This is a genomic window from Variovorax sp. GrIS 2.14, from assembly GCF_046115955.1.
GTDB lineage: Bacteria > Pseudomonadota > Gammaproteobacteria > Burkholderiales > Burkholderiaceae_C > Variovorax.
Genome location: NZ_JBJXIA010000004.1, coordinates 1 through 112,239, shown reverse-complemented (window position 1 = coordinate 112,239; position 112,239 = coordinate 1). Strand labels below are relative to the sequence as shown.

Here is a 112,239-nt window from a genome sequence, read left to right as displayed (position 1 = left end):
GTGGACGCTGTTGGTGAGCAGGCTGGCCGTCATGTACATGGTCACCTGTTCATCCGCGTGATGAAAGGTCCAGCGGTCGCGCGTGGGGTAGCCCGAATAGAGCCCGAGCGTGTGCTTGTGCAGTTCTCGCGGGCTCTCCGGCGTGCCGCGCGAACGCAGGTAGTCGGGCGTCGCGCAGAACACGCGACGCACAGGAAAGAGCGGACGCGACACGAGATCGGTCGACGCCGCCGGAAAAATTTGCAGCGCGCAATCGACACCCGCCTTGACCGGATCCACAACGGCGTCGCTGACGATCAGCTCCAGATGAATGTCTGGATAACTCACCTGGAATTCGCGAAGCAAAGACGCGAAGTGACCCAGTACGAAGCCGGTGAGCGCATGCACGCGCAAGGTGCCCACCGGCCCGCTCTTGGCGTCACGCATCTGGTCGATGACGTCGTTCGCCCGTCCAACAAGTTCGGTGCAGTCGCGCAAGAAAGCCTGGCCCACATCGCTGAGCCGGACGACTCGTGTGCTCCGATGAAAGAGCGGTGCGCCGACATGGTCTTCGAGTTGCCTCACGCGGGCGGTGACGACCGAACGCGCGACGCGCATTTGTCGGGCGGCCTCGGCGAAGCTCTGTGTTTCGGCGACGCGGACGAATGTCTCTATGTTTTCTAGGCGGTCCATGCGCGGGAGGGTAACGCGTGTCGTGCGTTCGGTTTTGCGGCCACAGCTTTGCCCGCTTCAATCGAGACGCCGGTTTGGTCAGCTTGTGGAAGGGTTCGGCCGTGCAGCATGGCGCACACATGAAAAATGCCCCGCGCCTTGGCCTGTCTCGCGCCGCAATGAAGCGGCTCGTAGGCCTCACCCTGATCCTCGCCGGCATGGGCCTGCTGATCGAAGGCGTGCGCGCCGTGCTCCTTCAGTAACGGCTTGCGTCGAGGTCTGCATGTACGGCTGGCGTCGCCGCTGCACCCACCGGTCTGGCTGCTAGGTCGTCTTCTCGATCCGCCCACCCAGATACGCCGCCCGCACTTCGTCGTTCGACCACAGCTCCGCCGGCTTGCCTGACACCGCCAGTCGTCCGGTCTCCAGCACGTAACCGCGATCGGCCACCGACAGCGCCATGCGCGCGTTCTGCTCGACCAACAGCACTGTGGTACCACGCCGGCGGATCTCGCCGATGATCGAAAACACCTTTTGCACGATGACGGGCGCGAGTCCCAACGAAGGCTCGTCGAGCAGCAGCAAGCGCGGCTTGGCCATGAGGCCACGCGCCACGGCGACCATCTGCTGCTGTCCACCCGACAGCATCCAGCCGAGCGAATCGGCAAACGGTCGGATGTCGGGAAAAAGGTCGAACATCTCGTCGGATTCGCGGATCAGTTCAGCCTTGGCGATACGCCCGCGGTTCGACGCGCCCAGCATGATGTTCTCGCGCGCGGTGAGTCCCGGGAACAAGCGTCGCCCCTCGGGCACATGGGCGATGCCGAGCTTGACGATGGTTTCCGGTCCGAGCCCGGCAATCGACTTGCCATCGAACAGCACCTCGCCGCTGGAGGGTTTGTTGAGCCCGGAGATCGCGCGCAGCGTGGTCGACTTGCCGGCCCCGTTGGCACCCAGCAGCGTGACGACTTCGCCGCTCTCGATCGACAGCGAGAGGCCGCGCAGCGCCTCGATCTCGCCGTAGCGGACGTTCAGCCCTTCAAGTGAAAGCAGGGGCATCGGGTTCCGTTCCGAGGTAGGCCGCGATGACGTCGGGCTGACGCAGCACGTCGGCCGCCACGCCATCGGCGATGCGGCGACCGAAGTTGAGCACGGTAATGCTTTCTGCGACCTCGGTCACCAGAGTCATGTCGTGATCGATGATCAAAATGGTCAGGCCCTTCGCGGCGATGCGTTTCAACAGATCGCGCAGACCTAGCTTTTCCGTCGAGTTGAGCCCGGCCGCAGGCTCGTCGAGCAGCAGCAACGTCGGGTTGCCGGCCAACGCCCGGGCAATCTCGATAAGACGTTGGTGCCCGTATGAAAAGCCGGTCACCAGTTCGTGTGCGCGCGCTTCGAGCCCGACGAATGCGAGCGCCGCGCGAGCGCGCTCGACCAGCGCCGCGTGACCCGAAGCAATCTGATTGCCGGGCTGCTCGGCCCCGATGATCACGTTCTCCAGGGCCGTCATCGAGCGAAAGAGCCGAATGTTCTGGAAGGTGCGACCCAGCCCCGCGACCGTGCGCGCGTGAGGCGGAAGCGCCGTCACGTCGCGACCGCCGAGCAACACGCGACCCGAGGTCGCGGTGTAGATGCCCGACAGCACGTTGAGCGTGGTGGTCTTGCCCGAGCCGTTGGGTCCGATCAATGCATGAACCTGCCCACGCCGCACCGAAAACGAAATGCCATCGACCGCCTTCACGCCGCCAAAGTGCTTGCAGAGGTCTCGTACTTCGAGCGCCATCGGCGCGGCGTCGGCGCTGGCCGCATAGGCCGGCGCCAGCATCAGCTCGGCCGGCGCTCCGGCGAACGGCGGCGGTGCCAGCCAGCGGCGCACACGGTTCTGCACGAAGCCCCAGATGCCGTCGGGCATGTAGCGAATGATGAGGATGATCGAGAGACCGTAGATCGCCAGGTACAGCCCCGGCACGCTCTTCAAAAAGCGCAGGCTCTCAGGCAGCACGATCAATAGGCCCGTGCCGATGAGCGCGCCGACCGGTGCCGCGACGCCACCGAGCAGCGTCATCGTGATGAAGACGATCGACTCGGCAAAGCTGAACTGGTCGGGACTCACGTAAGCGAAGCCGCCGGCAAACAGGCCACCGCCGATGCCGCCGAGCACGGCCGACAGCGCGAAGGCGGCGACCTTCACCTTGTAGACGTTGATGCCCGCGACGCCGGCGGCCAGTTCGTTGTCGCGCACCGCGCGCATCGAGCGGCCGAGCGGTGTTTGCGGCAGCCGCCACACCAGGTAGCCGATGACCGCGACCGCGAATACACAAACGCCGAGAAACGCCTGCGACGACTGGAACAGCAGCGGCCGCTGAATGCGCCCGACGCCATCGGGCCCGTGCGTCACCGGAATCCAGTTGACCATGATGAGCGTCACGATCTGCTGGAAGCTGATGGTCACCATCGCGAGGTAGTGACCGCCCAGCTTGAGCGTGGTCATGCCGAGCAAGGCACCCATTACCAGCGCGATGCCCGCGCCCATTGCCAGCGCAAGCCAGAAGTTCATGTGCAGGTCCGCGGTGCCGAGCCCGACCGCGTACGCGCCGAACCCGAAGAACGCCGCCTGCGCCAGATTGATTTGCCCACAGAGCCCGAGCACCACCGTCAGCCCGAACACCGCGATGGCGAAGGTCGATGTCTGCACCAGGATGTGGACCGTGTAGTCCTGCATCGGCACCAGCGTGACGACTGCCACCGCTGCCGCCGCCAGGGCCGCGAAGCCCAGGGTACCCAACGTCTGCCGTGTGCTCGCCACGGCTATGCTTTCTCGGCCACGCGCTCGCCGAAGATGCCCTGCGGTCGAAAGATGAGGAACGCGACGAGCACCAGAAACGCGAAGCCGTCCTTGTACGGAACCGAGATGTAGGCGGCACCGAAAGTCTCGATCACGCCGAGCGCGAGCCCGCCGATGATCGCGCCCTTGACGTCACCGAAGCCGCCGATGATGGTGGCCGCAAAGGCCTTCAGCGCGATGGTGGAGCCCATCTGGATCGACACGAAAAGAATCGGCGCCACCAGAATGCCCGCCACGCCACCGAGCAGCGCCGAGTACACGAAGGTGAGCATGATCATCGCGGACACCGGGATGCCGAGCAACGACGCCATCTCCTTGTCTTGCGAGGTCGCCTGCAGTTTTTTGCCGAGCATGGTGCGCTCGAAAAACCAGAAGTTGAAGGCGACCAGAACCAGCGTCACCACCATGATGAGCAGGTACTGGCTGTCGAGGTACACCGGGCCGATCTGCAGCCCCGGCGTTTCGAACCAGCCTTCCAGCACCTGCGGTTGCGGCCCGTACAGCGCGAGTACCGAGTTGGACAGGAAGATGGACGCGCCGATCGTTGCGATGATCACCGGCAAAAACGTGCGGTTGCGCAGCGGGTAATACACGCCGAGGTTGAACACCGCACCGAGCAGCGCCATGCCGGTGAGCGCCGCGAGAAAGGCCCAGCCGTACGGCCACTTGAGGTCGACGGCGAAGACGACCATGAGGTACGCGCCGACCATCGAGAACTCGCCCTGGGCGAAGTTGACGACGTTGGTCGCGCGAAAGATCAAGACGAAGCCGAGAGCGACCAGCGCGTACACCGCGCCGATGCCCAAGCCCGTGAAGAAGAGCTGAAGGGCGAGATCCATCGCGGATCAGGTGCCCGACTCGACGTGCTTGTCGAAGACGATGTTGCCCTTGTCGTTCTTCACGATGTTGTAGCCGTGCAGGCCGTCGCCGTTGGCGTCGAAGTTGTACTCGCCCTCGGCGCCGGCGTGTTTGCGGATCGCCAGGATGGCCTCGCGCACGGCGACGGGATCGGTCTTGCCGGCTTTGTTGATCGCCATGCACAGCACGGTGATGGCGTCGTAGGTCCATGACGACTGGTTGTCGGGCGCGACCTTGGCGACATCGCGGTAGGCCTTGCCAAAAGCCTTGGAGGCCGGGCTCGACTCCTCGGCGTAGTCCGCCACGCCGTACGTGCCGTAGAGCGCCGGGCCGGCGAGCTTCAAGGCCGTGATGTTCACGATCGATGGCGAGCCGATGTAGGGAATGGTCACGCCGAGTTGGCGCAGTTGCCGGGCGAACACGCCGAGGTCGTTTTCGAACGTGAAGTAGGAGCCGAGGATGTCGGCGCCCGACTGCTTGATGGCGAGCACCACCGGCGTGAAGTCCTGGCTCTGGTTGGCGTAGCCCTGATCGAGCGCGATGGTCGTGCCTTCGTGTTTGGCCAGGCCTGCCGTCAGCGCCTTGCCGCCCGCCGTGCCAAAAGCGTCCGTCGAATGCACGATCGCCCACTTTTTCTTGCCGAGCGTCTTGACGCCGTATTCGGCGATGACGCTGCCCGAGTACGAGTCGTTGGGACGAAAGCGAAACAGCCACTGGTTGCCCATGTGCGTGAGCGTCGGGTCGGTGCCGCCGATCATCACCGGCTTGCCGATCTTCATCACGTCGGGTGCCATCGCGTGGACTTGCGTCGAACGAATCGAGCCGAGGAAGCCGACGATATCGGTCTGCGAGGCCAGCTTGGAGAATGCGAGCACGATGCCCGGATTGGTGGTCTGGTCGTCTTCGACGATCAGTTCGACCTGCTTGCCAAGCACGCCGCCTGCCTTGTTCACAGCTTCGATCGCGAGCTTGGCCCCGATCTGTGCATACCTGCCCGACTCAGCGGCCGGACCGGTCACCGGCGCGCACATGCCGATCTTGATGGTGGCACCCTGCGCCCACGCCTGACCCATGAAGCCGGGCAATGCAATGCTCGCGGTGACAGCACCGGAAAGAGCCCCTGAAAATTTGCGGCGGGAAATGCCGGAGGTGTGGCGGATGGTCATGACGTCCTATGGGTGTGCGGCACCGCTGTATCGCGGCATCGTTGTCTCAACGGGCAATGTATTTCAGCGCCCGGCAAAACCGACCGAGGGTATTCATCCATGACCGGCACTACGTTGCGTGATGTCGGTGTCGAAGCTCGCTGGCGCGGCGTCCGCTATCGGTCCGTCAGGACGGCCACATCGACTGGTCGTCGGCTGCCGAATTCCAGAACTTCCACCACGGCCGCGCAATCGGCGGCTTCTCGGGCGGCAGTTGTTGCATCTGGCTCGCCCGCAGGCGTCGCCTACGTTCGACTTCCAGTGCATGCGCGATGCCAAAGGCTTCTCGGTCACCACGTGCCGCCTGCGCACGCCAGCTCGCAGCGAGGCTCGCGAGTGCATCGTCATCGATGTGGGCGAGTTGCGGCGGTGTCGGCACGGTGGTCATGTGGCGTCGAAGATAACGCACTAACGCGATGGCGAACCGGTGGTCATCCCTGAATCCCCACTTTGTTACGGTCCCTTCAGCAGAACGGCATCTTTTCTGACACGGGTTTGTAGCGGGGTCACTGCCTGCGGCTTTTCCGGAACCATGCTTTGACCTGGACTAGGCCGAAAGCGATAGGCCCATACACGTTCTTTCCGACAAGCGCAGGCACGTCGTATCGACGTCCGCGAATGCCTCGACATCTACCGGTCGGCACATATCTATTCGCCACATAAACAAGCTCGCAAACCTTCGTTCGCCGAACGGTGCGCCAGCCCTAGAGTCCGCTGCCTGTCCATCTGCCTCTTGCTGCTGTAATCCTCATGCTGTCCTTCTCCAATCCGCTCGCTACGCGTCGCCCTTCCTGCGTTTTTCGCACGAGTGCGCTGCTCGTTTCACTGCTGCTGGCCGGCATCGCGCATGCCGCCGATCTCAGCGTTGGCTTCATGCCGGGGCCGTATCGCGATGCGTTCACAAAGGGCATCGAGCCGGTGCTCAAGAAGAAGGGCTACACCATCAAGTACGTGGAGTTCAGCCAGGGCGCGCGGCTTCGACATCGTGCCGGTCGGCCTGACCATCACCGCACCTCTGGGCTTCTATTCACGCAAGATCAAGTCGATCGATGCATTGCCTGAAGGCGCCACGGTTGGCATCCAGAACGACCCATCGAACGGCAACCGCGCTTTGCTGTTGTTGCAAGAAGCCAAGCTCATCACGCTTAAGCCCGAGGCGGTAAAGAACAACACGGCCACGCCGCTCGATGTCGTCACCAACCCCAGGAAGCTCAAGCTCGTCGCGCTCGATGCGGCGCAATTGCCCCGCTCGCTCGACGACCTGACCATCGCGTCCATCAACAACGACTACGCCGAGAAAGCCGGACTCACGCTCGCCAAAGACGGCGTGATCAAGGAGTCGCCCAAGGGCCCCTACGCGAACATCATCGCGGTGCGGCGCGTCGACAAAGACAAGCCCTGGGCGCAGCAGTTGGTGAAGGCTTATCACTCGGCTGAAGTGAAGAGCTTCATCGAGACGAAATTCAACGGCGCGCTCGTACCGGCTTTCTGAACGAACTGCCACGCGGCAGGGGCCGGCCACTAGGAGACTGCCGGCGTCACGCCACCTTCGGACAGGCGCAGCACGGCTCGCTGCATGTGACGCGTGGCCATGCGCCGCGCACGTGCGCTGTCGTGGTCGGCGATCGCCTTCACGATGTCCGCGTGCTCGGCCCGAACGGCATTGGCAAAGTCCGACCTCCGCGCCTCGTTCGCACGCGTCACTCGCATCGCGTCACGAAGGTATTGCTCGATAAAGCCGATGAACAATTCGAACTGCGGATTGCCGGTCGCCTCGGCGATTTTTCGATGGAAGAGCAGGTCCTCGGCCACGCCGTCGGCTCCGGCTGCGGTGGCGGCGTCGAGCGCCTTCAACGCCGTGCGCAGTGCCCGCATCTGGGCCGGAGTTGCACGCTCGGCAGCCAGTGCCGCCATCTCCCCTTCGAGCGCACGACGAACCTCGACGACCTGAACGACGGACAAGGGAGACGTCAGCACGCGCGAATCGAACACCAGCGGCTGGGTCACCGACGGCGGCTGAACGAATGCGCCAGAGCCCTGGCGCGAGCGCAACAGCCCGCGCAAGCGGAGCTGGTGCAGCGCCTCTCGCACCACGCTGCGGGAAACGCCATGGGCATCCGCAAGCTGGGCTTCGGTCGGCAAACGATCGCCTGGGCGCAGTTTGCCCGTTTCGATCTGCGTAGCGAGGATCGAGGCCAGCCGATCCGACAACCGCTCGACCGCCAGCAAGCTGGTCGGCGCGGGGACTGCTGACAGGGTCATCGTGCGGACGAGGCTGTCGGTCTGCCGGCGGCGCGCGCGTTGAGATAGACCGCGTAGAGCGAGGTGGTCGCGCAAATGAAAAGCCGGTTCAGTTTGGTGCCACCGAAGCAGACGTTCGCTACGGCTTCAGGCAATCGGATCTTGCCAAGGAGCGTTCCGTCGCTCGCATAGCAGTGCACGCCATCGCCGGCGCTCGTCCAGAGGTTCCCTTGTGTGTCCAGGCGAAAGCCGTCGAACAGTCCGGCGCTGGACTCGGCGAATACTTCGCCGCCGCTCAGGCTGCGCGCGTCGTCACCGACCCGAAACCGACGAATGTGCATCGGCCCGTCAGCGATGTGCGTGGCACCGGTGTCGGCAATGTAGAGCAGGCTTTCGTCGGGCGAAAAAGCCAGGCCGTTGGGCTGCACGAAGCCGCCGGCCACTCGCTCGACCGCGCCACCGTCTGCGCCGACGCGATAGACCGCGCACTCTCCGGTCTCGCTGGTCGCCGCATCGCCTTCGTAGTCACTGTCGATGCCATAGCTCGGGTCGCTGAACCAGACGCTGCCGTCCGACTTGACCACCACGTCGTTCGGTGAGTTGAGGCGCTTGCCTTCGTAGGCGGAAGCGAGCACGGTACGGCTTCCGTCGTGTTCGGTGCGCGACACGCAGCGCCCGCGGTGCTCGCAAGACACAAGGCGGCCCTGGAGATCGACCGTATGGCCGTTGGTGTTGAGCGCCGGCTGCCGGAACACCGACGCCGAGCCGTCCGTGTCGTCGAAGCGCAGCATGCGGTCGTTCGGAATGTCCGACCACACCAGATAGCGCCCCGCCGCGAACCACGCCGGCCCTTCGGCCCAGCGGCATCCCGTGTAGAGCTTGTCGACGTGGACATTTGGGAACACGAGTTGCCGGAAGCGCGCGTCGATCACTTCGAAATCGGGATCCAGCTTGATGGTCATGTCTCGCCCTCTCGTCGGTTGAACGGCTTCCTGCTCGCGATCATTCACTCGGAGTGACGGCGTCCACGCCCATAGACGAGCAGCATCGCGATGATGACCACGCCATAGATCACCTGACGGCCCATCTCCGGAATCTGCATCACCGACAGGATCGATTGCAGCAGGGTGATCATCACCACGCCGACGACGGTGCCGAGGTAGGAGCCTCGTCCACCCAATATGTTGGTGCCGCCCAGCACCACCGCTGCGATGGCAGGTAACTGGTAGGCGTCGCCCATCGCCTGGTAAGCCTTGGTCGAATAGCCGGTGAGCAGTACACCGGCCGCGGCCGAGCATGCCCCGGCGATGACGAAGCACAGCAGGGTGACTCGTCGCGTGTCGATGCCGGACAGGTAGGCCGCGCGTTCGCGGTTTCCGACGGCATAGATCGAGCGGCCCAGCGTCGTGCGGTGCAGCAGGAACATGGTCGCAGCGCCGACGACAGCCCACACCAGCAACGCATTCGGCAAGCCGAACACCAGCCGCCCGGTCGCCAGTTCGTGCATCGCAGGGGTCGCCCGGTCTTGCGGCGCAAAGCCACCGGTCTGCAGCACGATCAGGCCCTGGGCGACGGCGTTGATGCCCAGAGTGAAGATCATCGAGGGCACCCGCAGGTACGCCACGCCGATGCCATTGAGCAAGCCCAGCATCGCGCCGCATCCGATGCCGAAAGGAATAGCCAGCAACGCGCCGGTGTCGCCCCACCAGCCTGCCGCGGCAGTCGACATCATGCCGCCCACCGTGACGACCCACGGCACCGAAAGATCGATACCACCCAGCAGGATGACGAGCATCGCGCCGGTCGCGACCACGCCAAGGAAGGAGGCGATCTGCAATTGCAGCAACAGATAGTCGGCCGAGAGAAAGTTGCGGGAATACAGGCTGCCGATCAGCAGGAGGCCGAGCGTGCACAGCGCGCCCGCCACCACCGGCAGATGGCCTGAATCGCGAAGTCGCAGCACGAGGGTCGTCATACGCGCGTCATCTGAACATGTCGAGCCGGTTGTCGAGCCTGAGCAGGCGGAGCGAACCGAGGCTGACCGCCACCAGCAGGATCACGCCCTGAAACAACGGCTGCCACAACGGCTCGAGGTCGAAAACGAAAAGCAGGTCACCGATGGTGCGAAGCGTGAAGGCGCCGAAGATCGATCCGATGGCGCTGCCGGCGCCTCCCGACAGCACCGTGCCGCCGATCACGACGGCGGCGATCGCATTGAGCGTGTAGACGCCGCCGATGGCCGCCGACGCTTCGCCCGAGAAGGTGACGAAGGTCAGCAGCAGACCCCCCACGGCGGCCAGAAAGCCGGCCAGCGTGTACGCGACGATCCTTGCCCGGCCGATTGCAACGCCGGACATGTAGGTCGCGGCTTCCGACGACCCGATGGCCAGCGCAGCGCGGCCGACGACCGAGCGGCTGTACGGGACCCACACCAGCAGCACCACGGCGAGCAGCACGACCAGCATCGTCGGCACACCGCCAGGCAACGCACCGGTGAGCGCCTCGGCGAGATCGGCCTGCACGTCGCCACCGGGTACCGGCCGTAGGCCGAGGGAGAAGCCGAAATAGATGATGCCGGTGGCCAGCGTCGTGATGATCGGCTGCAGCCTTCCGTAGACGATGATCGCGCCGTTCACGAAGCCGCAGGCAGCCCCTGCCGCCAGCACTGCAATCACGCCGACGGCCGCCTGCAACGGCGTACCGACCACCAAATGCGACGCGAGGCAATTCGCCAGCACGAACACCATGCCGACCGAGAGGTCGATGCCTCCCGTCAGGACCACGAGCGTCTGGGCCATCGCGACGATGGCCAGCAGCACGCCCTTGTTCGACGCCGTCGTCAAAACAGGCACCGTCCATCCGACCTGGTGCTTGGCAATGTAGAGCGCGAAAATCACGACGAACAAGGCCACTGCGATCAGCGTGGCACGGTGTTCGCGCAGACGGTAGTACGCGTCGGAGTGCATCAGGCGGTCTCGGCCTCGAGGTTGAGTGCGCTCGACACCAGCGCGTGTTCGGTGAGTTCGGCGCCGGCCAGCCAGCGCACGATGCGCCCGTCGAAGAACACCGCGACCCGATCGCAGCAGCCGATGAGCTCCGCATAGTCCGTGGAATACAACATGACCGCGGCGCCCGCGGCGGCGAGTTCGCGCAGCAGCGCGTAGATCTCCTGCTTGGTACCGACGTCGATGCCGCGAGTCGGGTCGCTGAGCAACAAGACGCGCGGCGCGTTCATCAACCACTTGCCGATGACGACCTTCTGCTGGTTGCCACCCGACAGCGTGCCGACGGGCACGCGCACGTTCGACACCTTGATCGACAGCCGTCGCACCATCTCCGCCACGGCTTTGTCCTCGACCGCGGTCGCGACCACACCCATGCGGCTCAGGCGATCGAGCGCCGCGAAGCTGAGGTTGTCGTTGACCGACATGGGCAGCATCAGCCCGTCGGTCTTGCGGTCTTCGGGCACCAGGGCGATGCCCACCTCGGTGCTCTTGGCGTGTCGGGGATTGCGGACCTTGACCGGCCGGCCCTCCAGCAAGAGTTCGCCGGCCGCACCGCGCAACACGCCGAACAGGGCCAGGAACAACTCGCGCTGCCCCTGACCATCCAGGCCGCCGAGGCCCACGATCTCGCCAGGCCGCACGGCGATGTCGATGTCGTGAAGACGGCCGTTCCACGACAGGCCGCGTACCTCGAGCGCCGGCGTGCCGGAGGGGTCGCAAGGTGCGGGCTTGGGGGGGTACGCATGCGCGATGTCGCGCCCGATCATCATTTCCACGGTCTGCGCATCGCTCTGCGTCCCGGCCGCGAAGGTGGCCACGTGGCTGCCGTTGCGAAACACGGAACAGTCGTCAGCAAGTTCCTTGATCTCGTTCATGCGGTGCGAGATGTAGACGATCGCCATGCCTTCGCTGCGCAGCCGATTGAGCAGCGTGAACACGCGCTTCACGTCGGCCGCGGTCAGCGCCGAAGTGGCTTCGTCGAGGATCAGGATCTTCGGTTCGCGCGCCAGGGCTTTCGCGATCTCGACCATTTGCCGACGGGAGAGCGTGAGGCTCTCCACCGGCGCGAGCGGATGGATGTCTTCGGCACCCGCTCGCGCCAATGCGGCTTCGGCCACGCGACGTTGTGCCTTGCGATCGACCAGGCCGAAGCGCGTGGGTGGATCGGTGATGCAGATGTTGTCTGCCACGCTCAGATCGGGCATGAGCGACAGTTCCTGAAAGATGCAGGCGATGCCGGCGCGCACCGCCTGCTGCGGGTGCGCGAACCGACGCTCCACGCCTTCGAGGACGATCCGGCCTTCGTCCGGCTGGACTACTCCGGACATGACCTTGATCAGTGTCGACTTGCCCGCACCGTTCTCGCCCAGCAATGCATGAATGCGCCCAGGCGCGACGGCAAAGCTGGCGTGCTCGAGCGCACGCACGCCGCCGTAGCGCTTGGCCACGTCGATAAGTTGCAGGATCGGCTCCACGGCGTCGAGTGCGCGGTGTGGCCTAGTTATTCTTCTCGTCCTTGGACATGATGTCCGTGGCCTTCAGGTTCACACCGCAGTCGGGGAACTCGTTGGTAGTGAAGAAGTTATCGCTCAGGTCGGGGTAGTAGGTCTCGCCCGCCTTGAAGTTCGGATGGCTGGTCTGCGGAATCGGCACCGAGATCAACTGCGGCATGACCTTGCCCTGCAGGGCCGCCACGGCGGCTTTCATAGAGATCGCGACCAGTCCGGGAGACTGGCCGATCGATGCGCACAGCAAGCCGTCTTTCGCATTGGCGACGCACAGTTTGCGAAAACCGTTCTCGTCGGCACCCGACACCGGGATCATCGGATGCTTCGCGTCGATGAGCGCACGCACGGCACCCGTGGAGCCGGCCTGCACGAACATCGCGTCGAACTTCTTGTGCACGGACACGGCATCCGCGACCGCCTTCTGCGCTGTTCCGTCGTCCCAGTTGCCGACGACCTCTATGATTTCGAACTTGTTGCCCGGCGCCTCGACGGACTTCCTGAACCCGAGGTGACGGTCTCGGTCGACCGAGTTGCCCGGCAGGCCGCGCACTTCCAACAGCTTTCCTGTCTTGCCTTTCAGGTTCTTCAGCAGCCAATCGCCAGACTGCGACCCAATCGAGGTCTGGTCCTCGTTGACCATCATGACCTGGTCGGAATCGAGCACGTTATCGAACGGCACGATCACCACGCCCGCCGCGTTGGCACGCTTGATTACCGGACCGAAGGCCGACGGGTTGACCGCCAGCGTGATGATCGCGTCGTAGCCGGAGTTGATGAAGTTGTCCATCGCCGCGATCTGGGCCGCCACGTCCGTGCCCGTCGACACGATCTTGAACTCCTTGACCTGCGACTTCATGTCGGGCGTCGCGGCATAAGCCTTCGCCATCTTGATCATCTGGATGCGCCAGGTATTGCCTACGAAGCCGTTGGCCAGCGCGATGCGATAAGGCCCCTTCTTGGCAGGCCACTGGAAGTATTTGGTGCTGGCGTCCCAAGGCTTGAAGCAACCGGGGTTTTCGCCGGGGCCACTGACCACGGCAGGACCTGCGGCAAACGCTGCGGTAGATGCCACGAGTGCCGCCGTCGCGGCGATGCGAGTGAGGAAGGTCATTTTTGTCTCCTGTTATTTTTGAAAGACTGCTCGAGGCAAACCAACGCTCACACGGTCGCAACCGGGCAGTGCCAGCCCGTCAAGTCGTCCATTGAGCAGGTTGGCAGGTCATCATACAAATCCCGGAGTGAAACGATTGAGGACTAACCCTCGCCTCTATCGATTAGCGCAAAAAGGCGTTCGCTATTGATCCGGCGGTCGCCGTCATCATCAATCGCGCGAAGCTGACCACCTTGTCAGCTACCAGCTCGCAGGCCTTCACTGCGGCGGCATCCACAGTGGCACCGTCGTTTGCAAAAGGGCGTGACGCGTTGTTGACCGCGGCACCCAAAGGCGTTGGCCAACCGCGCAAGGAATGCACGATGGAGTGCAGCCAAGCGTCTCTGCACGAGCCAGGGCGAGTCGAAGCGCACGCTCCGAGGTCGAGCCCGGTCTTAGTGCGCCACGAAAAGTAGCGCAGTCAGCAGCTCAGCGGCACAGCGACCATGGCTACCGACGGACAGCAACCGCAGCCCGTACCGCAAGGACGGACTGCTCAGGGTGGCGATAGGGGCCATGCGTTTGAAGCGACAGCACCGAGCGCTTGATTCCGCGCACCAAGTGACGTCCGACTTCCGCTTGCGACTGGCCGCGGTCGTTCGCCCGCAACTACGGCAATGTCCAACTCAAAAGTACCGCGAGGGCGATCCCTCCCATCAGCAAAATGACCGGACGCGCCCATACGTTTCGCTTCGTCTTGCCGACGGGCGTCGGCGTCTTCTCAAGGGTGCTGTATTCAGTGTTCATGGAAGAATCCTAGCTGCCTTCGGCGACCATGGCTGTGCGCCACAGCCGGAGACATAGTGCGACTTTCGCCATGCCGGGCCACCTTTCAGGTTGGCCGTCGGATCTGGACAGTAAGCCGCGACAGCCGAGCGAAGAGCGGCAAACCTGGGTGGTGGGTCGCCCTACCCTGTAATGACAGGCTTGAGCGCTTCCATCTCAGCCACCATGAAGTCGAAGAAGGCACTCACACGAGCCGTCTTCCGTATCTCCGGCATCGCCAACAGCCGCCAGTCCCGCGATAACTCAGCGACCGGTCCGAGCACGCGGACCAACTCCGCTTCCGAGTCGCCCAACGCCGTCGGCAACGGGCCGATGCCCACGCCCGCCTTCACCGACAGCAGCAGGCCGAGCACGCTGTCGTTGCGTGCCACCACGGTGGCATCGGGTGCTACCTGGCGCAGCCACTGGCTCGCGCGGTGGGCCGCCATCGATTCCTCGAATGCCACGATCGGGTGAGCAGAAAGCTCTTGGACACTCGACGGCTTTCCGTGTCGCGCCACGTAGTTCTTGCTGGCATAGACGGCCCACAGCGAGTCGCCCACCTTGCGCCCCACCAGCACGCCATCGTCGGTGTCCCCGGACCGCAGTGCGACATCGGCGCCGCCGGCACGCAGGTCGATGTACTTGTCGCTCATCACGAACTCGACGTGCAAGCCGGGGTGCTGCGCACTGAAGCGGTCGAGCAGGCCTGATCGCGTCAGGCGATTGACCAGCGGCTCCGGGCAGGTGAGCCGGATCGCACCTGCCGCATTGCTCCTGGAGACAGAGAGCGCCTGCTCGAAGGCCTGCACGGCGCACTCGACTTGCTGCGCCGCCTCGAGCATCTCGGTACCGAAGTCGGTGAGCCGGTAGCCGCTGGTGTGACGCTGAACCAGGGCGCGCCCGATATGTCGCTCCAGCGCGGTCAGTCGCCGCTGAACGGTCGATTGGTCGACTTCCAAAGCCCGGCCCGCGGCAAGGGTGCTGCCGTGCCGGGCCACCGCCACCAGGTACTTCAGGTCATTCCAGTCGAGCATGCTCAGTTATGCACTACTGCGGCCCCGTTCTGCAAGTCTGCGCCTTGTGGCGGGCTGGTTGCATGCTTACGCTGAGTCTCCGAATCACATCGCCGCAACCATGAAGACACACGCCCTCGCGACTGGCTTAGTGCATCGCAGCACGAACGGCCTGAACAGCTTTATGCCAAGGCGCAGCGTGCTGATCGCCGTCGCCACCGCCGCCGCCACGCTCGTCAGCCCGTTCGGCTTCGCGCAAACCCCGTCGACACCCAGGCGCGAGCGGCTTCGAATCATTTGCACCGGCCCCGCAGGCAGCGTGCCGGACACCATCGCGCGTCGCTTCGCCGAAGAACTCACGGGGGTGTTCGCGCAGCAGGTCGTCGTCGACAACCGCGCGGGTGCGGCGGGGCAAATCGCGGTGCAGGCACTCAAGTCGGCACCACCCGATGGCTCGACCTGGCTGCTTGGTCAGGGCGCGCTCGCCAGCCTCTACCCCACGCTCTACGAGAAGCTCGGCTACGAACCTGCGCGCGATCTTCGGCCGGTTTCGCTTGCCGCGGAAATGAACCTCGGCGTGGTCGTTGGCCCGGCAGTGCCGGCCGATGTCGACAGCATCGCATCGCTGATCGACTGGATGCGGCGCAACCCTGCTTCGGCCAATGCGGCATCACCGGGAACCGGCACCCTGCCGCACATCCTGGAGGCGATGCTGTTCGACAAGGCCGGCCTGGACTGGCGCCATGTGCCATACCCCGGCGGGCCGCCGGCCATGGTCGCGCTGCTCGGCGGCCAGGTCGCGGTGCTGGTGCTGCCGGAAGGGCTGCTGTTACCGCACCTGGCGAATTCGACGAGTCCGCCGAGTGCAGCTGGCGCCCGCCTGCGAATGCTCGGCACCTCGGGACTCGAGCGCAGCCGGTTTTCGCCGGGCGTGCCAACGCTGGTCGAGCAAGGCTACGCACGATCGGAAATGCGCGAGTGGTTCGCCTTCTTCTTGCCGGGTGGCGCATCGGCCAGCGTGGCAGAAGAAGCCTCGGCGGCAGTGAACACTGTCGTCGCTCGCGAGGAACTGGGGCGGCGATTCCATGACGCGGCGATGGTCGCCGTGCACAGCACGCCGGCACAACTCGCCGCGAAGGTCGACGAAGACCGGCGGGCCTGGGCGCCGCTGATGGTCAGCGCCGGTATCCGGGGCGACTGAACGGGCCGACGCGCGGAGGCCGGCAACGCGTTGTGTCAACCACGGCTTTCACCACGAGTGCGCGAAGACGGGCCGCTGCGATGCCACGATGGCCGCCTGCAGGCGCCGAACGATGCGGACCGGCACATAGCCGTGCGGCGCACGCCGCGCCACCTCGCGTTGCGAGACTGGCGCAATGCGCCAGACCGATGCCGTGCGTGCAATCACGCATCGGGCTTGCGCAGTGGGGACGAGGAGCATGTGAGATTCCGGGGATCGTGATGAAAAGGAACGAGGGGCAAGCCAGCGGATTCTGGGGACGCGCAGGCCAGTCGCAAACGAACGAATTCGTGTTTGCTGATGCGTTTTTCGTTGCAGCCGCACGCCCGCTGTATGTGCTTGAGCTCGCGAGTTTTTGCGAGGTCCACTCAGATCATTCCCTTATTTGAAAGCAACGAATCGGTAGTTCGGAACTCGAAGGCGCGCGCACAGAATTGAAGGCCAGCTGCCTGCTGGCACTGCTTCTTTTTTCTGGGGTCCATGAATTTCCAACAGTTGCGCTCCGTGCGCGAAGCCGTGCGATGCGGCTTCAATCTCACCGAAGCGGCGCATGCGCTGCACACCTCGCAGCCCGGCGTTAGCCGACAGATTCGCGAACTCGAAGACGAGTTGGGCATCGCCCTCTTCGCGCGCGCAGGCAAGCGATTGACCGGGCTCACCGTGCCCGGTGGTCACCTGCTGCCGATCATCGAGCGCGTGCTGATGGAGAGCCAGAACTTGCGCCAGGCCGGTAAGGAATTCCTGGCGCAAGAAGACGGCTTGCTCTCCATCGCCGCGACGCATTCGCAGGCCCGCTACGCCCTGCCGATGGCGGTGCAGGAGTTTCGCGGCCGCTTCCCCAACGTGCAGTTGCACCTGCGCCAGGGATCGCCGCAGCAAGTCGCTCAGATGCTGCTCGAAGGCGAGGCCGATGTCGGCATCGCCACCGAAGCGCTGGGCGACTACACGCAGCTCGTGGCGCTGCCATGCTTTCGCTGGACGCATTCGTTGATCGTGCCGCCAGGCCATGCGCTGCTCGAAGGGCCGCTCACCATCGAGCGCCTGGCGGGCTATCCGCTTGTCACCTACGACAGCGGCTTCACGGGACGCACGCGTATCGATCAGGCTTTCGCCGAGGCCGGCCTCAAGCCGGACCTGGCCATCACGGCGATGGATGCCGATGTCATCAAGACCTATGTCGAACTGGGCATGGGCGTCGGCATCGTCGCCGGCATTGCCTTCGAAGCCGAGCGCGATCTCAGACTGCGCGCGGCCGACGTCGGACATCTGTTCGGCATCAACCTCACCAAGCTGGCGGTGCGCCGTGGCGCTTATCTGCGGTCCTATGTCTACGCTTTCATCGAAGCCTTCTCGCCGACGCTGACGCGACCGGCCGTTGAAGATGCACTTGCCGCATTGGGTCCGCTTGGAAATGGCACAGCAGATGAAGGCGAAGCGCTGCTCGAGTCGGCACTGGCACAACTGCTATCGCGTTCGCCGGGCGCTGGCGGCTCGATTCCCGCACGGCATTGAGTCGAAGTTCGATGTCATCTACAACTCCTTTCGCTGCCGCCGCTGTCCCTCGCCCTTCCACCGCGTTCTCTTCACAGCAACTCGCCGAACGCTTTCGCCCGATCTTCAAGCGCATCGCCGAAGGCGCCTTGCAACGCGAGAACGATCGCGCTCTGGCTTACGAGGCCGTCGGCTGGCTGCGCGAGTCTGGCTTCGGCGCGCTGCGCGTGCGCATCGCAGACGGCGGTCTCGGCGCATCGCCGGAGCAGTTTTTCGATCTCCTGATCCAGCTCGGCGAGGCTGACTCCAACTTGCCGCAGGTGCTTCGGGCGCACTTCGGCTTCATAGAGCGGCTCTTCGCCGAGGTCGGTTCGGCTTCGCATGAGCGATGGTTTCGTCTTGCCGCGGATGGCGTTATCTTCGGCAATGCCACCACCGAGTTGGGCCACGGCGCGCTGGGCAGTCTGCAAACCAAACTGCGCAGGGATGGCGACCACTGGCGGCTGGACGGCGACAAGTTCTACAGCACCGGCACGCTCTATGCGAACTGGATCGGCGTCGCTGCGCAGCGCATCGATGAACGCGAGGAAGGCGCCAACGAGCGGGTACTGGTGCTGGTGCCTGCTGATGCGAAAGGCGTCGAACGGGTCGACGACTGGCGCGGCTTCGGTCAACGGTTGAGTGCTTCAGGCACGACGCGGTTTCGCGATGTCCGTATCGACCCGGCCAACGTGTTGCCGAGCGCACGCACCGGTCCCACGCCGATGACCGCCTTCTTTCAAACCGTGCATCTTGCGACGCTGGCCGGCATCGCACGCGCCATCGAGCGCGACGCCATCGCCTTCGTGCAGGCACGCAAGCGGGTGTACAGCCATGGCAGCGGCGGCACGCCGCGTGAAGACCCGCTGGTGCAGCAACTCATCGGCCAGCTGGCCGCCACGGCCTTCGCAACCACAGCCACCGTGCGGGCAGTTGCCACCGGCCTGGGCGACATCGACCGGTTGCGTGCGGCGGGCGAATCCGTGCCTGTCGAGCTGCTGGTGGATGTGGAACTGCGCATGGCCAAAGCGCAGGTGTTTATCGGCGATGCGGTGCTGCAATCGGCCACGCGGCTGTTCGACGTCGGTGGCGCGTCTGCGCTGCGGGAAGACGCGCGGCTCGATCGGCACTGGCGCAACGCCCGTACGCTGGCGTCGCACAACCCGGTCATCTACAAGGCGCGCGTGGTGGGCGACCACGCACTCAACGGGATCGATCCGACCTTCTACTGGACGGTCGGCGCCAACGCGAGTTGAGCAGCGATCAGGGCGGATCAACCGCCTTGTTGCGACGTGCTCAGACCAACGCCGGCGCCGCGACAGCGCGCTGACTGCGTTGCAACAACACCGGCACCGCACGCTCGACGGCCAATGCGATGCGTGCCCGCAGCGCGTCGCTGCTCACACGGTAGTTGTCGAACTCCTTGCCGGTCGCATACACGCCGATGGGCAGTGTGTGGGCCTGAAAGAAACTGAACAACGGCCGCAGCTGATGGTCGATCGCCAGCGCGTGGCGGTCGCTGCCGCCGGTCGCGGCCAGCAGCACCGGCACGTCGATCAACGACTCGTGGTGAACGAAGTCGAACAGGTGCTTGAAGAGCCCGGTGTAAGAGCCGCGATAGATCGGGCTGGCGACCAGCAGCAAATCGGCCGTCTCGATATCGCGCAGGATCGACTCGATCTCCGCGGGCAGATGGGAGCGCTGCAGCACGCTGCCGAACTTCGGGACGATCTCGCCCAGCTCGATGAGCCGCGTGTTGGCCGACACCGCATCGTTCAACCCTTCGAGCAAATTTTCTACCAGTGCAAGGGTGCGTGAGGGACGTTGCAGGCCGCCGGAGACGGCGACGATCTTGAGTTTTTTTGCCATGTTGGAACGCTGGAGAAAGAAGTTAACTTCAAGGCGGCTTCAGCAGGCTACCGAGAAATGAAACATCAGACTGTGCAGCCGCAATGCGCGTTTCACGACCTTCGGCCTAGAAGCATTTCAGCTATCGATATGCGGATTGCGATGTCGTGCTCGATCAGCGGCAGCGATGCGCGCGTCCGGTTCAGGGAGGATCTCTGTTTCAAACTCGCAGGGGCCACGGTTTGCTTGCCCGCACTGCGTGATCGCAAAGACAAACGGCTGCTGGTCCAGCGTGATCAACGCACACGATCTCGCTACGAACCGCCCTCCCCGTGCAAGCTAACGATCAAGGCCCGCAACCATGCGATGGCCGGATCCTTGTTATAGCGTCGATGCCAAAAGAGATTGATGGCAATTTCCGGGAGCTTGGCGGGATGGCGAACGTAAGCAAGTCCAAACGGCTGTGCCAAGGCTTGCGCGAGACGCTCCGGAACGGTGGCTACCAAGTCGGAGTCGTGCAATATGTGCCCGACAGCAACGTAGTGGGGAACGGTCAGTACGACCTTGCGGCTGATTTTCCTGCGCTCCAGCAGGTCGTCTGCTTTTCCATGGCCGGTGCCTTTCGAGATGACGACAACATGCTCCGCGTTCGAGAATTCGCTCAGTGACATCGACCGCTTGTCGAGTGCATGACCGCTTCGAAACATGCAGACGTAGTGTTGCTTGAACAGCCGGCGCTGGTGATAGCCCGCCTTGAGTTGCGGCAGCAGGCCGATCGCCAACCCGACGTGCCCCGCCTCCATTTCATCCTGCAAATTCACCGCCGCGTTTCGGACCGTGCTGAGCGTGATGCCAGGCGCGACACGGGCTATCTCCTTCATCAACTTCGGCAAGAAGTAGATTTCCCCTATGTCGGTCATCCCCACCGTGAACGCACGCTGCGAGGTCGCCGGATCAAAACTCGCCTGTTGGTTCATTGCGGAATGAATGACCTGAAGCGCACGGGCGGTCGGCTCGGCCAGTTGCTGCGCAAACGGGGTCGGCTCCATCCCGGTCGGGGTGCGAAGAAACAGTGGATCGTTCGTCACCTTGCGCAAACGCGCCAACGCATTGCTGACGCCCGGTTGCGACAGGCCGAGGTTCTCGGCAACCTTTGACACACGCCGGTCCACAAGCAGTTGCTGAAAGACGACCAGCAGATTGAGGTCGATGTCCTTGAGTTCCATTACGCAGCTCACATTCGCGAAATCAATTTTGCTTATTGTTCATATTCTATTGAACGATGAGAGCCCAGGCTGGATCATTCTTGCACCGCGATAAGCAGCTGTGACACACGGCTGGACAGGAGACAAAAAATGGACAACACCTCAGCCGTGTTTCCCCAGCAAATCCACTGGGAAGACAAGGGCACCAGCCGCATCCCCTTCATGGCCTACACGGAGGCAGACCAGCATCGGCGCGAGCTGGAGCGTTTCTTCTATCGGAGCCACTGGTGCTACGTGGGCCTGGAGGCAGAGATCCCCAAGGTCGGAGATTTCAAGCGCACGGTCGTCGGTGAGCGATCCGTCATCATGGTGCGCGACTCCGAGGACTCGATCAGCGTGGTCGAGAACGTTTGCGCTCACCGCGGCATGCAGTTCTGCCGCGAGCGGCATGGCAACCGCAAAGCCGAAGGGTTCACATGCCCTTACCACCAATGGAACTATGCGCTGACCGGCGATTTGCAGGGCGTCCCTTTCCGCCGAGGCGTCAAGCAGGATGGCAAAGTCAACGGCGGCATGCCCGCAGACTTCAAGACGGCCGACCATGGCCTCAACAAGCTGAAAGTCGCCGCGCGCGGTGGGGTCGTATTCGCATCATTCGACTCCGAGATCGAGTCGCTCGATGACTTCATGGGGCCTGAGATCCTCCGTTACTTCGATCGTCTTTTCGACGGCCGCAAGCTGACGATCCTTGGCTACAACCGCCAGCGCATTCCAGGCAACTGGAAACTCATGCAGGAGAACATCAAGGATCCCTACCATCCGGGGCTCTTGCACACGTGGTTCGTCACATTCGGACTCTGGCGCGCTGACAACAAATCAGAACTGAAGATGGACCGGCACCACCGGCATGCCGCGATGATTTCGACGCGCGGGGCCAGTGGCAAGGCGGATGAGGTCACGCAGGTTTCGAGTTTCAAAGAGAGCATGCAGCTCAATGACCCTCGTTTCCTCGACATCAAACCAGAGGCTTGGTGGGATGGGCCGACCGCTGTGTTGATGACGCTGTTCCCCAGCGTCATTCTTCAGCAGCAGGTCAACAGCGTGTCGACGCGGCACATCCAGCCCAGCGGTCCCGGTGCCTTCGACTTCGTCTGGACGCATTTCGGATTCGAGGCGGACGATGCCGAAATGACGCAGCGTCGGCTCCGCCAGGCCAATCTCTTCGGGCCGGCCGGCTTCGTATCGGCCGACGACGGTGAGGTCATCGAGCTATCGCAAAAAGGCTTCGAGCAGAAGCCCTTCCATCGCACGCTCGCTGAATTGGGAGGCCGTGAAGTGGGCGACACCGATCACATGGTCACCGAGACGCTGATCCGCGGCATGTACGAGTACTGGCGCAAGGTCATGGAGGCGTGACATGAACTTTCAAGACCATCTCGACTTGAATCAGCTGTACGCCAGCTATGCGAGTGCCGTGAGTTCAGGAAACTGGGAACTGTGGCCCGAGTTCTTCACCGAAGATTGCACCTATCGCCTGCAGCCACGTGAGAACTATGAACGTGGCTTCCCGCTCGCAACGCTGTCCTTCGAGAGCAAGGGCATGTTGAAGGACCGTGTCTACGGCATCCGCGAAACGCTGTTCCACGATCCTTACTATCAACGCCACGTCGTGGGTTCACCACTGGTCTTGAAAGCCGAGCAGGACCGCTTCGAATGCGAAGCGAACTACGCAGTGTTTCGCACCAAGCTTTCAGAACTGTCGACGGTCTTCAACGTGGGTCGATACATCGACACCGTCGTTCGAACCGAGGACGGACTCAAGTTCAAGTCGCGCCAGGTCATCTACGACAGCGAGATGATTCCCAACTCGATCATCTATCCGCTGTAAGGACATCATGAGCGAAATCCAATGGACCGATGCGGCCTCGTTCGATGAGGTACCAGCCGACGATGTCATCGGAAAAGTCGTCGATGGACGCGACCTGGCGCTCTACAACGTAGAGGGTGAAGTCTTCGCCACCGACAACCTCTGCACACATGGCCACGCGCGTTTGTGCGAAGGGTTTCTGGAGGGCCACGAAATCGAGTGCCCTTTGCACCAGGGCAAGTTCGACGTGCGCAACGGCGCCCCGACCTGCGCCCCAGTCACTGAAGCCATTCGTTCGTATCCCGTGAAGATCGAAGCAGGCCGCGTGTATTTGGCTCTCGGCTGAGCAATGGGGTTGAACACGCCATGAGCACTGAGACAATCGTCATCGTGGGTGGTGGGCAAGCCGGCGGCTGGGCCGCCCAGACCCTGCGAACGAAAGGCTTTGCTGGCCGGATCGTTCTCGTAGGCGACGAAGCGCACAGGCCGTACGAGCGGCCCCCACTTTCCAAAGCCGTGCTGTCCGGCCATGCCATGGTCGAGTCGACCTATCTGCAAAAGCCCGAGGCATTCGAAGCACTCCAACTCGACTGGCGACAGAACGTGGGAGTGACTGCGATCGATCGGCGATCCAGAACGGTCCGGCTCACGCAAGGCGAGCCGATCTCGTACGACAAGCTGATCCTCTGCACCGGCGGACGGGCCCGCAGTCTGAATATTCCTGGTGCAAATCTGCCGGGCGTCTTCATGCTGCGCAGCATCAAGGATGCTGAAAAGCTGGGTGCCGCGCTGGTCGCAGACAAACGGCTGCTGGTCATCGGCGGCGGTTGGATAGGCCTGGAGGTTGCATCGACCGCAAGGAAGAAGGGGCTGGACGTCACCATCGTCGAGGCGTCCGAACGTCTTTGCGAACGGACCGTCCCGCCCGGGGTCTCTGACTACTTGCTGCGTCTGCACACCTCGCACGGGGTCCGGGTCGAACTGGGCGCCGGCATCGAGCGCCTTGCGCCATCGGCCTCAGGGGCCTTGATCGCAATGTTGAGTGACGGACGTGAGGTTGAAGCCGATGTCGTGCTCATCAGCGTCGGCCTTGTTGCCAACGATGAACTCGCACGTGCGGCAGGTTTGGCCTGCGACGGGGGTGTTTCTGTCGACTCGCAATGCCGCACCTCCGACCCTGACATCTTCGCGGCAGGTGACGTCGCCGTTTGGCACTCCAAGTGGGCCGGCCGGCATATGAGGCTGGAGTCCTGGCAGAACGCGCAGGAACAAGGCATTGCGGCCGCTTGTGCCGTCCTCGGCATGGATGTCGACCACCAGCCTCTCCCCTGGTTCTGGTCGGATCAATTCGACGTGAACCTGCAGATCTATGGCATGCCAGCTCCAGCGCACCAGACCGTGTTGCGGGGCAACGCGAACTCCAACGCATTCGTGATGTTCTTTCTGGATCACGGCAAGGTCGCCGCTGCACTCGGACCGAACTCAGCGCGAGATCTGCGCTTTGCGCGACGGCTGATCGAGCGGGGCACCCTGGTCGACCCAGCACTATTGGCCGACGTCGAGATGCCGCTTTCCAAACTTTAGTCCCGCATTTGCACACAACCATTTCTTCACCGAGACCCACATGACCACCACCTACCTTTGGACCCCGCCCGCTGTCCCGTCACTTCCGGTGCGCGGCAAGTCCGAACGCGCACCCGTCAATCGCCTTTTCTTCGTGGGCCGCAACTACCACGCCCACGCGGTCGAGATGGGGCGCCCTGTCGACAAGTCCGTGGAGTCGCCGTTCTATTTCACGAAGAGCCCGTCCACACTGGTCGAGTCCGGTGCCACGGTTTCGTATCCCGCAGAGACGAAGAACTATCACCACGAAATGGAGCTGGTAGTAGTCATCGGCGCGGCGGGGTTTCGCGTGAAGCGTGCCGATGCGGCGTCGCTCATCTACGGCTACGCATGCGGCCTGGACATGACCCGGCGCGACCTGCAGCTCGTGGCGCGAGACAAGGGCCGGCCGTGGGATCTCGGCAAGGACGTGGAGCAATCTTCGGTGGTGTCGGAGATCGTGCCGATGACGGGAACGGTGCTGGAAAGCGGCGCTCTCGCGCTCAGCGTCAACGGCCAGACGCGCCAGAGTTCCGACCTGGACAAACTCATCTGGAACATCCCCGAACTCATCGAAGACCTTTCGAAGTTCTATCACCTTCAACCCGGCGACTTGATCTTCACAGGCACACCGGAGGGCGTCGGTCCACTGCAGCCAGGCGACCATATTGAAGGCAGCGTCGCAGGCGTCGGGACCATCTCCTTGACGGTCGGCCCGGCAGACTGACGCCGAACCGACGCCACTTCGCATCTACTGCGGTGCGCACCCCACGAAAGACTTCCATGATCGTCGACGCCGTTCCCTCTCCCGTTCGTCTCACGGTGGCAGCTGGCCCCGGACAGCCCGATCCCAGTCCCGAGCTGGAACAGCTCTACCGCGGCTTCGAGCGAGAAATGCTGGTCCCCTTGTGGACCGAGATCGGCGACTTGATGCCACGTCATCCGCGCAGCAAAGCAGCGCCGCACGTCTGGCGTTGGGATCGCCTGCTCGAGCTGGCAGGCGAGGCCGGACGCATCGTCCCTGTCGGCCGCGGCGGTGAGCGACGGGCCATCGCCCTCGCCAACCCTGCGCTGGGTGGACGGCCCTTTGCGACGCCGACACTGTGGGCCGCGATTCAATATCTGATGCCTGGCGAGAACGCGCCCGAGCATCGCCACACCCAACATGCATTCCGCTTCGTCGTCGAAGGGGAAGGTGTCTGGACCGTCGTCAATGGCGATGCGGTCCGGATGTCACGAGGCGACTTTTTGCCGCAAGCGGGATGGAACTGGCATTCGCACCACAACGCCGCGACCGCACCGATGGCCTGGATCGACGGACTCGACATTCCGTTTTCGTACTTCACTGAATCGCAGTTCTTCGAGGTTGGCCGCGAGCGTGTCGCCGATGCCGAGATGGGCACGCCGGATCGATCGCGCTCCGAACGGCTTTGGGGCCATCCGGGACTGCGGCCGCTGTCCCAGCCAGACGCGCCAACCGCTACACCGTTGCTGGCATATCGTTGGGCCGACACCAATCGCGCTCTGGCCGATCAGCTCGCGCTGGAAGACGAAGGTCACGAAGGCACGCTGAGCCCCGGGCATGCCGCAGTGCGCTTCACCAACCCGAGCAGCGGACGCGATGTCTTGCCGACCATGCGTTGCGAAATGCACCGTATCCGTCGCGGAGCACGCTCCGCGGCACGGCGCGAAGTCGGCTCGTCGGTCTATCAAGTGTTCGAGGGCGAGGGACAGATCACGGTCGACGAACGAAAGTGGACGGTCAAACGGGGCGATCTGTTCGTCGTCCCGTCATGGACTTCGTTCACCGCCAGTTGCGGCAACGACAGCGCTTCTGCCCTCGATCTTTTCCGCTTCAGTGATGCACCCATCTTCGAAGCGCTCCACGTCCACAGGTCGAGTTCAGATGCCCCGGCCTGATTCAACCCGGATGACAGGCATGTAAGGCGCGACAGTGCAAACCCATCGATGGAATCAAGCCGAAATCGATATGAACGCTTCCGTCCCCTTCCCTTTCTTCGCGTCGAAACGCGCGCGCGTTGAACTGGCTCGACAGCGGTACTTCGAGGAAGGACTGCTGCCATCGGGTGTCGTGAGCGACGCCGTCTACGAATCCTGGGCGCGCTGTCAGCGCTTGCACGCGAGCCCGTCGGAAAAAGTGGCATTCCAGCCGGTGTCGCCCAGCCGCACGCACCTGGCGCTGCAGAAGAATCACGAGCTCGTGCAAGCATGGCTGGACGAACTTCCGAAGCTGCAATCCGTCCTGGGCGCAACCTCCTGCGCGGCGATGCTCACCGATGCCAGCGGCGTGATCGTCGGCGCTACTTGCGTCGGGCGCGCTCACGAATCGATCATGCTGATTGCCGCACGTGTGGGTGTCAACCTTTGCGAAGAAGCCGTCGGCACGACGGCACCTGGGGTTGCCGCGCGCACAGGACTTGCCGTTTCCGTCGATGGCGCAGAGCACTTCTTCGACGCGGTCGGTTCCATGCATTGCGCCGCCGCACCGATCCGCAACATTCGTGGACAGCTCGCCGGCGTCTTGGATATCTCAAGCGAAGCCATTCCCTTTTGCTTCGATGCCACCGCAGTTGTCGGGCTGTACGCCGCTGCGATCGAGAACCGTCTTTTCCTGTCGCAAGCCAGCGAGCACCTGGTCGTTCGATTCCAGATCGATCCCGCTTTGGTCGATTCCAATTTCGTTGCGCTGGTGGGCGTCGACAAGAACGGCGATCTGGCTTGGGCGAACAACTCGGCGTCTCGGCTCCTCGGCCTCGGACCGGTCAAACCCCATGCCGAGACGACTTCTGTCGAAGCTGCGTTCGATGCAACCACCTCGCAGCTGGCCTCATTGCCCCGATCCGGCTCCGGCCTGCTTCGGCTGGCAAACGGACTGATGGTCTGGGCACGGTCCGAGATGAAAGTACAGGATGGGCATCGCGATCTCGTTCTCGGTGTGGACGCGGGGCGCCTGGATCTCGATGCTGCGAACAGTCGTACCCATACGGCTTCGAGCGACACACCGACCGGGATGACCCCCGCTGTGCGCATCCATCTCGAAGCGGTGCATTCCGAGAGCGGCGACTCGCTCGAACCGATGCACGCGCCAGAACAGCAGGCTCCGAGCCAGCGCTCGCCTCGACTACAAGACTGCGGGAAAGACCTGATCGAGCAAACGCTGGCAGCTTGCGAAGGCAACTTGACCAGAGCAGCAGAAATACTCGGCGTCTCCCGCGGCTTGATCTACCGACGGCTCGGCCGTCCAGCACGCCCTTCGCTTTCTGTGTGAAGACAGGGCGTCGCGATCGTTCCAAAACGGAACAACGCGCCGCCCGGGTATTCCCGATGTACCGGCAACGCCATCGCCTCACTTACCTTGCAGTCCGTTGCCAACACGGCGCTCAGGCTCAACGTGCGGCAACAAGGGGACTCTTTTTCATATTCGGAGGTGGACAACGACATGCAACCTACTCGCCATACTTACAACGCAAGCCAGGACAACGGCTTGTTGGACAGACTTGAACAGGCTCTGCTCGCAGGTCGTCTAGACCGGCGCAGCTTTCTCAGAGCAGCCGCAGCGGCCGGCTTGGCCAGTGCCAGTCTTCCGTCACTTGCCGATGACCTGGACGCAGCGCGTGCCAACCAGGCGGAGCGCTCGGCCAAGCTGCTTCCGGCATACGACTACGTCATCGTCGGAACGGGCAGCGGCGGCTCTGCACTGATCGGCCGGCTTGCCGCCAAGACAAATGCCAGCATCCTGGTGATCGAAGCCGGCGACTGGGACACGGCACCGTCCGTCATGGACCCGAAGCTGTGGTTTACCAACCTCGGAACCGAGCGGGACTGGCAAGACGCGGCGCTGCCAGCGGCCAGCACGAACAACCGTGCCATCGCGGAGACCATGGGCAAGGTGGTGGGGGGCGGCAGCAGCATCAACGCGACCATCTGGGCGCGTCCCTTCAAGGCAAACCTGGACCACTGGGCACAGGAAAGCGGCGATGCGAGCTGGGGCTATGAGCACGCACTGTCCATCTACCGCCGAATGGAAAACTGGCAAGGCAAGCCCGACTCGCACTACCGTGGCAAAGGTGGCCCGGTCTGGGTTCAACCTGCGTTCGACCCGCCACCAGTCGCATTGGGAATGCTTGCCGCGTGCAAATCGCTGGGCATGCCGATCCTGGATGACCTGAACGGCGCGCGCGAACTCGGCAGCGGCGGCTTCGCATTGATGAACCAGATCATCAGGGATGGTCGCCGGCAGAGCTTGGCGCGCTCCTATCTGTATCCCGTGCTGGCGCGCAAGAACGTCACTCTCCTGGTGAAGTCCCACGTGGATCGCCTCACCTTCTCGGGCACGCGGGTCACAGGTGTCGAGTTGCGCCAGGGCGATGGCGCCCCGATCCGCATTCAGGCCAACGCCGAAGTCATCCTCTGCTCGGGTGGCATCAACACACCCAAGCTCATGATGCTCAGCGGGATCGGCGACGAGCAACAACTGCGCTCGCACGGTATCAAAACGGTCGTCCACTCCCCAGAGGTCGGTCAGAACTTTCACGATCATCTGCTCCACGGGGGGTGCATCTGGGAGCCCAACGAGCATGTCCCGCATCGCAACAGCGCAGCGAATGCCTCGGGGTTCCTTAAGAGCCAGGCCCACCTTCTGTCGCCTGACCTGAATCTGGTTCAGATCGAGCTGCCATATGCCAGCGACGTCGTCGCCAAGCAGTTCTCCCCGCCACCGACCAGTTGGGCTTTGTGCTCTGGACTCGTCGCGCCGAAGAGCCGCGGCGAGATCAGGCTCCGGTCCGCCAACCCGAATGATCGACCGATCGTCGACGCACGCTTTCTCAGCCATCCCGACGATGTCAAGGCCATGGCGCATGGCATCGAGGTCTGCCGCGAGATCGGCAACTCCTCTGCCATGCGCCCATTCGTGAAGCGCGAGGTCGCCCCAGGCAAGACGCTCAGCGGACAGGCGATGGACGACTTCGTGCGAAACGGCGCCACGACCTATTTCCATCAGGTCGGCACATGCCGCATGGGGAAGGACGACCGCGCGGTCGTCGACGCCAAGCTGCGCGTTAACGGCGTACAGAACCTGCGGATCGCAGACAGCTCGATCATGCCGCGCATCCCCGCGGTCGCGACGATGGCGACCTGCGCGCTGATCGGGGAACGCATGGCAGAGATGCTGCGACCGAAGGCGTGAGTACAGCACCCCTATCGAACCGCGAAGCCTCCCCAATCACTCAATCTCAATCTCAATCTCAATCTCAATCTCAATCTCAAAATCAAGGTACGTCATGCAATCCGAACTGATCCTGGACAACGAGAAGCGCGTCGCACAGGGCAGTGCAACGTTCGAGCGTCGTCACCCGATCACCAACAACGTCGTCACGACCGCAGCCGCCGGCGGCGTGAAAGACGCCATCGCAGCCGCAGATTCGGCCGGTACCGCATTCAAGACATGGCGTCACAGCACGCCATCCGACCGGCGCCGGATTCTTTTGAAGGCGGCCGATGCGCTCGAGGCCAAAACTCCAGAGTTCATTGAAACCATGGCTGCAGAAATCGGCGCGTCGGCGCTCTGGGCAGGTTTCAATGTGTTCCTTGCCGCAACCGCGTTTCGCGAAGCCGCATCGATGACAACGCAAATCCAGGGAGAGACCATCCCGACGGACAAACCCGGCGCTCTGTCGATGACTGTGCGTCAACCAGTCGGCGTGATCTTGAGCATCGTCCCCTGGAACGGGCCGGTCGTTTTGGCCGCACGCGCCATTGCCTACCCGCTGATGTGCGGCAACGCGGTCGTGTTTCGCGCATCGGAAGCAAGCCCGCGGACCCACATGCTCGTCGCGGAAGCGCTCGTCGAAGCCGGGCTTCCACCGGGCGTGTTGAACTTTCTGACAAACGCGCCGCAGGATGCGCCGGAAGTGATCGACGCGCTCATCGCCCACAAGGCGGTACGGCGCATCAACTTCACCGGGTCAACAAAAGTCGGACGCATCATTGCGCAGAAGGCTGCGGTTCATCTGAAGCGTTGCCTGTTGGAACTCGGCGGCAAGTCGCCGCTCGTGGTGCTCAAAGATGCCAACATCGACGACGCTGTCAAAGCCGCGGTCTTCGGCTCCTTCTTGTACCAAGGTCAGATCTGCATGTCGACCGAGCGGATCGTTGTCGATGAATCCATCGCCGATGAGTTCGTCGCGAAGTTCGCAGCCCAAACGCGAAACTTGCCCAGCGGTGATCCGATGACCAATCCGCAGTGCGTCATCGGACCGATGATGTCCAAGGACTCCGGCCCTCGACTGAACGCTCTCATCGACGACGCTCTGGCCAAGGGCGCCAAGTTAGCCTGCGGCGGCCGTGCCGATGGCGCCACGATGCCGGCGACCATCGTCGATCACGTGACACGTCAAATGAAAATCTTCGACGAAGAAACGTTTGGACCGGTGACGACGATCGTCCGAGTCAATGGTGACGCTGAAGCCATTGCCGCGGCGAACGACACGGCCTACGGCCTGTCGGCAGCCGTCTTCTGCAAAGACGTGATGCGCGCGTTGAACGTCGCGCTGCAGATCGACACCGGCGCGTGCCACGTGAATGGAGCGACGGTACAAAACGAGGCACAGGCACCGTACGGCGGCACCAAAGACAGTGGCTATGGCCGCTTCGACGGCCGCGCCGTGATTGACGAATTCACAGAGTTGAAGTGGATCACGATCGAACCGGCGGGTCAGCAATATCCTGTGTAGCGCACCAGCGGCCGGGTCCACGCGCAACGCGCTGGACCCGTTTTTCAAGACCAGGCGATCGACATTTCTGGGGTAGCAACGATGGCTGCTTCAGAGTCCACTATTCGCAGAATCTATGTTCTGTATTTCGCACATCCTATTGGATTATGTCGACGTTGACGCAATGATTGTCTGCCCCCTGAAACAGAGATTAGGCGCCTTCCAGGTAGCCTTCGAAGGAGACAGACATGAACCGTTTCTTGCCTTTCCGGCAGCCTCCAGTTTCGTGTTCAACCTTGCTTGAACTCCGATTGGCCTGAACACCGGCGCACCGCCAGGCGACGAAGTTGCCCGTTCATGAGCCGGCGATGAAACCCCCTCCCCAAGACTGGCTAACCGCATTTGGCCTTGATCTCACTGCGCCAGCGATCGCCCCGTGATTGGGAGGACCTGCTTACTTCGCGCGGCCGAAGCGCATTGGATCTCCCTGCTTTCCTGATTATTCCGAATCAACTCTTTCGAGACAAAAAATGACTGCTCGCAACGTTCTACGCAACATCAAACTGAGCGCGGCAGCTGCTGCCTGCGCAGGCGCCTGCCAACTGGCCTCAGCAGCCACGATCGGCCTCATGGCGCCGCTGTCGGGGCCGATTGCGATCGTCGGTCAGGATCAGGTCGACGGGTTCATGCTCGCAGTCGAACAACTCGGGGGCAAGCTCGGTGGTCAGCCAGCCAACATACTTAAAGAAGACGACCAGCTCAAGCCCGAGATCGGTGGACAGATCGTTCGCAAGTTCATCGACAAGGACAGGGTCGACGCCATCGTCGGACTCAGCTTCTCCAACGTCATGATGGCGAGTCTCCCGCGCATTGCCGAGTCAGGCACCGTGGCCATCGCAACCAATGCCGGGCCTTCACCCGTAGCTGGCGCGGGTTGCAAAGCCAATGTGTTTTCCATGGCGTGGCAGAACGACGGTGCGGCCGAGGCAATGGGCAAGTACACGCAGGACAAAGGCATCAAGAAGGTGTACTTGATGGCCCCCAACTACCAGGCCGGCAAAGACATGCTGACCGGCTTCAAGCGCTATTTCAAAGGCGAGATCGTCGAAGAGGTCTACACGCAGGTGAATCAGCCGGACTACTCTGCGGAGCTTGCCCAACTGCAAGCAGCGAAGCCCGACGCCGTATTCGTCTTCTACCCGGGCGGCATGGGCGTGAACTTCGTCAAGCAGATGGCGCAGGCCGGCCTGATGACGAAAATTCCGCTCTACTCCGTTTTCACGGTCGACGGCACGACTTTGCCTGCACTGCGAGATGCGGCGGTCGGGAGCGTCAGCGGAGCGATGTGGGACGCAGCGCTCGACACGCCGGAGAACAAGAAGTTTGTCGCCGATTTCGAGGCCAAATATAAACGCACGCCCAGCGAATATGCAGCCACCGCCTATGACGCGGCGAACGTGCTGAACATAGCCCTCGGCAAAGCCAAACCCGGCGACAGCAAGGCATTCGCGGTGGCCGTCAAGGCCGCCGGAAACGAGGTGAAATCGGTTCGTGGCCCATTTGCATTCAACAATAACAACTTGCCGATCCAGAACTACTACGCTTTTGAAAGCGTGAAGGGGAGCAATGGAATCACGAGCAAATTACTCGCCACTCCCCTTCCGAAGCATGTCGATGCTTATCACGCGCAATGCGCGCTGAAGTAAGCCCATGAGCAGCACCGTCCTTCTTGCGCAGCTGCTCAACGGACTTCAATACGGCGTGCTTCTTTTTCTGCTCGCGGCGGGGCTGACACTGGTCTTCGGCATCATGAGCTTCGTCAACCTGGCGCACGGCTCGCTTTACATGATGGGGGCCTACTTCGCAGCTACTGCATTTCAGTACACAGGCTCGTTTGGCCTGGCAGTCCTTGCCGCCATGGCAGGCTCGCTTGTGCTGGGGCTTCTCCTCGAGTTCGTGGCCGTTGCAAGGTTGTATCGCCGCGACCACCTGGACCATGTGCTGGCGACCTTCGGGCTGGTACTTTTCTTCAACGAACTCGTGCGCATCGTGTGGGGGTCGCAACCCGTGTTCCTCCAGGTCCCTGAGTTCTTGGGCGGCGCAATAGACATCGGTGGGTTCAACTATCCGGCTTACCGTTTCGCGATCATCGTAGTCGGCCTCGTGGTCGCGATCGGCTCCTGGGTGCTGATCAACAAAACACGAGTCGGCATGCTGATCCGCGCGGGCGCCGTGAACCCTGCGATGGTGGCGGCGCTGGGCGTGAACATTCGCCTGCTCAACGCGATGCTCTTCGGTGTGGGCGCGATGCTCGCGGGTCTTGCTGGCGCGATGGCCGGGCCCATTCTCTCGGTGCAGTCCGGTATGGGAGAGTCTGTCTTGATCACGACGTTGGTGGTCATCGTCATCGGTGGCATCGGCTCGGTGACGGGCGCATTCTATGCAGCACTGATCGTCGGTGTGGTCGACACGTTGGGACGGGTGTTCCTGCCCCTTATATTGCGGCAAGTCACCGAGCGCTCCTTCGCGGATGCAGCCGGACCGGCACTGGCTTCGATGCTGGTCTATCTGCTGATGGCAGTCGTTCTAGCATGGCGGCCGCAGGGCCTCTTCCCGGCGCTGAGGTAACCCATGGCTTCGCTCATTTATCGTCCCAGTCATTGGGTTCCGGTGTTGGTGCTCCTCATGCTGACCGGCGTGCCTTTCGTCGCGCTGGCCATGGACCAAACCTTCTACATCGCGTTCTTCGCACGCATCATCATCTACGCCATCGCCGCGTGCGCACTCAACGTTGCGCTCGGCTACGGCGGCTTGGTGAGCTTCGGCCACTCGCTCTTCCTCGGTGTCGGGGGTTACGCCGTCGGACTGGCATCTTTCTACGGCATCGGCAACGGCTGGATTCACCTGTTGCTGTGCCTTGTCGCATGCGGGTCGATCGCTTTCGTGACCGGGGCCATCAGCCTGCGCACGAGCGGGATCGCTTTCATCATGATCACGCTGGCGTTCGCACAGATGGGCTACTTCTTTTTCGTCAGCCTCAAAGCCTATGGCGGCGACGATGGTCTTTCAATCTCGATGGGAAGCCGCTTCGGTCCGATCGACCTTTCGTCGGCAGTGCATGTTTATGCGGTGTCGCTCATCGTTCTCGTCCTCTCGCTATGGTGGCTCGCTCGACTGCGCGTCGCACCGTTCGGGATGGTCATTCGTGGCGCAAAGCAAAACGCGAGGCGCGTGAATGCCATGGGGATTCCGGTCATCCGCTACCAGCTGTTTGCCTATGTGCTCTCGGGCATGCTGTGCGGCGTCGCGGGCTTGCTGCTCTCCAACCTCAACGCTTTCGCGTCGCCCAGCACGCTGGCGTGGTCGGTGTCGGGCGAGCTGATCGTGATCGTCGTAATCGGCGGCCTGGGAACGGTGTCCGGTCCGCTCCTCGGCGCCGTTGTCTTTCTGGGCCTCGAAGAAGTTTTGAAGGGGTGGACCGACCACTGGATGATCGTGTTTGGGCCATTGATCGTGCTGGTGGCGTTGCTCGGCAAGCGCGGTATTGTTGGCATCCTCGAACGATTCGATCGGCGACCGGCCAGCGACCGTGCTTCTAACTTGGCAGCGACTTCTCCCGGAGTCTCACCCTCCCGCACCAGCGCCGATCCAAAGGGAGCTGCATGATGGCAAGCTCTTTGCGCACGGAGTCACTGTCCAAACGCTACGGTGCACTGTTGGTCACTGACTCAGTTTCGCTCGACATCAAAGAAGGCGAGCTTCACGCCATCATCGGTCCCAATGGCGCGGGCAAGACGACGCTCATCAATCAACTGTCCGGTGAACTTGCGTCCGACAGTGGCAGCATCTGGTTCGACGGTGCAGAGGTCTCGCGACTCCCCATCCACGAGCGAGCAAGACGCGGCCTGCTTCGGTCTTACCAGATCACCTCCATCTTCGAGGACTTCAGCGTCATTGAGAACGCTACCTTCTCGGCCTTGGCGTCACGACGTCACGCTTTCAGCTTCTGGCAGCCGATGGCAGCCGACAGCCAAGCGACAAAGGCGGCGGTGGAAGCCCTGAAAGCCGCTGGCCTCGACGCTCGCATGGAAGTCACCGCCGGCGATCTCGGCTATGGGGAGCGGCGTCAGCTCGAGCTCGCGATGAGCCTGGCCGCCGGACCCAAATTTCTGCTTCTCGACGAACCCATGGCCGGCATGAGCGTGCAGGAATCTGCAAGCGTCATCGCATTGCTGCAACAGCTCAAGCGCCAGTACACGATCCTGCTCGTCGAACACGATATGGATGCCGTGTTCGCACTGGCCGATCGCATCAGCGTGCTGGTCTACGGAAAGATCCTCTTCACCGGAACCCCTGACGAGATCCGGAACCACCCTGAAGTAAGAGCCGTCTACCTGGGCGAAGAAGAGGCAGAAGCATGAGTCCCTTTCTCTCTGTCAGAGGCTTGCAGGCTTCATACGGCCATGCGCAAGCGTTATTCGACATTTCGTTCGACGTCGGAAGCGGCGAGGTCATCACCCTGCTCGGGCGCAATGGCATGGGTCGATCGACCACTGTCAAGTGCCTCTTCGGGATGTTGCCTGTCAAGGCCGGCACTGTATCCGTGGGTGGAGTGAGAACGGACCATCTGCCATCCCATCGCATTGCTCGCAAAGGCTTGGCGCTGGTCCCAGAAGGCCGTCAGGTGTTTCCCAACCTCACCGTGGAAGAAAACCTCGTCGCCACCGCGCGGGACTCGAACCAGCACGCCGGTCGTCGCTGGGATTTGGGTCGCATCTACGCATTCTTTCCGCGTCTGAAGGAACGCCGTGGCAACCTCGGCTCCCAACTTTCAGGCGGCGAGCAGCAGATGCTGGCCATTGGCCGCGCCCTGATGACTAACCCCAAGTTGCTGGTACTGGACGAAGCCACCGAAGGTTTGGCGCCCCTGATTCGCAATGAGATCTGGCGATCATTGGTCGAGCTCAAACAGGATGGCCTGTCTCAAATCGTCATCGACAAGAACGTCAAGTCGTTGCTGCACTTGGCGGACCGCCACGTCGTCATCGAAAAGGGGCGTGTGGTCTGGCAAGGCACCTCGGCTGAACTGCGCGGGCAACCTGAAATCGTTCATCAATACCTTGGTGTCTAGGCAGATTCCTGAGTCACAAACAACATGAAGCTCTACAACTTTTTCCGTAGTGGCACATCGCATCGACTTCGCATTGCGTTAAATCTCAAGAATCTGACGTACGAACAAGTCGCGGTGGACTTGCGGCGAGAGGAGCATCTTGGGGAGGCGTTCAAAGCCATAAATCCGCAGCAGATGGTCCCCGCGCTCAATGTCGATGGGCTCATCCTCACCCAGTCGCCCGCGATCATCGAATGGCTCGAAGAGCGCTACCCGCATCCTCCCCTCTTGCCGTCCTCTCCGCTCGACCGAGCACATGTGCGCGCCCTCGCGGCAATCATCGGATGCGACGTTCATCCGATCAACAATCGTCGAATTCTGGAAATGCTGCGTCACGACTTTGCAGCCGACGAAACGGCAGTCGAGCGCTGGTGCCAAACCTGGATCGGCCATGGCTTCGACAGCTTCGAGGCCCAGCTCGCATCGCCAAGCCTTCGCAGCAATTTTTGCTTTGGCGATCGACCAACGCTTGCCGACGTCTATCTCATCCCGCAGATCGAAAGCGCACGCAGATTCAAGGTCGACATGGCGCGCTGGCCGAGATTGCTTGCTATCGATGCGGCATGCTCAACGCTTGAATCTTTCAAGCACGCTGTTCCATCCGCGCAACCCGATGCGTCCTGAGCTCCATGACAAGCGACGCATGCGTCCAAATTCTGATTGAGTAGGGGAAACAACGTCTTTCAGTTAGCGCAATGACAAAACCACATGCTTTACAGGACTGACCTTGCCCCTGGAATCCGTACCCCATAGCCGAGTTCATGAGTTGGCTTGCTGTGGCTGAATGGCAAGCCAGTCCCGCTCGAACTGCATCGGGCTGACGTATGCCAGCGTCGAGTGCAGCCGGTCGCGGTTGTACCAGAGCAGCCAATCGATGGTTTCGTCCTTCGCCTCGCGCCGGGTCTTAAACCGTGTGCCGTGCAGCCGCTCCACCTTCAACGACCCGAACAGCGTCTCACTGCAAGCGTTGTCCCAGCAGTTGCCCTTTCGGCTCATCGAGCTGGTGATGCCGTACTCGGCCAGCATCGCCCTGAAGCCGTGGCTGGCGTACTGGGCGGATTCAACTGGTTGTCGCAACACCGGGTTGTCGGGCAGGCGGCGTTCTTGCATTGGATTTCGGTCAGCGTGGGCAACTCCGGCCGTGGAACGTCGATCTCTCAATGAGAACCGGGGAACAAATCCCCCACTTTCGACCGTTACCCCGGTTTGTTCCCCGGTCTGTTGCTGGCAGTCAATGCCCCGTCTTGGACGGTCTTGGAGGCTAGATACCCATTTCCCCAATGAAAAAGGGCGTCCGGTGGATGAAACCGGACGCCCTTGGACGCTTTATTGGTCGGTGTGAAAGGATTCGAACCTTCGACCCCTTGCACCCCATGCAAGTGCGCTACCAGGCTGCGCCACACACCGAAGTCTCAAATTATAGCGGGGCCGTTTTAACGTCCGACGGAGAGAAGCTCGCGAATTTCGAATAGCTCACGGCGCAGCAAGATGAGCTGCGCGCGGTCGACCTGTCGGGGCGGGTTGGTATCGAGTGCCTGTTGCAGCACGACAGCAGCATCGAACTCTTCCTGATCGATTTCGACTGCCTCCATGCCCTCCAGCGGCACCTCGCCGGCTTTGCGCTTGTCGCGCTCGTTTTGCACCAGTTCCTGCAGCTTGTTGCGGGCGCCGCTGATGGTGAAACCCTGGTCGTACAGGAGGTCGCGGATGCGGCGAATCATGAGCACCTCGTGGTGCTGGTAATAGCGTCGGTTACCGCGACGCTTCATCGGCCGAAGTTGCGTGAATTCCTGTTCCCAGTAGCGCAACACGTGCGGTTTGACGCCACAGAGTTCGCCGACTTCACCAATGGTGAAGTAGCGTTTGACAGGAATAGGCGGGAGCGTTTTCTCCATTGAAATCAAGACGGTGCCGGGGGAAGCTCAGAGGTTACCCCACGTGCACGCAGAGCCACAAGAACTATTCGGCGCCAACGCTCCACTCAACCTCTTTTGCGCCACTGCTTTCGTCTTCGGCAGGGACGATGCTGCCGTGAATCTGCTCTTTGAGCTTGGCGCTCGCATGAAAGGTGGCGACCCGGCGCGCGCCGATCGGAATCGCTTCGCCGGTGCGCGGGTTGCGGCCGGGCCGTGGCGCCTTCACCCGGATCTGGAAGTTGCCGAAGCCCGAGATCTTGACGTCTGTGCCTTCGATCAGACTGCCGGCGACCAGATCGAAAAACGCTTCGACCATGTCTTTGGATTCGCGCTTGTTGAGGCCGATCTGCTCGAACAACAGGTCCGCCAGATGCGCCTTGGTCAGGGCCGGTGTTTCGAGCGCTTCAAACGTAAATTCCATGGCGTCGATCATCCACGCAAACGTGCGCCGAGCTTGGCAGAAAGTTGATCGACGATGGCGCGTACCGCCGGGTCGACCTGCTCGTCGGTGAGTGTCGCGCTGTCGTCATGGAAAGTCAGGCGAACCGCCATGCTCTTCTCGCCCGATGCGAGCCCTGGAGACGCCGGCACCGTGCCGTCGCGTCCGGCTTGCGGCCGATAGATGTCGAACAATGCGGCGTCGCGCAGCAGGCCACCGGTCGATGCCGAATCGATCGCAGCGGACAACGCTGCGAAGCTGACGGCCTCGGCCACCACGACTGCGATATCGCGCTCCACAGACTGATGCCTAGGCACGGGTTGGGCGAGCGGAACGGGGCGCGCGGTCACCGCGTCGAGATCGAGTTCGAACAGCACTGGCGCTTGCGCGAACTCCCATTGCTGACGCCATCGCGGATGCAACTCGCCGACCACACCGATCGCTTTTCCATCGACGAGCACGCGTGCGGCGCGGCCCGGATGCAGCGCCGGATGTTCAGTGCGTTCGAATGTCGGCGCCAAGGGTGCCAGCAACGCTTCGACATCGCCCTTGACGTCGAAGAAGTCGGCGCGCGCCGGCTTGGCATCCCAACGCGCCGCCTGCGCATCGCCCCAGGCGAGACCCGCGATGCGCATGGGCTGATGGATGCCTTTGACGGTGGTGTCGGTCGTGGCAACAGACGCATCACGCATGAAAACGCGGCCAATTTCGAAGACGCGTGCGGCCGGCGCCTTGCGGTCGAGGTTGAACTTGAGCACTTGCAACAGCGAGCCGAACAACGACGAACGCATCACGCTCATCTGGCTGGCAATCGGATTCAACAGCTTCACCGGGTTCGCATTCCCGGCCAGGTCACGCTCCCAATCGGCTTCGACAAAGCTGAAGTTGATGGTCTCCTGGTAGCCCAACGAAGCGAGTCGATGCCGCACCGCGAAGCGGCTGCGCTGCGCCTCGGTCTGCACGCGCGCGGTGATTGGCGCGAGCGGCGGAGTCGTAGGCAGGTTGTTGTAGCCGATGAGGCGCGCAACCTCTTCGATCAGGTCTTCCTCGATGACAAGATCGAACCGATGCGGCGGCGGCGTGACGACCAATGTGCCGTCGCCTTCGATCAAGGCAAAGCCGAGTCGGCTCAACGCATCGACGCATTGCGCCTGGGTCAACGGCATGCCGATGACGCGCGCCGCGCGTGCAACGCGCAAGGTAACAGGCTTCAAGTCTGGAAGGTGCAGGGTCTGGTCGTCGGTCGGCCCTGGCTGGCCGCCACAGATATCAACGATCAACTGCGTGATGCGTTCGATGATCTGCACGGTGCGGCTCGGGTCGACGCCACGCTCGAACCGATGACCGGCATCGGTCGAAAAGTTGAAGCGGCGCGAGCGCCCCTGGATCGCATCAGGCCACCAAAACGCGGCCTCGACATAGATGTTGCGCGTGCCGTCGGACACGGCGGTGGCGTCGCCGCCCATGATGCCGGCAAGCGATTCGACTTCGCGCTCATCGGCAATCACGCCGACCTTGTCGTCGACGGTCACGGTGTTGCCATTGAGCAGCTTGAGCTGCTCGCCGGGTTGACCCCAACGCACGGTGAGGCCGCCATGAATCTTGTCGAGGTCGAAGATGTGCGTGGGTTGCCCGTACTCGAACATCACGTAGTTCGAGATGTCGACCAGCGCCGTGACGCTGCGTTGACCGCAACGCGCCAGCCGGTCGATCATCCACGCAGGAGTCTTGGCTTCAGGGTCGACGCCCTTCAGCACGCGGCCCGAAAAGCGGCCGCAGAGTTCAGGCGCATCGACCTTCACTGCGAGCTTGCTGTCGTGCGTCGGCATGACGGCGGGTGTCGCCGGCGTCTTGAGGGGCACGCCAGTCAATGCAGACAGTTCGCGCGCCACGCCGTAGACACTGAGGCCATGTGCCAGGTTCGGTGTGAGCTTGAGCGTGAGCGTGAGCAGCACATCGTCGAGCTTCAACACGTCGCGCACGTCGACGCCAATTGGCGCGTCTGCGGAGAGTTCAAGAAGCCCGCCGTGGTCTTCGCTGAGCTGAAGCTCGCGCGCTGAGCACAGCATGCCTTGGCTCTCCACGCCACGCAGCTTGCCGAGCTTGATCAAGAAGGGTTTGCCATCTTCACCAAGCGGCAGTTCTGCACCGACGAGCGCACACGGCACCTTGATGCCGACGCGCGCATTGGGTGCGCCACAGACGATGTTGAGCAAGGTTCCCTGCCCGACATCGACCTGGCAAACCTTCAAGCGATCGGCGTTCGGGTGCTGCGTCGCTTCCTTGATTTCGCCGACCACGATTTTCGTGAAGGCAGGTGCGGCGGACCGACGCTCTTCGACTTCGAAACCGCCCATCGTGAGCGTGTCAGCCAGCTCAACGCTGCTGAGCGGCGGGTTGCAGAACTCGCGCAACCAGGACTCGGGGAATTGCATCTCGTCGTACTCGTTTCTGTTTATTGGAACTGCGACAAGAAGCGCAGGTCGCCGTCGAAGAAGTGGCGCAAGTCGTTCACGCCGTAGCGAAGCATCGCGAGCCGGTCAGGCCCCATGCCGAACGCAAAGCCGATGTAGCGCTCCGGGTCCAGTCCCATATTGCGCACGACGTTCGGATGAACCTGACCCGCTCCGGACACTTCCAGCCAGCGGCCGGCCAACGGGCCGGTTTGAAACTGAATATCGATCTCGGCACTCGGTTCGGTAAACGGGAAGAAGCTCGGTCTGAAGCGCAGCACCAGATCGTCGGTTTCGAAAAAAGTACGGCAGAAGTCGGTGAACACGACCTTCAAATCCTTGAAGCTCACATTGGCGCCGAGCCACAGCCCTTCGCACTGGTGGAACATCGGCGAATGCGTGGCATCGCTGTCGACGCGGTAGGTACGGCCCGGCGCGATGACGCGGATCTCGGGTGCGTGCACGGTGCCGGTGGTGTCCTTGGCCGCCGCCTCGAACAGTGCAGCGTGCTTCTTGATGTGCTGGTGCGCGTAACGCACCTGCATCGGGCTGGTGTGCGGACGCAGGTTGTACGGCACACCGTCTTCACCGTCGATGTCTACATAGAAGGTGTCTTGCATCGACCGCGCCGGATGGTTCGGCGGGTTGTTCAGCGAGGTGAAGCTGTGCCAGTCGCTTTCGATCTCGGGGCCGTCGGCCACATCGAAACCCATGCTGGAAAAAATCGCTTCGATGCGCTCAAGCGTGCGGGTCACCGGATGCAAACCGCCACCGGTGCGACGTCGGCCCGGCAGGCTGATATCGAGCGCTTCGGCCTTCAGTTGCAGGTCGAGCTCGGCATCGGCAAGTTGCTGCCGACGTTCGGTCAGTGCAGCCTCAATGGCCTGCTTGGCAATGTTGATCGCTGCGCCACGCGACTTTTTCTCGTCGACGGCGAGCTGGGCCATGCCTTTCATCAGTTCGGTAATGCGCCCGGATTTACCAAGAAACAGTGCCTTGGCGTTCTCGAGATCCGCGGGGGCCTTGGCATCCGCAAATGCAGTGCGGGCGTTGTCGACCAGGGTGTCCAGCTCGTTCATGGAATTCTTGAATTACTCGGCGCGGGGAAATAAAAAAGGGCTGGAGCTTTTTCAAGCGCCAGCCCTTGTACCGTGGGTGCGGACCACCGTCCCGGGAGACGGCTGGTTCGCTGTGCAGGATCAAGCGGCCAGCTTGGCCTTGACCTGCTCCACGATGCCGGCAAAAGCGGCCTTGTCGTGCACTGCGATGTCCGCAAGCATCTTGCGGTCGATCTCGATGCCGGCCTTGCGGATGCCGTTGGCGAACTGGCTGTAGGTCAGGCCCAGTTCACGCGAGGCGGCGTTGATACGCGCAATCCACAACTGACGGAAAACACGCTTCTTGGTACGGCGATCACGGTAGGCGTATTGGCCTGCCTTCATCACCGCCTGTTTGGCGACGCGGAAGACATTGCCGCGACGACCGCGGAAACCCTTGGCGAGTGCGAGAACTTTTTTGTGGCGGGCGCGAGCCGTTACACCACGTTTGACGCGAGGCATGTGTGTACTCCTTGTTCGTCTGGGTTAAATGCCACGACCGGGCAGCATTGCGGCGACAGAAACCATATTGGTTTCATGCACTGCGACTGCACCACGAAGGTGACGCTTGTTCTTGGTGGTCTTCTTGGTCAGGATGTGACGTTTGAAGGCTTGACCGCGCTTGACGGTGCCACCTGGACGAACGCGGAAACGTTTTTTCGCGCTGCTCTTGGTCTTCATTTTGGGCATGTAATGCTCCTTTAATTGTGCTCGTGAGGCGCCGCGGATATTCCACGAACTTGTTGGCCCCGAGACACTTCTTTATCTCGCTGTTGCCTGCGCCTTTCAGCGCCGGCAACCGCGAAATCCCTACATCTCGCTAACACTTCAAATCAGTCGGGCCTAGGCCGTTGCGGGTGCCGCGGATTCCGCCGCCGGCTTCACCGGTGCTCCCGCCTTCTTGCGGCCGGGTGCGATCATCATGATCATCTGACGGCCTTCAAGCTTCGGAAACTGCTCGACCATGATCAGGTCAGCCAGTTCATCGCGAATACGCTGCAAAAGAGCCAGACCGAGTTCCTGGTGCGTGATCTCGCGGCCACGAAAGCGCAGCGTGATCTTGCATTTGTCGCCCTCTTCAAGAAAGCGCTTGATATTGCGCATCTTGATGTTGTAGTCACCATCGTCGGTACCGGGCCGGAACTTGATTTCCTTGACCTCGATGACCTTCTGCTTGGACTTCGCCTCGGCAGCCTTCTTCTGTTCGTGGTACTTGAATTTTCCGTACTCGATCAGTCGACAGACCGGCGGGTTGGCCGCAGCCACGACCTCTACCAAATCCACGTCTTGTTCACCGGCCAGGCGCAAGGCCTCGACAAGACTCACAACTCCCAATGGCTCGTTTTCCGGGCCGATCAGGCGGACTTCCGGGGCCATGATTTCCCGGTTAAGGCGGTGTTGGCGTTCCTCGCGGTGGCGGCGGTCGCGAAATGCAGTAGCGATGGTCAGAATCCTTCAAAATTTGCTACAGAATCTGTAGCGAACACCGTTCAGCCCTCGCGGACAAGCGGTACGTTTGGCCAGAAGCAGATGGGGTGCTTCAGGGACAAATCAACGCTTGTCGGCAATGTCCTGAAAGAGCCGTTGTTTAAACGATTCGAGGGACATTGCACCGAGGTCTTGATTGCCTCGGGCGCGCACTGCGACGGCACCGGCTTCCTTTTCCTTGTCGCCTACGACCAGGATGTAAGGGAGCTTTTGCAACGAATGCTTCCTTATTTTATACGTGATCTTCTCGTTGTGCAGGTCGAGCTGGACCCTAACCCCTTGATCCTGCAGCGTTTTAGCCACTTCCGCAGCGTAACCCGCCTGCCCTTCGCTGATATTGAGCACCACGACCTGCACCGGCGCAATCCAGGCGGGCATCGCGCCGGCATGGTGTTCGATCAGCATGCCGATAAAGCGCTCGAGGCTACCGACGATGGCGCGGTGCAGCATGACCGGGCTGGCGCGGCCGCTGGTTTCGGTCACATATTCGGCGCCAAGGCGCTCTGCCGTATTGAAGTCGACCTGCATTGTGCCGCACTGCCACTGCCGGCCCAGCGCGTCTTTGAGCGTGTACTCGATCTTCGGGCCGTAAAAGGCGCCGTCGCCGGGCGAGATGATGAAGTCCACGCCCGACCTGCGGAGTGCCTCCATGCAGGCGTGCTCTGCCTTGTCCCACAAGTCCTCGGCGCCCACACGGTTCTCGGGGCGCGTCGCCACCTTGTACAAAATCTCGCCAAAACCGAAGTCGGCATAAACCTTTTGCAACTTGGCCGTGTAAGCCACGCATTCGTCGAGGATCTGGTCTTCGGTGCAAAAGACGTGGCCGTCGTCCTGCGTAAAGCCACGAACACGCATGATCCCGTGCAGCGCGCCCGAGGGCTCGTTGCGATGGCATTGGCCGAACTCGCCATAACGAATCGGCAGGTCGCGGTAGCTACGCAAGTCGCTCTTGAAAATCAGCACATGGCCCGGGCAGTTCATCGGCTTGAGTGCGTATTCGCGCTTTTCCGACTCGGTCGTGAACATGCTTTCGCGGTAGTTCTGCCAATGGCCCGTTTTTTCCCACAGGCTCTTGTCGAGGATCTGCGGGCCTTTTACTTCCTGATAGCCCGTCTCGCGGTAGACGCGACGCATGTATTGCTCGACCTCTTGCCACATCGCCCAACCCTTCGGGTGCCAGAATACGACGCCCGGCGCCACCTCGTCGATGTGGAACAGGTCGAGTTCCTTGCCGAGTTTTCGGTGGTCGCGCTTCTCGGCTTCTTCGATGCGCTGGATGTACTGATCCAGCTGCTTTTTGTCGGCCCACGCCGTGCCGTAGATGCGCTGCAGTTGCTCGTTCTTCGCATCACCGCGCCAATACGCGCCCGCCAGCTTCGTCAGCTTGAAAACCTTCAGGAAGCGCGTGTTCGGCACGTGCGGGCCACGGCACATGTCGACGTATTCCTGGTGGTAGTAGAGACCCATCGACTGCTCGTCGGGCATGTCGTCGACAAGGCGAAGCTTGTAGTCTTCGCCGCGCGCCTTGAAGACGTCGATGACCTCCGCACGCGGTGTCATTTTCTTGACGACGTCGTAGTCCTGCGCGATCAGCTCGCGCATCCGCGCTTCGATGGCCGCCACGTCGTCGGGCGTGAACGGCCGCTCGTACGAGATGTCGTAATAAAAGCCTTCGTCGATGACCGGGCCGATCACCATCATCGCCGTCGGATACAGCTGCTTCACCGCATGGCCCAGCAGGTGCGCCGTCGAGTGACGAATGATCGCCAGCCCTTCTTCATCGCGCGGCGTGATGATCTGCAGCTTGGCGTCGCGATCGATGATGTCGCTGGCATCGACCAGCAGCCCGTCGACCTTGCCGGCCACGGTCATTTTCGCCAGGCCGGGGCCGATGGATTGAGCGACTTCGGCGACCGAAACGGGGCCTGGATACTCGCGGCGCGAGTTGTCGGGAAGCGTGATCTGGATCATGTGAAAACCTCGGGGCAGAAAACAAAAAAGCGCGGTGATCGACCGCGCTTTGCATTGGCTTGATTGCCGGAGAAATCCAGCGTGCGCGGGCTACCGGTCTCGTCCTTTCAGGAAAAGACCGCTGATGGCTTGCGGCGTAGTTCGCGGTGTCATAACCAAAATGCCTTTCTCGCCCTGGTTGCGGATCGGACCGAAGATTCTATCCGCGCGCACAAAAAAGCCCGGCCAAGGCCGGGCTTTGGGGTCACGTTCACGTTCGCATTTGTCGTGAACGCAGGTTCAGTGGAACTGCTCTTCTTCAGTCGAACCGGTCAACGCCGTCACGCTCGACTTGCCGCCTTGAATCACGGTCGTCACTTCGTCGAAGTAGCCGGTGCCGACTTCTTGCTGGTGCGACACGAAGGTGTAGCCACGCTCACGCGCCGCGAACTCGGGCTCTTGCACCTTCTCGACATAGGCCGACATGCCACGCGCGACGTAGTCTTGCGCCAGATCGAACATGTTGAACCACATCGAGTGGATGCCCGCCAGCGTGATGAACTGGTACTTGTAGCCCATGGCGCCCAGCTCTTTCTGGAACTTGGCGATGGTCGCGTCGTCAAGGTTCTTCTTCCAGTTGAACGAAGGAGAGCAGTTGTACGCCAGCATCTTGCCGGGGTGAACCTTGTGCACGGCGTCGGCGAACTTCTTGGCAAAGGCCAAATCCGGCGTACCGGTTTCACACCACACCAGATCGGCGTAGTGGGCATAGGCGACGGCGCGGCTGATGGCCTGGTCCATGCCCTTGCGAGTCCGGTAGAAGCCTTCGGCCGTACGTTCGCCGGTGATGAACGGCTTGTCGTTTTCGTCGTAATCGCTGGTGATGAGATCGGCCGCTTCAGCGTCGGTCCGTGCGATCACCAAAGTCGGCGTGCCGCAGACGTCGGCCGCCATGCGTGCGGCGATCAGCTTCTGTACCGCCTCGATCGTCGGCACCAGCACTTTGCCGCCCATGTGCCCGCACTTCTTGACCGATGCGAGTTGGTCTTCGAAGTGAACGCCACCGGCGCCTGCCTTGATCATGGCCTTCATCAATTCGAAGGCGTTCAGCACACCGCCGAAGCCGGCTTCGGCGTCGGCCACGATAGGAGCGAAGTAGTCGATGTAGCCTTTGTCGCCAGGATTCGTACCCTTGGACCACTGGATTTCATCGGCGCGCTGGAACGTGTTGTTGATGCGTTCGACCACTGTCGGCACCGAGTCGACCGGGTACAGCGACTGGTCCGGGTACATCGATGCGTAGCTGTTGTTGTCTGCGGCCACTTGCCAGCCCGACAAGTAGATTGCCTTCACGCCGGCCTTGACTTGCTGCATGGCCTGGCCGCCAGTGAGTGCGCCGAGGCAGTTGACGTAAGGCTCGCTGTTGACGAGATCCCACAACTTTTCTGCACCACGATGGGCCAGCGTGTGCTCGATCCGTACCGAGCCGCGCAACCGCACGACGTCGGCGGCGCTGTAGCCGCGCTTGATGCCCTTCCAGCGCGGGTTCGTCGCCCAGTCTTTTTCGAGTGCGGCGATCTGTTGTTCTCGGCTCAGTTGTTCTGTCAGGGTCTGGGGCATGTGCACTCCGTGAGGTTGATTGGTTGACTTGGATCGGTTGGGCGCTTCCGCCATGGGGCAAACTTTAACGCGAAGCCGGAGTCTTATGTCTTATAGAAGACATATTAATACTGAAGCAAGATCAACGACTTACAGAGACTTTTCTCAATGCGGAATAATTTTTCTTATATTGAGAAAAATTATTGCGTTGCACCAAAGCCGGATTTTGCGATGTGCAATCAAGTATTCGCTAGTGAAACTGTGACGGCAGCCTTCATCTACATCGAAACCAGTCGCCACTTTCGATGACGGCGCGCCCGGTAACACGCGACGGATGGATCTCGTAGACAAGACAACGTAACGTCATCGCGCCTGCTTCGGTTCGCGGGCCTGATCCGGACAGCACCAACTCGATCTCTCGCTTGACGTACTCGCCGCCGCCGTCGTCGCGCACTTCTTCGAGCAAGTCGAGCTCTGCCTCCACAGCTTTTGTGATGCGATAGATCTCGCCGTGAATCAGCCCGCCATGATCGGCGCGCTGTTTGCCACCGCATGACGCATCGCCCAGTACACCCAGTACAGCACCTGGATATGCGCCGAGGTCGTAGAGCGTGCCCGCGATGTGCGCATGACCGACGAACTGCGGCAACGGCCGGCAACGCGTGATGTCGTTGCTGCCGCCGCGGCGCAACGTGCCGTAAACGAAGACGTGACGAACAAAGCCATTGGCTTCGGCGTCAGGGGACGCGGCGCCCGTCTTGCCAGGCACGACAACTTCATCGGGCATCATCGATCCATCGATTCAATCGTGCCAGTCTAGTGAACCCACCTGCATCAGCGGCATCCACGGTGTCCGCCGCGCCAGCATCTAGCCGTCTCGTTGCCTATGCCTGCCTTGCCTTGAGCATGACGCTCGTCGGCAGCTATGTCGCTCTTTCCAAGCCACTCGTCGCCGCACTGCCGGTGTTGCTACTCGCGTGGATGCGCTTCGGCATCGCCGCATTGGCCATGCCGCACTGGCTGAAGCGCCCGGCCGACGAACCGCCAATGACACGACGCACGCGCGGCCTCGTCTTTCTTGAATCGTTCCTCGGCAACTTCATGTTCTCGATCTGCATGCTCTTTGGCGTGAGCATGACGAGCGCGGTGTCGGCCGGCGTGATCATGGCGTCGATCCCGGCGGTGGTCGCGTTGACCAGCTGGATCTTCCTGCGCGAGCGCATCACGCTGCGCGTAGCCGGCGCCATCGGCTGTGCCGCCGGAGGCATCGCACTGCTGGCGTTCGCGCCCGTTCATGTGACATCGACTGCAGCGACAGCGCCGTCATCAGGCGCAGTGCAAAGCGGTATGCCTTGGCTCGGGAACCTGCTTGTGTTCTGCGCGGTACTGTGCGAGTCGGCGTATGCGGTCATCGGCAAGTCGCTTACCGGACGTCTCGGACCCAAGCGCATCTCGTCGCTCATCAACCTCTGGGGCTTCGCGCTCTCGACGCCGTTCGGCCTCTGGTTCGCATGGCGGTTCGACTTCGCCTCAGTGCATGTCGGCACCTGGCTTTTGCTCGTGGTCTATGCGATGGCCGCGAGCATCTGGACGGTGTGGTTGTGGATGACGGGCCTGCGCAATGTGCCCGCATCGCAGGCTGGCGTTTTCACCGTGATGCTGCCTGTGAGCGCGGCGTTGGTGGGCGTGCTGGTGCTCGGCGAAAGCCTCTCGATGCTGCAGCTTGTGGCGTTCGCCGCGGCACTCATGGGCGTGATGCTCGCGACCTGGCCTGCCCGCTTGGCGAAACCGTAGGGCGCCCTCTCTCGGCTCTCCCCCGCAGTCCCCTCTGTTTCTCCTCTGAAAAAACAACAGCCCCCAATGAAAAAGTCTCTTTTCCACTTGGAAACGCGTTTTTTCTCCTTTAGCATCCGCAGTGCCAGTGGAGACGCTGTTTTTCATTGGTGAATGTCCAACCAAAAAAAGGAAATCAAACCATGGCAACTGCAAAAAAGGCTCCGGCCAAAAAGGCTCCCGCAAAGAAGGCTGTTCCAGCGAAGAAAGTAGCTGCTCCGGCAAAGAAGGCTGCTCCTGCGAAAAAGGCTGCGCCCGCAAAGACGGCTGCTCCTGCGAAGAAGGTTGCTGCAAAGAAGGCTGCTCCCGCCAAGAAGCGCACGCCCAACGCTGCCTTCATGAAGGCCCTGACCCCCAGCCCGGCACTCGCTGCTGTCGTCGGCTCCACGCCGCTGCCGCGTACCGCAGTCGTCAGCAAGCTGTGGGACTACATCAAGAAGAACAATCTTCAAGACAAGGCCAACAAGCGCAACATCAACGCCGACGCCAAGCTGAAGGAAATCTTCGGCAAGCCGCAAGTGTCGATGTTCGAACTGGCTGCGCTGATCGGCAAGCACGTCAAGTAAGCCTCGGGTGCTTCGTGCACCTGAAACTGGAAAGCCGGCTCATGCCGGCTTTTTTTCGTTCAAGGTGAAGGCCGCGCTTGCGCTGCTTTGGTGATCGACGACAACGTGCCGCGCGTCGAGATGATCTCGGCGTCGAGTGGTATCTCGATCAGCGTGCCAATGTCGGCTTCCAGCGCCCGCAGCAAGGCGCCTTCGAACTGCGACGTGGCAGTCACTTTCTCAGCCGCATAGCCGTATGCCCTGGCAAGCGCGCAGAAGTCTGGGTTGCGCAGCGCGGTGCCGCTGACCTTGTTGGGGTACTCGCGCTCCTGATGCATGCGGATGGTCCCGAACATGCCGTTGTTCAGCAGCACGATGATGCTTTTGCCACCGTGCTGCGACGCCGTCGCCAGCTCCTGTCCGTTCATCAAAAAGTCGCCGTCGCCAGCAATCGTGAATGCGATGCGGCCGGTCGTCAGATTGGCCGCGATGCCAGCCGGCACGCCGTAGCCCATCGCGCCGCTGGTGGGCGCCAGCTGCGTCTTATGGCCCTTGGCAAGACCGTGGTAGCGAAAGAAGCGATGCACCCAACTCGCGAAGTTGCCGGCACCGTTGGTGATGGCGGCATCGTGCGGCAGATGCTTTTGCAACAACGCCACTACCTCGGCTAGGTCGACTGCGCCGCGAGGCATGTCGGCGGGCAAGCCGGGCAAGGGTTGCGGCACGAGGTTCGCGAGATAGTCGGCATGGGCAGCAAACGTCCACTCTTCCCATGGCACTTCAGGCGGGGCACTGAGCACCTCCAGGCTGCGCGCCGCGGCGCTCATGCCTGCATTGATGGCCAGGTCGGCTTGGTACACGCGATTGAGCTCTTCGGCGCTGGCATGGATGTGCACCAGCGTCTGCTTCGCCTTCGGGGCTTCGAGCAGCGTGTAGCCACCGGTTGTCATCTCGCCCAGGCGTGGTCCGATCGCGATGATCAGATCGCTGTCCGTGATCCGCGCGGCAAGCTTCGGATTGATCGCGATGCCGACATCGCCTGCATACAGCGGATGGTGGTTGTCGAAGGTGTCTTGAAATCGGAACGCATTGCCGACCGGCAGCTTCCAGTTCTCGGCGAAGCGCTGAAGGGCTTGCGCAGATTGCGTCGTCCAGCCGCTGCCGCCTGCGATGACGAACGGGCGCTGCGCCTTCATGAGCAGTTCACGCAGCGTGCGCAGCGATCCCGGATCGCTCCACGGTTGCACGGCCTCGACGCGGCCGAGTGGGCGTGCCGCCGTGGTCGACCTCAGCATGTCTTCCGGAAGCACAAGCACGACCGGGCCGGGGCGGCCGTTCATCGCGGTCGAGAACGCGCGGGCGATGTATTCGGGAATGCGACTCGCATCGTCGATGCGCTCGACGCGCTTGGCAAACCCTTTGGTGCTTGGCCCGAAGAAGCTGCCGTAGTCAACCTCCTGAAAGGCTTCACGATCGCGAAAATCGCTGCCGACGTCGCCGACGAAAAGCACGAGCGGCGTCGAATCCTGAAACGCGTTGTGCACGCCGATCGATGCGTTGGTGGCTCCCGGGCCGCGCGTCACGAAGCAGATGCCAGGCCGCCCGGTGAGCCGCCCATGCGCATCCGCCATGAAGGCCGCGCCACCCTCCTGCCGGTTCACGATGAAGCGAATGCGGTCGTCGTACGCATGAAAGCCGTCGAGCACCGCGAGAAAACTTTCTCCCGGCACGCCGAATGCAATTTCGACGCCCTGTTCGATGAGGCATTCGACGATCAAGTGCCCCGCTGTCTGCTGCTTTTGCATGCCACGCCCGATTGAGTAGATGAAGAGATGCCGCAGATTATCGTCAGGGAAAAATCGGGTTGGCTTTAATTCACCAACCAGTTAAAAGAACGCATGAAATCCGTTGCAGCTATCGCACCCGAACCGCGCCTCAGAGACGCCGACAGATCGCAGCAAGCGATCCTCGACGCCGCGCGCGAAGAGTTCGCGCTGCTGGGACTGGCCGGTGCGCGCGTCGACAGCATCGCGGAACGTGCGGGCCTCAACAAGCGACTGATCTACTACTACTTCAGCAGCAAGGACGACCTGTTTCTGGCAGTGCTGGAGAGCGCCTACGCCAACATTCGCGAGGCCGAAAAAGAGTTGCATCTGCTTGACCTGCCTCCGGCCGAAGCCGTGCGCCGACTCATGGAATTCACCTGGAACTATTACCTCGAACATCCCGAGTTCATCACCCTTCTCAACAGCGCCAACCTGCACCAAGCGCGCCATCTGGAGAAGTCGAAGCGCGTGCGTGAAATGAACTCGCCGGTGATCCAGACGCTTGGCGACATTCTCGAACGTGGCCGGAAGGAGGGCGTGTTTCGCGGCGGTGTCGATCCGGTGCACCTCTACATCTCGATCGCCGGCATCGCGTACTTCTATCTTTCCAACAACTACACGCTGTCAGCCATCTTCGGGCGCGACCTCATGACGCGCAAAGCGCGCAGCGAACGCCTCTCTCACATGTGCGATGTGATCCTAGGGTATGTCCTGAGGGACTGACTGGCGTGGTCCGTTGACGCTCTGGTGCGCGCTAGTCAGAATTCACCCGCTGGTGAATTAAAACCATAACTGGAGACCTTCGTGATGCATGCCGATTCCGTTCGCAACCTGGCTCGCCGGGTGTTTGTCGTCGCCGTTTTGTCTGCCGCTGCGTCCAGCGCGCTGGCCCAGTGGAAGCCCTCTCGTCCCATCAACTTGATCGTGCCGTGGGCGGCAGGCGGGTCGACCGATCAGGTCACGCGCGTCACTGCAGGCGAGATCGAAAAAGCACTCGGCCAAACCGTCGTCATCATCAATCAGCCGGGTGCATCAGGCGCGATCGGCACCAAGAGCGCACTCGATGCTGCAAAGGATGGCTACACGTGGACGGCCGGTGCCGCACAAGACCTGGGCACCTACGAAACGCTCGGCTCGCTGCAAACGAAGATGAGCGACTGGAACATCTTCCTGACGGTCGCCAACATCCAGGTGATCGGCGTGAATCCGGCGACGCCGTACAAGACAGCCAAGGACCTGATCGACGCCATGAAGGCTCAGCCCGGCAAGATCACGGTGGCGACGGCAGGCGTCACCTCCGCAGGCCACAACGCGATGGACTTCATCGCCGGGGCTACCGGCGTCAAGTACCGCGAAGTGCCGTACGACGGCGGCAATCCTGCGGTGGTGGCCACCGTGTCGGGCGAGGCGGAAGTCACCACGCAACTGGCCGTCGAACAGGCCGACATGATCCGTGGCAAACGCCTGCGTCCGCTGGCCACCGTCAGCGACAAGCCGCTCGACCTCGAAGGCTTCGGCGTCATTCCGCCGCTCTCCCAAACCATTCCCGGCTTTACCGCGCCGGCCAACTACTTCGGCATCTTCATCCCCAAGGGCGTGCCTGACGAGGTCGTGAAAACGGTGCAGAAGATCTGGGAAGAAAACATCCCGAAGAGCGAAGCGCTGAAGAAGTATGCGAGCAGCCGCGGCGCCCTGTTTTTGCCGACCTCCGGCGATGCTGCGCAGAAGGCGGTGATGCCGGCTGTGCAGGCGAATGCGTGGATGCTGTTCGGGGCAGGCAAGGCCAAGGTGTCGCCCGACACCGTTGGCATTCCGAAGCCTTGATTCGTTTCCATGACGCCTCCCGCTACCTCGACCTCTGCACAGCCAAAGCAGTCGTCCGAACTCCCGACGACGCCGGTTGAAGAAGCCCGAACCGTCAGCCCGCGCTCCGACCTAATCGCCGCCTTCGCGTGGATGATCTTCGGCGCGGCGGTGCTCATCGGCTCGCTTCGCATGGACCGGCTCGAGAAGCAGGACATCAATCCGTATACCGCGCCCGGACTTTTGCCAGGCTTGCTCGGCATCGTGACGGTGTTGTTGGGGTTTCTGCTGGCGCTGCGCAGTTGGCGTCGACTCTCTGCGCATTCCGGCGAAGCAGCGGTGGCGACGCCTGCGACCAGCAGCGTCGAGAAGAAACGCATCGTGCTGGTGGTGGGCTTGTGCGTCGTCTTCGCGGTCGGGCTCGTGGGGCACGGACTGCCCTTCTGGGCGGCGGCCGCGCTGTTCGTGACCATCGCGATCCTGAGCCTGCAGCACGTGCAACGCAAGGCAGCAGGCGAGTCGCTCACGCTGCCGATCTTCTGCAAGACGCTGGCCATCGGCCTCGGTGCCGGCATCGTCATCACGCTCGTGTTCCAGGAACTGTTCCTGGTTCATCTGCCTTAAGCAACTCTCTGAGCTCAGCAAGACCACCATGTTCGAAGGCCTCGCGCTCCTCGGTCACGCCTACCTCGGCTTCCTCAACATCACGTCGATCACCTTTGGGCTCGGCGGTGCGTTGATCGGCATCATCGTCGGCTGCCTGCCGGGCTTGTCGGCAACGCTGTGCATCGCGTTGCTGACGACGCTCACCATCAAGCTACCGGCCAACGATGCGATCCTGATCCTGATCTGCTCGTATGTCGGCACCCTCTATGGTGGTTCTCGCACGGCCATCCTGCTGAACATTCCCGGCACCGCTGCCAACGCGGCATCGTGTGCCGATGGCTATGCGCTGGCGCGCCGCGGCGAGGCCGGTCGAGCCATCGGCATTGCCACTTCGGGCGCCTTCATGGGGACGCTGTTCGGCGTGCTTTGCCTTGCAGCCTTCACGCCGTTGCTGGCCGAAGTCGCGTTGTCGTTCGGTGCCTACGAGTTCTTCTGGCTTGCGCTCTTTGGTGTCGCAATGTCGGGCAGCATCGTCGGTGACGATCCGCTCAAGGGCTGGCTGATGGGTGCGCTCGGCCTGTTCGTCGCGCAGATCGGGCAAGAAGGCTTGTATGCGTACAACCGATTCACCTTCGACTGGGACCAGCTCTCGGGCGGCATCTCGCTGATACCCGCGCTGGTGGGCGCATTCGGTTTTGCCGAAGTGTTGACCACGCTGGCCGACCCGGTCGAGAAGAAGATGGTCGAGTTACGCGACTCGGTATTGCCGCGCTTTCGCGAGGTGGTGCAGTACTGGCCCACCGTGTTGCGCTCCGGCGTGATCGGCGTGCTCACCGGGCTGATGCCGGGCGTCGGCGAAGACTCCGGCGCGTGGATGTCGTACGCCGCAGCCAAGGCGGCGAGCAAAGAAAAGGAGCTCTTCGGCAAGGGCTCCATCGATGGCTTGATGGCCGCCGAGACTGGCGACATGGCGTCGATTCCGGGCCACATCATTCCGGCACTGGCGCTCGGCATTCCAGGTTCAGCACCGTCTGCCGTGCTCATGGCCGCGATGATCATCCACGGCATCCAGCCCGGTCCGATGATGATGATCTCGCACCCCCAGTTCGTCTACGACGTGGTCGCGATGACCTCGCTCGCCACCGTCAGCATCCTGATCTTCGGCCTGTTTCTGGTGAAGCCGCTGCTGCTGGTGCTGCGCATCAAGCGCACGGTGCTGATGCCGATCATCTTTCTGCTGTGCACTGTCGGCGCCTTCGCCAGCGCGTCGCGGTTGTTCGACATCTACTGCATGCTGGTCATCGGCATAGGCGCCTTCTTTCTGCGGCGCCGTGGCTACCAGATGGCGCCCTTCGTTCTTGGTCTGGTGCTCGGTCCGCTGCTCGACAAGAGCTTGCGCCGCGGGCTGGTCTTGTCCGATGGCGACCTGTCGCCCTTCTTCACACGTCCGATCTGCATCGGTTTTGCGACGGTCACGATCTTCACGATTCTTCTGTATGTGCCGGCCTTCAAAGCGCTGGTACAGAGCATCACCGGTGGCTTCAGCCGCACGCTGAAGTCGCTCGTTTCAAGGCAACCCTCATGAAGATCGCTCTGTGCAACGAAGTGCTCGCCGGCATGTCGCTGGAGAAACAATGCGAGGTCGCCGCGGCACTTGGCTACGACGGGCTCGAAGTCGCGCCTTTCACGCTGAGCGACGCGCCGGAAAAGATCACATCGGGCGAAGCGGCACGCATTCGCGCCACCATCGAATCGTTCGGTCTCACCGTCACCGGCCTGCACTGGCTGCTGGTCAAGCCCGAAGGTTTGTCGCTGACCCACCCCGACGCCGACCTGCGCGCCCGCACGCTCGATGTGATGTCGCGCCTGACCGGCTTGTGCGCCGAACTCGGCGGCATGGTGCTGGTGCACGGCTCGCCCAAGCAGCGGCAGATCCCTGACGGAGAGAGCCACGCCGTCGCCTTGGCGCGTCTGCAGGACGGCTTGGCGCGCGTCGCGGAATCGGCAGCCGCCAACGGTGTCATCTACTGCATCGAGCCGTTGTCGCCGCACGAAACATCGATGCTCAATACCGTGGCCCAGGCGGCAGAGGTGGTGCGCACCATCGACCACCCGAACCTGCGCACGATGATCGATTGCAGCGCCGCCGGCCTGAGTGAAAGGGAGAGCGTGCCCGACCTGATCGACCGCTGGTTGCCGACCGGGCTCATCGGCCACATTCAGGTGAACGACCCCAACCGCCGCGGACCGGGTCAAGGAGCGATGCAGTTCGCGCCGATCTTCGCGGCATTGAAGCGCCATCGCTACGCCGGCGCGATCGGCGTCGAACCCTTCGACTACGTGCCCGACGGCCCGGGCGTGGCCGCGTTCTCGGCCGGCTACCTGAAGGGCTTGCGCGAAGCGGTGGCCTGACCTTTTCCCGAATCGTTTTCCCGCATCCTTTTTGCAGGTCTTTTACCGGTCGCCATGTCCATTCCGTTTCGCATCCTCGACATCCAGCTCTTCGAACGCGGCGTGAAGATGCGCATGCCGTTCCGCTTCGGCGTCGTCACGCTGACGGCTTGCCCGCAGGCCTTCGTGCGCGTTCGCATCCGCACAGACAATGGCGTCGAAGCCGAGGGCGCTTCAGCCGAGTTACTCGCGCCCAAGTGGTTCGACAAGAACCTCACGCTCAGCAACGACGACAACTTCGATCAGCTGCGCACCTCGCTTTGTTTGGCTAAGGCCGCCTATCTCGCTGATGGCGAATCGCGCCCTGCTTTCGCGCACTTCACAGCGAACTACCATCCGCAAATCGACGCCGCGGCGGCGCAGCAACTCAACCCGCTCATCGCCTGCTTCGGCCCGGCGTTGATCGACCGTGCGCTGCTCGATGCGCTGTGTCGCGCCCAAGATATTTCGTTCTACGAAGCGGTGCAACGCAACCTGCCCGGCATCGGCGCCACGCTGACGCCGGACCTCGACGCGTTCGACTTCGCCGGCTTCCTCGGGTCATTAGCGCCAGCGAACCGCATCGCGCTGCGTCACACCGTCGGACTGGTCGACGCCATAACGGCAGCCGACGTACAGCAATGCGTGGGCGACGGCTTGCCCGAGACGCTGGAAGAAGTCGTCGCAGCCAACGGCTGCCGCTACTTCAAGCTCAAGGTCGCCGGCAACGCGGAGCAAGATCTGGCCCGGCTGACGCGAATTGCCGCGGTCATCGACCGCGTGCCCGATTACGTCGTCACGCTCGACGGCAACGAGCAGTTTGCCGATGCCGAAGCCGCCGCGCGCTTCTGGCAACAAGTGCAGGCGACGCCCGCGTTACATCGCCTCGCAGCGGCAACCCTCTACATCGAGCAACCATTGCCACGCGCAACCGCACTGCAAAGCGATGTGCGCGCGCTCGCTGCGATGCGCCCGGTGCTGATCGATGAGTCCGACGGCACGCTCGATGCGTTTCCGCAGGCGCTGACCTGCGGCTACACGGGCGTGTCAAGCAAGGATTGCAAGGGCATCTATCGCTCGTTGCTCAACGCGGCGCGTTGCCGGCAACTCAACCTGCAAGCCGCCTCCGAAGGCCGACCGGCCGCTTATTTCATGTCGGCCGAAGACCTGACCACGCAAGCCGGCCTCGCCGTGCAGCAAGACCTCGCACTGGTCAACCTGATCGGGCTCACGCACGTCGAGCGCAACGGCCATCACTACGTCGACGGCTTCAGTGGCCAGGGCGGCAGCACAACAGAAGCGCAAGGCTTCTTGCGGGCGCAACCTGGGCTCTACGAAGCAAGCGGCGACAAGGTGCGGCTCTCTGTGCACGGTGGGATGCTCGACATCACGTCGCTTGCTGCGCCCGGCTTTGCCGCCAGCGCGCAACCCGACTGGGCCACGCTCCAGCCGCTCGCCGGCAGTTGAGCCCACACAAGACCTCCTCAAGAACATCGCAAAAAAAAGGACCTCTGAAATGGCGACCCAACGACTCGGAATCATCATGCACGGCGTCACCGGCCGCATGGGCATGAACCAGCATCTGATCCGCTCCATCTGCGCCATTCGCGCGCAGGGCGGCGTGACGCTTTCGAACGGCGACAAGGTCATGCCCGACCCGATCCTCATCGGACGCAATGCCGACAAGATCGAGGCGCTGGCCAAAGCCCACGGCATCGCACGCTGGGGCACCGACCTCGACCTCGCGCTGCAGAACAAGGACGACACGATCTTCTTCGACGCAGGCACCACGCAGATGCGCCCCACCTTGCTGGCCAAGGCGATCCGCGCCGGCAAGCACGTGTACTGCGAGAAGCCGATCGCGACCAATTTGAACGAAGCCGTCGAGGTCGCACGCCTCGCACAAGCCTCCGGCCTGAAGCACGGAGCGGTGCAAGACAAGCTGTTCCTGCCCGGCCTGCGCAAACTCGACATGCTGCGTCGCGCCGGCTTCTTCGGCCGCATGCTGAGCGTGCGCCTCGAGTTCGGCTACTGGGTTTTTGAAGGCGACCTGCAACCGATTCAGCGTCCGAGCTGGAACTACCGCAAGGAAGACGGTGGCGGCATGATCCTGGACATGATGTGCCACTGGCGCTACGTGCTCGACAACCTGTTCGGCGAGGTGAAGTCGGTCAGCTGCCTCGGCACCACGCACATTCCCAAGCGCTGGGACGAGGCCGGCGAACCCTACGAAGCCACCGCAGACGATGCGGCCTACGCCACCTGCCAGCTGGTCGGACATAACGGCGAGCCGGTCATCGCGCAGATCAACATGAGCTGGGTCACGCGCGTGCGCCGCGACGACCTCGTCACCTTCCATGTCGATGGTACCGATGGCTCTGCGGTGGCCGGCCTGTCAAGCTGCCGTGCGCAGTCACGCGTCGCCACGCCGCGTCCGGTCTGGAACCCGGACGAGAAGCAGACGATGAACTTCTTTGACCAATGGCAGGAGATTCCAGACTCGCAGGTCTACGACAACGGCTTCAAGATCCAGTGGGAACACTTCATCCGCCATGTCGTCGAAAACGCTCCGTACAAGTGGACGTTGCCCGAAGGCGTCAAGGGTGTGCAACTGGTCGAAGCCGCGCTCGAAAGCTGGGGCGAACGGCGCTGGGTCGATGTGCCCGCACTGAACATCTGACAAGGTCGGCAGCATGGCGTTGACCCTCACCCTTCCGACCGCCGACGGCGTGCTAGCGGCCTATGCGTTGCGCGGCGCTATGCCCACCAAGCCGGTGGCCGGCGTCGCGTTCAACCGCATCGCCTATTCGGCAGCACACGTCGTCGCCGATCCGTTGGCCACCATCGATCCTTGGCTGCAATGCGCGATCGACTGGGACGCGACCATCGGCTACCGCCGTCATCTGTGGTCGCTTGGTCTCGGCGTCGCGGAGGCGATGGATACAGCGCAACGTGGCATGGGCCTCGACTGGCCGACCTCGCTGGAGCTCATCCGCCGCTCGCTCGATGCGGCGAAGGACTTCTCTTCGAAAGACGGCAACGCGCTCGTCGCGTCAGGCTGCGGCACCGACCATCTCGACATCGACAGCGTCAAGAACGTCGACGATGTGATTCGCGGCTACGAAGAACAGATGGCCGCCATCGAAGCGCTCGGCGGCAAGCTGATCGTCATGGCGAGCCGCGCACTGGCCCGCGTCGCGAAGAGCCCGGCCGACTACGAGCGCGTGTACGACCGCGTGCTGTCGCAGGCGAAGCAGCCGGTGGTGCTGCATTGGCTCGGTCCGATGTTCGACCCCGCGCTGGCCGGTTACTGGGGATCGGGGGATGTCGACAAGGCCATGGACACCGCGCTCGGCATCATCGCCGCGCACCCGGACAAGGTCGACGGCATCAAGATTTCGCTGCTCGACAAGGACAAGGAAATCGCAATGCGGCGACGGCTTCCGCCGGGCGTGCGCATGTACACCGGCGACGACTTCAACTATGCCGAGCTGATTGCCGGCGATGGCTTCGGCAGCGACCCGACGCACGGCCAGAGCGACGCGCTGCTGGGCATCTTCGACGCGATTGCGCCGGCGGCCAGCGCGGCGCTCGGTGAGCTGGCTCTGGGCAATGTCGACAAGTTCCACGCCATCCTCGGCCCGACCGTGCCGCTGTCGCGCCACATCTTCGCGGCGCCCACGCGCTTCTACAAAACCGGCGTCGTGTTCATGGCGTGGCTCAACGGCCACCAGTCGCACTTCACCATGGTCGGAGGCCAGCAGAGCACACGGTCGTTGCAGCATCTGGCCGAGTTGTTCCGCCTCGCCGATGCGGCCGATCTGCTGGAGCATCCGGAGTTGGCCGTGCGCCGCATGAAGACCTTGCTCGCAATGCATGGCGTCGAAGCCTAAGGCGACGGATGCGTGATTTCTCGCTGAACCACGACTGGCTGTCGATCAACACTGCGACGGTGCGCAAACAACGCGGCGTCGAAGTCCCGCTCGACCGCATCGTCGACCAGTGCGCCGAGCGCGGCATCAGGGCGATCAGCCCGTGGCGCGACCAGGTCGCAGCGGTGGGCATCGACAAGCTCGCGAAGCAACTCAAGGCGCATGGCATCGGCCTTTCGGGCTACTGCCGCGGTGGCTTCTTTCCGGCACCCGATTCGGCTGGGCTCAAAGCCGCACTCGACGATAACCGCCGCGCGATCGACGAAGCGAAGACGCTCGACGCACCGTGCCTCGTGCTCGTGGTCGGCGCCCTGCCCGGCGCGCTCGATGGCAAGGCGGCTTACAAGGACATCGGCCGCGCGCGCAACGAGGTGCACGACGGCATCGCGGCTTCGCTGGAGTACGCACGCAAGGTCGGCATGCCGCTCGCCATCGAGCCGCTGCACCCGATGCAGGCCGCCGACCGCGCCTGCATCAACACGCTCGAACACGCACTGGACCTGTGCGACGAACTCGACCCTGGCAAAACCGGCGCGCTGGGTGTGGCGCTCGACATCTATCACGTGTGGTGGGACCCGAAGCTGCAGCAGCAGATCGAACGGGCAGGCAAATCGCGCTTGCTGGCGTACCACGTGTGCGACTGGTTGACGCCGACGCGTGACCTGTTATCCGACCGCGGAATGATGGGTGATGGGGTGGTGGAGTTGGAGAAGATTCGCGGCTGGATGGAGGCTGCGGGCTTCGATGGATTCAGCGAAGTGGAGATTTTTTCCAATCTTGACTGGTGGCAACGTACAGGGGAAGAGACGCTCGACGTTTGCATTGCTCGGCACAAGACTGTGGTGTGAACACGAAGGCGGGGGACATGAGCGGAATGGGTCACCCGGCGCCCTCGGCCCCGCCACGAACACAACCGCGTCGCGCCGTTAGCGCCATGCTGAAATCAGCGTCCATGCAAGCCCCGACCCTCGATGACCTGCGCCGCTACGCCGTAGCCCGCACCCTCTTCAAACCGACCACATTGCCGCGCGCAATCCAGCGTCTCGGATTCGTGCAAGCCGACCCGATTCGCGCACCCGCAAGAGCGCAAGACCTCACGTTGCGTCATCGCGTCAAGGACTACCGTGCGGGCGATCTTGAAGCGCGATACTCAAGACTTGCAATCGAAGAAGACAGCCTCGTCAACTACGGCTTTCTGCCGCGCGAACATTTGGCGTTGATGCACCCGCGTGAGCCCAAGTTGGCTTGGGATGCGGAGACTGGGCGCAAGGCTGCGGACGTGCTGGCCTTCGTGCGCGAGCGCGGGCAAGTGCATCCGCGTGATGTCGATGCGCACTTCTCGCACGGCCGCATGACCAACTATTGGGGTGGATCGAGCAACGCGAGCACGCACCTGCTCGACGGCATGCACTACCGCGGCATGTTGCGCGTAGCTCGGCGCGACAGCGGCACGCGCGTCTACGAAGCGGTCGACCATGCACCACCGATCGATGACAGCCCGACCGGTCGCGCACTGCGTGCTGCGGCGCTGCTCGAATTCATCGTGCGCAAGTACGCCCCGCTGCCAGCCGCGAGCCTTACCTACCTCGTGCGCTTGCTCAATTACGGCGCGCCGCATCTGAGCACGCACACCCAGGCCGCGCTGAGTGAAGCACGCGAAGTGCTCGCCAGCAACCGCATCGACGGCACGACCTGGTACTGGCCGGTCGACGAGAACCCCGCTTCCAAACGTCACGCGCCTGACGATGCGGTTCGGCTGCTGGCGCCGTTCGATCCGGTGGTGTGGGACCGTCGCCGCTTCGAGTTGCTCTGGGGCTGGACGTACAAGTTCGAGGCTTACATGCCAGCGCCGAAGCGGCAGTTCGGCTACTACGCATTGCCATTGCTGTGGCACGACCGCGTGATCGGCTGGGCGAACGTGACAACCACGACAGGACGGCTGAAGCCGAGCTTCGGCTATGTCGACAAGAAGCCGAACGGCGCTGCGTTTCGTGCGGCCCTCGACGACGAGTTTCAACGCATGACGGCCTTCATGGCGCCGCGCTGAAGGTCCCGAAACCGCAACACGACTCGTCGTGGGGTTTTGGCTCGTGCGTGACAGCGCGGCCCTGCGCTCGTCTCTAGAATCCACCTCGCTCCGATGCAAGTCGGGGCAAGCGTTCTCAGGGCGGGGTGCAATTCCCCACCGGCGGTGATGGCGACTCGTTCGCACAAGCCCGCGAGCGCCCGGTCTTCCACGAAGGTCGGGGTCAGCAGATTTCGGTGCGATTCCGGAGCCGACGGTCACAGTCCGGATGCAAGAGAGCGCGAACCGTCTGCATTGCCACGCGCGTTACGTCGCGTGGCGTCGCTGTCGCCTTCGTGCGCCCTGATTCAGGAAACCTGCTTTTTTTTCAAAAGGCACCAGAGGCACCATGAGTCAGATCAACGACCTTCCCCTTTCTGTCACGGCCGCCACCGATGCGCCACGCGGCAACCGTATCGCCTTCGTCGAAGCGCAATGGCATGCCGACATCGTGCATCAGGCACGCGACGCTTTTCTTGCCGAGATGGGGCGTCTCGGCGTGCCTGCCGACACCATCGATGTGTTCGATGTGCCCGGCGCTTTCGAGATCCCGCTGCACGCCAAGCGGCTGGCCAACTCGGGCAAGTACGCCGCCATCGTCGGCTGCGCGCTGGTGGTCGACGGCGGTATCTACCGTCACGAGTTCGTCGCGACCACCGTGGTCAACAGCCTGATGGCGTTGCAGCTCGAAACCGGCGTGCCGATCTTGTCTGCCGTGCTCACGCCCCATCACTTCCATGAGCATGCGGAACACCGCAAGTACTTCCACCGCCACTTCGCGGTCAAGGGAACAGAGGCTGCCGAAGCCTGCGTGAAAACGATCGAAGGGTTGCGAAAAGTCGACGCGCTCTTGGCGAGCTAGAGGACGCGGGCTAGAGGACGCGAGGTGAATGACGCGAGGTGAAAGACTTCAGACTGCTGCGGGCACAGCGCCGTGCAACCGACGGGTTCGCAGCAACAGCATCGCCGCGATCGACATGTTGAGCAGGTTCCAAGCGATGCCGTTGATGAAGGCCGCGTGATAGCTGCCGGTGAGATCGAACACCTTGCCCGACATCCAGCCACCGAGCGCCATGCCCAGCAACGTGCAGCCGATGACGGTGCCCACGCGCGCGCTGGCCTCGGCCGGCGGAAAGTATTCGCGCACGATGATCGCGTACGACGGAACGAGGCCGCCCTGGAACAAGCCGAACATGGCCGACACCACGAAGAGCGGCACCATGCCGTCGAACGGCAGGAACATGAAGAGCGCGACGCATTGCAGCATCGATCCCAGCAACAGCGTGCGCAAGCCACCGATGCGGTCGCAGAGGGCACCGGAGACAAGGCGACTCACGATGCCGCAGGCGAGCATCAACGACAGCATTTGGGCCCCGCGTGCAGCGCCGAAGCCGAGGTCGGTGCAGTAGGCGACGATGTGAACCTGCGGCATCGCCATCGCCACGCAACAGGCAGTGCCAGCTACGCACAGCAACCCTTGCGCCATCCCCAGGCTGAGGCCGAAGGGGCGGGCCACCGCATCGATACCAGCGCGGCCCGCAACCGCCGCGGGCGGCGCATCCATGACGGTCGCCGGTGGCCGCGTTCGCATGAACAGCGACAGCCCCGCCATCGCCAGCCCGCAAAACAGGCCCAGGCCCACATAGGTCGCTCGCCAACCGGAGGCCTCCACGAACTTCTGCACGATGGGCGGCCACACCGCTCCCGCGAGGTAGTTGCCGCTAGCGCACACGGCCACCGCCATGCCACGGCGCTTGACGAACCACAACGAGGTGTCGGCTACCAGGGGCGCGAACACCGCACCGCTGCCTAGCCCGACAAACACTCCCTGCACCGCAGAAAAAGCAACGATGCCGGTCGCGAAACTGGAGGCCACGAAGCCGACACCCACGCACACTGCGCCCAGCAGCAGCGGCCACATCACGCCATGGCGGTCGGCCAGCTTGCCCATGACGATTCCGCCAAGACCGAAGCCGATCATCAACAGCGTGTAGGGCAGCGAGGCCTCGGCCCGCGCCACGCCGAAGTCGGACTGGATTGCCGGCAACACCACCGACACGACATACATGCCGCAGCTACCGACCGTCATGATCAGCAGCGTGACGAAGAGCCGCAGCATCGCGTATCGCGAATCGGGCTGATGACGTTGCAAGGCGTTGGTCGACATGGTGCTCAGTGTGCGCGCCGGCCCTGCAACGGCAGCGCGGGCACTGCGGCCGCCGCGCTCAAGCAGTCGCGGCAACCAGCGACGTGCGCCGCACACGCGTCACATTGAACGCGCTTGCAATCAACACACCCTGCACCACTGCCAGCCCGACGATCACGCTCATGTACTGGCCGTTGTCCATCAACCGGCCGAACACCAGCGGCGCCAGAGCCTGGCCGATGTCGAGACCGGCGTAGACAACGCCATAGACGCGTCCCGTCGCATTGGGCGGCGTCGAGCGCTTGACCAGCAGATCGCGCGAAGGCCCCGCGATGCCGGACGCGAAGCCCATCGCCCCGAAGATCACCGGCACCAGCATGCCGGGGAAGTCTCCAAAGGCCAGCACCAGCGCCAGCGCCGCCGCGACGCCAAAGCCCGCACCGACGATGCGCGCACAGCGTGTCGGGTCCGACGCGAGAAAGCCGCCGAACACCATGCCCGCGGCACTCGCAACCATGTAGACCGTCAGGCAAACCGCGACCAGGGCGACCGGCACGTCGTGCAGATGGCCGGCCGCGACGGGCGCGAAGGTCTGCACCACGCTGATGACGACGGCGTAGAAAAAGAAGAAAGCGAAGCACATCCACACCGCCGGAATGCGCAAGAAATCGAACTCTCCGCCGATGGGCGCAGCGCCGCCTTGCCCGGTGGCCTTCTGCACCGTCTTGACGTCGAGCGACAGCACACTGCGATAGATCCAAAGCACCAGCAGCACGACCACGGCGAGTACACCGGCCGATGCCAATGCCACGCGCCATGAATACGCAATGGCGATCGGCACCACGAAGGCCGGCGCCAACGCCCAGCCCAGACTGCCAGTGATGCCGTGCACGCTGTACGCATGGCCGAGCCGCGTTGGCGCGACCTTGCGGTTGAAGAGCGTGTAGTCGACCGGATGAAAGACGCCGTTGCCGATGCCGCCCAGCACCGCGAAGGCCAGCAGCATCCAGTAGCTCGTCGCCATCGCGTAGCCAAAGGCCGCCAGCGCCAACGCGCCGAGTCCGACGAACAGCACCGGTCGCGGGCCGAGCTTGTCGACGATGAATCCCGACGCCGCCTGCACCAGGCAAGAGACCACGAAGAACACGGTCAACACAGCGCCCAACTCGGTGTAGCTCACGTTGAAAGCATCTTTCAGCCACGGAAACAGCGGCGCCAGCACCAACTGGCTGAAGTGGCTGACGGCATGCGCGAGGCCCACCAGGCCGATCAACTGGGCGTCGGCACGCAAGGTGGGCGTCGAGGATGAAACTGCTGTGACTGAAGACGACATGGATTGCTACAAATATGACGGGCGGGCCCTGATCCTATGTCGCCAGCTACCGTCAGAATGACGATACAGCGACAACATTTGTCGGAACCATGCCAGCCTCTGCCTCTATCCCTGCCGTTCTTCCAGCATCGCCGCCACCAGCGACCGTCGTGCAACCATCGATGGCACCGTCGATCAGCGTAGGCTCGCTCACGCCGCATCTCTATGCGCCTGATGCCGTGCGGCCGCTGCGCGCCAAAGAGCATTTCCTCAAGGCCGACACGCTGGTCGAGCTCCATGCGCATCCGTGGCCACAGCTGACCTTCTCGACACGCGGCGTAATCCGGCTCAGCACCGAAGACGGCAGCTATATCGTTCCGCCGTCGCGCGCGCTCTGGGTGCCGGCCGACATGCAGCACAGCATCACGCTCATCGAAGATGCTGAGCTGCGCACCGTCTACCTGCATGCCTGGCTCGCGCCGAGCTGGGAGAAATGCGAGGTGCTGGAGATCAGCCCGCTGCTGCGCGCATTGATGCTGGCGCTCGACACCACGCCCGATGGCCTGCCGCCGGTCGATGCCGAAGCCGCTCCGCGTGAACGCATGATCGCGCCGTTGCTCATCAGCGAACTGGAACGCGCAACGCAGATTCAGATCGATGTACCGCTGCCCAACGACAAGCGACTGCGGCAGCTCTGCGAGACGTTGCTGCGCAACCCGGCCGATCGCGCAACGCTTGCGGAACGGGCCGCCGCCATCGGCGCCAGCGAGCGCACAGTGGCGCGACTGTTCAGGGTTCAACTCGACACCAGCTGGCAGCAATGGCGACAGCAAGCCGTGTTGGCGCATGCCCTTCCTTTGCTGGCGCGTGGTATGGCGGTGAGTCGTGTCGCAGCGGCCAGCGGCTACGCCACGGACAGCGCGTTCTGCGCCATGTTCAAGGCCGCGACCGGGCAATCACCGACCGCGTTCCAGCACAAGAAACGACAGTAAACATCGCCCTCATCCACACCACCCAACTCATCTTCAAAGGGAAGCCACCATGAAAACACGCACCGCTCTCGCTTCACTTCTTCTGGCGTCCATCGGCGCATCGGTCGGTGACTCCGCTGGCGCGTCGAACCTGCTCGACTCGCTCAAGTCACAGGCCGGGAACTACGCGATGCCGGCGATGGGCGGCAACACGGTAGGCAATGCGGCCGGCGTGCTGCAGTACTGCGTCAAGAACAACTACCTCGGCGGCGATGCGGCGTCGATCAAGGACAAGTTGCTCGCCAAGGTGACGGGTCAGCCCCAGCAACAGACCGGCTTTGCCAACGGTGCCAAAGGGTTGTTACAGGGCGACGGCAAGTCGATCGACTTGAAGTCGGTGTCTGGCAAAGTGAAAACGAAGGCCTGCGACTACGTGCTTAAAAACGCGAAGTCGTTGATCTAGCGTCGGCGCCGACGCCGTCCGCCCAGCGCATGGCTGGTGAGTCGAGCGTGCGCACCGCTTCGGCCGCACCGGGCAACCAGAGCTGCACTGTCGTCAGATAGATGCGCAGCAGAAAGCGCATCGCCTCCATTGCAGCGTCTTCGCGGCCGATCGCTTTCAGCAGCGCCCAGTCGGCTTCGGCGGCCAGCGGCAGGCCGGTCGCCTGCGCGTCCTGCAGCGCGTACCAGACCGATACCGTCGCACGCGACGCAGGCTGGCCCAAAGCGGGCCGCGCGCGCTCGGCGAGCGTGACGTCGAGCCCGCGTCGAAGGTCATCGTCGATCCCGGTGACCGAATGCACCAGCGCATGGGCCAGCGGTACTGCCGTCAAAGGCAACGCCTGCACTGTGAGGCGGTACGGACCAAACCTGTCGAAGCGATCGAACGAGCGTCGCGTCTGCCAGCTCCGGAGATCGGCGAATGGACGAAACCACTTATTCATGCCAAAGAGTCGCTGAAGCAATCGGTTTGCGATGTAGGCGCAGTCTGAATCGTGATGCGATTTTCGACGCATTGCTCTGTGAGTCACGCCTCTATACTCGCCTGTCATCCTCAATCAAAAACAATCGAGAGGCGCGCCAAGACGCCACTCCAAGCTACGGTTTTGATAGCAACCACGCCTTCTTTGCGGCAGCGGCTCGCCCACTGGATGCCCTGCCTCGCATGGCCGCGTCCGAGTCGCGCACTGTTGCAAGGCGAGGCACTCGCCGGAATCACGGTCGCGCTGATGGTGATCCCGCAAGGCGTTGCGTACGCGGCCCTCGCCGGGATGCCGCTGGTCACCGGCGTGTACGCGGCGCTGTGGCCCGCACTGGTCGCGGTGCTGTTCAGTTCGTCGCAACGCCTGTCGGTCGGGCCGACTGCCCTCACCAGTCTGCTGGTCGGTGCTTCGCTGGCGCCCCTTGCGGTCGCGGGCAGCGCCGAGTGGGTGGCGATGGCGGTGTGGCTGACGCTACTGTCGGGTGGCATCCAGATTCTGATCGGTGCCGGGCGACTCGGCTGGATACTGCGACTGGTCAACTCGCCGGTGCTCACCGGGTTCACGCAGGGCGCGGCGATTTTGATCGCAGTGTCGCAGCTGCCTTCGCTGCTCGGGTTCACTGGTCGTACCGTGCCGCAGGTTCTGCGCGGTGGCTCGCCTCCGGACTGGACTGCGATGGCTTTCGGCCTTGGCAGCATGGCCGTGTTGTGGGCCGGCAAGCGCTGGCTGCCTCGCTTCCCCACCACCATGGCGCTCGTCGCCGGCGCAGCGGCGTTGAGCTGGTCGCTCAGCTATGCACTCCTCGGCGGCGCCGTGGTCGGCGCATTGCCTTCGGGCTTGCCGTCCCTGTATTGGCCAAGCGCTCTGCCAGGCGGCACGCTGCACACGCTCGGCATGCTGCTGCTGCCCGCGCTCACGATCACGCTGGTGAGCTTTCTCGAAACGGCTTCCAGCGCCAAGATCGACAACGCACGCGCCGGCACGCTGTGGAACGAAAACCAGGACTTGATCGGCCAGGGCCTCGCCAAGGTGGCGTCGGGCCTGACCGGTGCTTTTCCGACCAGCTCGTCGTTCTCTCGTTCGGCCATCACGCTGTATGCGGGTGCGCAGACCGGTTGGGCCACGCTGTTCAGCGTCGTCGTGGTGGCGCTCACATTGCTGTGGCTGATGCCGCTGCTCTATCACGTGCCTCAGGCCGTGCTGGCCGCAGTCGTTATGACGGCCATCATCGGGCTCATCAAGCCGCGCAGCTTCGCGGTGCTGTGGCGTGTGTCGCGCATCGAGGCCGGCATCGCCATCGGCACCTTCGCACTCACCATCGCGACCGCGCCTTCGATCTACTGGGGCGTGCTCGGCGGGCTGCTGGCGAGCCTCGCGAACTACATGTACCGCCACCTGCATCCGCGCATCATTGAAGTCGGCTTGCACGGCGACGGCAGCCTGCGCGACCGACACCTGTGGCAGTTACCACCGCTGGCGCCCACTCTCTACGCGCTGCGCATGGATGCGGAGCTCGACTTCGCTTCTGCGGGCACGCTCGAGCGCGCGATTGCCGAAGTGCTTGCAGGGCGGCCTGAAGTCACCGACGTTTGTCTCTTCGCGCATCCCATCAACCGCATCGACATCAGCGGCGCCGAGGTGTTCGGCTCGCTGCGTCGCTTGCTCGAGAGCAAGGGCGTGCGGTTGCACCTCAGCGGCCTCAAATTACCGGCGCAGCAAGTGCTCGACCGTGCGGGCTTGCTGGTGCCCGGACCCCTGCTCTTCAACTACCGCACCGATGCCGATGCGCTGCAAGCGTTGATGACGGACTGCGGGCGCAACGAGTCGCAATCGACGCCAGCGGGCTAGGCATATGGGCCGCGGCTCGCCGCCGCTACAACGCCGAAAACTGCGAAGGTCGATCGGTATTGCAGAAGTCGAAGAACGCGTCGAGCTCGTTGGACTTGTCGAACACCGCGTCGGCGCCCAACTCGGTACAGCGGTTGCGCATCTCGGGCGTCGCGTAGTTACTGAGCACCACGACCCGTTGCTGTTCCCCGCGCTGTCGGCATGCGGCCAGCACGCCTAGGCCGGAGCCCTGCTTGAGGAACAGGTCGACGACCGCCAGGTGCCAATCGTCGCGGTGGGAAGCGAGCCAGTCGATCGCCTCTGCCTCGGATTCCGCGAAGCCGGCCACCTCGGCATTTGCCAGATCTTCCAGCGTCGGGATGAGGTTCTCCCGAATCGTGGGGTTGTCTTCGACGATAAAGGTGATGAGCGACATGGCGGATGATGAGCGTCGCCAGTTTATGCCACGCCGCGGCGTTGTCGGAGCGTCGCACTGCAGATCGTGCGGCTTCGCGGCCAGACCAGACTCAGTCCTGCACACGTCCCCGCAGGTTCTTGATTTCCGAGCGCTGGCTCTTGCCTTGCAGTCGTCGCTGCTTCGAACCATAGGTCGGCTTGGTGGCCCGACGCACCAGGGGCGCCGCGGCCACGCTGTCGACCACCTCCTGCAAACGCGCCAGCGCGTCGTTGCGATTCATCTCCTGGGTACGGTGCTGCTGCGCCTTGAGCACCAGCACGCCTTCTTGCGTGAGGCGGTTGTCGCGCAAGGACAGCAGTCGCTCCTTGACGTCGTCCGGCAGAGAGCTTGCCGGAATGTCGTAGCGCAGATGCACCGCGCTCGAAACCTTGTTGACGTTTTGGCCGCCCGCACCCTGCGCACGAATGGCAGTTAGTTCGACTTCGTTTTCGTCGACAAGGATCGGCTTGCGCAGCGGCATCGTCCGCTCAAACTCTCTCGAAAATCGCCGCGATGCCTTGCCCGCCGCCGATGCACATCGTCACCAGAGCGTAGCGCCCGCCGGTGCGGTGCAACTCGGCGATGGCCTTGGTCGTGATGATGGCGCCGGTCGCGCCGACCGGGTGGCCGAGCGAAATGCCCGAGCCGTTGACGTTGACCTTGGCCGGGTCGAAACCCAGCTCCTGGATGACGGCACAGGCTTGTGCGGCGAAGGCTTCGTTCGACTCGATCACGTCGAGGTCGCTCACTTTCAGGCCGGTGCGTTCCAGCACCTTGCGCGTGGCCGGCACCGGGCCAATGCCCATGTAAGCGGGCTCGACGCCGGCATGTGCGTAGCCGACCAACCGGGCCAGCGGCTTGAGGCCGAGCGCCTGCACGCGCGAGCCTTCGGCCAACACCACCGCGGCAGCGCCGTCGTTGATGCCCGACGCATTGCCTGCCGTCACCAGGCCGGCCTTCTTGAAGGCCGGTTTCATCTTGCCCAGCGTATCCATCGTGGTGTCGGCGCGCACATGCTCGTCGGTGTCGAACAGCACGATGCCCTTGCGCGTCTTGACCTCGACCGGAACGATCTGCTCCTTGAAGCGACCGGCCGCGATGGCCGCAGCGGCGCGCTGCTGGCTCATGACCGCCAGCTCGTCCTGCTGGCTGCGCGAGATGTTGTAGCGCGCTGCAACGTTCTCGGCGGTGATGCCCATGTGCATCTTTTCCCAGGGGTCGTGCAGGATGCCGAGCATGTAGTCGACCAGCACCGCATCGCCCATGCGCGCGCCATAGCGGGCCGAAGTATCGAAGTATGGGCCGCGGCTCATCGACTCCGAGCCGCCGCCGATGGCGATGTCGCAATCACTGAGCTGGATCGCCTGCGCCGCCGAAATGATCGCCTGCAGGCCGGAGCCGCACAGGCGGTTGACGTTGAAGGCGGGCGTCTCGATCGGGCAGCCGGCATCGATGGCGGCGACCCGGCTCAGGTACGCGTCCTTGACGTCCGTCGGGATCACGTTGCCCATCACGACATGGCCGATGGCGTCGGGTGCCACGCCGCTGCGTTGCAGGGCCGCTTTGACGGCGGTGGTGGCCAGTTGGGTGTTGGGCACGTCTTTCAGCGAGCCGCCGAAAGTGCCGATGGCGGTGCGGGCGGTGCCGACCACGAAGATGTCGCGTTGGGTCATTTCAATCTCTCCAGGGTGGTGCCACATTCGGCGGCGGACGCGGAGGGTCGATTTTGACGGGGTTCAGCGCGGCGTGCTTAGGGCGCCGACTTGGGCTGGACGTCGGTCACGCCGCCACCCACGCCATGCACACGTACTGGGCGTTCCGAAGATTCGCCCAGCGCACGCGCACTGACCACGTCGCCCGCCGACGGCTCGGCCGGCGCGCTGGCCGCGCGGAAGCGGTTGAAGCCGGCACCAGGGTTGAAGCGCATGACCCACGGCGTAATCGGCCGGCCGGTAAGTCGTGCCCAACCATAGCGCAGTCCCCACGCCGCACCGAACAACAGCACCGCGACGGCGAGGCTGGCCGCGAAGACCAGCCCCAACATGAAGAGAACCAAGCGAAGGATGAAGTTCATCATCGCGATTAGGCCACCGTCTCCGTCGTTGGTTCCCCGACATCACCCGTGCGGACGGTACGGGCAAACTCGAACTTGCCCGGCGAATGGATCGGATCGGTCGTCACATGGATCGTGTCCTTCGGCCCGAAGCTGCCGTCGAGCAGCAACTTCGACAGCGGGTTTTCGATGCGCTGCTGAATCGCCCGCTTCAATGGCCGCGCGCCGAACACCGGGTCGAACCCGACCTTGGCGATCTCGGCCAGCGCCGCAGGTGAGACCTCGAGCGCCATGTCCATCTTGGCGACGCGCGCCTGCAGTACCTTGAGCTGGATCGCGGCGATCGATTCGATGTTCTTGGCGTCGAGCGCATGGAACACCACCGTCTCGTCGATGCGGTTCAGGAACTCCGGTCGGAAGTAGTTCTTCAACTCGTCCCACACCGCTTCCTTGATCTCCTCGTTCGGCTTGCCGACCATCGCCTGGATGATCGGCGAGCCGATGTTGCTGGTCATCACGATCACGGTGTTCTTGAAGTTGACGGTGCGGCCTTGGCCGTCGGTCAGGCGCCCGTCGTCCAGCACCTGGAGCAGCACGTTGAATACGTCTGGATGCGCCTTCTCGACTTCGTCCAGCAGCAGCACGCTGTAGGGCTTGCGGCGCACCGCTTCGGTCAAATAGCCGCCCTCTTCATAGCCGACGTAGCCGGGCGGCGCACCGATCAAGCGCGCCACTGAATGCTTCTCCATGAACTCGCTCATGTCGACGCGGATGAGATGGTCTTCGCTGTCGAAAAGGAAGCCCGCGAGCGCCTTGCACAGCTCGGTCTTGCCGACGCCCGTGGGGCCCAGGAACAGGAACGAGCCGGTCGGCCGATTCGGATCGCTCAAGCCCGAGCGCGAACGGCGGATCGCGTTCGCGACGGCACCGATGGCCTCGTCCTGGCCGACCACGCGCTCGTGCAACTTGCCTTCCATGACCAGCAGCTTGTCGCGCTCGCCCTGCATCAGCTTGGCAACCGGAATGCCGGTGGCGCGCGCCACGACTTCGGCAATTTCTTCGGCACCGACCTGCGTGCGCAACAGCGTCGGAACGCTCGATTTACCCTTGCTCGTCTCGCTTTCCTGCGCCTCTTTCAAACGCTTTTCGAGCGCCGGCAGTTGGCCGTACTGCAGCTCTGCGACCTTGTTGAAGTCGCCCTTCTGCGTGAACTCGGCGATCTGAAAGCGCATCTTGTCGATGTCTTCCATCACCGTCTTCGAGCCTTGGGCTTGCGCCTTTTCCGCTTGCCAGATCTCGTCGTAGTCGGCGATTTCCTTTTGCAACTTGGTGATCTCGTCTTCGATCAGGCCAAAGCGTTTTTGCGACGACTCGTCCTTCTCGCGACGCACGGCTTCGCGCTCGATCTGCAGCTGAATCAGGCGACGATCGAGCCGGTCCATGACCTCTGGCTTGGAGTCCATTTCGATCTTGATCTTGGCAGCCGCCTCGTCGATCAGGTCGATCGCCTTGTCGGGCAAAAAGCGGTCGGTGATGTAGCGGTCGGAGAGCTCAGCCGCGGCCACGATCGCCGGGTCGGTGATCTGCACGCCGTGGTGCACTTCGTACTTCTCCTGCAGCCCGCGCAGGATCGCGATGGTTGCTTCGACCGACGGCTCGCCGACGATGATTTTCTGGAAGCGACGCTCCAGTGCGGCGTCCTTCTCGATGTACTTGCGGTATTCGTCGAGCGTGGTCGCGCCGACGCAATGCAGTTCGCCGCGCGCCAGCGCGGGCTTGAGCATGTTGCCGGCGTCCATCGCGCCTTCGGCCTTGCCAGCGCCGACCATGGTGTGCAGCTCGTCGATGAAAACGATGGTCTGGCCTTCGTCTTTCGCGAGCTCGTTCAGCACGGTCTTCAGGCGCTCTTCGAACTCGCCGCGGAACTTGGCACCGGCCAGCAGCGCGGCCATGTCGAGCGACAGCACGCGCTTGCCCTTCAGCGAGTCGGGCACCTCGCCGGCGACGATGCGCTGGGCCAAGCCTTCGACGATGGCCGTCTTGCCGACACCGGGCTCGCCGATGAGCACCGGGTTGTTCTTGGTGCGGCGCTGCAGCACCTGGATGGCACGACGGATTTCTTCATCGCGGCCGATGACCGGGTCAAGCTTGCCCAGGCGCGCGCGCTCGGTCAGGTCCATGCAGTATTTCTTGAGCGCCTCGCGCTGGCCTTCGGCATCCGCGCTGTTGACGCCCTGCCCGCCCCGCACTGCCTCGATGGCAGCTTCGAGCGACTTGCGCGTGACTCCGTTGCTGCGCGCAAGGTTGCCGATGTCGGCCTTGCTGTCGGCCAGCGCAAGAAGGAACAGTTCACCCGCGATGAATTGGTCGTTGCGCTTGATGGCTTCCTTCTCGGTGGCCTGCAGCAGCTTGCCGAGTTCCGGCCCGACCTGAACCTGGTCATTGCCCTGCACTTGCGCCAGCTTCTTGATGGCGGCCTCGGCCGCTTGCGACAGGCCGGGCACGTTGACCCCAGCGCGCTCGAGCAGTGCACGCGGGCCCTCGTCTTGCCGCAGCATCGCTGCCAGCAGGTGGGCGGGCTCGATGTAGGCGTTGTCGTTGCCGAGCGCGAGCGACTGGGCGTCGCTCAACGCTTCCTGGAATTTTGTGGTGAGTTTGTCTTGGCGCATATAGGTTCCTGCATTCGAAATAAGGTCGTTTGCACGGCCTTCAAGGGCGGACGGATGTTCGAGCACGGCCATTGCCCGGCGTCGTTGCCCTATTTGTAGACGCCGCAGGGCTGTCGGGCCTTGCGCAGGCGCAAGCAAACGAGAAATCAGGAGGGATCAGCCGTTGGTCGCGGCGATGCCCCAACGCGCGAGTGCCTTGTCGTCGGCAACGCGGGCATCGACCCAGCGCGCACCCTCGGGCGTCTGTTCTTTTTTCCAGAACGGAGCCTGCGTCTTCAAGTAGTCCATGAGGAATTCGCAGGCCTGGAAGCTTTCGCCGCGGTGCGCCGACACCACCGCGACCATCATGATCTGCTCGAGCGGCTGCAACAGGCCGATGCGATGGATCACGCGGGCGCCGAGGATGTCGAAGCGACGGTGCGCTTCGTTGATCATGGCCTCGATGGCCTTCTCGGTCATGCCAGGGTAGTGCTCGAGCTCCATCGACGCCACGTCGGCCCCGTCGTTGCGATCGCGCACCGTACCGATGAAACTGCAGACGGCGCCGATGGCCGAATTGCTTGCGCGCAGAGCAGCGATCTCGGCCGCGAGATCGAAGTCTGCGGTTTGAACGAAGACGCGCGGCGGACCGCTCACCGATGCACTCACGGATGCGCCGATAGATGCGCTCGCGGACATGTGCCGGTCGCCTTCAGCCGCCGGTGACAGGCGGAAAGAACGCCACTTCAGCGCCGTCCAGCAGCACAGCGCTCTCTACACTCATCACCTGATCCAGCGCCATGCGGACTGCCTTGCCGCGCGCCAGCGCTTCGGCATAGGGAGCACCCCGCGCGATCAATTCGTCGCGCAACACAGTGAGCGTTTCGGCATTCGTCTCCACGGACTCGCTGGACTTCGCAAGAGCTTCGCGGACCGAGGCGAAGTAGCGGATCGAGATTTTCATGTGCGTCTTTGTTGCGGCGGTCATCGAGCGCTCATGCAATCAGCGAAGCGAACGGAATGAACTGCACGGTATCGCCCTTCTTGATCGGCTGGCCGGCCGGCGTGTCGACGACGCCATCACCCCACACGGCGGAGGTCAGCACGCCGGAGCTCTGATTTGCAAACAGATCCAGTCCGCCGTCGGCGTTGCGACGTGCGCGAAGGAACTCGCGGCGCCGGTCGGGCCGGGGCCAGTCGAAGTCTGAACGCATCGCGACAGATTCCACCGCCACGCGCGCCGCGCCTTGCAAGGTGAGGATGAAGGGCCGCACCAGTAACAGAAATGTCATGAAGCTCGACACCGGATTGCCGGGCAGCCCGGTGATGTGCGTGCCGTTGATGTTGCCGTAGGCAAACGGCTTGCCCGGCTTCATCGACAGTGACCAGAGCTGAAGTTCGCCGAGTGCCTGGATGGCGGCCTTGATGTGGTCTTCTTCGCCTACCGACACGCCCCCTGTCGTGATGATGAGGTCGTTGTTTGCCGCTGCTGTGCGCAGCGCATCGATGGTCGCATCGCGCCGGTCGGGCACGATGCCGAGATCGTTGACCTCGCAGCCGAGGCGATGCAGCAACGCTCGCATGAAGAAGCGGTTCGAGTTGTAGATGGAGCCCGGCTTCATCGCCTCGGGCGACACGTCGCCAGGCATCACGAGCTCGTCGCCGGTCGACAGCAGCGCGACGCGCGGGCGCTTGGCGACAGTCAGTCGATCGAAGCCGACGCTGGCTGCGAGACCGAGCGCTGCGGGCGTCAGGCGTTCGCCGCGCACCAGCACGACATCGCCGGCCGCGACGTCTTCGCCGGCTCGGCGAATCCACTGGCCAGCGTCTGGCGCGACGTTAATGCACACGCTGCCGAGCCCGCCTTCCTGCGGCAACGTCGACGTGTCTTCCTGCATCACGATCGCGTCAGCCCCCTCGGGAATTTGCGCGCCAGTGAATATCCGGGCGGCGGTGCCGGCAGCGAGCGCCGAGCCGACAGTGCCAGCAGGAATGCGCTGCGTCACCTGCAAAACCGAATCGGCGGTGGCGCAATCGGCTGCTCGCACAGCGTAGCCATCCATCGCGCTGTTGTCGCGCGGCGGCACGGTCAGCGCCGAGACGACGTCTTGCGCCAGCACGCGTCCGTCTGCTTCGAAGGTGAGGACGCTTTCAGTGCCGACCGCGGGCACGGCCTTGGCAAGCAGGCTGGCGACCGCCTCGTCGAGCGGCATCAAAGAAGGACGTGAGGTTGGCGCGGATTCAGGCATGGTGCTGGTTGTATTCGAAGCGATCGCCGCTGTCGATCAGCCAACGCGCCAGTGCTTCGGCATCGTTCAGGTCGAACACCGGCAGCGGCGTGGGCGCAGGCAGGCGGGTCGCATCGTCGGTCGCGATGCCGACGATGAAGCGATCGTCGATGTAGTGCGCGGTGCGTGCCGGCTCACCGTCTTGTGCTGCACGCCAGACCTCGATCTTGGGCAAGTCGGCATGCCGAAAGCCTTCGACAAAAACCCAGTCGATTCGGGCATCGAGTTCGGCGATGAGGTCATGGACTGAAAGCTGCGTCGGCTGTTCGAACTCGCGCATCAACGCGAGCCGTTTGTCCGACGCCACTACTACCTCGAAGGCGCCCGCCTCACGATGACGGTAGGTGTCCTTGCCCGGACGATCGACATCGAACTTGTGGTGCGCATGCTTGACGACCGAGACGCGTCGGCCCCGTCGCCTCAACACCGGTATCAAGCGCTCAACCAGCGTGGTCTTGCCCGCGCCGGAATATCCGGAAAAGCCGATCGCTTTCATGCCGACTCAGTCCGAGTTTTGCGCAATGTAGGCTTTGATGGCTTCGGCGTCGGCCGGCAATTTGACGACACGCTTGGGCAATGCCTCGATGCCTTCGAAGCCGGCCGGCCGCTCCGGCTCACGACCCAATGCCTCGACGATCGTTGCTGCGAACTTGATCGGCAGAGCCGTCTCCAGCACGATCATCGGCACGCCCGGCGTGAGGTGTTCGCGCGCAGCCTTGAGGCCGTCGGCGGTGTGCGTGTCGATGAGCGTCGCAAAGCGCTTGTCGGTGTCGCGAATCGTGGCGAGCCGGTCGGCGTGCGTGCTGCGGCTGCTTTTGAAACCGAACCGCGTGGCCGCCTGTGCGAACGCCGGATCGTCGCTCAGGTCGAAACGGCCGGTGCGTGCGAGCTCGGTGTCGAACAAGCTGTGTAAACGCTTCGCGTCGCGGCCCAGCAAGTCGAACACGAAGCGCTCGAAGTTGCTGGCCTTGCTGATGTCCATCGACGGGCTCGATGTCTCGTGCGTGTCGGCGGCCGCGCGCACACGGTAGACGCCGGTGCGAAAGAACTCGTCGAGCACATCGTTCTCGTTGGTGGCGACCACCAGCGTGTGGATCGGCAGGCCCATCATCCGCGCGACGTGGGCGGCGCAGACGTTACCGAAATTGCCGGAGGGCACCGCGAAGCTCGCTTGCTTGTCGTTCCCATCTTTCGCTGCCGGCGTCGCCTGGAAATAACCAGCGAAGTAGTAGACGACCTGCGCCAGCAACCGCGCCCAGTTGATCGAATTGACCGTGCCGATCTTGTACTTGCGCTTGAAAGCGAGATCGTTCGACACCGCCTTCACGATGTCCTGGCAATCATCGAAAACGCCGGCGATCGTGATGTTGTGAATGTTGGCGTCTTGCAGGCTGAACATTTGTGCCTGCTGGAACGGGCTCATGCGGCCTTCGGGTGACGTCATGAAAACGCGCACGCCCTTTTTGCCGCGCATCGCGTATTCGGCCGCGCTGCCAGTGTCGCCACTGGTCGCACCAAGGATGTTGAGTTCGGCGCCACGGCGCGCGAGTTCGTACTCGAACAAATTGCCGAGCAACTGCATCGCCATGTCCTTGAAGGCGAGCGTCGGGCCGTTCGAGAGGGCTTCGAGGTACACGCCGTCTTCGAGCTCGCGCAGCGGCACGATCTCGTCGCTGCCGAAGACTTCAGCGGTGTACGTCTTAGCGCAAAGCGCTTTCAGATCGGCCGGCGGAATGTCGTCGATGTAGAGCGACAAGATCTCGAAGGCGAGTTCGGCATAGGGCAGATCGCGCCACTTCGCCAGCATGGCCGAATCAACCTGCGGATAGTGCTCGGGCAGGTACAGGCCACCGTCGGGTGCCAGGCCTTCGAGCAGGATTTCGCAAAAGCGTTTGCGATCGGGGTGACCGCGCGTACTCAGGTAGTTCATCGATTCGATCAGCTCAGTTCTTCCTTGCGAATCCGCACGATCGGCGCCAGCACCGTCGGCAGCGCCTGCAGCTCGGCAATCACGTCGTTGACCGTGCCTTCACGCGCGTCGTGCGTGAGGATGATGAGGTCGGTTTGCGTCGAGCCCTCGCCGCCCACCTCGTCGGCTTCGCGCTGCAGCACGGCGTCGATGCTGATATCGGCGGTCGCCAGCAGGCCGGTTACCTTGGCGAGCACGCCGGCCTGATCGGCCACGCGCAGGCGCAGGTAGTAGCTGGTGACGACTTCGGTCATCGGCAGCACCTTGAGGTCGCTCATCGCGTCGGGATGGAAAGCCAGATGCGGCACGCGGTGCGCGGCGTCGGCCGTGTGCAGGCGCGTGATGTCGACCAGGTCGGCGATCACCGCACTGGCGGTAGGCTCGCTGCCCGCGCCCTTGCCGTAGTACAGCGTGTTGCCCACCGCATCGCCGTTGACCAGCACGGCGTTCATCGCGCCTTCGACGTTCGCCAGAAGGCGCTTCGACGGCACCAGACTCGGGTGTACGCGCAGCTCGATGCCGTTGGGCATGCGCTTGGTGATGCCGAGCAGCTTGATCCGGTAGCCGAGTTGTTCGGCGTACTTGATGTCTTGCGCGGACAGCTTGGTGATGCCCTCGACGTGCGCCTTGTCGAACTGCACCGGAATGCCGAAAGCGATCGCGCTCATCAGCGTGACCTTGTGCGCCGCGTCGACTCCTTCGATATCGAAGGTCGGGTCGGCTTCTGCGTAGCCGAGGCGTTGCGCATCCTGCAGCGCAGTTGCAAAGTCGAGACCTTTGTCTCGCATCTCCGACAGAATAAAGTTGGTCGTGCCGTTGATGATCCCGGCAATCCACTGGATGCTGTTGGCAGTGAGCCCTTCGCGCAGCGCCTTGATGATAGGGATGCCGCCTGCGACTGCGGCTTCGAAAGCGACCATCACGCCCTTGGCGTGTGCAGCCGCAAAAATCTCGGTGCCGTGCACTGCGAGCAGCGCCTTGTTGGCGGTGACCACGTGCTTGCCGGCCGAAATGGCCTCGAGCACGAGTTGCCTTGCAACGCCGTAGCCGCCGATGAGTTCGACCACGATGTCGATGTCCGGATTGGCGATGACGGCGCGCGCATGGTTCACGACCTGCACGGCGTCGCCGACGACGGCTTTGGCGCGCTCGGTGTCGAGGTCGGCCACCATCGTGATCTCGATACCGCGGCCGGCCCGGCGTTTGATTTCTTGCTGGTTGCGCTCAAGCACCTTGAAGGTGCCGCTGCCTACCGTGCCGATGCCGAGCAGGCCTACTTGGATGGGTTTCATTCTTGGAAATCTCGTCGAAAAATCAGGCGTTGCGCGTGCGGTAGCGTTCGAGAAACTTGGCGATGCGGTTGATCGCTTCGCGCAGGTCTTCTTCATGCGGCAAAAACACGATGCGGAAATGGTCTGGCGTGGCCCAGTTGAAGCCGGTTCCTTGCACCAGCATCACCTTGGTTTCCTTCAGCAACTCGAGAAAGAAAATCCGGTCGTCGTCGATCGGGTAGACCTTCGGGTCGAGCTTGGGAAACATGTAGAGCGCAGCCACCGGCTTCACGCAGGTCACGCCGGGAATGGCGGTGATCAGCTCGTACGCCATGTCGCGCTGGCGGCGCAGGCGCCCTCCCTTGCCCACCAGATCGTTGATGCTCTGGTAGCCGCCGAGAGCGGTTTGAATCGCCCACTGGCCCGGCACATTGGCGCACAGCCGCATGTTGGAGAGCATGTTGAGCCCCTCGATGTAGTCGAGCGCCTCCTTCTTGTCGCCCGACACCACCAGCCACCCTGCGCGGTAGCCGCACGAGCGATAGCTCTTGGAGAGCGAGTTGAAGGTGAGCGTGAGCACGTCGGTGCTCAGGCTGGCAATGGCGGTGTGCTTGACGCCGTCGTACAACACTTTGTCGTAGACCTCGTCGGCCAGCAGCACCAGGCCATGCTCACGCGCGATGTCGACGATGGCCTTCAGAATCTCGTCGGAATAAAGTGCGCCGGTCGGGTTGTTCGGGTTGATGACGACGATGCCCTTGGTGCGCGGCGTGATCTTGGAACGCAGGTCGTCCAGATCGGGCATCCAGCCGTTCGCTTCGTCGCACAGGTAGTGCACCGGCGTACCGCCCGACAAGCTCGACACCGCAGTCCATAGCGGATAGTCCGGCGCCGGCAGCAACAGCTCGTCGCCATCGTTCAGCAGTGCGTTGGTGGCCATGGCAATGAGCTCGCTTGCGCCGTTGCCCAGATAGATGTCGTCGAGCGTGACGCCGGCGATGCCCTGCTTTTGCGTTTCGTGCATCACCGCCTTGCGCGCTGCGAAGATGCCCTTGCTGTCCGAATAACCCGCCGACGCCGGCAGATTGCGGATCATGTCTTGCTGCACCTCCTCAGGTGCGTCGAAGCCGAACATGGCGAGGTTGCCGATGTTGAGCTTGATGATCTTCTGGCCCTCTTCTTCCATCTGCTTGGCGGCGTCCATGATTGGACCGCGGATGTCGTAGAGAACGTTGGCCAGCTTGGCCGATTTCTTGATTTGCTTCAAAACGGAAAGCCCTCCCGGGCGGGTTGCTCGAAAGGCCCTGCGGGGCCTCGTGTCACTGGAGAAAACCTATAATTTGACCACAGTTCGCACCCCCGCCAGATGAAGCTCCAGCCCGATAAATCCGACGTTCAGACTCTCACCGCGCACGGCCCTGGCTGGGTCGCGATCAACAATGAAAAAGTCGAGGGCAGCATCGTGGTGGGCTCGCGCGGCGAGCGCTTCGAGTGGGGCTGCACCAGCTTTGACCAGATTGGTGCCGAGCACTTTGCCCAACTCGCTGCGCTGGGGGCCGAGCTCATCATTTTCGGCAGCGGCAAGCGCATCCGGTTCCCGCAAGCGGCGTGGCTTCAGCCGTTGATGGCAAAGCGCACCGGCGTCGAGACGATGGACACTCCCGCTGCCTGTCGCACCTACAACATCCTGGCCGGTGAAGGGCGCCACGTGGTGGCCGCCCTGCTGGTCGAGCCGCCCGACGGTGCCGGATAGTTCTCTTTTCGGGGTAAAATCGCGGGTTGCGACACGGCGAGCTGCCCTCAGTTAGCAACGACCAATCCTTCACTTCGACGAGTGTGCTCGCAAGTGAAACCCAACGGAGAAAACAAGTTTCATGGCGATCGTTGTCAACAAACCCATCCCTGAATTCGATGCCAATGCCACTGGTGGCCTCAAGGTTTCGAACACTTCGCATTTCGGTCATGTACTGGTGATGTACTTCTACCCCAAAGACAACACCCCTGGTTGCACGACTGAAGCAATGCAGTTCCGCGACCGGTTCAAGGACTTCGTGAAGGCTGGTGCCACTGTGTTTGGCGTGTCCCGCGACAACATGAAATCGCATGACGAGTTCAAGGCCAAGCTCGAGCTTCCTTTCGAACTGATCGCCGACACCGAAGAGAAGATGTGCCACATGTTCGGCGTGGTCAAGAACAAGATCATGTACGGCAAGAAGGTCAAGGGCATCGAGCGCAGCACCTTCCTGATCGGCGCCGATGGCATTCTGAAGGCCGAATGGCGCGGCCTCAAGGTTCCAGGCCATGTCGACGACGTGCTCAAGGCCGTTAAGGCCCTGAAAAAAGCCGCATGAAAATGCGATTCGTCGCTGTTTGACTGTTGCAGCCGCAACACGAACGGCTTCGGATGCGTCATCCGTGGTGTGCATAATGACCTCATGCCGTTGAGCTCCACGACCGCATTCCTCGAACAAAGCCGCCTTGGCCTTAAGGCGGCTTTTTCGTTTTCTGGTTCCCCCTATCCTGCGAGCGAACTTCCACATGCCCTTGCCTCCTGCCCCTACGAAACGCGCCGCCCTGCTCTCTCCCGACGCGCTCGACGCGCCGGCGCATTCATCGCAAAAGGCGCCCCGACGCGGTGGCGGCCGCCACGCTGACGAAGCGCCGGTCGCCGGCACGCAGCCGCTGGAATTGTTAGATCGCCGCCCTGCCGACGCAGGCGGCGGGGCCAACACCGGACCGGCCCAGCAAATTGAGACGAAGCCACGTCCCGTCGTCAGTGCGGAACTGTCACCCGAACCGACGCAAGCCAGGGCCGAACGCACGCCTTCGCCGGCTCAGACGCCAGCGCCTGCGCCTGCGCCCGGGCCGGTAACACGTGCGCGGCCAGAGCGCGCACCGCAGGACAGCGCGCGGCCGCGCCGCGCAAAGTCATCAGGCCCGGCCAAGCTGTTCGTGCTGGACACCAACGTGCTTCTGCACGATCCAATGTGTCTGTTTCGCTTCGAAGAGCACGACATTTTCCTGCCGATGATCGTGCTCGAAGAGCTGGACGGTCACAAGAAAGGCACGACCGAAGTCGCGCGCAATGGCCGCCAGACCAGCCGCACGCTGGACGCACTGGCCGGCGCCAAGGATGCCGATATCACCAAGGGGCTGAAGCTCGACGCCACCGGCCATCGGGGTGCGGGTGGCAAGCTGTTCTTTCAGACGGCGCCACTCGATTACTCGCTGCCGACCAGCCTGCCACAAGGCAAGGCGGACAACCAGATCCTGGGTGTGGTGCAGGCGCTGCGCGACCTCTATTCGCAGGACGCACCAGGTCGACCGAAGCAGGAAGTGGTCCTGGTGTCGAAGGACATCAACATGCGCGTCAAGGCGCGCGCATTGGGCCTTGCGGTCGATGATTACCAGAACGACAAGACGCTCGAAGACGGCGACCTTTTGTACGCCGGCTCCTTCGCCCTGCCGCTCGACTTCTGGACGCGTCAGAGCAAGACGGTCGAAAGCTGGCAGAGCGGCAGCACGACCTTCTATCGCATCAGTGGCCCCATCGTGCCCAACCTGTACATCAACCAGTTCGTGTACTTCGAGGCGCCCGGCGAGCCGAGCATGTACGCGCGCGTGACTGAAATCCGGGAGAAGACCGCGGTGCTCAAGACGCTCAAGGACTACAGTTCCGGCAAGAACGCGGTGTGGGGCGTGGCAACCCGCAACCGCGAGCAAAACTTCGCGATGAACCTGCTGATGGACCCGGACATCGACTTCGTCACGTTGACCGGTACCGCCGGCACGGGCAAGACACTGATGGCGCTGGCGTCGGGCCTCACGCAGGTGCTCGACGATCGGCGCTACACCGAGATCATCATGACTCGAGCCACGGTAAGCGTGGGCGAAGACATCGGCTTTTTGCCGGGCACCGAAGAAGAAAAGATGGGCCCGTGGATGGGTGCACTGGACGACAACCTCGAGTTCCTGGCCAAGGGCGATGGCGGCGGTGCCGGCGAGTGGGGCCGCGCTGCCACCAATGAGCTGATCCGCAGCCGCATCAAGATCAAGAGCATGAACTTCATGCGCGGGCGGACGTTTCTGAACAGGTACGTGATCGTCGACGAGGCACAGAACCTGACGCCCAAGCAGATGAAGACGCTCATCACCCGAGCCGGACCGGGCACCAAGATCATCTGCATGGGCAACCTCGCGCAGATCGATACGCCGTACCTGACCGAAGGCTCGTCGGGTCTGACTTTCGCAGTCGACAAGTTCAAGGGATGGCCGCACGGCGGCCACATCACGCTAGCGCGCGGCGAGCGTTCGCGACTCGCGGACTTCGCCAGCGAAGTGCTCTAGGCGAAAGTGCATCACCGAAAGAGCCCGCGCTGCCGATGGTTGCGCGGGCTTTTTCGTCTACAAAAAAACTCGTTGCAATGATGTTGTCAGGAGGTGTGCGTCAGCATCACCGACTCTTGCCGAGATGTTGCGACGCCTGCAGGTTGATACGGTGCCGCGCTAGTACTCGTACCCGCCGCCGCTCGCCAGACTCTCGAACTTGGTGATCGGTTTCAGGAACGCAAGCTTGATGGTGCCGGTTGGCCCGTTTCGTTGTTTGCTGATGATCACTTCTGCAACGCCCGGCTCTTTCGAGTCCTTGTTGTAGTAGTCGTCGCGGTAGATGAACATGATCACGTCAGCGTCCTGCTCGATGGCGCCCGACTCGCGCAAGTCGCTCATCATCGGACGCTTGTCGGTGCGGCTTTCAACACCGCGACTCAACTGCGACAGCGCGATCACGGGGCACTTCAGTTCCTTGGCGAGCATCTTCAAACCGCGAGAGATTTCGCCCACCGCAGTGGCACGATTTTCATCGCTCATCGATGTCGAGACGCTCATGAGCTGCAGGTAGTCGACAACGATCAGGCCCAGCTGTCCGCAGGTGCGGGCCAGCCGCCGCGCGTTGGCGCGCAGTTCACTTGTCGTGAGGCCCGGCGTATCGTCGATATGAAGCGAGATGTTTCGCAGTTTCTCGATGGCTTCGGTCAAGCGCGGCCACTCTTCGTCGGTCAGCTTGCCGGTGCGCAGATGCGTCTGGTCGATGCGGCCGATGGAACCGACGATCCGCACCGCAAGTTGCGAGGCACCCATTTCCATCGAAAACACCGCGACAGGCAGGCCTTCGTTGAGCGCAACGTGCTCGGCAATATTGATCGCCAGGGCGGTCTTGCCCATCGAAGGGCGAGCGGCCAGCACGATCATGTCGCCCGCCTGAAAGCCTGAGGTCATCCGGTCGAGGTCCACAAAGCCGGTCGGCACGCCCGTGATGTCGTTCGGGTTGTCTGCCATCTCGGTCACGCGATCGAGCAGTTCGACCACCAGGGAATCCATCCCCTGGAAACCCTGTTTCATGCGCGAGCCTTCCTCGCCGATGTTGAAGATCTTTTGCTCGGCCTCGTCTAGGATTTTGTCGACGGCTTTGCCTTGCGTATTGAAGGCGTTGGTGGCGATCTCGTCGCTGGCCGAAACCAGCTTGCGCAAGATCGAGCGCTCGCGAACGATCTCCGCATAGCGTCGGATGTTGCTCGCGCTCGGGACGTATTGCGCGAGCGAATTCAGATAGACGAGACCACCGATTTCGTCGGCCTTGCCGAGGTTCTGCAAGTGCTCGTAGACGGTGATCACGTCCGCCGGCTTGGTCGCATTGATGAGTGCGCCGACCGACGCGTAGATCAGCTTGTGCTCATAGCGATAGAAGTCACTGTCGACCAGCAGGTCGCCCATCCGGTCCCATGCGTTGTTGTCGAGCAGCAGGCCGCCGAGCACGCTCGACTCCGCTTCGATGGAATGCGGCGGGATGCGAAGTTGCGCAACCTGACGGTCGGAAGAATCGTTTTCGGCGAAAGAAAAAACAGCGGACATGGAGCCTCGAATTGGAACGGCATGCTACGCCCACGACGGGCGCAGCGTCCATGCACAACGCTGTGCATGTGCTGTGTATCTGCTGTGCAAAACCCTGTGCACAGGCGCTGAACAACATGGGAAAAGCTGGGTGACCGTCGACGGGACAAAGAAAAAGCCGCCCGGAGGCGGCTTTCGCAGCAGCGCACCTCTGTGCGCTCCATCGACCTGGTTTCAGGTCTGGATCAGGCGGTTTCGCCGTACACCGTCACGGTGATGTCCACCACCACATCAGTGTGGAGCGCCACGCTCACAGTGCTGTCACCGACAACCTTGATTGGACCGTTGGGCATACGCACTTGCGACTTGGCAACCTTGTAGCCCTGCTTGTTCAACTCTTCGGCGATATCGCCGTTGGTGACCGAGCCGAACAAACGACCGTCGACGCCAGCTTTTTGCGTGAGCTTGATGGCCGTGCCGCCGAGCTTTTCGCCTTGGGCCTGCGATTCCGCGAGCTTGGCAGCCGCCGCTTTTTCGAGATCGGCGCGCTTGGCGGCGAATTCGGCCTTGTTGGTTTCAGTGGCGCGACGAGCGCGGCCCGACGGAATCAGGAAGTTACGTGCGTAGCCGTCCTTGACCTTGACGATATCGCCAAGGGCGCCGACGTTGACGATCTTGTCCAGAAGAATGATTTGCATGGTGTCGAACTCCTTAGACGCGGTGCTGGTCGCTGTACGGCACCATTGCGAGGAAGCGTGCACGCTTGATCGCGGTGTTGAGCTGGCGCTGATAAATCGCGCGGGTGCCCGTCAGTCGTGCGGGAATGATCTTGCCGTTTTCGCTGATGAAATCGCGCAGGGTGTCGATGTCCTTGTAGTCGATCTCTTCGACATTCGCGACGGTAAAGCGGCAGAAACGCTTGCGCTTGAACAGCAGCGACTGGGTGTTGCGCTTCGGACGCTTGTCTTTATTGAATTTCTTGAACGTGGCCATGATGGGACCTCTCGAAAATTAATCTTGCTGAAAATCCTGGATGTGCAGTACGGGATGCTTACCGTTGCCGGGAGTCGCCAGAAAGCCCTGAAATCGCCAGAGACTTCCCAACGCCTGACTTGCGAGTCGCTCGGCGGTTGTTCCGAACGCCACGGCCTTCAAAGCCGCCTTCACCTGCCTAGCCTGCCCTGCTTCTTCGATCTTCGACTCATGGTCGAGTCGAAGATCAATGGCGGGCAAGCCGGATGGCGTGAATCGCAAGGCACCGAGTTCGGCGACCACGGCTGTCAGCAGGAGCTGATTGGCCGCGACCGCTTTGTCGGTCACCGTCACACTATCAGTTGTTGTTGTTCGCGTACTCGGCTTGTTGGGCCTTGCGAGCCTCTTCGCGCTCGACCGTCTTCATCATCGACGAAGGACCGGTATCGGCCTTCTTCTTGACCACGGTCAGGTGGCGCAGCACGGCGTCGTTGAACTTGAACGCGTGTTCGAGTTCTGCCATCACGGTTTGCTCAGCTTCGATGTTGACGCACAGGTAGTGAGCCTTGCTAAGCTTGTTGATCTGATAAGCCAGTTGGCGACGGCCCCAGTCTTCGACGCGGTGGATCTTGCCGCCACCGGTCGTGATGAGACCCTTGTAGCGCTCCAGCATGGCCGGAACTTGTTCGCTTTGATCCGGATGGATTAGCAGGATGATTTCATAGTGACGCATAGCACTCCTTGTGGGATTTTCCTCGAAACGAGGGGAAAGCCACCCGCAGCGTCGGACGCGGTGTGGCAAGGCAAAGCCGATGATTATAGCAGTCAGCCCGCCAACGACGCACTTCGAGTGCCTGCATCAGCCTTCGAGAGCGCGGTCGAGTTCAGCGGCTTTGTCCGCGCCAACGGCTGTACGGATCTTCGGCGCCAATGCCAGGAGCTCGTCGTACGTCGAGGTACCCTCGACCGACAGGTTCAAGCGAAAACCGCGCAACCCGAGTGATCCGGTCAGCCGCGTCGCAATGGGATAAGCGTCCTGATATCGTTGTTGGCGCGAGCGCGTGGACGTTGGCTGCGACGGGGCAGCAGCAAAAAAAGCAGGCACGGCCGCCGGGGACGACAAAGGCGCGGGTGAAAACGGCTGGGTTGCTTGTACAGGCGCGGGACTGCTCGGAGCAGGAGCGGGCTCCGCCGATACAGATCGAGCCATAGCAGGCGCACCCACTCCGCTGAGCAGGGCGAGCAGCCCCAAATCAACCATGTGATCGAGATCTTCTTGCGAGATTCCCATGCCGGCCGCGAGCACGTCGTCGATCGAACGCCTGCCGTCGCACAGGATGAAGGCCGAGCGCTGCCTCGGCGTCAGCCGCACCGAACGGTCCTTCAACGCCTGCTGACCCGAGTCGGTCTTGACAAGAATCATGATTTCGATGGTCCCGAAGTGAATGGTCGATTGCCGCCAGCGCATCGGTTGCTAACAACACGGCCGGACGCTCATCGTCGATTTCGGAGTTTGACATCAAAAAAGCATTTTGTTGCAATTACACGAAACTGACGCGGGCATTGCGTCAGCAGTGTGAATAAATTGGCAGCACAGGCGCAACAGCCGCACGCTGCCTGGCAGGCTCAGCGGGCCGCCAGCTGCTTCCATGTGTCGATCACGCTGTCTGGATTGAGAGAGATGGATTCGATCCCCTGCTCAGCGAGCCACATCGCGAAGTCCGGGTGGTCGCTCGGACCCTGACCGCAAATGCCGACATATTTTCCTTGGGCCTTACATGCCTTGATGGCGCGGCTCAGCATGGCTTTGACCGCCGGGTCGCGCTCGTCGAAGTCGGCCGCCAAAAGCTCCAGGCCGGAATCGCGGTCCAGCCCCAACGTCAGCTGCGTCAGGTCGTTCGAGCCGATGGAAAACCCGTCGAAGAACTCCAGGAACTCATCCGCCAGGATGGCGTTGCTCGGCACTTCGCACATCATGATGATCTTGAGGTCGTTCTCGCCGCGCTTTAGACCTTCGGCTGCCAGCAGGCCGGTCACGCGCTCGGCTTGACCCAGCGTGCGTACGAACGGCACCATGATCTGAACGTTCACCAGGCCCATCTCGTTGCGCACCCGCTTCAACGCTTCGCACTCCATCAGGAAGGCTTCGCGGAAATCGTCGCTGATGTAGCGAGCGGCACCGCGGAAGCCGAGCATCGGGTTCTCTTCTTCGGGCTCGTAACGCGAACCGCCAATCAGCTTGCGGTATTCGTTGGACTTGAAATCAGACAGTCGCACGATCACAGGCTTGGGCCAAAAGGCTGCGGCAATGGTCGCGATGCCTTCGGCCACCTTGTCGACGTAAAAAGCGCGTGGCGACGCATGGCCTCGCGCCACCGATTCGACGGCCTTCTTCAAGTCGTTGTCGACGTTGGGATAGTCGAGGATCGCCTTAGGGTGCACGCCGATGTTGTTGTTGATGATGAACTCGAGCCGCGCCAACCCGACCCCATGGTTCGGGAGTTGCGCAAAGTCGAAAGCAAGCTGCGGGTTACCGACGTTCATCATGATCTTCAGATCGATGTCCGGCATCGTGCCGCGCTCGACCTCGGTCACTTCGGTTTCGAGCAAGCCGTCGTAGATGAAGCCGGTATCGCCTTCCGCGCAACTCACAGTGACGAGTGTTCCTTCTTTCAGCAGATCCGTCGCGTCCCCGCAGCCAACGACGGCCGGAATGCCGAGCTCGCGCGCAATGATGGCGGCGTGGCAGGTGCGCCCGCCGCGATTGGTCACGATGGCGGCTGCGCGCTTCATGACCGGCTCCCAGTTGGGGTCGGTCATGTCGGTCACGAGCACGTCGCCAGCCTGGACCTTGTCCATCTCGCTGATGTTGTAGACAAGGCGAACTGGCCCCGTGCCGATCTTCTGGCCGATCGCGCGGCCTTCGGCCAGCACGGCACCCTTGCCCAGCAGCTTGTACCGTTGCTCGGCTTTGCCTTGCTGCTGGCTCTTCACTGTTTCAGGCCGCGCTTGCAGAATGTACAGATGGCCGTCGGTGCCGTCCTTGCCCCACTCGATGTCCATCGGGCGACCGTAGTGCTCTTCGATGACCAGCGCGTACCTGGCGAGTTGCTCGACGTCGGCATCGGTCAGCGAATAGCGGTTGCGCTGTTCGGTAGGCACGTCGGTCGTCTTGACCAACTTGCCGCTCGCCTTTTTCTCATCGGCGCTGGCGAATTCCATCTGGATCAGCTTCGAGCCGAGGTTGCGGCGGATCACCGCGCGCTTGCCGGCACGCAAGGTCGGCTTGTGCACGTAGAACTCGTCGGGATTGACGGCGCCCTGCACCACCGTTTCACCCAACCCATAACTCGAAGTGATGAACACCACGTCTTCGAAGCCAGACTCGGTGTCGATGGTGAACATCACGCCCGCCGCGCCCAGGTCAGAACGCACCATGCGTTGCACGCCAGCCGACAGCGCCACCACGTCATGGGCAAATCCCTTGTGCACGCGGTAGCTGATCGCACGGTCGTTGTAGAGGGAGGCAAACACTTCCTTCATCTTGTGCAGCACGTCTTCGACACCGACCACGTTGAGAAAGGTTTCTTGCTGTCCAGCGAAGGAAGCATCGGGCAAGTCTTCGGCCGTTGCCGACGAACGCACGGCAAAGCTGGCTTGCGGGTTGCCCGCGCTCAGCGTGGCAAAGGCGTCGCCGATGGCTCTCTGCAAGTTGTCGGGAAATGGCTGAGCTTCGACCATCGACCGGATCTCCGCGCCGACCTTGGCCAGCTCGCGAACGTCTTCAGTGTCGAGCTTGGCGAGCACAGCGCTGATCTTGCCGGCCAGTCCGTCATGGGCCAGGAACTCGCGGAAGGCGTGGGCCGTGGTCGCAAAACCGGTCGGTACGCGCACGCCTTGAGGCAACTGCGAAATCATCTCGCCGAGACTGGCGTTCTTGCCGCCCACCGACTCGACGTCGGTCATTCTCAGATTCTCGAACGGTACGACCAGGGCGGTCGCTTCGAATAGTTCAGACATGGGAAAGCTCCAGAAGTTAAAACCGGTGCCGCATGCAGTCGACTCAGCACGATCGTTCTCGTTGCTCTGGGTGCGTAGGCGTTCTGCATGGGATGTGTGGAGAGCGGGAAGCAGATTCCCGATAATGGGCCGAATTGTAGGCGTGGCACCGTTGTACGCGCCGCAGGACAAGGCCGCAGATCATGCAAACCCGTACCGTTTTCTTCATCTCCGACGGCACCGGCATCACTGCCGAAACCTTCGGCAACGCCGTTCTGGCCCAGTTCGAAATGAAGCCGCGCCACGTTCGGCTGCCCTTTACCGACACGGTCGACAAGGCGCACCAGGCTGTCAGGCAAATCAACCATACGGCGGAGATCGAGGGCGTACGGCCGATCGTCTTCACCACCATGGCGAACATGGAGGTGCTCGAGGTGATTGAAACCGGCAGCAAGGGCATGCTGCTCGACATGTTTGGCACCTTCGTGCGCCCACTGGAGATCGAGCTGGGCGTCAAGTCCAATCACCGCATCGGGCGCTTCAGCGATGTAAGCAAGAGCAAGGAATACACCGCTCGAATCGCAGCGATCGACTTCAGCTTGGCCCACGACGATGGCCAGAGCAATCGCGACCTCGAAGGCGCGGATGTCATTCTGGTCGGTGTGAGCCGAAGCGGAAAGACGCCGACGTCGCTCTATCTGGCCATGCAGCATGGCCTCAAAGCCGCCAACTACCCGCTGATTCCGGAAGACTTCGACCGGCGCCAACTGCCGCCAGCGCTACTGCCTCATCGCAAGAAGATGTTCGGGCTCACGATCCAGCCCGAGCGCCTCGCTGAAATCCGCAATGAGCGCCGACCGAACTCACGTTACGCAAGCCTCGAGAACTGCCGGCACGAAGTAAGTGAAGCCGAGGCGATGATGCGGCGTGCTGGCGTTCGCTGGCTGTCGACCACCACCAAGTCGATCGAAGAAATCGCGACCACGATCCTTCAGGAACTGCGGCCCGAACGACTCGTCTATTAGCCGCTCAGACCGCCGCGCTTCCTACTAGGAGTGCTTGTCGCATTCAGGCGGCGACAGCGACCTTCGGTTGCGCAGATTCTTCCTCGACCGGTGCCGTCGTTCGAATCAGGTGATCGAACGCACTGAGCGCAGCCTTTGCACCATCACCTGCGGCGATGATGATCTGCTTGAACGGCACCGTCGTTGCATCGCCGGCAGCGAACACGCCGGGCACCGAAGTCTGGCCCCGTGCGTCGACGATGATTTCGCCGTGCTTCGACAGTTCGACCACGCCCTTGAGCCAATCGGTGTTCGGCACGAGGCCGATCTGGATGAAGACACCTTCGAGCGCGACCGTGCGCAATTCACCCGATACGCGATCCTTGTAGAGCAGACCATTGACCTTTTGGTCGCCGGTGATCTCCGTGGTCTGCGCATTGGTGAAGACCTCGACGTTTTTCAGGCTCATCAGCTTGCGCACGAGCACTGCATCTGCGCGCAGTGCCGTGTCGAACTCGATGAGGGTCACATGACCGACGATACCCGCCAAATCGATGGCCGCTTCAACGCCCGAATTGCCGCCGCCGATCACCGCAACGCGCTTGCCCTTGAAGAGCGGGCCGTCGCAGTGCGGGCAGTAAGCCACACCCTTGTTCTTGAATTCGTGCTCACCGGGCACGTTGATGTTGCGCCAGCGAGCGCCCGTTGAAATGATGATTGACCGGCTCTTCAGCGACGCACCGCTTTCCAGCTGAACCTCGATGAATTCCTTTCCTGGCACCAGCGCCTTGGCGCGCTGCAAATTCATGATGTCGACGTCGTAATTGCGAACGTGCTCCTCGAGTGCGTGGGCAAACTTCGGGCCTTCGGTTTCTTTGATAGAAATGAAGTTTTCGATGCCCAGGGTGTCGAGCACCTGACCTCCGAATCGCTCGGATGCAACGCCAGTGCGAATACCTTTGCGCGCTGCGTACACCGCGGCAGCGGCACCAGCCGGTCCGCCACCGACGATCAGCACGTCGAACGGGTCCTTGGCGTCGATCTTCTTCGCTTCACGCTCCACGCCGCTGGTGTCGATCTTGGCGAGAATTTCCTCGAGCGTCATGCGGCCCTGGCCGAACTCGGTGCCGTTCAGGAACACGGTCGGCACGGCCATGATCTGGCGCTCCTTGACTTCGTCCTGGAAGGTGCCGCCCTCGATCATCGTGGTGCGGATGCGCGGGTTCTGCACCGCCATCAAATTGAGTGCCTGCACGACGTCGGGGCAGTTGTGGCAAGTCAGCGAAACGTAAATCTCGAATTCGAAATCGCCGTCGAGCGCCTTGATCTGGTCGAGGATGGCTTGCTCGACCTTGGGGGGATAGCCGCCGATCTGCAATAGGGCCAGGATCAGCGACGTGAACTCGTGGCCCATCGGCAAGCCGGCAAAACGCGGACCGTGGTTCTCGCTCGGGCGATTCACCGAGAAAGAGGGTTTGCGATGGCTGTCGTCGCGGCTCTCGGTCAGCTTGACGAGCGGGGACGATTCAGCGACGTCCTTCAGCAACGACAACAGCTCACCCGAGGCATTGCTGTCGTCCAGCGAGGCGACGATTTCGATCGGCTGCGTCGCACGTTCGAGATAACTTTTCAGTTGGGCTTTGGTGGCGGTGTCGAGCATGACGAATTCACTTCTTTAAGAACGAACTTCTGTAGAAACAAAAAAGCCCGGGAGCAAGCGCGCCCGGGCTCGGGCGCAGGTTGGTGCTTAAATCTTGCCGACGAGGTCGAAAGATGGCGCAATGGTCTTGTCGCCTTCGTTCCATTTGGCGGGGCAGACTTCATTTGGATGTGCAGCGGTGTACACAGCGGCCTTGAGCTTGCGCAGTGTTTCCTTCACATCTCGGGCGATTTCGTTGGAGTGCACTTCAGCAGTCTTGATGATGCCGGCCGGGTTGACCACGAAGGTACCGCGCAAAGCCAAGCCTTCTTCTTCGATATATACATCGAATCCCTTGGCGAGCACATGCGTCGGGTCACCTACCAGCGGGAACTTGGCCTTGCCAACGGCAGGCGAAGTGTCGTGCCAAACCTTGTGTGAGAAGTGGGTGTCGGTGGTCACGATGTAAACCTCTGCGCCCAGCTTCTGAAACTCAGGATAGTTGTCAGCCGCGTCTTCGACTTCGGTCGGGCAGTTGAACGTGAACGCAGCCGGCATGAAGATCAGGACCGACCATTTGCCCTTGAGCGTGTCGTTGGAAACCTCGATGAACTTGCCATTGAGATAGGCCTGCGTCTTGAAGGGGACGATTTCGGTGTTGATCAGAGACATGCTGGATTTCCTTAGTAGCTTGTGAAAAAATGATCAGTTAGTATAACTACCAATAAAGTGATTTCAATAGTCCAATGCTATTGAAAGCATTGCATAACGCTATGAAATTTGAAGGCGACGCTACGCCAGCCGGGCCGCCAACGCGAACGTGTATCAACATCACACGCATGCAGACCGCCTGAGCATGGAATTGCTTGCCCCGACGGGCTTCAACCTCTGACAATCCCCCCTTCAGAACAAGGAAAAGATCATGAAGGGCGACCCACAAGTCATCGAACACCTGCAGGCTCAGCTTAAAAACGAGCTCACTGCAATCAACCAGTATTTCCTGCACTACCGCATGCTCAAGCATTGGGGTCTGGACAAGCTGGCCAAGAAAGAATACGAAGAATCGATCGGCGAGATGAAGCATGCCGACTGGCTGATGGACCGCATCTTCATGCTCGACGGCTTGCCCAATCTGCAGGACCTCGGCAAGCTCAATATTGGCGAAGACGTACCAGAGCTGTTGAAGTGCGACCTCGGTGCAGAAACCGCAGCGCAAGCGACCATTAAGGCCGGCATCGCACATTGCGAATTGATACGCGACTATGTCTCGCGTGATCTGCTGCAGAAAATCCTCGACGACACCGAGGAGCACATTGATTTTCTTGAAACGCAGATCGATCTGGTCGGCAAGGTTGGACTACAAAATTACCTGCAGAGCCAGATGGGCCAACACGAATAAGGCAGCATTGTCTTGACAAACAATGCGGGGCCTCGGCCCCGCTTTGTTTTTTGGCTTTACCTGCCGCTTACCCAAGCTACCTTGCTATCTATTCGATAGCTCCGCTGGCAATCAGGCGGGGCTATGCGGGCCATTCTCCCCACCACAGACCTGCCTCCAACGGCTGTCGGAAATAGTATTCATTCTCATTTGTGAGGATAGAATTGCGACCTCCGATGACAGCAGCAGCCCCCTCCTCCGCCACTGACAACCGTCGACGCGCCTACTGGCTCAAGAAACTGCACGAGTGGCACTGGGTGAGTTCGGCGATGTGCCTGATCGGGTTGATTCTTTTCAGTGTGACTGGCTTCACCCTTAACCACGCAGGCCAGATCGAAGCCAAGCCGGCCGTCACCAATCGCCACGCGAAGCTCGACGCGGCACTGCAGTCCAGGCTTGAAAGTAGAACCGCGGTAGTTAAGGCAGATAAAGCGAGCAAAGGCAGAGCGCCCATGCCGGTCGAACTGCATTCATGGCTACAGAAACAGTTTGCGGTCGACACCTCAGGCCGCGACGCCGAATGGTCCGATGACGAGATCTATCTATCGCTGCCCCGTCCCGGTGGCGATGCGTGGTTGCGTGTCAGCCTTACCGACGGCGATGCCGAATACGAGCGCACCGACCGAGGCTGGCTCTCCTATCTGAACGATCTCCATAAAGGCCGCAACACCGGAAAAGCGTGGAGCTGGTTCATCGACATTTTTGCAGGCGCCGCGTTGGTCTTCTCGATCACCGGCCTGTTCATTCTAAAGATGCACGCGGGCAACCGACCGTTCACCTGGCCGATGGTCGGCATGGGCTTCGTCATTCCTGTGGTGCTTGCGCTGCTCTTTATTCATTGACTCCTTTCCAAGAGGTTTTACGTGCAACTTCGCTATGCCCTGGCCCCGCTCACCGCTTCGGTCCTGTTCGCCGCCCCGGCCCTCGCTGGCGGCTTGGGCATGAACATCGAGGTGCCGCGCCTTAGCGGGTCGGAATACCACCGCCCTTACGTTGCCGCGTGGATCGAACGTGCCGACAATTCGCTCGAAACCACGCTCGCGGTCTGGTACGACGTGCGCACCAAGACCAACAACCCCGAAGGCGAAGGCACCAAGTGGCTGAAAGATCTGCGCCGGTGGTGGCGCCGCGGTGGTCGAGAGCTCGCAGTGCCTGCCGACGGCATCACGGGCGCCACCAAGCCGGTCGGCAAACAACAACTCAACTTCACCGAAGGCACGGGTGCGATGCCCAAGCTCGCTGCGGGCTCATACAAGCTGGTGGTCGAAGCCGCACGCGAAGCCGGTGGGCGCGAAGTCGTGAGCATCCCGTTCCAGTGGCCGCCGAATTCCTCACAGCCCATGGTGGCAACGGGCAAGGAAGAGCTGGGCGAAATTACTCTTCAACTCAAACCGTGATCCGGGCAAACGGCAAGATTGATCGATCCACTCTCAGTCACCGGAGTCAGCTATGAAAATTTCCGTTCTCTCGACCACCGCCACAGCCCTCGCCCTTACCGCCGTGCTCGGCACGGCCCAAGCGCACAACGCCTGGTTACTGCCTTCGACCACTGTCTTTTCAAAGGCCGACGTCGTCAGCATCGATGCTGCCGTGTCGAACGATCTGTTTGTCGCCAACCACGCTCCGCTGCGTCTTGACGGCCTTTTGATCACAGCGCCGGACGGCAGCACGATCAAACCTGAGAGCGAAGCCAAGCTCAAGCAACGCACCGTGTTCGACGTCGCTGTGGCGCAGCCGGGCACTTACCGCATTGCAGTCATCAATTCCGGCGCGTTCGCTTCCTGGAAAGACAAGGCCGGTGCGCAAAAACGGGCGCGTGGTACGGCGGAAACCATCGCCAAGGAAGTTCCGGCCGACGCGACCGATGTGATAATCTCGCAATCGTCGGGCCGCATCGAAACCTTCGTAACCGTCGGCAAGCCATCTTTACTGAAGCCAATCGGCCAAGGACTGGAACTCATCTCGACCGGAAGTCCGACCGATCTCGTCAAGGGCGAGAAGACGAGCTTCACGCTGAACCTCGACGGCGAGCCCGCCAAGGATCTCGAAGTGACGGTGACCGCCGGCAACACGCAGTATCGAGACAAGCTGCAGGAAACGAAGATCAAGACCGACGCCAAAGGTCAGTTCACCGTGACCTGGCCGACGGCCGGCATGTACTGGCTCGACGCCAGCACCAAAGACAATAAGACCACCGTGCCGCAAGCCAAAGAACGGCGTCTGAGCTACGCGGCCACGCTGGAAGTCATGCCCTGAACGTGCATCGCGACCTTGCTCATTCAAGCTTAGACGCGCCGGCTCGCCCTGCGGCGCCTTCTTTTGCCACCTGGCGTTCCGGCGGCTATGCCAATCTCGCGGTGCCGCGCCGAGCGGACCCGGTGCGCCTGCAGCAACTGGGCGGTCGCACGATGGGCACGACATGGTCGCTGCGTTTCGACAACCCGCGCATGCTTCCATTGCCGCAAGTGCGTTCTGCTATCGACGAATCACTGGCGCGCGTGATCGCCCAGATGAGTCATTGGGAATCCGCATCGGACATCAGTCGATTCAACGCGGCGCCCGCAGGCTCGCGTCACACCATCGCCCGGGAGTTTCGCGATGTCTTGGTGTGCGCGCTACGGTGGGCCGAGGCCAGCGGCAACGCAATCGATCCCACGATCGGCGCGCTCGTTGGCTGTTGGGCATTCGGTCCGGACGCGGACGAGTCGACAGCGGCATTCGTTCCGTCGGCCGAGGCAGTCGCCGACGCACGCGCGCGCACCGGGTGGCAAGGGCTTGCCTTCGATGCGGCCACCGCGACTCTGCTCCAGCCGGGCGGCTTGGCGCTCGATTTTTCAGGCATCGCAAAAGGCTTTGCCGTAGACCATTGCGTCGCGTCGCTTCACGCAATCGGACTGCATGACTTGCTGATGGAGATCGGTGGCGAACTCCGCGGCGCGGGACGGCGACCAGACGGTCATCCATGGCAAGTCATGATCGACTCGCCGCTTTCCGAAACCGACAGCACGCCGCAACGTGTGCAACTCAACGACCTTGCCATCGCAACGTCCGGCGACCGCTGGCACACGCGCGAGTGCGACGGCAGGCGCTGGTCGCACACCATCGATCCACGCAGCGGCGAGCCGGTTTCAAACGAACTCGCTGCGGTGACCGTGCTGCATCGGTCCTGCATGGAAGCAGACGCACTGGCGACGGTTCTCACGGTTCTCGGGCCCGTCGACGGCATGGCGTTTGCGGAGACGGGCGACATCGCCGCACGATTCGTTTGCCGGGACACCGACGCGCTGGACGTACGCGCCAGTTCGGCGTGGAATTCACGCGATACCTTGGCGCAATGAGCGACATGTTGGTCCGCACGGTGGGCGCAGGCGCGACGCTGCTGTGCTACGCCGCGTTGTGTTCGGCGGTGTTCATCAGGCAGCGCAGACGGCACGCTGCAAAGCGTCTGGCGGCGCAAGCGCTGGCCGGCGATGGAACCACAGAACCAGCACTGGTCCTGTTCGCCAGCCAGACCGGGCAAGCCGAATCGATCGCTTGGGAAACCGCGCGCTGGTTGCACGACGCCGGCACGTCGACGCGTGTATTGCCGCTCGACGAGGTCGATGCGACGACCCTCGAAAGCGCAAAACGCGCCTTCGTTATCGCCAGCACCTATGGCGAAGGCGATGCGCCGGATGGCGCCGCCGTCTTCGCCGAGAAAGTGATGGGCCTGTCGCTGAAACTGCCGGCGCTGCGCTACGCCGTCCTCGCTTTGGGCGACCGTGGCTACGACAATTTCTGCGGCTTCGGGCGAGACATCGACAAGTGGCTGACACGCACCGGCGCCCGACCGATGGTGGCGCGCATCGATGTCGACAACGGAGATCCGGCGGCCTTGGCCCAATGGGGGGCGCATTGGCGAACCCCGGCTACAGACGACGCGGTCAGCTCAGGTGAAACAACTCCGAGTGGCGCGGCAACCGGTGAAACCAGCCTGTTCGCTCCCTGGCAGCTTGTCTCGCGAGTGCTGTTGAACGCCGGCAGCGCTGGCGCGCCGATCTATCAACTCGCGTTCGGACCGCCGCGCAGCGTTGTTGCGGACTGGCGTTCCGGCGACCTCGTGCAGATTCAGCTTGCTGGCGATGCCGGGAGGCTGCGCGACTACTCCATCGCATCGATCGCCATCGATGGTCAGCTCGAATTGATGGTGCGGCAAGAGCAACACCCCGATGGCACGCTGGGTGCAGCATCGGGCTTGCTGACGTCGACTCTCTTGATCGGCGACACGGTCGCGATGCGCCTTCGGCCGCACGCGCGTTTTCGGCTCGAGGGCAACGCCAATCGGCCGCTCATCCTCATCGGTAATGGAACTGGCCTCGCCGGCCTGCGCAGCCACCTGCGAGCGCGAGATCCACAGGGCGCAATCGATACCGCGTTCCCAATCGCTGCCAACCGGAAAGCGTCTGCTGCTACCGCGGATAACTGGTTGATCTTCGGCGAGCGCAACGCTGCGAACGACTTTCTCTGTCAGGCGGAGATTGAGGCCTGGCAGCTCAATGGTCATTTGCAGCGTCTGGACATGGTTTTTTCGCGCGATCAGCCCGAGCGACTCTATGTTCAGCACCGGTTGCTGCGCCACGCCGACGAACTGACGAACTGGGTTAAGCGCGGCGCGGCGATCTACGTGTGTGGCAGCGTGAAAGGCATGGCGTCGGGCGTGGATTCGGCGCTAAGGCAAATCCTCGGCGACGCGGAAGTCAATGCGCTTTCGCGCGAAGGCCGCTATCGGCGTGATGTGTATTGAAAGCCTGAGGGCCCGGACGAGGGTTCGAGCTATTGACCAATAGCGATTGCAAATGCGAGAGATTCGTATTTATAATCATACTCCTTCAACAGCCAGCCAATCTGCCGCTTCACCGCCATGATCGTTTGCGTTTGCCGCCGAGTCTCTGATCGTGAAATCGCACGCCATGCGCGCGCTGGCATGACCTTCGATGAAGTGCAGTTCGAACTCGGCGTAGCCACCCAGTGTGGTCAGTGTGAAGGTTGCGCGCGAGATGTCGTCGCGCAGTGCAGCGCATCGCATCCGGTTGCCGCGTTGAACCGCGAAACCGGGCATCAGTCGATCCAGCTTGCTAATTCCATTTCGGAAAGCAAAGCATGGAACTCTTCTCGGCACTCGGTGGCAGCCTGATCTTCGTGGCCGGCTCGGTCTGGTGGATATTTCGCAAGTAAATCGCGGTTTCTGCTGCATCGCGGGCACGTTTTGGCGTGCGCGCTCTCGAATGGTTGATCGTGTCTGACCGCTTTTCTTCACCGCCAACCGCGCTGGGCTTGTCCCGAAACACCGTCATCGCTGGTGGCGTCGTACTCTTTCACCTTGCCGCACTGTGGGCGTTGCAAGCAGGCCTGATTCGCAAGGCAGCGGAGATCGTCATCCCGGTGGAAATAATCAGTCAGTTCATCGATCCCCCGAAAGAACCGCCGCCACCGCCGCCGCCCCCTCCTCCCCCGCCGCCGCAAAAGCAGCTGACAAAGCCGCCACCGCCGCCGCGCCCCCAAGCCATTCGCGAGCCGCGGCCGGTGCCAACCCCGAATGCGCCGGTTGGTGTAGTGGAGCCGCCGCCGCCTGCACAGCCGCCGGCTCCAGCCGCGCCGCCTACGCCTCCCGCCCCCCCAGCGCAGCCGCCCGCACCGCCGGCGCCCAAGCTGGTCGAACTGAGCGCGGGCCAAGTGCAATGGATACGCAAGCCGTCGCCCGGCTATCCCGCGATGAGTAAAAAGCTCAACGAGAGTGGGACCGTGATCATCGCGGCCTACTTCAGCAGCAACGGTTCGGCAAAACGCGCAGAGATTGCGAAATCGAGCGGCTTTGAGCGGCTCGATCGTGCTGCCGCCGACGCCGTGTTGCGCTCACAAATCACCCCTATCGTTAGCGGCAACTCAGAGACAGTTTTTCTGTTCAATGCGCCAATCAGTTTTACCCTTTCCGAATAGCCTGGACCCCGAATGAACAATCAATTTGGCCTGATGAACCTCTGGAATCAGGGCGACATCGTCACCAAGGCCGTCGCCGTGATGCTGATCGGCATGTCGCTAGCATCCTGGATCGTCATCATCATCAAAGCGGTCGACGTCATCAAATACAAGCGACTGGCAAAGCACTCATCGGATTTTTGGCACAGCGAAGATTTTGCGACGGCGCTGCAAAAACTCGGCAAGGACGACAGCAATCCGTTTCGCGCGCTGGCACTCGAGGGCCGTGAAGCCACTGCGCACCATCGCAACACCAAGGCGCATCTGCACGACACGCTCGATGTGAGCGACTGGGTCACGCGCAGCTTGCGCAATGGCATCGACGAGTTCACCGCCCGCCTTCAAACCGGCTTGGCGATCCTTGCATCTGTGGGTTCCACGGCGCCTTTCATCGGCCTGTTCGGTACGGTCTGGGGCATCTACCACGCGCTGATGAGTATCAGCACGGCGGGCCAGGCCACCATCGACAAGGTCGCCGGGCCGATCGGCGAAGCGCTGATCATGACGGCGCTGGGCCTGGCGGTCGCCATCCCGGCCGTACTCGGCTACAACGCACTGGTACGCGGCAACAAGTTCGTGCTGACCAAGCTCAACAGCTTCGCGCATGACTTGCATGCCTACTTCGTGACCGGTGCACGCGTCCAGAGTGGCGGCAACGAAGCCATCGTCGTGCCGCTCAAGAAAGGCTGATCGACATGGCTTTCGGAACCCAAGATGAACCCGATGAAGTGATGAACGAGATCAATATGACGCCGCTGGTCGACGTCATGCTGGTGCTCCTCATCATCTTCATCATCACCGTGCCGGTAATGAAGCACGCCGTGGCCATCGATCTGCCTCGCGCCACGAGCGAGCCCGAGCAGAGCAAGCCGCAGAACATACTGTTCAGCGTGGCGGCCGACGGCACCTATTACTGGAACGAACAGAAGATCGAAGACAGCGAGTTGCCGGGTCGACTGAGCGCCGAAGCGGCCAAGGAGCCACAGCCGGAGTTGCATATCCGTGGCGACAAGGCAGTGCGCTACGAGCGAGTCGCCAAGGCGATGTCGGAAGCACGTGAAGCAGGTGTGCGAAAGATCGGCTTCATCACTGAGCCCGATCAGAAATGAAGCGCTTCGCAAGTCAATTTAGTTGATCGCCACGATTGACTTTGTATTTGAGAATAGTTATCATTTACTTATCGATTCCGAAGCAGGCCTCAGACACGGTTTCGTTAGTCAGCCTCACCCGTGCAAAGGATTCATATGCCAACCCCAGCCAAGGCGTTTACCGTTTTGAACCATCCATCGCTCGACAACTCGGGGCGCGGCACAAGTCAGACGACAGCTTCCAGTACAGCAGCAGGCCTGGTCGAAAGCGCAGAACTTCTTCGCGGCAACAAAACAGTCGGCATCCTGCACAACGGTTCGCTCTACCGGCTGCAGGCCACCAAACTCGGCAAGTTGATCCTCACTAAATAGTCAGGGATCGACCCGACCCGCCACCGCGCAAGTTTCATCGTGGGGCGACTCAAGGAGATTCATCTCCGAAGGGTCGTTTTTGCTAGCCAACGGTTCGCCGACCAGCCAAGCTTTTTTTCACGCTGAACGTTCATGAAAAACGCCGACTCAAGAGTCGGCGTTTTGCCTTTGTCAGCGAGCGGAACTCGACGCCTGGAGGATCAAAGCCCCAAGGCGGCGATCCCAGCCTTCGCGATTTGCGCATCTTCATTCGACTTCACGCCGCTCACGCCGACAGCACCGATCACGATGCCGTCTTTCACGATCGGCACGCCACCTTCGAGCAAAGCATGGACGCCGGGCACAGTCAAAAATGCAGTGCGACCGCCGTTGATAACGTCTTCATACCCTTTGCTCTCACGACGACCTAACGCGGCCGTGTGGGCCTTGGCTGGCCCGATGTGCGAGGAAAGGGCTGCGGCGCCGTCCATACGCTGAAGCCACAGCAAATGTCCGCCGTCATCGACGATGGCAATAGTCACGGCCCAGTTGTTTTTGAGCGCTTCGGACTCCGCTGCGGCGGCAATGACCTTGACGTCGGCGAGTTCGAGGAATGATTTGGTTTTCATGGTCAAAAGCAGGATGTGAAAGGCGAAAGCATAACGGCGAGAGTCCGCCAGCTCTTACATTCCGTAGCTCTACGCGAATGTAGATTTTTGTCTCGCAACGCTCTTGCAGCCCCCTAGAATGCGCCCACCTGCTGGCTAGCAGCAATCCAAGGAGTTTCAGCAATGAACGACCGCGTCACGACCCTCGAAACCGCCGCCGGCCAAGGGCCATTCGGCCAGACCTTGCCACAAGCCGACCGACAGCGCGTACTGCGCAACACTTACTGGTTGCTTGCGCTCAGCCTCATCCCAACCGTGCTCGGCGCCTGGTTCGGCGTGGCCACTGGTATTACTGGCGCCCTTACCGGAGGACTCGGCTTGATGGTGTTCCTCGGCGGTGCGTTCGGCTTCATGTTCGCCATCGAGAAGACCAAGAATTCCGCCGCCGGCGTGCCGGTGCTGCTCGGTTTCACCTTCTTCATGGGCCTGATGTTGTCGCGGCTTATCGCGATGGTTCTCGGCTACAAAAACGGGTCCGAACTCATCATGACGGCCTTCGGCGGCACCGCCGGTGTGTTCTTCGTGATGGCCTCGCTGGCCACCGTCATCAAGCGCGACCTGTCGGGCATGAGCAAGTTTTTGTTCGTCGGCGTACTGGCGCTGTTGATCGGTGGCGTCATCAACGTCTTCGTCGGTTCGACCACCGGCATGCTGGTGATGTCGGTCGCGGCCATCGGAATCTTCTCGGCCTACATGCTGTATGACCTGAAGCAGATCATCGACGGTGGAGAGACGAACTACATCACCGCGACGCTGGCGCTGTATCTGGACCTGTTCAACGTCTTTCAGAGCTTGCTCGCACTGCTCGGGATCTTCGGCGGGGAACGCGACTGACAGCGATGTCGGATTACGCGCAACAGCACAACACGACGCGCCAATAGCGCAATGAATGAAAAGGGCCTTCGAGCCCTTTTTTCATGCAAGTTCGAAAACCGCGATCGACTCCACATGTGCCGTATGCGGGAACATGTTGACCACGCCAGAAAACGTGCATCGGTAGCCCGCCTGATTCACCAGCAGCCCCGCATCGCGTGCCAGGGTCGACGGATTGCAGCTCACGTAGACGATGCGTTGCGGCGGCGCCCAGCCATCGGTACGCAATTCGGGATTTTCGTGCAGTTCGACCATCGCCTTGGCCAGTGCGAACGCGCCTTCACGCGGTGGGTCGATCAGCCATTTGTCAGCCGCACCGTCGGCCACCAGCATGGCAGCAGTCATCTCGAACAGATCGCGCGCAACGAACTTCGTCGCTGACAACGCGCGGCGGCTGGCCGTCGCGGGTCGATTCGCCTCGAAGTTGGCTGTGGCACGCGCCACCAGCGTGTCGCTCCCTTCGATGCCCAGCACCTCGCGCGCCACACTGGCAAGCGGCAACGTGAAATTTCCAAGGCCGCAGAACCAGTCGATCGCGCGTTCGGTCGGCTGCACATCGAGGAGACGCAAAGCACGCCCGACCAGCGACCGATTGATGTGCGGATTAACCTGCGTGAAGTCGGTCGGCTTAAAGGGCATCGTGATGCCGAACGCCGGCAGGTCGTAAGCCAGCGGCGTGCCGCCCTCTTCCAATAGCTTCACGGTGTCCGGGCCTTTGGCTTGCAACCACCATTGGACGCCGCGGTGCTCGCTCGCGAATGCCTTGAGCCGCTCGACGTCTGCGGCCGAGAGAACGTGAAGGTGTCGCAGCACCAGCGCGATCACGCCGAGACCACCATCAGGTGCATCGCCGCAGGCCAACTCGATCTGAGGACAGGTCTCGCGCGCGTCCATCGAACCGATCAAGGCACGCAGTGGCATCAGCATGTCGCTCACCTGCTTCGGCAGCACGGGGCATATCTTCATATCCGCAAGATACCGGCTTTTTCGCTCATGAAAGCCGATGAGCACCGTGCCTTTCTTGACCACATGGCGCACCGACAAGCGTGCGCGATAACGGTAATGCCATGCCGGTCCTTCGAGCGGACGGAGCATGGTCTCGGGCTTGACCTTGCCGAGGTGCCAAAGGTTGTCTTCCAGTGCGCGCTGCTTGACCGCCACTTGGGCAACCGCGTCGAGATGCTGCATCTTGCAGCCGCCACAAGCGCCGGTGTGCATGCCGAAGTGTGGGCAGCCCGGCCGCACCCGCTGCGACGACTCGCGACGAATGGCCGTCACCGTGCCCTGCTCCCAATTGTTCTTGCGGCGGTGCACATTGAACTGCACTTCTTCGAAAGGCAGTGCGCCTTCGATGAACACCACGATGCCGTCGGCGCGGTGCGCCACGCCCTGAGCTTCGAGGTCGAGCGACTCGACGTTCAGCCACTCGGGCTCGGGATAAATCTTCGTCTTCTTTTCTTCAGTCTGTTCCGTCATGCCGCGATTGTCTCAGTGAGGCATGCACAAACCGGCCGGAGCACGCTTAACGAGATGGCAAATATCGCGCCGGATCGACCGGCTTGCCCTGACGCCGAATCTCGAAGTGCAGCTTGACGCGGTCGGCGTCGCTGTTGCCCATCTCGGCGATCTTCTGTCCCTTTTGCACCGACTGGTCTTCCTTGACGAGCAAGGTCTGGTTATGAGCGTAAGCCGTCAAATAGGTGTTGTTGTGCTTCAGGATAATGAGGTTGCCGTAGCCGCGCAGGCCGGCGCCGGCGTATACGACACGTCCGTCGGCAGCCGCGATGATGGGCTCGCCCACCTTGCCGCCGATGTCGAGTCCCTTGTTCTTGGCTTCATCGAAACCGGCGATCAGCGAGCCTTGCGCCGGCCAGATCCAGCCGACGTCTTCATCGCCCGATGCGGCCGCAGCAGACGCCACGGAGGACGTGGTGACGGGCGGCTTCGTGGGCGTAGCTGCAGCGCTTGCCTGGCCCGTTGCCGCCGGCGTTGGGGCCATTGCGGATCCGGTCGCAGGCGCGGGCCCACCGATCGTCGATTGCGGCACCACGGGGCGTGTAATGACGCCTGATGCGTCGGTGCTACTCGGTCCGCCCGCGACTGCAGTGCTGCCCGGCGGAATCACGCGGAGCACCTGCCCAACTTCGATCAAGTCCGGGTTGTCGAGGTTGTTCCACTTCGCGACGTCTTGCCAGCGCTGACCGGTGTCGGTCCCGATGCGACGAATGGTGTCGCCCGGCCGCACGGCGTAGTAGCCCGGCTTGCCGTAGTTCTCGATACCCGCCAGCGGCTTGCCATTGGCATCGGTGGTGACGAGCGGGCCGCCAGGCGTTGTGGGCGTTGCCGATGGCGCCTTGCTCATCGTGCCGCGGTCTTCGACCGGTGCGGGTCCGCGCGGTGCGGCACAACCCGCGATCACGAGCGACAAGACCAGCGCAATGCCGGTAACCCAGCTCCGACTTCCAATACCCTGCATGTGTTCTTCCTTAAGCGATTCCGGATTTTAGGGGGACAAAGTTAACCGCCTCGAGAACGCGGCGCTCGATCCCCCGAGCCGTCTTGTCGATGACAACAAGGGCTTGACCTCCGCCCGCAGATTGCGTCGGCGCGACGATGCGGCCACCCACCGCGAGCTGTGCGATCCATGCCTCGGGCACGGCCTCGCCACCGGCCGCGGCGATGATCCCGGCATAGGGCGCGCCCCTGGCATATCCAACCATGCCGTCACCGAACAGCAAGTGCACTGTCGCGAGCCTGAAGTGCCGCAGATTGGTCCTCGCCTTCTCATGCAGACCGCGAAGCCGTTCGATGCTGTAGACCTCAGTCGCGACGTGGCTCAGCACGGTCGCCTGGTAGCCGCAGCCGGTGCCGATTTCAAGCACCCGGCCCAGCTTGTCGTTCGGCTTGCCGACCAGCGCCGGGGCACCGAGGAGCAGTTCGATCATTCGCGCCACGACGTTGGGCTTCGAAATGGTTTGGCCCAGCCCGATCGGCAAGCTGGTGTCTTCATACGCCTGGTTGACCAGCGCGCTGTCGACAAAGCGATGTCGCTCGACCGTACCCATGGCACGCAGCACCCGCGTATCGGCAATGCCCTGTGCAGCGAGCCGCTGCACCATGCGCGCCCTGATGGCATCTGAAGCCATCGACGGCGTGGCCGTGATTGTGGGTACCGTCGGCCTTGACGGTGCCGCAGGCAAGCGCCCGCGCGTGGCTGCGGCAGCGGTCGGCGTGAGCCGCACCGGAAAACTGGGGCGCTGCGTGGCCACGTGCGCGCTTCAGGCGTCCGCCGCGCTCAAACGCGATACAGAGTCGCGCCAGGCACCGAGTTCGGCATGGTCGGTCAGGTCTATTTGCAACGGCGTGAGCGCCACATGCCCTGCCGCAGTCGCATGAAAGTCGGTGCCCTCACCACTGTCTTTTGCACCACCTGCGCCGGCGATCCAATACATCGTTTCGCCACGCGGGCTGTCTTGAGTGATGACTTTTTCTGCCGAATGACGTCGGCCCAAACGACACACCTTGAGCGGCTTGATTTCGTCGAGCGGCCGGTTCGGAATGTTGACGTTGAGCAAGAACGCGCCACCGTCGAGCATGCGTTCGCGCTCGATGCGTTGCACCAGCAAGCGGGCGATCTGTGCCGCTGCATCGATGTGTGCCCAGCCTTTTTCGATCTGCGAGAACGCTATCGCGGGAATGCCGAAGAGATAGGCTTCCATGGCCGCGCCGACGGTACCTGAATAAATCGTGTCATCACCCATGTTGGCACCGTTGTTGATGCCGGAGACGACGAGGTCGGGCCTGTAATCCAGCAGTCCCTTCAGCGCGATGTGGACGCAGTCGGCCGGCGTGCCGGTGACATAGCGAAAGCCGTTGTGCGCGTCGCGCACGTAGAGCGGCGCTGCGAGCGTGAGCGCGTTCGACTTCGCGCTGTTGTTGTGTTCGGGTGCGACGACTTCGACATCTGCGATGTCCTTGAGCGCGGCGTGCAATGCAACGATGCCCGGCGCCTGGAAGCCGTCGTCGTTGGAAATGAGTATTTTCATGACGTCGGAGAGTGCGCTTTATTGTAAGTGGCGGCTGCGTCACGGCAGGGACAACGGCACTCCAACACGCCGCCTATCATCGCCCGCATTTGCCCCACCGATCCCCCGGACCTCAGGAGACACAACATGCATGCATGGCTTTGCGAAAACCCTATCGGCGTCGATGCGCTGACATGGAAAGAACTGCCGACGCCGCAGCCCGGCCCCGGGCAGGTTCTGATAGAGATCAAGGCCGCCAGCCTGAATTTCCCCGATCTGCTGATCGTGCAGAACAAATACCAGATGAAGCCGCCGCTCCCATTTGTCCCCGGCTCCGAATACGCGGGCATAGTTCAGGCGGTGGGCGAAGGCGTCACGCATCTGAAGGTCGGCCAAAACGTGGCGTGCCTGTCGGGCACCGGCGGCTTCGGCACGCACACCCTGGCACCTGCAGCGCTGTGCATGCCGCTGCCAGATGGATTCGGCTATGTCGACGCAGCGGCATTCATCATGATTTACGCCACCTCTTGGCACGCTCTGATAGATCGTGCGCAATTGAAGGCTGGCGAGACGGTGCTGGTGCTTGGTGCGGCCGGTGGTGTCGGCACCGCGGCCATTCAAATTGCCAAAGCTGCGGGCGCCAAAGTGATTGCGGCCGCATCGACGGATGAGAAATGCGAGCTTTGCAAATCGATCGGCGCCGATGCGACGATCAACTACACCACGCACGCATTGCCCGGCGGCTTTCGCGATGCCGTTAAGACGGCCACCGAGGGCAAAGGCCCCGATGTTATTTACGATCCGGTCGGCGGCGATTTCGCCGAGCCCGCATTTCGATCGATCGCGTGGCGCGGTCGTTATCTGGTTGTCGGTTTCGCGTCTGGTCCGATCCCATCGTTGCCATTGAATTTGATGCTGCTCAAAGGTGCATCGTTGGTCGGCGTGTTCTGGGGCGATTTCGCCAAACGCGAGCCCAAAGCCAATGCTCAGATGATGGCCGAATTGGCGCAGTGGTACGGCGCGGGCAAGATCAAACCGGTTATCGACAGCACGATGCCGATGTCAGAACTCAAAGCCGCCTACGCGCACATGGGCTCACGTGGCGTCAAAGGCAAACTGGTGATGGTTAACTGATATGCCGGCGACGCCGTTCACGCGGCGCTGCAATAGCAACGGCCCTATCGTCTTTCGGCAATACCGCTGCACCGCAGCATCGGCTGAAACCGTCCACCCATGAAAAAGCCCGCTGAAGCGGGCTTTTTATTACTTAACCGATTCCTCGGGAGAAGTGTCAGATCTCGAAATCCGAAAGCGATTTTCCGGCGGCCAGCGCTTCTGTCACCCAACGCGGCTTGCGCCCTCTTCCGCCCGACCATGTTTCACCGGCCGGGCCCCTGTATTTGGCAACGCCTTTAGCGGCAGGCACGACGTTCGTCCGTTTAGCCGGGCCACGCCCAGTCAGCTTTAGGTCAGCCGCCGAGATCCCGTATTCAGCGATCTTCTTGCGCAGTTCGTCGACAACGCCTGCACGTTCATGATTTCGCAGTTCTTCTGCTTGCTTGCGCAATTGGGCGATCTGTTCATCATGCTTCTGGATCTGAGAATTGAGATCAGCGAGGGTGGAAGCCATCAGAATATTCCTTGGATTGAATGAGTCAAGGCAAAAATTCTAATTCAATTTGCAATTGCGAAATCGATCGGCAATAAAAAAAACGCGCCGGTCACAGGAACCGGCGCGTTTTCGCAATTTCTTCAATTTTCACATAAATCTGGGGTGGCTGATGGGACTCGAACCCACGACGACCAGAATCACAATCTCAGCACGCAAGCCCCTATCCATGCGGGTTCCCACGGTTTTTTGGGAATTTTCGGGAGCTTGCGGACGACGGCACCATGCGGGTTGTGGCAAGGGCATTCCCGGGTTTCGCGGCCCTGTCAATGCCTTGTTTTTAACCTTGTGCAATCCGAGCCATACCGTTACTCACCTGCCTGCGCCCCTTCAATGGAGCAGTTCCGAGATGCCGTCGAGGACTTGTCGCTATCGACTAGACGACCGGAAGCTCTGCTCGTTCAGTGACCAGACCAACAGGGGCCGCGACCGTTTCGGGCAAGACAGGTACGAGATACGGGAAGATCAAGCGAACGATGGTTCCCTTTTCAGGGCTCGCAGAGCTCACGGTAATTTCTCCCATGAGAGCCCGCGCGAAACCTTTGAGAATGCCGACGCCCAGGCGGCCGCCCTTTGTGAAATCAAAGCCGGGTTGCAGCCCACGTCCGTTGTCTCGCACGGTCAGTACGAGGTGCGAAGGCTGCTTCGTTGACTTTGCCAGACGCAACGAAATCGTCCCGGACTCGCCGTCAACAAACGCATGTTTGAGCGAGTTCGTCACGATTTCCAGCGCGAGCAAGGAGAGCGTAACCGTTCGATCTGCATCAAATGCAACGTGACACGAATCAACGATGCAGCGAATGTTTGGTCGCTCCGACGCCTTAAGAAAGCCGTCGCAAAGCGCTTGAAGGTAAGGTCCAAACTCGACCTCGGCGTTCTCAGGATCGTGAAGCTTCCTGTGAATGTGGGAGAGCATTTCAAATCGGAGTCGAACTTTCTTAAACGACTCGACTGCTTCCGGTAAATGCTTCAGTCGATGTTCCTCCACGGCCAGCGCTGTGGCCACAGTCATGAGATTGTTGGCGACACGGTGCTGGAGTTCTTGGAAGAGGGTCGTCCTTTGCACCACCATGGCGGCCGTTTCAAGCCGCATGGATTCGACCCTGTCGAGCGCCCTGGTCATAACGTCGATCACCCAAACGTCAAGGGCGGCGACGACAGCAAAAAAAGCCAGCGCCACCATTGCCTGGGCATCCAGTTTGAAGCTGTTGGGACCACCTACAAACCAAAACCATGCGCTGGTAAGCGAAAGCGCCACGCAAAGGGAACCCGGCCCTCTGCCGCCTAAAAGGGTGGCCAGCACGATGGCTGGAAAAAATGTGAGGAACGGAAAGCCGAGGCCAAGGTAGCCAGTCAACGCAAAGCGCGCTGCTAGGGCCAGCAGAAAAAACACGACGGCTAACCCGTAAGCGAGCCACGCCTTTCGCCGTACGTCACTAGCCGCAAATAGGACCGATAAGGTCGAAAACTCCATTCGTGGTTCCTCGCGCTTATTTTTAATTTGGAGACTTGGCCCACTCGTTCGGGTACCCAGCCGTTTGATCAAACGCTACTCGCTTTAAAACGCGTCGTCTGTTGGTATCTTTACGAGCTTAATGCGGGCGCGCCGGGAGAGCCCATACCCTGTGCGTAGGCGTTGTCGGGAAAGTCAAGAGTGACAGCAGCTGGGAATGCGTGGGGGTGATGTCAGAATGAATCTGCCGCGTTCGGCCATGAGGAGCCCTTCCCGAACGACCGGTTTTGTGACTTTTAATCCAGATGGATCGCCACACTCCGCGTTGGTCGCTTCCGCCAGGTGGTGATGTTCTAGGCGTATGTTGAACTGGTCGTGCATCGCAACGACCGCGCGCAGCGTATTCAGCTGATTTCGGCGTACGGCAGCATCATTTCCCGGCGCGGCGTATGGCGATCGTCTCCCTGATCTTGTCTGCAACGTCACTGATTCGGAATGGCTTGCTGATGACGGCCGTACCCGAGAGATCCGCCGGCAGCACGGTCTTCATGTTGTAGCCCGTGCTGAAGACGAACGGCACACCGCGCTCGGCCAGCACACGCGCCACTTCCCACGACATTTCACCGTTGAGGTTCACGTCCAGAAGAGCGGCATCGAAGTCGCCCGTCCTGGCCAGATCCAGCGCATCGACGACGCGCGTGGCAGGGCCCACAAACAGCCACCCAAGGCCTTCAAAAATCTCTTCAAGCAACGTGACGACGAGAAACGAGTCTTCTACCACCAGGATTCGATAGGGACGCTCGCCGCTG

Annotated in this window: 113 protein-coding genes, 1 tRNA gene, 2 pseudogenes and 1 riboswitch (1 of these 117 only partly in view); of the genes and pseudogenes, 54 read left to right on the top strand and 62 right to left on the bottom strand. The window is 62.1% G+C overall.

Features of this window, described 5'->3' with window-relative positions:
* Window positions 1-672: the 5' portion of a LysR family transcriptional regulator gene (locus tag RCH10_RS08720; RefSeq protein WP_187052530.1), read on the bottom strand. Its footprint begins 276 nt before the window's first position; 672 of the gene's 948 nt are visible here — the first part of the coding sequence; its start codon is at window positions 670-672; the stop codon falls past the left edge of the window.
* A 119-nt stretch (window positions 673-791) separates the two neighbouring features.
* Between RCH10_RS08720 and RCH10_RS08715 the strand changes: the two genes are divergently transcribed.
* Window positions 792-914: a hypothetical protein gene (locus RCH10_RS08715; protein WP_323496373.1), complete on the top strand. Its 123-nt coding sequence runs from the start codon at window positions 792-794 to the stop codon at window positions 912-914.
* 61 nt (window positions 915-975) lie between these two features.
* On the opposite strand, the gene RCH10_RS08710 is transcribed toward RCH10_RS08715, so the two are convergent.
* The 5 genes from RCH10_RS08710 to RCH10_RS08690 all read right to left on the bottom strand — a co-directional run bounded on the left by RCH10_RS08710 (window position 976) and on the right by RCH10_RS08690 (window position 5,947).
* Window positions 976-1,710 carry an ABC transporter ATP-binding protein gene (locus RCH10_RS08710; RefSeq protein ID WP_187052531.1) on the bottom strand — a complete coding sequence of 245 codons (735 nt, stop codon included), beginning with the start codon at window positions 1,708-1,710 and terminating at the stop codon, window positions 976-978.
* The gene (locus tag RCH10_RS08705) at window positions 1,691-3,457 is read right to left on the bottom strand and encodes an ABC transporter permease subunit (protein ID WP_409052065.1); all 1,767 of its coding nucleotides are present in this window, start codon (window positions 3,455-3,457) and stop codon (window positions 1,691-1,693) included. The genes RCH10_RS08710 and RCH10_RS08705 overlap by 20 nt, the downstream gene beginning before the upstream one ends.
* Before the next feature lie 2 nt (window positions 3,458-3,459).
* Complete coding sequence (locus RCH10_RS08700) at window positions 3,460-4,335, bottom strand: branched-chain amino acid ABC transporter permease (protein ID WP_323496371.1); 876 nt, start codon at window positions 4,333-4,335, stop codon at window positions 3,460-3,462.
* 6 nt (window positions 4,336-4,341) lie between these two features.
* Window positions 4,342-5,520, bottom strand: a complete 1,179-nt coding sequence (locus tag RCH10_RS08695) for an ABC transporter substrate-binding protein (RefSeq protein ID WP_187052533.1) — start codon at window positions 5,518-5,520, stop codon at window positions 4,342-4,344.
* Window positions 5,521-5,686: 166 nt separating this feature from the next.
* Window positions 5,687-5,947 carry a hypothetical protein gene (locus RCH10_RS08690; protein WP_187052534.1) on the bottom strand — a complete coding sequence of 87 codons (261 nt, stop codon included), beginning with the start codon at window positions 5,945-5,947 and terminating at the stop codon, window positions 5,687-5,689.
* A gap of 362 nt (window positions 5,948-6,309) precedes the next feature.
* On the opposite strand from RCH10_RS08690, the gene RCH10_RS08685 reads away from it, so the two are divergent.
* A complete protein-coding gene (locus RCH10_RS08685; RefSeq protein WP_409052239.1) occupies window positions 6,310-6,621 on the top strand; it encodes a hypothetical protein in 312 nt (103 codons plus the stop codon).
* Window positions 6,524-7,051 (top strand): annotated as a pseudogene (locus RCH10_RS08680) (MetQ/NlpA family ABC transporter substrate-binding protein); the annotation flags it as partial. The gene RCH10_RS08685 and the pseudogene RCH10_RS08680, both read left to right, overlap by 98 nt.
* A gap of 29 nt (window positions 7,052-7,080) precedes the next feature.
* Here RCH10_RS08680 and RCH10_RS08675 read toward each other — a convergent pair.
* The 8 genes from RCH10_RS08675 to RCH10_RS08640 form a co-directional block, all read right to left on the bottom strand.
* Window positions 7,081-7,821: a FadR/GntR family transcriptional regulator gene (locus tag RCH10_RS08675; RefSeq protein WP_409052064.1), complete on the bottom strand. Its 741-nt coding sequence runs from the start codon at window positions 7,819-7,821 to the stop codon at window positions 7,081-7,083.
* Complete coding sequence (locus RCH10_RS08670) at window positions 7,818-8,762, bottom strand: SMP-30/gluconolactonase/LRE family protein (protein WP_409052063.1); 945 nt, start codon at window positions 8,760-8,762, stop codon at window positions 7,818-7,820. Before RCH10_RS08670 ends, RCH10_RS08675 begins: the two co-directional genes overlap by 4 nt.
* Window positions 8,763-8,806: 44 nt before the next feature.
* Window positions 8,807-9,775, bottom strand: a complete 969-nt coding sequence (locus RCH10_RS08665; RefSeq protein ID WP_187052537.1) for an ABC transporter permease — start codon at window positions 9,773-9,775, stop codon at window positions 8,807-8,809.
* Between the two features lie 7 nt (window positions 9,776-9,782).
* A complete protein-coding gene (locus RCH10_RS08660) occupies window positions 9,783-10,766 on the bottom strand; it encodes an ABC transporter permease (protein WP_409052062.1) in 984 nt (327 codons plus the stop codon).
* Complete coding sequence (locus RCH10_RS08655; protein ID WP_323496367.1) at window positions 10,766-12,280, bottom strand: sugar ABC transporter ATP-binding protein; 1,515 nt, start codon at window positions 12,278-12,280, stop codon at window positions 10,766-10,768. Before RCH10_RS08655 ends, RCH10_RS08660 begins: the two co-directional genes overlap by 1 nt.
* A gap of 22 nt (window positions 12,281-12,302) precedes the next feature.
* Window positions 12,303-13,424 (bottom strand): sugar ABC transporter substrate-binding protein, encoded by a 1,122-nt coding sequence (locus tag RCH10_RS08650; protein WP_409052061.1) that lies wholly within the window; start codon window positions 13,422-13,424, stop codon window positions 12,303-12,305.
* Between the two features lie 648 nt (window positions 13,425-14,072).
* Window positions 14,073-14,210: a hypothetical protein gene (locus tag RCH10_RS08645; protein WP_409052060.1), complete on the bottom strand. Its 138-nt coding sequence runs from the start codon at window positions 14,208-14,210 to the stop codon at window positions 14,073-14,075.
* 161 nt (window positions 14,211-14,371) lie between these two features.
* Window positions 14,372-15,265 carry a LysR family transcriptional regulator gene (locus RCH10_RS08640; RefSeq protein WP_409052059.1) on the bottom strand — a complete coding sequence of 298 codons (894 nt, stop codon included), beginning with the start codon at window positions 15,263-15,265 and terminating at the stop codon, window positions 14,372-14,374.
* A 100-nt stretch (window positions 15,266-15,365) separates the two neighbouring features.
* Here RCH10_RS08640 and RCH10_RS08635 point away from each other — a divergent pair, with 100 nt between their 5' ends.
* Window positions 15,366-16,445 carry a tripartite tricarboxylate transporter substrate-binding protein gene (locus RCH10_RS08635; protein WP_409052058.1) on the top strand — a complete coding sequence of 360 codons (1,080 nt, stop codon included), beginning with the start codon at window positions 15,366-15,368 and terminating at the stop codon, window positions 16,443-16,445.
* A 48-nt stretch (window positions 16,446-16,493) separates the two neighbouring features.
* Here the strand turns inward: RCH10_RS08635 and RCH10_RS08630 are convergent, their stop codons facing one another.
* Complete coding sequence (locus RCH10_RS08630) at window positions 16,494-16,685, bottom strand: hypothetical protein (RefSeq protein WP_323501038.1); 192 nt, start codon at window positions 16,683-16,685, stop codon at window positions 16,494-16,496.
* A gap of 279 nt (window positions 16,686-16,964) precedes the next feature.
* Between RCH10_RS08630 and RCH10_RS08625 the strand changes: the two genes are divergently transcribed.
* Window positions 16,965-17,996 carry a CysB family HTH-type transcriptional regulator gene (locus RCH10_RS08625; protein WP_409052057.1) on the top strand — a complete coding sequence of 344 codons (1,032 nt, stop codon included), beginning with the start codon at window positions 16,965-16,967 and terminating at the stop codon, window positions 17,994-17,996.
* 11 nt (window positions 17,997-18,007) lie between these two features.
* On the top strand, window positions 18,008-19,270 hold the full coding sequence (locus tag RCH10_RS08620; RefSeq protein ID WP_409052056.1) for an acyl-CoA dehydrogenase family protein: 1,263 nt from the start codon (window positions 18,008-18,010) through the stop codon (window positions 19,268-19,270).
* A 40-nt stretch (window positions 19,271-19,310) separates the two neighbouring features.
* Here RCH10_RS08620 and msuE read toward each other — a convergent pair whose 3' ends face one another.
* Together msuE and RCH10_RS08610 are read right to left on the bottom strand one after the other, a co-directional pair.
* Entirely contained in the window at window positions 19,311-19,883 is a 573-nt protein-coding gene (msuE, locus tag RCH10_RS08615; RefSeq protein ID WP_409052055.1) for an FMN reductase, read from the bottom strand.
* 293 nt (window positions 19,884-20,176) lie between these two features.
* On the bottom strand, window positions 20,177-21,088 hold the full coding sequence (locus RCH10_RS08610) for a LysR family transcriptional regulator (RefSeq protein WP_323501041.1): 912 nt from the start codon (window positions 21,086-21,088) through the stop codon (window positions 20,177-20,179).
* A gap of 129 nt (window positions 21,089-21,217) precedes the next feature.
* Here RCH10_RS08610 and RCH10_RS08605 point away from each other — a divergent pair, with 129 nt between their 5' ends.
* From RCH10_RS08605 to maiA, 15 genes are all read left to right on the top strand, one after another.
* Window positions 21,218-22,483, top strand: coding sequence for an aromatic ring-hydroxylating dioxygenase subunit alpha (locus RCH10_RS08605; RefSeq protein WP_409052054.1), 1,266 nt, complete (start codon window positions 21,218-21,220; stop codon window positions 22,481-22,483).
* Window position 22,484: 1 nt separating this feature from the next.
* Window positions 22,485-22,955 (top strand): aromatic-ring-hydroxylating dioxygenase subunit beta, encoded by a 471-nt coding sequence (locus RCH10_RS08600; RefSeq protein ID WP_323501043.1) that lies wholly within the window; start codon window positions 22,485-22,487, stop codon window positions 22,953-22,955.
* Between the two features lie 7 nt (window positions 22,956-22,962).
* The gene (locus RCH10_RS08595; protein ID WP_323501044.1) at window positions 22,963-23,280 is read left to right on the top strand and encodes a non-heme iron oxygenase ferredoxin subunit; all 318 of its coding nucleotides are present in this window, start codon (window positions 22,963-22,965) and stop codon (window positions 23,278-23,280) included.
* Window positions 23,281-23,300: 20 nt separating this feature from the next.
* A complete protein-coding gene (locus RCH10_RS08590) occupies window positions 23,301-24,518 on the top strand; it encodes an NAD(P)/FAD-dependent oxidoreductase (RefSeq protein WP_409052053.1) in 1,218 nt (405 codons plus the stop codon).
* 40 nt (window positions 24,519-24,558) lie between these two features.
* A complete protein-coding gene (locus RCH10_RS08585) occupies window positions 24,559-25,263 on the top strand; it encodes a fumarylacetoacetate hydrolase family protein (protein ID WP_323501046.1) in 705 nt (234 codons plus the stop codon).
* Window positions 25,264-25,319: 56 nt separating this feature from the next.
* Window positions 25,320-26,456: a cupin domain-containing protein gene (locus tag RCH10_RS08580; protein WP_409052052.1), complete on the top strand. Its 1,137-nt coding sequence runs from the start codon at window positions 25,320-25,322 to the stop codon at window positions 26,454-26,456.
* Window positions 26,457-26,526: 70 nt separating this feature from the next.
* The gene (locus tag RCH10_RS08575) at window positions 26,527-27,825 is read left to right on the top strand and encodes a GAF domain-containing protein (protein WP_409052051.1); all 1,299 of its coding nucleotides are present in this window, start codon (window positions 26,527-26,529) and stop codon (window positions 27,823-27,825) included.
* Between the two features lie 216 nt (window positions 27,826-28,041).
* Window positions 28,042-29,745 carry a GMC family oxidoreductase gene (locus tag RCH10_RS08570; RefSeq protein WP_409052050.1) on the top strand — a complete coding sequence of 568 codons (1,704 nt, stop codon included), beginning with the start codon at window positions 28,042-28,044 and terminating at the stop codon, window positions 29,743-29,745.
* A 94-nt stretch (window positions 29,746-29,839) separates the two neighbouring features.
* A complete protein-coding gene (locus RCH10_RS08565; protein WP_409052049.1) occupies window positions 29,840-31,291 on the top strand; it encodes an aldehyde dehydrogenase in 1,452 nt (483 codons plus the stop codon).
* 509 nt (window positions 31,292-31,800) lie between these two features.
* Window positions 31,801-32,976, top strand: coding sequence for an ABC transporter substrate-binding protein (locus tag RCH10_RS08560; RefSeq protein WP_409052048.1), 1,176 nt, complete (start codon window positions 31,801-31,803; stop codon window positions 32,974-32,976).
* Between the two features lie 4 nt (window positions 32,977-32,980).
* Entirely contained in the window at window positions 32,981-33,898 is a 918-nt protein-coding gene (locus RCH10_RS08555) for a branched-chain amino acid ABC transporter permease (protein WP_409052047.1), read from the top strand.
* Window positions 33,899-33,901: 3 nt separating this feature from the next.
* Window positions 33,902-34,936, top strand: a complete 1,035-nt coding sequence (locus tag RCH10_RS08550) for a branched-chain amino acid ABC transporter permease (RefSeq protein WP_409052046.1) — start codon at window positions 33,902-33,904, stop codon at window positions 34,934-34,936.
* Window positions 34,936-35,691, top strand: a complete 756-nt coding sequence (locus RCH10_RS08545; RefSeq protein WP_409052045.1) for an ABC transporter ATP-binding protein — start codon at window positions 34,936-34,938, stop codon at window positions 35,689-35,691. The genes RCH10_RS08550 and RCH10_RS08545 overlap by 1 nt, the downstream gene beginning before the upstream one ends.
* Window positions 35,688-36,401, top strand: coding sequence for an ABC transporter ATP-binding protein (locus RCH10_RS08540; protein WP_409052044.1), 714 nt, complete (start codon window positions 35,688-35,690; stop codon window positions 36,399-36,401). Before RCH10_RS08545 ends, RCH10_RS08540 begins: the two co-directional genes overlap by 4 nt.
* Window positions 36,402-36,425: 24 nt before the next feature.
* Entirely contained in the window at window positions 36,426-37,064 is a 639-nt protein-coding gene (gene maiA / locus RCH10_RS08535; RefSeq protein WP_409052043.1) for a maleylacetoacetate isomerase, read from the top strand.
* A gap of 135 nt (window positions 37,065-37,199) precedes the next feature.
* On the opposite strand, the pseudogene RCH10_RS08530 reads toward maiA, so the two are convergent.
* The 12 genes and pseudogenes from RCH10_RS08530 to RCH10_RS08475 all read right to left on the bottom strand — a co-directional run.
* Window positions 37,200-37,496: pseudogene (locus RCH10_RS08530) on the bottom strand (IS3 family transposase); the annotation flags it as partial.
* Window positions 37,497-37,770: 274 nt separating this feature from the next.
* Window positions 37,771-37,847, bottom strand: a tRNA-Pro gene (locus tag RCH10_RS08525).
* 26 nt (window positions 37,848-37,873) lie between these two features.
* Window positions 37,874-38,335 (bottom strand): MerR family transcriptional regulator, encoded by a 462-nt coding sequence (locus RCH10_RS08520; RefSeq protein WP_187052548.1) that lies wholly within the window; start codon window positions 38,333-38,335, stop codon window positions 37,874-37,876.
* Window positions 38,336-38,399: 64 nt separating this feature from the next.
* The gene (locus RCH10_RS08515) at window positions 38,400-38,777 is read right to left on the bottom strand and encodes an integration host factor subunit alpha (RefSeq protein WP_187052549.1); all 378 of its coding nucleotides are present in this window, start codon (window positions 38,775-38,777) and stop codon (window positions 38,400-38,402) included.
* An 8-nt stretch (window positions 38,778-38,785) separates the two neighbouring features.
* Window positions 38,786-41,230: a phenylalanine--tRNA ligase subunit beta gene (gene pheT, locus RCH10_RS08510; RefSeq protein WP_409052042.1), complete on the bottom strand. Its 2,445-nt coding sequence runs from the start codon at window positions 41,228-41,230 to the stop codon at window positions 38,786-38,788.
* Window positions 41,231-41,250: 20 nt separating this feature from the next.
* Complete coding sequence (gene pheS, locus RCH10_RS08505) at window positions 41,251-42,327, bottom strand: phenylalanine--tRNA ligase subunit alpha (RefSeq protein WP_323496348.1); 1,077 nt, start codon at window positions 42,325-42,327, stop codon at window positions 41,251-41,253.
* Window positions 42,328-42,447: 120 nt separating this feature from the next.
* Window positions 42,448-42,807 (bottom strand): 50S ribosomal protein L20, encoded by a 360-nt coding sequence (gene rplT, locus RCH10_RS08500; protein ID WP_007832499.1) that lies wholly within the window; start codon window positions 42,805-42,807, stop codon window positions 42,448-42,450.
* A gap of 24 nt (window positions 42,808-42,831) precedes the next feature.
* Window positions 42,832-43,035 carry a 50S ribosomal protein L35 gene (rpmI, locus tag RCH10_RS08495; RefSeq protein WP_007832497.1) on the bottom strand — a complete coding sequence of 68 codons (204 nt, stop codon included), beginning with the start codon at window positions 43,033-43,035 and terminating at the stop codon, window positions 42,832-42,834.
* Between the two features lie 153 nt (window positions 43,036-43,188).
* Complete coding sequence (gene infC, locus RCH10_RS08490; protein ID WP_409052224.1) at window positions 43,189-43,797, bottom strand: translation initiation factor IF-3; 609 nt, start codon at window positions 43,795-43,797, stop codon at window positions 43,189-43,191.
* A 99-nt stretch (window positions 43,798-43,896) separates the two neighbouring features.
* Window positions 43,897-45,804: a threonine--tRNA ligase gene (gene thrS / locus RCH10_RS08485; protein WP_409052041.1), complete on the bottom strand. Its 1,908-nt coding sequence runs from the start codon at window positions 45,802-45,804 to the stop codon at window positions 43,897-43,899.
* 279 nt (window positions 45,805-46,083) lie between these two features.
* Window positions 46,084-47,403 (bottom strand): isocitrate lyase, encoded by a 1,320-nt coding sequence (gene aceA / locus RCH10_RS08480; protein WP_187052553.1) that lies wholly within the window; start codon window positions 47,401-47,403, stop codon window positions 46,084-46,086.
* Between the two features lie 253 nt (window positions 47,404-47,656).
* Window positions 47,657-48,169 carry a gamma-glutamylcyclotransferase gene (locus RCH10_RS08475; RefSeq protein ID WP_409052040.1) on the bottom strand — a complete coding sequence of 171 codons (513 nt, stop codon included), beginning with the start codon at window positions 48,167-48,169 and terminating at the stop codon, window positions 47,657-47,659.
* A 119-nt stretch (window positions 48,170-48,288) separates the two neighbouring features.
* Between RCH10_RS08475 and RCH10_RS08470 the strand changes: the two genes are divergently transcribed.
* Entirely contained in the window at window positions 48,289-49,176 is an 888-nt protein-coding gene (locus RCH10_RS08470) for a DMT family transporter (RefSeq protein WP_409052223.1), read from the top strand.
* Window positions 49,177-49,358: 182 nt separating this feature from the next.
* Window positions 49,359-49,781 (top strand): SWIB/MDM2 domain-containing protein, encoded by a 423-nt coding sequence (locus RCH10_RS08465; protein WP_323496342.1) that lies wholly within the window; start codon window positions 49,359-49,361, stop codon window positions 49,779-49,781.
* Between the two features lie 59 nt (window positions 49,782-49,840).
* On the opposite strand, the gene RCH10_RS08460 is transcribed toward RCH10_RS08465, so the two are convergent.
* The gene (locus tag RCH10_RS08460) at window positions 49,841-51,565 is read right to left on the bottom strand and encodes a thiamine pyrophosphate-binding protein (RefSeq protein WP_409052039.1); all 1,725 of its coding nucleotides are present in this window, start codon (window positions 51,563-51,565) and stop codon (window positions 49,841-49,843) included.
* Window positions 51,566-51,658: 93 nt separating this feature from the next.
* Between RCH10_RS08460 and RCH10_RS08455 the strand changes: the two genes are divergently transcribed.
* From RCH10_RS08455 to RCH10_RS08405, 11 genes are all read left to right on the top strand, one after another.
* A complete protein-coding gene (locus tag RCH10_RS08455) occupies window positions 51,659-52,309 on the top strand; it encodes a TetR/AcrR family transcriptional regulator (protein ID WP_323496340.1) in 651 nt (216 codons plus the stop codon).
* Window positions 52,310-52,393: 84 nt separating this feature from the next.
* The gene (locus RCH10_RS08450) at window positions 52,394-53,410 is read left to right on the top strand and encodes a Bug family tripartite tricarboxylate transporter substrate binding protein (RefSeq protein WP_409052038.1); all 1,017 of its coding nucleotides are present in this window, start codon (window positions 52,394-52,396) and stop codon (window positions 53,408-53,410) included.
* A 9-nt stretch (window positions 53,411-53,419) separates the two neighbouring features.
* The gene (locus RCH10_RS08445; protein WP_323496338.1) at window positions 53,420-54,013 is read left to right on the top strand and encodes a tripartite tricarboxylate transporter TctB family protein; all 594 of its coding nucleotides are present in this window, start codon (window positions 53,420-53,422) and stop codon (window positions 54,011-54,013) included.
* 28 nt (window positions 54,014-54,041) lie between these two features.
* Entirely contained in the window at window positions 54,042-55,580 is a 1,539-nt protein-coding gene (locus RCH10_RS08440; RefSeq protein ID WP_323496336.1) for a tripartite tricarboxylate transporter permease, read from the top strand.
* On the top strand, window positions 55,577-56,407 hold the full coding sequence (locus RCH10_RS08435) for a sugar phosphate isomerase/epimerase family protein (RefSeq protein ID WP_409052037.1): 831 nt from the start codon (window positions 55,577-55,579) through the stop codon (window positions 56,405-56,407). Before RCH10_RS08440 ends, RCH10_RS08435 begins: the two co-directional genes overlap by 4 nt.
* Before the next feature lie 54 nt (window positions 56,408-56,461).
* Window positions 56,462-57,892, top strand: a complete 1,431-nt coding sequence (locus RCH10_RS08430; RefSeq protein ID WP_409052036.1) for an enolase C-terminal domain-like protein — start codon at window positions 56,462-56,464, stop codon at window positions 57,890-57,892.
* Window positions 57,893-57,941: 49 nt separating this feature from the next.
* A complete protein-coding gene (locus tag RCH10_RS08425; protein WP_409052035.1) occupies window positions 57,942-59,105 on the top strand; it encodes a Gfo/Idh/MocA family protein in 1,164 nt (387 codons plus the stop codon).
* 13 nt (window positions 59,106-59,118) lie between these two features.
* On the top strand, window positions 59,119-60,318 hold the full coding sequence (locus tag RCH10_RS08420) for a dihydrodipicolinate synthase family protein (RefSeq protein ID WP_409052034.1): 1,200 nt from the start codon (window positions 59,119-59,121) through the stop codon (window positions 60,316-60,318).
* An 8-nt stretch (window positions 60,319-60,326) separates the two neighbouring features.
* Entirely contained in the window at window positions 60,327-61,205 is an 879-nt protein-coding gene (locus RCH10_RS08415; RefSeq protein WP_409052033.1) for a sugar phosphate isomerase/epimerase family protein, read from the top strand.
* A 104-nt stretch (window positions 61,206-61,309) separates the two neighbouring features.
* Window positions 61,310-62,404: a DNA glycosylase AlkZ-like family protein gene (locus tag RCH10_RS08410; protein WP_409052032.1), complete on the top strand. Its 1,095-nt coding sequence runs from the start codon at window positions 61,310-61,312 to the stop codon at window positions 62,402-62,404.
* A gap of 107 nt (window positions 62,405-62,511) precedes the next feature.
* Window positions 62,512-62,667, top strand: a riboswitch (FMN riboswitch).
* A 104-nt stretch (window positions 62,668-62,771) separates the two neighbouring features.
* Entirely contained in the window at window positions 62,772-63,284 is a 513-nt protein-coding gene (locus tag RCH10_RS08405; RefSeq protein ID WP_409052031.1) for a 6,7-dimethyl-8-ribityllumazine synthase, read from the top strand.
* A gap of 48 nt (window positions 63,285-63,332) precedes the next feature.
* On the opposite strand, the gene RCH10_RS08400 is transcribed toward RCH10_RS08405, so the two are convergent.
* Both RCH10_RS08400 and RCH10_RS08395 read right to left on the bottom strand, forming a co-directional pair.
* Complete coding sequence (locus RCH10_RS08400) at window positions 63,333-64,589, bottom strand: MFS transporter (protein WP_409052030.1); 1,257 nt, start codon at window positions 64,587-64,589, stop codon at window positions 63,333-63,335.
* Between the two features lie 58 nt (window positions 64,590-64,647).
* Entirely contained in the window at window positions 64,648-65,901 is a 1,254-nt protein-coding gene (locus tag RCH10_RS08395) for an MFS transporter (protein ID WP_409052029.1), read from the bottom strand.
* A gap of 161 nt (window positions 65,902-66,062) precedes the next feature.
* Between RCH10_RS08395 and RCH10_RS08390 the strand changes: the two genes are divergently transcribed.
* Together RCH10_RS08390 and RCH10_RS08385 are read left to right on the top strand one after the other, a co-directional pair.
* Window positions 66,063-66,872 carry an AraC family transcriptional regulator gene (locus RCH10_RS08390; protein WP_409052222.1) on the top strand — a complete coding sequence of 270 codons (810 nt, stop codon included), beginning with the start codon at window positions 66,063-66,065 and terminating at the stop codon, window positions 66,870-66,872.
* Between the two features lie 49 nt (window positions 66,873-66,921).
* Complete coding sequence (locus RCH10_RS08385; protein WP_409052028.1) at window positions 66,922-67,314, top strand: DUF2501 domain-containing protein; 393 nt, start codon at window positions 66,922-66,924, stop codon at window positions 67,312-67,314.
* Here RCH10_RS08385 and RCH10_RS08380 read toward each other — a convergent pair.
* Window positions 67,289-67,795: a hypothetical protein gene (locus tag RCH10_RS08380; protein WP_409052027.1), complete on the bottom strand. Its 507-nt coding sequence runs from the start codon at window positions 67,793-67,795 to the stop codon at window positions 67,289-67,291. The two genes, RCH10_RS08385 and RCH10_RS08380, sit on opposite strands and share 26 nt — an antisense overlap.
* Window positions 67,796-68,002: 207 nt before the next feature.
* On the opposite strand from RCH10_RS08380, the gene RCH10_RS08375 reads away from it, so the two are divergent.
* The gene (locus RCH10_RS08375) at window positions 68,003-69,682 is read left to right on the top strand and encodes a SulP family inorganic anion transporter (RefSeq protein ID WP_409052026.1); all 1,680 of its coding nucleotides are present in this window, start codon (window positions 68,003-68,005) and stop codon (window positions 69,680-69,682) included.
* A 25-nt stretch (window positions 69,683-69,707) separates the two neighbouring features.
* Here RCH10_RS08375 and RCH10_RS08370 read toward each other — a convergent pair whose 3' ends face one another.
* From RCH10_RS08370 to RCH10_RS08315, 12 genes are all read right to left on the bottom strand, one after another.
* Entirely contained in the window at window positions 69,708-70,097 is a 390-nt protein-coding gene (locus RCH10_RS08370; RefSeq protein WP_323496321.1) for a response regulator, read from the bottom strand.
* A 91-nt stretch (window positions 70,098-70,188) separates the two neighbouring features.
* The gene (gene arfB / locus RCH10_RS08365) at window positions 70,189-70,599 is read right to left on the bottom strand and encodes an alternative ribosome rescue aminoacyl-tRNA hydrolase ArfB (RefSeq protein WP_409052025.1); all 411 of its coding nucleotides are present in this window, start codon (window positions 70,597-70,599) and stop codon (window positions 70,189-70,191) included.
* Window positions 70,600-70,606: 7 nt separating this feature from the next.
* Entirely contained in the window at window positions 70,607-71,791 is a 1,185-nt protein-coding gene (locus RCH10_RS08360) for an acetyl-CoA C-acyltransferase family protein (RefSeq protein WP_409052024.1), read from the bottom strand.
* A 77-nt stretch (window positions 71,792-71,868) separates the two neighbouring features.
* Entirely contained in the window at window positions 71,869-72,192 is a 324-nt protein-coding gene (locus tag RCH10_RS08355; RefSeq protein ID WP_323496318.1) for a hypothetical protein, read from the bottom strand.
* Window positions 72,193-72,200: 8 nt separating this feature from the next.
* The gene (gene clpB, locus RCH10_RS08350; RefSeq protein ID WP_409052023.1) at window positions 72,201-74,840 is read right to left on the bottom strand and encodes an ATP-dependent chaperone ClpB; all 2,640 of its coding nucleotides are present in this window, start codon (window positions 74,838-74,840) and stop codon (window positions 72,201-72,203) included.
* A gap of 156 nt (window positions 74,841-74,996) precedes the next feature.
* Window positions 74,997-75,518: a molybdenum cofactor biosynthesis protein MoaE gene (locus tag RCH10_RS08345; protein ID WP_409052022.1), complete on the bottom strand. Its 522-nt coding sequence runs from the start codon at window positions 75,516-75,518 to the stop codon at window positions 74,997-74,999.
* A gap of 13 nt (window positions 75,519-75,531) precedes the next feature.
* Entirely contained in the window at window positions 75,532-75,783 is a 252-nt protein-coding gene (locus tag RCH10_RS08340) for a MoaD/ThiS family protein (RefSeq protein ID WP_409052221.1), read from the bottom strand.
* Between the two features lie 31 nt (window positions 75,784-75,814).
* Window positions 75,815-77,032 (bottom strand): gephyrin-like molybdotransferase Glp, encoded by a 1,218-nt coding sequence (gene glp / locus RCH10_RS08335; RefSeq protein WP_409052021.1) that lies wholly within the window; start codon window positions 77,030-77,032, stop codon window positions 75,815-75,817.
* A 28-nt stretch (window positions 77,033-77,060) separates the two neighbouring features.
* The gene (gene mobB / locus RCH10_RS08330) at window positions 77,061-77,603 is read right to left on the bottom strand and encodes a molybdopterin-guanine dinucleotide biosynthesis protein B (RefSeq protein WP_409052020.1); all 543 of its coding nucleotides are present in this window, start codon (window positions 77,601-77,603) and stop codon (window positions 77,061-77,063) included.
* A 6-nt stretch (window positions 77,604-77,609) separates the two neighbouring features.
* Window positions 77,610-79,037 (bottom strand): threonine synthase, encoded by a 1,428-nt coding sequence (gene thrC / locus RCH10_RS08325; protein WP_409052019.1) that lies wholly within the window; start codon window positions 79,035-79,037, stop codon window positions 77,610-77,612.
* Window positions 79,038-79,045: 8 nt separating this feature from the next.
* The gene (locus RCH10_RS08320; protein WP_409052018.1) at window positions 79,046-80,368 is read right to left on the bottom strand and encodes a homoserine dehydrogenase; all 1,323 of its coding nucleotides are present in this window, start codon (window positions 80,366-80,368) and stop codon (window positions 79,046-79,048) included.
* 22 nt (window positions 80,369-80,390) lie between these two features.
* On the bottom strand, window positions 80,391-81,614 hold the full coding sequence (locus tag RCH10_RS08315; RefSeq protein ID WP_187052582.1) for a pyridoxal phosphate-dependent aminotransferase: 1,224 nt from the start codon (window positions 81,612-81,614) through the stop codon (window positions 80,391-80,393).
* A gap of 99 nt (window positions 81,615-81,713) precedes the next feature.
* On the opposite strand from RCH10_RS08315, the gene RCH10_RS08310 reads away from it, so the two are divergent.
* The 3 genes from RCH10_RS08310 (at window position 81,714) to RCH10_RS08300 (ending at window position 84,694) form a co-directional block, all read left to right on the top strand.
* Window positions 81,714-82,100: an Mth938-like domain-containing protein gene (locus tag RCH10_RS08310; protein WP_323496309.1), complete on the top strand. Its 387-nt coding sequence runs from the start codon at window positions 81,714-81,716 to the stop codon at window positions 82,098-82,100.
* A gap of 121 nt (window positions 82,101-82,221) precedes the next feature.
* Window positions 82,222-82,698 carry a peroxiredoxin gene (locus RCH10_RS08305; protein WP_409052017.1) on the top strand — a complete coding sequence of 159 codons (477 nt, stop codon included), beginning with the start codon at window positions 82,222-82,224 and terminating at the stop codon, window positions 82,696-82,698.
* A gap of 187 nt (window positions 82,699-82,885) precedes the next feature.
* Window positions 82,886-84,694: a PhoH family protein gene (locus RCH10_RS08300; protein WP_409052016.1), complete on the top strand. Its 1,809-nt coding sequence runs from the start codon at window positions 82,886-82,888 to the stop codon at window positions 84,692-84,694.
* A gap of 159 nt (window positions 84,695-84,853) precedes the next feature.
* On the opposite strand, the gene dnaB is transcribed toward RCH10_RS08300, so the two are convergent.
* The 7 genes from dnaB to ppsA form a co-directional block, all read right to left on the bottom strand.
* Window positions 84,854-86,257 (bottom strand): replicative DNA helicase, encoded by a 1,404-nt coding sequence (gene dnaB, locus RCH10_RS08295; RefSeq protein WP_323496307.1) that lies wholly within the window; start codon window positions 86,255-86,257, stop codon window positions 84,854-84,856.
* A 224-nt stretch (window positions 86,258-86,481) separates the two neighbouring features.
* Entirely contained in the window at window positions 86,482-86,934 is a 453-nt protein-coding gene (gene rplI, locus RCH10_RS08290) for a 50S ribosomal protein L9 (protein ID WP_409052015.1), read from the bottom strand.
* A 13-nt stretch (window positions 86,935-86,947) separates the two neighbouring features.
* Window positions 86,948-87,229, bottom strand: coding sequence for a 30S ribosomal protein S18 (gene rpsR, locus RCH10_RS08285; protein ID WP_068632397.1), 282 nt, complete (start codon window positions 87,227-87,229; stop codon window positions 86,948-86,950).
* An 18-nt stretch (window positions 87,230-87,247) separates the two neighbouring features.
* The gene (gene priB / locus RCH10_RS08280) at window positions 87,248-87,556 is read right to left on the bottom strand and encodes a primosomal replication protein N (RefSeq protein WP_323501425.1); all 309 of its coding nucleotides are present in this window, start codon (window positions 87,554-87,556) and stop codon (window positions 87,248-87,250) included.
* 10 nt (window positions 87,557-87,566) lie between these two features.
* Window positions 87,567-87,941 (bottom strand): 30S ribosomal protein S6, encoded by a 375-nt coding sequence (gene rpsF / locus RCH10_RS08275; protein WP_323496305.1) that lies wholly within the window; start codon window positions 87,939-87,941, stop codon window positions 87,567-87,569.
* 126 nt (window positions 87,942-88,067) lie between these two features.
* A complete protein-coding gene (locus RCH10_RS08270; RefSeq protein WP_409052014.1) occupies window positions 88,068-88,631 on the bottom strand; it encodes a hypothetical protein in 564 nt (187 codons plus the stop codon).
* 203 nt (window positions 88,632-88,834) lie between these two features.
* Entirely contained in the window at window positions 88,835-91,228 is a 2,394-nt protein-coding gene (gene ppsA / locus RCH10_RS08265) for a phosphoenolpyruvate synthase (RefSeq protein WP_323496303.1), read from the bottom strand.
* Window positions 91,229-91,410: 182 nt separating this feature from the next.
* Between ppsA and RCH10_RS08260 the strand changes: the two genes are divergently transcribed.
* Window positions 91,411-92,232 (top strand): pyruvate, water dikinase regulatory protein, encoded by an 822-nt coding sequence (locus RCH10_RS08260; RefSeq protein WP_187052590.1) that lies wholly within the window; start codon window positions 91,411-91,413, stop codon window positions 92,230-92,232.
* 43 nt (window positions 92,233-92,275) lie between these two features.
* Here the strand turns inward: RCH10_RS08260 and ahpF are convergent, their stop codons facing one another.
* Window positions 92,276-93,871 (bottom strand): alkyl hydroperoxide reductase subunit F, encoded by a 1,596-nt coding sequence (gene ahpF, locus RCH10_RS08255; RefSeq protein ID WP_409052013.1) that lies wholly within the window; start codon window positions 93,869-93,871, stop codon window positions 92,276-92,278.
* A gap of 87 nt (window positions 93,872-93,958) precedes the next feature.
* The gene (gene ahpC / locus RCH10_RS08250; protein ID WP_409052012.1) at window positions 93,959-94,522 is read right to left on the bottom strand and encodes an alkyl hydroperoxide reductase subunit C; all 564 of its coding nucleotides are present in this window, start codon (window positions 94,520-94,522) and stop codon (window positions 93,959-93,961) included.
* Between the two features lie 250 nt (window positions 94,523-94,772).
* On the opposite strand from ahpC, the gene bfr reads away from it, so the two are divergent.
* From bfr to hemP, 11 genes are all read left to right on the top strand, one after another.
* A complete protein-coding gene (gene bfr, locus RCH10_RS08245) occupies window positions 94,773-95,249 on the top strand; it encodes a bacterioferritin (RefSeq protein ID WP_409052011.1) in 477 nt (158 codons plus the stop codon).
* A gap of 215 nt (window positions 95,250-95,464) precedes the next feature.
* Entirely contained in the window at window positions 95,465-96,130 is a 666-nt protein-coding gene (locus RCH10_RS08240; protein ID WP_409052010.1) for a PepSY-associated TM helix domain-containing protein, read from the top strand.
* A 21-nt stretch (window positions 96,131-96,151) separates the two neighbouring features.
* A complete protein-coding gene (locus RCH10_RS08235; protein WP_409052009.1) occupies window positions 96,152-96,685 on the top strand; it encodes a DUF2271 domain-containing protein in 534 nt (177 codons plus the stop codon).
* Between the two features lie 52 nt (window positions 96,686-96,737).
* Window positions 96,738-97,544, top strand: coding sequence for a DUF4198 domain-containing protein (locus tag RCH10_RS08230; protein WP_409052008.1), 807 nt, complete (start codon window positions 96,738-96,740; stop codon window positions 97,542-97,544).
* 101 nt (window positions 97,545-97,645) lie between these two features.
* On the top strand, window positions 97,646-98,626 hold the full coding sequence (locus RCH10_RS08225; protein ID WP_409052007.1) for an FAD:protein FMN transferase: 981 nt from the start codon (window positions 97,646-97,648) through the stop codon (window positions 98,624-98,626).
* A complete protein-coding gene (locus tag RCH10_RS08220; protein WP_409052006.1) occupies window positions 98,623-100,071 on the top strand; it encodes a sulfite reductase subunit alpha in 1,449 nt (482 codons plus the stop codon). The genes RCH10_RS08225 and RCH10_RS08220 overlap by 4 nt, the downstream gene beginning before the upstream one ends.
* Window positions 100,072-100,188: 117 nt before the next feature.
* Window positions 100,189-100,461, top strand: coding sequence for a bacterioferritin-associated ferredoxin (locus RCH10_RS08215; protein ID WP_409052005.1), 273 nt, complete (start codon window positions 100,189-100,191; stop codon window positions 100,459-100,461).
* Between the two features lie 98 nt (window positions 100,462-100,559).
* Window positions 100,560-101,264 carry an energy transducer TonB gene (locus tag RCH10_RS08210; RefSeq protein ID WP_409052220.1) on the top strand — a complete coding sequence of 235 codons (705 nt, stop codon included), beginning with the start codon at window positions 100,560-100,562 and terminating at the stop codon, window positions 101,262-101,264.
* A gap of 12 nt (window positions 101,265-101,276) precedes the next feature.
* A complete protein-coding gene (locus RCH10_RS08205) occupies window positions 101,277-101,993 on the top strand; it encodes a MotA/TolQ/ExbB proton channel family protein (RefSeq protein WP_323500851.1) in 717 nt (238 codons plus the stop codon).
* A 5-nt stretch (window positions 101,994-101,998) separates the two neighbouring features.
* Window positions 101,999-102,412 carry a biopolymer transporter ExbD gene (locus RCH10_RS08200; RefSeq protein WP_323496518.1) on the top strand — a complete coding sequence of 138 codons (414 nt, stop codon included), beginning with the start codon at window positions 101,999-102,001 and terminating at the stop codon, window positions 102,410-102,412.
* 135 nt (window positions 102,413-102,547) lie between these two features.
* A complete protein-coding gene (hemP, locus tag RCH10_RS08195; RefSeq protein ID WP_409052004.1) occupies window positions 102,548-102,763 on the top strand; it encodes a hemin uptake protein HemP in 216 nt (71 codons plus the stop codon).
* A gap of 200 nt (window positions 102,764-102,963) precedes the next feature.
* Here hemP and RCH10_RS08190 read toward each other — a convergent pair whose 3' ends face one another.
* Window positions 102,964-103,371, bottom strand: coding sequence for a heme-binding protein (locus RCH10_RS08190; RefSeq protein WP_323496520.1), 408 nt, complete (start codon window positions 103,369-103,371; stop codon window positions 102,964-102,966).
* Between the two features lie 162 nt (window positions 103,372-103,533).
* Between RCH10_RS08190 and RCH10_RS08185 the strand changes: the two genes are divergently transcribed.
* The gene (locus tag RCH10_RS08185) at window positions 103,534-104,244 is read left to right on the top strand and encodes a Bax inhibitor-1/YccA family protein (RefSeq protein ID WP_409052003.1); all 711 of its coding nucleotides are present in this window, start codon (window positions 103,534-103,536) and stop codon (window positions 104,242-104,244) included.
* Between the two features lie 81 nt (window positions 104,245-104,325).
* Here the strand turns inward: RCH10_RS08185 and rlmD are convergent, their stop codons facing one another.
* From rlmD to surE, 4 genes are read right to left on the bottom strand one after another with little or no spacing between them, the layout of a single operon-like run.
* Window positions 104,326-105,759, bottom strand: a complete 1,434-nt coding sequence (gene rlmD, locus RCH10_RS08180; RefSeq protein ID WP_409052002.1) for a 23S rRNA (uracil(1939)-C(5))-methyltransferase RlmD — start codon at window positions 105,757-105,759, stop codon at window positions 104,326-104,328.
* 46 nt (window positions 105,760-105,805) lie between these two features.
* Window positions 105,806-106,759, bottom strand: coding sequence for a peptidoglycan DD-metalloendopeptidase family protein (locus tag RCH10_RS08175; protein WP_409052001.1), 954 nt, complete (start codon window positions 106,757-106,759; stop codon window positions 105,806-105,808).
* Window positions 106,760-106,769: 10 nt separating this feature from the next.
* Window positions 106,770-107,552 (bottom strand): protein-L-isoaspartate(D-aspartate) O-methyltransferase, encoded by a 783-nt coding sequence (locus tag RCH10_RS08170; protein WP_409052000.1) that lies wholly within the window; start codon window positions 107,550-107,552, stop codon window positions 106,770-106,772.
* Window positions 107,553-107,561: 9 nt separating this feature from the next.
* A complete protein-coding gene (surE, locus tag RCH10_RS08165) occupies window positions 107,562-108,329 on the bottom strand; it encodes a 5'/3'-nucleotidase SurE (protein WP_323496525.1) in 768 nt (255 codons plus the stop codon).
* Between the two features lie 126 nt (window positions 108,330-108,455).
* Here surE and RCH10_RS08160 point away from each other — a divergent pair, with 126 nt between their 5' ends.
* On the top strand, window positions 108,456-109,442 hold the full coding sequence (locus RCH10_RS08160; RefSeq protein WP_409051999.1) for an NADPH:quinone oxidoreductase family protein: 987 nt from the start codon (window positions 108,456-108,458) through the stop codon (window positions 109,440-109,442).
* 157 nt (window positions 109,443-109,599) lie between these two features.
* On the opposite strand, the gene RCH10_RS08155 is transcribed toward RCH10_RS08160, so the two are convergent.
* From RCH10_RS08155 to RCH10_RS08145, 3 genes are all read right to left on the bottom strand, one after another.
* Window positions 109,600-109,938 carry an H-NS family nucleoid-associated regulatory protein gene (locus RCH10_RS08155; RefSeq protein ID WP_409051998.1) on the bottom strand — a complete coding sequence of 113 codons (339 nt, stop codon included), beginning with the start codon at window positions 109,936-109,938 and terminating at the stop codon, window positions 109,600-109,602.
* Window positions 109,939-110,353: 415 nt separating this feature from the next.
* Complete coding sequence (locus RCH10_RS08150) at window positions 110,354-111,451, bottom strand: sensor histidine kinase (RefSeq protein ID WP_409051997.1); 1,098 nt, start codon at window positions 111,449-111,451, stop codon at window positions 110,354-110,356.
* 409 nt (window positions 111,452-111,860) lie between these two features.
* A partial coding sequence (locus RCH10_RS08145) for a response regulator (protein ID WP_409051996.1) occupies window positions 111,861-112,239 on the bottom strand: 379 nt, incomplete at its 5' end.

Coding starts and splice junctions, on each gene's coding strand:
- RCH10_RS08715 (WP_323496373.1), top strand. CDS start 792: ATGAAAAATGCCCCGCGCCTTGGCCTGTCTCGCGCCGCAATGAAGCGG.
- RCH10_RS08710 (WP_187052531.1), bottom strand. CDS start 1,710: ATGCCCCTGCTTTCACTTGAAGGGCTGAACGTCCGCTACGGCGAGATC.
- RCH10_RS08700 (WP_323496371.1), bottom strand. CDS start 4,335: ATGGATCTCGCCCTTCAGCTCTTCTTCACGGGCTTGGGCATCGGCGCG.
- RCH10_RS08695 (WP_187052533.1), bottom strand. CDS start 5,520: ATGACCATCCGCCACACCTCCGGCATTTCCCGCCGCAAATTTTCAGGG.
- RCH10_RS08690 (WP_187052534.1), bottom strand. CDS start 5,947: ATGACCACCGTGCCGACACCGCCGCAACTCGCCCACATCGATGACGAT.
- RCH10_RS08685 (WP_409052239.1), top strand. CDS start 6,310: ATGCTGTCCTTCTCCAATCCGCTCGCTACGCGTCGCCCTTCCTGCGTT.
- RCH10_RS08675 (WP_409052064.1), bottom strand. CDS start 7,821: ATGACCCTGTCAGCAGTCCCCGCGCCGACCAGCTTGCTGGCGGTCGAG.
- RCH10_RS08670 (WP_409052063.1), bottom strand. CDS start 8,762: ATGACCATCAAGCTGGATCCCGATTTCGAAGTGATCGACGCGCGCTTC.
- RCH10_RS08665 (WP_187052537.1), bottom strand. CDS start 9,775: ATGACGACCCTCGTGCTGCGACTTCGCGATTCAGGCCATCTGCCGGTG.
- RCH10_RS08660 (WP_409052062.1), bottom strand. CDS start 10,766: ATGCACTCCGACGCGTACTACCGTCTGCGCGAACACCGTGCCACGCTG.
- RCH10_RS08650 (WP_409052061.1), bottom strand. CDS start 13,424: ATGACCTTCCTCACTCGCATCGCCGCGACGGCGGCACTCGTGGCATCT.
- RCH10_RS08645 (WP_409052060.1), bottom strand. CDS start 14,210: ATGAACACTGAATACAGCACCCTTGAGAAGACGCCGACGCCCGTCGGC.
- RCH10_RS08640 (WP_409052059.1), bottom strand. CDS start 15,265: ATGCTCGACTGGAATGACCTGAAGTACCTGGTGGCGGTGGCCCGGCAC.
- RCH10_RS08635 (WP_409052058.1), top strand. CDS start 15,366: ATGAAGACACACGCCCTCGCGACTGGCTTAGTGCATCGCAGCACGAAC.
- RCH10_RS08630 (WP_323501038.1), bottom strand. CDS start 16,685: ATGCTCCTCGTCCCCACTGCGCAAGCCCGATGCGTGATTGCACGCACG.
- RCH10_RS08625 (WP_409052057.1), top strand. CDS start 16,965: ATGAATTTCCAACAGTTGCGCTCCGTGCGCGAAGCCGTGCGATGCGGC.
- RCH10_RS08620 (WP_409052056.1), top strand. CDS start 18,008: ATGTCATCTACAACTCCTTTCGCTGCCGCCGCTGTCCCTCGCCCTTCC.
- msuE (WP_409052055.1), bottom strand. CDS start 19,883: ATGGCAAAAAAACTCAAGATCGTCGCCGTCTCCGGCGGCCTGCAACGT.
- RCH10_RS08610 (WP_323501041.1), bottom strand. CDS start 21,088: ATGGAACTCAAGGACATCGACCTCAATCTGCTGGTCGTCTTTCAGCAA.
- RCH10_RS08605 (WP_409052054.1), top strand. CDS start 21,218: ATGGACAACACCTCAGCCGTGTTTCCCCAGCAAATCCACTGGGAAGAC.
- RCH10_RS08600 (WP_323501043.1), top strand. CDS start 22,485: ATGAACTTTCAAGACCATCTCGACTTGAATCAGCTGTACGCCAGCTAT.
- RCH10_RS08595 (WP_323501044.1), top strand. CDS start 22,963: ATGAGCGAAATCCAATGGACCGATGCGGCCTCGTTCGATGAGGTACCA.
- RCH10_RS08590 (WP_409052053.1), top strand. CDS start 23,301: ATGAGCACTGAGACAATCGTCATCGTGGGTGGTGGGCAAGCCGGCGGC.
- RCH10_RS08585 (WP_323501046.1), top strand. CDS start 24,559: ATGACCACCACCTACCTTTGGACCCCGCCCGCTGTCCCGTCACTTCCG.
- RCH10_RS08580 (WP_409052052.1), top strand. CDS start 25,320: ATGATCGTCGACGCCGTTCCCTCTCCCGTTCGTCTCACGGTGGCAGCT.
- RCH10_RS08575 (WP_409052051.1), top strand. CDS start 26,527: ATGAACGCTTCCGTCCCCTTCCCTTTCTTCGCGTCGAAACGCGCGCGC.
- RCH10_RS08565 (WP_409052049.1), top strand. CDS start 29,840: ATGCAATCCGAACTGATCCTGGACAACGAGAAGCGCGTCGCACAGGGC.
- RCH10_RS08560 (WP_409052048.1), top strand. CDS start 31,801: ATGACTGCTCGCAACGTTCTACGCAACATCAAACTGAGCGCGGCAGCT.
- RCH10_RS08555 (WP_409052047.1), top strand. CDS start 32,981: ATGAGCAGCACCGTCCTTCTTGCGCAGCTGCTCAACGGACTTCAATAC.
- RCH10_RS08550 (WP_409052046.1), top strand. CDS start 33,902: ATGGCTTCGCTCATTTATCGTCCCAGTCATTGGGTTCCGGTGTTGGTG.
- RCH10_RS08545 (WP_409052045.1), top strand. CDS start 34,936: ATGGCAAGCTCTTTGCGCACGGAGTCACTGTCCAAACGCTACGGTGCA.
- RCH10_RS08540 (WP_409052044.1), top strand. CDS start 35,688: ATGAGTCCCTTTCTCTCTGTCAGAGGCTTGCAGGCTTCATACGGCCAT.
- maiA (WP_409052043.1), top strand. CDS start 36,426: ATGAAGCTCTACAACTTTTTCCGTAGTGGCACATCGCATCGACTTCGC.
- RCH10_RS08520 (WP_187052548.1), bottom strand. CDS start 38,335: ATGGAGAAAACGCTCCCGCCTATTCCTGTCAAACGCTACTTCACCATT.
- RCH10_RS08515 (WP_187052549.1), bottom strand. CDS start 38,777: ATGGAATTTACGTTTGAAGCGCTCGAAACACCGGCCCTGACCAAGGCG.
- pheT (WP_409052042.1), bottom strand. CDS start 41,230: ATGCAATTCCCCGAGTCCTGGTTGCGCGAGTTCTGCAACCCGCCGCTC.
- pheS (WP_323496348.1), bottom strand. CDS start 42,327: ATGAACGAGCTGGACACCCTGGTCGACAACGCCCGCACTGCATTTGCG.
- rplT (WP_007832499.1), bottom strand. CDS start 42,807: ATGCCTCGCGTCAAACGTGGTGTAACGGCTCGCGCCCGCCACAAAAAA.
- rpmI (WP_007832497.1), bottom strand. CDS start 43,035: ATGCCCAAAATGAAGACCAAGAGCAGCGCGAAAAAACGTTTCCGCGTT.
- thrS (WP_409052041.1), bottom strand. CDS start 45,804: ATGATCCAGATCACGCTTCCCGACAACTCGCGCCGCGAGTATCCAGGC.
- aceA (WP_187052553.1), bottom strand. CDS start 47,403: ATGCCCCAGACCCTGACAGAACAACTGAGCCGAGAACAACAGATCGCC.
- RCH10_RS08475 (WP_409052040.1), bottom strand. CDS start 48,169: ATGCCCGATGAAGTTGTCGTGCCTGGCAAGACGGGCGCCGCGTCCCCT.
- RCH10_RS08470 (WP_409052223.1), top strand. CDS start 48,289: ATGACGCTCGTCGGCAGCTATGTCGCTCTTTCCAAGCCACTCGTCGCC.
- RCH10_RS08465 (WP_323496342.1), top strand. CDS start 49,359: ATGGCAACTGCAAAAAAGGCTCCGGCCAAAAAGGCTCCCGCAAAGAAG.
- RCH10_RS08460 (WP_409052039.1), bottom strand. CDS start 51,565: ATGCAAAAGCAGCAGACAGCGGGGCACTTGATCGTCGAATGCCTCATC.
- RCH10_RS08455 (WP_323496340.1), top strand. CDS start 51,659: ATGAAATCCGTTGCAGCTATCGCACCCGAACCGCGCCTCAGAGACGCC.
- RCH10_RS08450 (WP_409052038.1), top strand. CDS start 52,394: ATGCATGCCGATTCCGTTCGCAACCTGGCTCGCCGGGTGTTTGTCGTC.
- RCH10_RS08445 (WP_323496338.1), top strand. CDS start 53,420: ATGACGCCTCCCGCTACCTCGACCTCTGCACAGCCAAAGCAGTCGTCC.
- RCH10_RS08440 (WP_323496336.1), top strand. CDS start 54,042: ATGTTCGAAGGCCTCGCGCTCCTCGGTCACGCCTACCTCGGCTTCCTC.
- RCH10_RS08435 (WP_409052037.1), top strand. CDS start 55,577: ATGAAGATCGCTCTGTGCAACGAAGTGCTCGCCGGCATGTCGCTGGAG.
- RCH10_RS08430 (WP_409052036.1), top strand. CDS start 56,462: ATGTCCATTCCGTTTCGCATCCTCGACATCCAGCTCTTCGAACGCGGC.
- RCH10_RS08425 (WP_409052035.1), top strand. CDS start 57,942: ATGGCGACCCAACGACTCGGAATCATCATGCACGGCGTCACCGGCCGC.
- RCH10_RS08420 (WP_409052034.1), top strand. CDS start 59,119: ATGGCGTTGACCCTCACCCTTCCGACCGCCGACGGCGTGCTAGCGGCC.
- RCH10_RS08415 (WP_409052033.1), top strand. CDS start 60,327: ATGCGTGATTTCTCGCTGAACCACGACTGGCTGTCGATCAACACTGCG.
- RCH10_RS08410 (WP_409052032.1), top strand. CDS start 61,310: ATGCAAGCCCCGACCCTCGATGACCTGCGCCGCTACGCCGTAGCCCGC.
- RCH10_RS08405 (WP_409052031.1), top strand. CDS start 62,772: ATGAGTCAGATCAACGACCTTCCCCTTTCTGTCACGGCCGCCACCGAT.
- RCH10_RS08400 (WP_409052030.1), bottom strand. CDS start 64,589: ATGTCGACCAACGCCTTGCAACGTCATCAGCCCGATTCGCGATACGCG.
- RCH10_RS08395 (WP_409052029.1), bottom strand. CDS start 65,901: ATGTCGTCTTCAGTCACAGCAGTTTCATCCTCGACGCCCACCTTGCGT.
- RCH10_RS08390 (WP_409052222.1), top strand. CDS start 66,063: ATGGCACCGTCGATCAGCGTAGGCTCGCTCACGCCGCATCTCTATGCG.
- RCH10_RS08385 (WP_409052028.1), top strand. CDS start 66,922: ATGAAAACACGCACCGCTCTCGCTTCACTTCTTCTGGCGTCCATCGGC.
- RCH10_RS08380 (WP_409052027.1), bottom strand. CDS start 67,795: ATGAATAAGTGGTTTCGTCCATTCGCCGATCTCCGGAGCTGGCAGACG.
- RCH10_RS08375 (WP_409052026.1), top strand. CDS start 68,003: ATGCCCTGCCTCGCATGGCCGCGTCCGAGTCGCGCACTGTTGCAAGGC.
- RCH10_RS08370 (WP_323496321.1), bottom strand. CDS start 70,097: ATGTCGCTCATCACCTTTATCGTCGAAGACAACCCCACGATTCGGGAG.
- arfB (WP_409052025.1), bottom strand. CDS start 70,599: ATGCCGCTGCGCAAGCCGATCCTTGTCGACGAAAACGAAGTCGAACTA.
- RCH10_RS08360 (WP_409052024.1), bottom strand. CDS start 71,791: ATGACCCAACGCGACATCTTCGTGGTCGGCACCGCCCGCACCGCCATC.
- RCH10_RS08355 (WP_323496318.1), bottom strand. CDS start 72,192: ATGAACTTCATCCTTCGCTTGGTTCTCTTCATGTTGGGGCTGGTCTTC.
- clpB (WP_409052023.1), bottom strand. CDS start 74,840: ATGCGCCAAGACAAACTCACCACAAAATTCCAGGAAGCGTTGAGCGAC.
- RCH10_RS08345 (WP_409052022.1), bottom strand. CDS start 75,518: ATGTCCGCGAGCGCATCTATCGGCGCATCCGTGAGTGCATCGGTGAGC.
- RCH10_RS08340 (WP_409052221.1), bottom strand. CDS start 75,783: ATGAAAATCTCGATCCGCTACTTCGCCTCGGTCCGCGAAGCTCTTGCG.
- glp (WP_409052021.1), bottom strand. CDS start 77,032: ATGCCGCTCGACGAGGCGGTCGCCAGCCTGCTTGCCAAGGCCGTGCCC.
- mobB (WP_409052020.1), bottom strand. CDS start 77,603: ATGAAAGCGATCGGCTTTTCCGGATATTCCGGCGCGGGCAAGACCACG.
- thrC (WP_409052019.1), bottom strand. CDS start 79,037: ATGAACTACCTGAGTACGCGCGGTCACCCCGATCGCAAACGCTTTTGC.
- RCH10_RS08320 (WP_409052018.1), bottom strand. CDS start 80,368: ATGAAACCCATCCAAGTAGGCCTGCTCGGCATCGGCACGGTAGGCAGC.
- RCH10_RS08310 (WP_323496309.1), top strand. CDS start 81,714: ATGAAGCTCCAGCCCGATAAATCCGACGTTCAGACTCTCACCGCGCAC.
- RCH10_RS08305 (WP_409052017.1), top strand. CDS start 82,222: ATGGCGATCGTTGTCAACAAACCCATCCCTGAATTCGATGCCAATGCC.
- RCH10_RS08300 (WP_409052016.1), top strand. CDS start 82,886: ATGCCCTTGCCTCCTGCCCCTACGAAACGCGCCGCCCTGCTCTCTCCC.
- dnaB (WP_323496307.1), bottom strand. CDS start 86,257: ATGTCCGCTGTTTTTTCTTTCGCCGAAAACGATTCTTCCGACCGTCAG.
- rplI (WP_409052015.1), bottom strand. CDS start 86,934: ATGCAAATCATTCTTCTGGACAAGATCGTCAACGTCGGCGCCCTTGGC.
- rpsR (WP_068632397.1), bottom strand. CDS start 87,229: ATGGCCACGTTCAAGAAATTCAATAAAGACAAGCGTCCGAAGCGCAAC.
- rpsF (WP_323496305.1), bottom strand. CDS start 87,941: ATGCGTCACTATGAAATCATCCTGCTAATCCATCCGGATCAAAGCGAA.
- RCH10_RS08270 (WP_409052014.1), bottom strand. CDS start 88,631: ATGATTCTTGTCAAGACCGACTCGGGTCAGCAGGCGTTGAAGGACCGT.
- ppsA (WP_323496303.1), bottom strand. CDS start 91,228: ATGTCTGAACTATTCGAAGCGACCGCCCTGGTCGTACCGTTCGAGAAT.
- RCH10_RS08260 (WP_187052590.1), top strand. CDS start 91,411: ATGCAAACCCGTACCGTTTTCTTCATCTCCGACGGCACCGGCATCACT.
- ahpF (WP_409052013.1), bottom strand. CDS start 93,871: ATGCTCGACACCGCCACCAAAGCCCAACTGAAAAGTTATCTCGAACGT.
- ahpC (WP_409052012.1), bottom strand. CDS start 94,522: ATGTCTCTGATCAACACCGAAATCGTCCCCTTCAAGACGCAGGCCTAT.
- bfr (WP_409052011.1), top strand. CDS start 94,773: ATGAAGGGCGACCCACAAGTCATCGAACACCTGCAGGCTCAGCTTAAA.
- RCH10_RS08240 (WP_409052010.1), top strand. CDS start 95,465: ATGACAGCAGCAGCCCCCTCCTCCGCCACTGACAACCGTCGACGCGCC.
- RCH10_RS08230 (WP_409052008.1), top strand. CDS start 96,738: ATGAAAATTTCCGTTCTCTCGACCACCGCCACAGCCCTCGCCCTTACC.
- RCH10_RS08220 (WP_409052006.1), top strand. CDS start 98,623: ATGAGCGACATGTTGGTCCGCACGGTGGGCGCAGGCGCGACGCTGCTG.
- RCH10_RS08215 (WP_409052005.1), top strand. CDS start 100,189: ATGATCGTTTGCGTTTGCCGCCGAGTCTCTGATCGTGAAATCGCACGC.
- RCH10_RS08205 (WP_323500851.1), top strand. CDS start 101,277: ATGAACAATCAATTTGGCCTGATGAACCTCTGGAATCAGGGCGACATC.
- RCH10_RS08200 (WP_323496518.1), top strand. CDS start 101,999: ATGGCTTTCGGAACCCAAGATGAACCCGATGAAGTGATGAACGAGATC.
- hemP (WP_409052004.1), top strand. CDS start 102,548: ATGCCAACCCCAGCCAAGGCGTTTACCGTTTTGAACCATCCATCGCTC.
- RCH10_RS08190 (WP_323496520.1), bottom strand. CDS start 103,371: ATGAAAACCAAATCATTCCTCGAACTCGCCGACGTCAAGGTCATTGCC.
- RCH10_RS08185 (WP_409052003.1), top strand. CDS start 103,534: ATGAACGACCGCGTCACGACCCTCGAAACCGCCGCCGGCCAAGGGCCA.
- rlmD (WP_409052002.1), bottom strand. CDS start 105,759: ATGACGGAACAGACTGAAGAAAAGAAGACGAAGATTTATCCCGAGCCC.
- RCH10_RS08175 (WP_409052001.1), bottom strand. CDS start 106,759: ATGCAGGGTATTGGAAGTCGGAGCTGGGTTACCGGCATTGCGCTGGTC.
- surE (WP_323496525.1), bottom strand. CDS start 108,329: ATGAAAATACTCATTTCCAACGACGACGGCTTCCAGGCGCCGGGCATC.
- RCH10_RS08160 (WP_409051999.1), top strand. CDS start 108,456: ATGCATGCATGGCTTTGCGAAAACCCTATCGGCGTCGATGCGCTGACA.
- RCH10_RS08155 (WP_409051998.1), bottom strand. CDS start 109,938: ATGGCTTCCACCCTCGCTGATCTCAATTCTCAGATCCAGAAGCATGAT.
- RCH10_RS08150 (WP_409051997.1), bottom strand. CDS start 111,451: ATGGAGTTTTCGACCTTATCGGTCCTATTTGCGGCTAGTGACGTACGG.